Source organism: Geitlerinema sp. PCC 7407 (assembly GCF_000317045.1).
GTDB lineage: Bacteria > Cyanobacteriota > Cyanobacteriia > PCC-7407 > PCC-7407 > PCC-7407.
Genome location: NC_019703.1, coordinates 937872 through 1050578, shown reverse-complemented (window position 1 = coordinate 1050578; position 112707 = coordinate 937872). Strand labels below are relative to the sequence as shown.

The window sequence follows — 112707 nt, the reverse complement described above, 5'->3', positions numbered from 1 at the left end:
AAGTGGCAAGTAATCCGCTCGGTGGAACCCCTGCCGGGACAGCACGATAGCTACTGCTTCAACGAGCCGGAGTTTCACAAGGGAGTCTTTGGCGGTACTCTCACCGGACAGTGCAACCTTTCGGAGGTGCACCTAAACCGCATCGATCCGCAGAACCTGAATGAGCAGGCAGAAGCCTTTACGGCGGGGGCGCTCTCTGTGGCGGCGCTGCTCAACCACCAGTTCCAGGAGCCGCGCTATCAGGACTCTCGAGAACTCGATCCCATCGTGGGGGTTTCCTTCACGGGGCTGTTTGATTTCTTTGTGACGGCTTTTGGGTCAGACTGGCTGCGCTGGTGGGAGGCAGGGCGTCCTGACACCCCCGAGGGCGCAGAGTTCCGGCGGAAGGAGGCAGAGTACCTGAGCCGCTGGCGCGAGATCGTCCACGCGGCAGTGTGGGACTACTGCGATCGCCACGGGATCAAGCGGCCCAACCGCTGCACCACGGTCCAGCCCTCCGGCACCAAGTCGCTGCTGACCAGCGCAGCCCCAGGCTGGCACCCCCCCAAGGCCCAGCGCTACATTCGGCGGATCACCTTCCGCAAGAATGACCCGGTCGCCCTGGCCTGCATTGATTTTGGCTACTCAGTGGTGCCCTCGCAATCAGATAAGGATGAGCAGGGCAATTTGCTCAACGATCCTTTCGATCCGCGCTGCACGGAGTGGCTGGTAGAAATCCCGGTAGAAGTGCCCTGGGCCAATCTGCCAGGGGCAGATCAAATTGATATTTCTCAGTTCTCGGCTGACGCACAGTTTGACTTCTACATGCAGGTGCAGCGGCACTACGTGACCCACAACACCAGCGCCACCATCGAGCTGCGGGAAGGCGAGATCGAGAGTCTGGGCGATCGCATCTTCCAGGCGATCGAGGGAGATGAAGGCTACATGTCAGCGGCTCTGCTGGCCCGCTTTGATGACCTGCAAACCTTCCCCCGGCTGCCCTTTGAGCCGATCTCGAAGGAAACCTACGAAGCCATGCTGGACGCGGTCAAGCAGCGCCGCGCAACGGCAGACTTCCACGCCGCCCTCAGCCGGTACGACCTGGGCGAAATGGCCGAGGCTGGACCCGCTGGCTGCGACTCCGACAAGTGCCTACTGCCTGAGCAGCAGCCCAGCAACTAGGGCTAGTCAGGCTAAGTCCGTATCTCGAAGCGATCGCCGCTTGGGGTCATTCTCCACGGCGATCGCCCTCTACCGAATCCCGGCGATCGCGCTAGGATTCCTTGTAGAAACGCCTTTTCCAGAAGGCCCCAACGCTTTCGCCAAGGATGCAGCCATGTTTTTGACCGAACTAACCCCCCTCGTGCGTGAGTTTTCCCAGAACCCCGTTGCCTTCACGGGCGGTCTTTTTTCCGGTATTTTTCGCCTGAGCCTCACCGAAGACCCGGTCCGCAGCTGGCTCGATCAGCAAGCCGGTCGGCCCAGCGCTACCCCCTCCAACAGCAGCCAGAACGGCAAGGGAGACGGTCCGCAGTCCATCACCATCGACTAGCGGCACTCGCCAATATTAAGAAGTCCTGACAATGCGCCTCCAGAATCATCTGCGGGGCGCAATTTTGTAGTGTAGGCGATCTTTTGGGCCAAAAAGGTCGGGCTATGATGGGTCCCAACCGCAGATTGGCTGGGATATAGCGCTTTGCAGCGCGATCGCCCTTGATTTCACTCTGTCCCCGGTTTTGTCCCTTGTTTGCCCAGAGGTTTTCGCTGAGCGCGGGGCAAAACGGCAGCCCAGAAGGCGATCGCCCACAGCGCTGGCAACTGCGGCCCGCTGTTTGGCCTACTGACTGATTTTTATGACTATTTACGTTGGCAACCTGTCCTACCAAGCGACAGAAGAGGATGTTCGGAGCGTCTTTGCGGAGTACGGCACCGTCGAACGAGTGGTCCTGCCCACCGATCGCGAAACAGGCCGGATGCGGGGCTTTGCCTTTGTGGACTTGACCGATGACAGCACAGAGGACTCCGCCATCGAGGAGCTCAATGGCGCTGAGTGGATGGGACGCCAGCTGCGAGTGAATAAAGCAAAACCCCGAGAGGAGTCTCGGGGAGGCAGCTTCCGGCGCTAGAACTTTGGGTTTGGCCAGGGAAGCGCGATCGCCCTCTCTGGCCCATCGCGATCGCCGCGATTATGGATAGAACGACAGCTGGGGCAAGCCGAGGGTCTCTTCTAGGCCCAGCATCAGGTTGAGGCACTGGACCGCTTGGCCTGCCTGACCTTTCACCAAGTTGTCGATCGCAGACATCACGATCACGCGGCCCGTCCGGGGGTCCACCTCGATGCCGATGTAGGCCAGGTTGGTGCCTGCGGCCCACTTGGTCTGGGGATAGGTGCCGCTGGGCAGCAGCTTCACCCAGGGCGAGTTGCGATAAAAGGCAGAGTAGATCGTCAGCAAATCTTCGCGCACCAGGCCCGGATCGCGGAGCGTGGCGTACACCGTGGAGAGAATGCCGCGCACCATGGGCATCAGGTGGGGCGTAAACTGCACCGTGACCTCATGGCCCGCCAAATCGCTACAGATTTGCTCGATTTCGGGGGTGTGGCGGTGGCGGGCGACGCCGTAGGCGCTCACAGAGTTGTCGGCCTCAGCCAGGAGCATGCCGACCTTGGCCTGACGGCCGCCGCCGGAGGTGCCCGACTTGGCGTCGATCACGGTGCTGTCAGGCAAAATGAGGCCTTGCTTGAGCAGGGGCGCTAGGGCCAGCAAACTGGCCGTGGGGTAGCAGCCCGGGCAGCCGACCAAGGACGCTTCGGCAATGCGATCGCGGTAAAGCTCAGGCAAGCCATACACCGCCGTTTCAGCGATCGCGCCATCTAGGCGATCGCCTCCGTACCAGGACTTATAGGTGTCTAGATTGAAAAATCGGTAGTCCGCCGACAAATCCAGCACCTTGCACCCCTTCTCCAGCAGGGTCGGGGCGATCTGGTGGGCCAGACCATTGGGCAGCGACAAGAACACGGCTCGACAGCGCTGGGCGATCGCCTCCAGATCGATCGGCTCGATCGTCAAATGGACCGCATGACCCAAGTGGGGATAGAGGTGAGAAAACGACTTTCCCGCGCTGCTCTCACCGCCCAAATAGGCCACCTCAATTCCTGGATGGTCCATCAGCAGGCGAACCAACTGCACACCGCCATAGCCTGAGGCACCTATAATCCCAACCGGTACCTGCCCAACGTCACCCATAACACCAAATTCCTGTGGAGTTTTTTGACAGACTACCCGTCATCACAACGGAGAATTTTGGGGTTTTCCAGAGAGAGACTGTTTGGCCTCTCTAAGACTGATTTCCCCTCAGTGAATACCCTGATCCAAGAACACAACCGTCCTGATTGAGCCCTCAAACTGCCTCTTTATCGGGAATTTATCCCTTAGTTGCCCGCCGATGGCTCAACTATACTGCAAAAAAATACAGCCCATGAGCCACCTTCAGGCTTTTGGTTGGGTCGGGCTCAGACCCAGCTTTTGACTCTCCCTTAGGGCCGTCAACCTCCGTGGTAAAGGCGATCGCCCCAAAGGTTCTGGGAAGACAAGATACAATCAGAACTACCTATTAAGAAACCTTAACAGTTCTTTCGCTTCACCATTTCTCTAGTGGAACCGCTTCACCAATCCGACTCTTTCACACCCGCCCCGCAGTTTGACAGCATTGCTGCTGCCCTCGCCGACCTCAAGGCTGGGCGCGCCATCGTCGTCGTCGATGACGAAAACCGCGAAAACGAAGGGGATCTCATTTGCGCGGCCCAGTTTGCCACCCCCGACATGATTAATTTCATGGCGGTCGAAGCCAGAGGGCTGATCTGTCTCGCCATGACGGGCGATCGCCTTGACGAGCTGGATCTGCCGTTGATGGTATCGAATAATACCGATCGCAATCAAACGGCCTTCACCGTCAGCATCGACGCCGCCCCCCATCTCGGCGTCAGCACCGGCATCTCCGCCGAAGACCGGGCGCGCACCATCCAGGTCGCCATCAACCCGGCCAGCAAGCCCTTCGACCTGGCGCGGCCAGGACACATCTTCCCGATCCGGGCCCGCGAAGGCGGCGTCCTCAAGCGCGCCGGCCACACCGAAGCCGCCGTCGACCTGGCCCGCATGGCGGGTCTGTATCCATCGGGCGTCATCTGCGAAATCCAGAATCCCGACGGCTCCATGGCGCGGCTTCCCCAGCTGCTGGAGTACGCCCGCCAGTTCAACCTCAAGATCATCAGCATCGCGGACCTGATCAGCTATCGGCTCCAGCACGAGCGCTTTGTGGTGCGCGAGACCGTGGCTGACCTGCCCAGCGAGTTCGGCCACTTCAAGATCTACGGCTACCGCAATATCCTGGATAACTCGGAGCACGTGGCGATCGTCAAAGGCGAGCCGGACCAGTTCTCGGCGGGCACGGTCATGGTGCGGATGCACTCGGAGTGTCTGACGGGGGATTCTCTGGGCTCCCTGCGCTGCGACTGCCGGATGCAGCTCCAGGCAGCGATGAAAATGATCGAAAACGCGGGCCAAGGCGTGGTGGTCTATCTGCGCCAAGAAGGGCGGGGCATTGGCTTGATCAACAAGCTCAAGGCCTACTCGCTGCAAGACATGGGCCTGGACACGGTGGAAGCAAACGAGCGCCTGGGCTTTCCGGCGGACCTGCGCAACTACGGCGTGGGAGCGCAGATTCTCAACGATCTGGGGGTCAAGCAGATCTGTTTGATCACCAACAATCCCCGGAAAATCGCCGGTCTCAAGGGCTACGGGCTGGAGATGGTGGACCGGGTGCCGCTGCTGATCGAGGCAACGCCTTACAACTCCAGCTACCTGGCCGCCAAGGCCGAAAAGCTGGGCCACTTGCTGCTGCAAACCTACCTGACGACGATTTCGATCCGGTGGCGCGATGAGCCGCTGAGCGTGAAGGAGCGCTACGAGCGGCTCGAGCGCATTCGTCATCTGGGGCGATCGCACGATCTGCTGGTGCAGGAGGAGGCGCGGCCGGTGGCAGTGGGCCTCTTTGGCAAAAATTCCCTGACAATCCATCTGGGCCTCGACCAAACCGGACTGGCGACACAGGACTGGTACCGCCAGCCCAACCATCCCTACGGTCAGGCGATCGCCCAAATTCTCGATCGCCTAGCCACCTGGGCCCAAATTGAGCAGCTCGAGTTCTTGCTGGCGGCGGGGGTCGACCCCCTGACCAACCTCCAGGTCCAGCTCGATCGCCAGAGCTTCCCCCTCAGCCAGCCGCCCTCGACCCTGAGCGATCGCTGGGAAACCCAGCAAATCTACAGCTTCTGCCAGACTGCTGACGCCAAAACCGTGAGCTAAGAACCCTTAGCGGCGGGGACAGAGGCGATCGCCTCCGGAAACTGCTGCCGGAGGGCCGCTATCACTGGGCAGGGCCGCTGGTCTTCTAGGTTGCCGGGCTTGTTCCAGGTGAAGGGGGCCTTTTGGGCTGCCGACATCCACAGCAGCCGCTTGGCGCGGGTCATAGCCACGTACAGCAAGCGAAACTCTTCGGCGGTCTTGAGGTCGGCAGCTCGCTGCCAGGCGGCCTCGCTACCGGGCAAGGGGAACTGGCGGTGCAGGCTGGCGCGAATCTGGGCCCGGGCCACCTCCGACAGCATAAAATCTCCCAAAAACTGGGCCTGGGGCAGCACCCGCAGATTTCCCGGCAAAATATTCTCGTGCAGGAAGGGCAAAAAGACGTAGTCCCAGTCCAGGCCCTTGGCCTTGTGCATGGTGATGATCGTGAGCTGCCCAGCTCGGGTGTAGCGCTCCTCGCTGTTTTCGGCCTCCACCGGCTCGAAGCGCTCGGAGCTGACAATTTCGCTCAGGGCGCTCAGGATGGCCCCCAAAGCGTTATCCCCCGCTGTTTGCTGCACCAGGCGCGTCGCCAGCTTGTCGGCGGTGGCCAGCTCGCTCGACTCGTAGTCGAGGGTAAAGGCCAAGAAGGTAATGAGCTGATAGGACGGCAGCTCCTGGCGCGCCCGCAGAAGCCCCGCACAGTAGCGACGGGCCGCCGCGACGGGCTCCGCCTGGGGCGGATCCAGGGGGCTGGGGTAGAGAAACCGCTCGGGCTGGCTGGCGATCGCGTCGAGATCCTGGGACGGGATCTGTCGGCGATCGCTGAGGACCTTCAGGGCGGCCTTCAGGTAGTCCGGCGAGTGGGGCCGCTCAATAAATTGCAGCAGGGCCAGCATTTCACTGGGAATGTGCGACTGGCGATCGCGGGCGCCCGCCTCGTACACCGGGATGCCGTGCTCCTTCTCCAGATAGGCCAGAGCCTGGGCCACAAAGCGCCCCTGCTTGTTTTCACGCACCAGCACCGCCCCATTGGCCGTCGGGTTCTCCGTCAGCAGGTGCCGCACTCGCTGGCCCAGCAACTCCAGGGTGTGATGAATGTCCCGAGGCGTCCACAGCTCCAGACCGCCCCCCGTCGGGGCTGGGTTGGCGTTGGCCTGGGGGTCGTCGGGAGGCACGGGCTCGATGCGCTGGGGCCGAAAGGGCTGCTCGGAGCCCGCCAACTGAGAGCGATTTACCCATTCCAGGACGAAGTTGGCCGCCGCCAAAATAATCGGGCTGCTGCGGCCGGCCTGGGTCATCTGGGCCAGGCGGTTTTGGGTCTGGCACTGGGCGCAGAACTCCCGGAAAAAGATCGGGTCCGCCGGGGTAAAGGTGGAGTTGATGGCCTGATTGGGGTCGCCCACCCGGATCAAGTTGGGCTGATCCGGCTGTTCGGGGTCCGTGGCCAGGATTTCGAGCAGGCGCGTTTGCAGCGGCGTCGAGTCCTGGGCTTCGTCCTCAAAGACCGCGAAGGTGTGGCTCTGCCAGAGGTGGCGGGCGCTCTCGTTTTCGAGGACCCGCAGAGCCGCCAAGATCATTTCGTCGTAGTCGATCAGGCCCCGCGCCCGCAGGAGGGTTTGGTAGTGCTCGTAGAGGCCAGCGGCGATCGCCAGCACCGACAGCTCGTCCGGAGCGTCAGCCTCGAGGGCCCACAGGTCCTGGGGCGTCAGGCCGGAGCTTTTGGCCTCGTGGATCACCGTTTGGGCCAGGTCCGGCAGAATGCTGGTGCGCAGGACTGACTGCCGCCGCAGCCGCTCGGTTTCTTCGCCGTCGAAGGCGCGGCCCTCCAAGAGCCGCTGGTAGCGCAGGGGATTTTCGGCGATCCACTGATCGACGCAGGCCCGGATCAGGCGATGGTTCTGAGAAGGCGAAACCAGGGTGACGCTCTCCAGATTCAGGCCCGACAGCTCGGGGTGGCGATTGGCGATGTGCAGGGCCAGCCCGTGCAGGGTGTGGACCGTAAAGCCCGTGGGCGGCAGAGAGAGGGCCTTGAGCTTTTCGCGAATCTTGGCTTTGAGGTTGGCGGCGGCGGAGCGGGTAAAGGTGACGACCACCAGCTGACGCCGCAGGTTGAGCTGGTGACGGGCGATCGCGATCGCGGCGGCCGTGGCCATCCCCGTGGACTTGCCCGCGCCCGGGACCGCCGACACCGCCAGCGAGCCGCCCTGCCAGTCGGCCAGGGGACGCTGGCCCGCTCGCAGGCTATCCCGCAGGTGGGCAATTGCAAGTTCTTGGGGCGTAACGACGGAGGTCATGGCGGCGGCAAAAGGTGCTTGCCCTAGCTTAACGAGGCGATCGCCCCAGTGACAGCCTTATAGAAGGCGATCGCCCAGCCCCCGCTTCCGGTAAGCTAGCCTTGCAGGAGCACGCGGTCGTTTTTTCGCTCCCTTTCGAGGCTATGGCTAATCTTTTCATCCTGGGCGGGGTCGTCATGTGGCCCCTGCTGGGCTTCTCGGTTTTGGCCGTTGCGCTGATTCTTGAGCGGGCGGCATTTTGGTTTCGGATTTTGCGGCGACAAGACCGCGTCGTGCGGGAGTCCCTCGGGCTCTATCGACGCAGTTCCCAGCAGGCGTTCAAGTTTTTAGAGCAGCACGCCGATCTGCCCATTGCCCGCATTTTTTTGGCGGCGCTGGAGCTCGATCGGCCGAATCCAGAGGAATTTCGGCTGGCCCTCGAGAGCGCGGCTCAGGCCGAGCTGCCCTTGCTAAAGCGCTTTGGCACCATTTTTGAAACCATCGTGAGCGTGGCTCCCCTGTTGGGCCTGCTGGGCACGATCTTGGGCCTGATCAACTCCTTCTCGTCCCTGCGCCTGGGAGACCTGGGGGGCAGCAACAGCGCCGGAGTAACCGCAGGCATCAGCGAGGCCCTGATTTCCACGGCAACGGGGCTGGTGGTGGCGATTTTCACCCTGCTGTTTGCCAATGCGTTTCGCGGCCTCTACCGTCGCCAAACCGCTCTGATCCAGGAGTACGGCGGCCAGCTGGAGCTGCTGTACCGCCGTCGCTACGAACGCGGAGATGTGCCCTATGCGCCTTCCTGAAGAGCCCGAAGATCAAATGCAGATCAACATCGTGCCGATGATCGATGTGATCTTTGCGATTTTGACGTTTTTCATTATGTCAACGCTGTTTTTGACCCGATCGGAGGGGCTGCCGGTGAATCTTCCCCAGGCGGGCAGCGTCCAGAGCCAGCCCCAGGGCCAGATCGTGGTGACCATTACCCAGGAGGGTCAGCTCAGCGTCAATCGCCAGTCTGTGCGCCTGCCCGATCTGACCAACCAGGTCGAGGCCCTGCTGGAGGCGAACCCTGAGTCCATTGTGGTGATCAATGCCGATGAGCAGGTGCCTCACGGTCAGGTGGTGACGGTGATGGACCGGCTGCGATCGCTCCCCGGCGTCCGGCTGGCGATCGCGGCCAAGCGCCCCTCCTAGAACCACGCCCCTTGAACCCAGCATCCACAAAAAGCGCCCCCTTCCTGCGAAGAGGGCGCTTTTTGGAATATTGGGAGCCTGGCGCTAGCCCTTCATCGCGCCAGCAGCGTCGCCCTTAGTGGCCAATGCCGACGTACTGGAAGCCCAGCTCTTCGAGGGCCTGGCGATCGAGGAAGTTGCGGCCATCGATGATCACCGGGCTGTTCATCAGGCGGGCCATCTTGGCGTAGTCCAGGGTCTTGAACTGAGCCCAGTCCGTCACCAGCACCAGCGCGTCGCAGCCGTCTGCCAGGCGATCGGGGTCCGTTTCGACGTGGACGCCCGTCAGGCCGTGGCGCAGCCCCGTCTGGGACACCAGCGGGTCGTAAGCCTTGACCCGAGCCCCCAGGCGGTTCAGGCTCTCGATCAAGATCAGCGCTGGCGCGTCGCGCATGTCGTCGGTGTCCGGCTTGAAGGTCAGACCCAGCAGGCCCACGGTCTTGCCCTTGAGGATTTTCAGCACCTGCTGGAGCTTCTCCACGGCGATCAGGCGCTGGCGCTGGTTGACGCTCACAGCGGCCTTGAGCAGCTGCGCTTCGTAGCCGTAGTCGTCTGCGGTGTGGACCAGGGCAGAGACGTCTTTGGGGAAGCAGGAGCCGCCCCAGCCGATGCCTGCCTGCAAGAACTTGTTGCCGATGCGGGAATCTAGACCGATGCCCTTGGCCACCTGGGTCACGTCCGCGCCGACGCGATCGCAGATGTTGGCCACTTCATTGATGAAGCTGATCTTGGTTGCCAGGAAAGCATTGGCCGCGTACTTGATCATCTCAGCCGAGCTGAGGTCGGTCACCACCACCGGCACCGGCGGCAGGGCCTTCTCTTCGGCGTACTGGCGCTCGACAATGGGCGTATACAGCTCCTGCATCAGGGCGATCGCCCGCGAGCTGTTGCTGCCCAGGACGATCCGGTCCGGGTTGAAGGTGTCATAGACCGCCGAGCCCTCCCGGAGAAACTCGGGGTTGCTCACCACGTCAAACTGCGCCTCGATCGCCGGGGCTTCGCTGCCGCCGCCAGCGCCCACCAGGGACTTTTGGCGCTCGGCCATGCCGTCGAGCACGATCATGCGCACCCAGTCTCCGGAGCCGATGGGCACCGTGGACTTGTTCACGATCACCTTGTAGCCCTTGTGGAGATTGGCACCGATGCCCCGCGCCACTGCCTCCACGTAGCGGGTATCGCTCTCCCCGGTCGGCAGCGGCGGCGTTCCGACGGCGATAAACAGGATCTCGCCGTGATCCACGCCTGCCGCCAGATCCGTCGTGAACTCGATTCGCCCTGCCTGAATACTCGACTGCATCAGCTCCGACAGCCCCGGCTCGAAAATGGGGGACTGCCCTGACTTCATCAGCTTGACTTTTTCCTCGTTGTTGTCAACGCAGATGACGTTGTGACCAATGTGGGCCAAGCACACGCCCGTTACAAGGCCGACGTATCCGGTACCAATGACACAAACACGCATGGGAATCAATCCTCAAAACAAGGCAAATGATTTACAAAAACTGACAGGGCCGAGACGCACAAGTTGCCCTTTTCTGTTTGCGGGCGATCGCCCGGCCTGTCCGGAGCACTCAACAACCGTCCTCAAATTCCTAGGACAGCATCGACGGCTCAGCCGCCTCTGCTCCTTCCGCCAGTAAGCGCCGGCGGAAATCCTCAATCATCAAAGGCAGCCCCTCCTCTAGCGGCACCTTGGGCTCCCAGCCCAGCCACGTGCGCGCCCGGGTAATGTCGGGCTGGCGGCGCCGGGGGTCATCCTGGGGCAGCGGCTCAAACTTGATCGGCACATCAGGGTTGACAAACTTTTGGACCGCCTGGGCCAGCTCCAAAATCGTGTACTCGCCTGGGTTTCCCAGGTTGACCGGCCCCACATGGTCGCCGTTCATCAGGCGGATCAAGCCTTCTACCAGGTCCGAGACATAGCAAAAACTGCGGGTTTGGGAGCCCTCGCCGTACACCGTCAGGGGCTTGTCGCGCAGGGCCTGAGCCACAAAGTTGCTCACCACTCGGCCATCGTTTTCGAGCATCCGAGGACCATAGGTGTTGAAAATCCGCGCCACCCGAACTTCCACGTCGTTTTGGCGATGGTAGTCAAAGGCGAGGGTTTCTGCGACCCGCTTCCCTTCGTCATAGCAGCTGCGAATCCCGATGGGGTTGACGTTGCCCCGATACTCTTCGGGCTGGGGGTGAACTTCGGGATCGCCATACACCTCGGAGGTGGAGGCCAGCAGCAGGCGCGCCTTGACTCGCTTGGCCAAGCCCAGCATGTACATCGTTCCCAAAACGTTGGTTTTGATGGTTTTGACTGGGTTGTACTGGTAGTGCACCGGTGAGGCAGGACAGGCCAAGTGATAGATCTGGTCGACTTCCAGGCGGATGGGCTCTGTGATGTCGTGACGAATCAGATCGAAGGAAGGGTGACCCAGCCACTGCTGAATATTGCGCTTGCTGCCGGTGTAGAAGTTATCCAGGCAGATGACGTCGTGCCCTTCAGCCATCAAGCGATCGATGAGGTGGGATCCAATAAAACCAGCACCACCTGTGACCAAAATTCTCATAGTTGGAAGCTAAGGATAAAAATCACGAACCAAAACACCCAATAGAACGCTTTGTGGGAAACTCTGACATCACTGAGGACGGTTTTTGAGTCTCAGTTTATTAATCTCTCCCATTGTGCGAAGGAATTCAGAACAAATACCCTGACTGATAAGCACAATCAATCCAAAGCATTTTTTTGAAATTACCGCTTGGAAAGTCTATCCCAGGCAAGGTGCCAATTAGTTGCATCCTCCAAAAGTCTTGATATAGAAGCGTTTTAGCCGATTTGCCGAGAATTTGGGCGGTTGCGGCTACCCTAGGGTACCCGACGTGCCCGGCAGAACAACATCTCTGGGATAGGTTCTTGGGAGAGGAAAGAAACCCTCAGAATTTGAAATTTTTGATGGTGATTTCTACCCTTTGGCTCTGATATCTGGGAGCGATCGCCCACAAAAAAGGGCTGCCTACCGGGAGGTAGCGTCAGCCCAATCTGTGTACTTCAGCGATCGCTCTTTTGGCGATCGCCAAAAGAAAGTTGCCCCGTCACTTATTCGAGGCGAAGCACGGCCATGAAGGCTGACTGCGGAACGTCCACGGTTCCGATGGACTTCATGCGCTTTTTACCTTTGGCCTGCTTTTGCAGCAGCTTTTTCTTCCGGGAGATGTCGCCGCCGTAGCACTTGGCCAAGACGTCCTTGCGCAGGGCCGGGATGCTTTCGCTGGCGATGATGCGGCTGCCAATGGCGGCCTGGAGCGGAATCTTGAACTGGTGGCGCGGGATGAGTTCTTTTAGGCGCTCGACCAGGGCGCGGCCCACGGGGTAGGCCTTGTCGCGGTGCACGATGGTGGCCAGGGGATCGACGCGATCGCCGTTGATCATGACGTCGAGGCGCACGAGGTGGTTTTCGCGGTAGCCAATCCACTGATATTCCATGCTGGCGTAGCCGCGCGATCGCGACTTGAGCTGGTCAAAGAAATCCGAGACCACCTCTGCTAGGGGCAGCTCATAGATCAGCGTGGTGCGCTCGGGAGTCAGGTACTTCATATCTTTGAAGTCGCCGCGCCGGCTCTGGCACAGGTCCATCAGCGCCCCGACGTAGCTCTCGGGGGTAATGATTTCGACCTTGACGTAGGGCTCCTCGATTTTTTCCCGCTCTTGGGCATCGGGCAGGGTGCAGGGGTTATCGATGTAGAGCTCTTCGCCCTTGAGAGTCGTGACGCGGTAGACCACCGACGGCGCTGTGGTGATCAGGTCTAGGTCGTACTCTCGCTCTAGGCGCTCCTGGACGATCTCCATGTGCAGCAGGCCCAGGAAGCCGCAGCGGAACCCGAATCCCATGGCGCTGGAGGTCTCGGGCTCGTACTGGAGGGCGGCGTCGCTGAGCCTGAGCTTTTCGAGGGCTTCGCGCAGCTCCTCGAACTGGTCGGAGTCCGTGGGGAACAGCCCGCAAAAAACCATGGGCTTGGCTTCGACATAGCCAGGCAGGGGCTTGGTGGCGGGCGCAGAGGCCAGGGTAATGGTGTCGCCGACCCGCGCATCTTCGACGGCCTTGATCGCCGCCGCGAAGTAGCCCACTTCTCCAGCGTGCAGCTCGTCTACCGGCGTCTGGATGGGCGCGAGGACGCCGAGCTCGTCGATTTCGTACTCTTTGCCGGAGGCCATCAGGCGCACGCGATCGCCCTTGCGCACGGTGCCGTCCATGACGCGGAAATAGACGATCACGCCCCGGTAGCTGTCGTAGTAGCTATCGAAAATCAAGGCCCGCAGGCGATCGCCGGTGGTGTCTTGGGGCGGTGGCACACGATCCACGATCGCCTCTAGGATTTCGGCGATGCCGATGCCTGCTTTGGCCGAGGCCTCGATCGCGCCGCTACAGTCGAGGCCGATCACTTCCTCGATTTCCCGCTTTACGCGGTCTGGATCGGCTCCGGGCAGGTCAATCTTGTTGAGAACGGGGATGATCTCGAGGTCATGCTCGAGGGCCAGATAGACGTTGGCCAGGGTCTGGGCCTCGACCCCCTGGGAGGCGTCCACGACGAGGAGCGCCCCTTCGCAGGCGGCCAGCGATCGCGACACTTCGTAGGAGAAGTCCACGTGGCCGGGGGTGTCGATCAAGTTAAGAACGTACTGCTCGCCATCCTGGGCCACATGGTTCATGCGAGCGGCCTGTAGCTTAATGGTGATGCCCCGCTCGCGCTCTAGGTCCATGTTGTCGAGGAACTGTTCCTTCATCTGGCGATCGCTGACGGTTTGGGTCACCTGCAACAAGCGATCGGCCAGGGTGGACTTACCGTGGTCGATGTGAGCAATGATCGAGAAATTTCGAATTCGAGAGACAGGGACGTCAGTCATAGGTTTTGGAGCTTTTCAGGCCGCACATCGCGGGCAAATTCAGAGGCAACCTTTGTGTGACAAAGCGTTACATTGCCATTTTAAGGGTCTTCCTCGTCTTGGGACAGAGGGCAAGCCCGCAACTTATGGATCTAGGGCAGCTCAGCAGGCAGCCCCAGGGTCAGGGAATCCGGATTCAAGCCGAAGGGCGGTGCTCCGCGGCTCCCAGCGCCCGACATTAAGATTTGGTGAGTAATGGGGATGCTGGGGCGCTGCGGGCGCGATCGCCCGAGGCGGAGGCGTACAATGGGGGCATCTCTCCTCAGATGCTGCGGCTTTGTATCGTTGGCGACTCGTGGCTGTTGAGCGCTTCGTTTGGAGGCGATCGCCCTCCCTGGTCACCACCGGAAGCCCTTCCGATCGCTACCCCTCTTTTGTTCTCCTCTGCCGATTTGCCATGGACCTCAATCAGCCCAGCACCCGTTCTCGCCGTCCCGCCGACAAGGTCGAGGTCTCCATTCGCCTCGATCCAGAGCTGCTGGACCAGATTCAGCATTTGACCCACGACCCCAGCAAGGTGATCGAAGCCGCAGTGCGCCAGTGGCTGCGGGGCGAAGGCCGTCGCGAGGCGGACTTGAGCCGCTCTTTGCCGCGCAATCCGCCGGTGCCGCCTCGCGGGGAATGGAACGACTAGCCTCCAGGGCGACCCCCGTCTGGACGATCGCCCCCAAAGTAGCCTAGGATGGCGCTGAAATAGGTTTTGAGCGCTGGGCTGGGGAGCAAATCCTGGCCCGTGGGGCGATCGCCCCACGATTTCGCAGACCGCGTGGGCGCCGAGTCAGGGTGAACGGTTCGAGACAACGCAACTTGAAAGAACGCGCGATGAGCCCCAATGTCTGCTGGCGAACCGTTTTGGATCCTTGTCAACCCTACTCCAGCCGACGCTGATGACTGCTTCTGCTGACTTCCACGTCTCGTCCGTTTCAGCTATGGATGCACTCGCTTCTGCTTCGAATCAGTCGAGTCCTCCAGACCAGCCAGAACGAGGAAGGCCTGAGTTTGTTTTTACCCACGATCCAGCGGGACACTACGTCTCCTTTCAGTGGCACGAGGCAGCCGCCTATGGGCTCGATCCCATGGAGGTGGTTGGCGCTTCGATGGAGGCGTCCTTTGGGCCGGTGGCGATCGCGCCCTATCTGAGCCGGGTGCGACGAGTCCTGGACTACCTGACCCCCGAAGAATTTCAGGTGCCGTTTCACTACGGCGATCGCTACTTTTTGCTGGAGCTTGTGGTCAGCCCTGTCTTGAGCGCCACCGGCAAATCCAGCCTGGTCTGGGTCACCGGCCACAAAGTGGACGAAAGCACGACTCCGATCGCCGATCCCCTCGACACGCTCCACCCACCCCTCCTCTCCCACTCGGGCCGCTACCAAAAGCTGCTGACCCAGATCGCCTGGAACATCCGGCGAACCCTCGACCTTGAGACCATCTGGCACCAGACCGTCAACGGCCTCGGTCAGGCTCTGGGCGTGAGCCGCTGCATCATCTGTCCCTGCCGCGATCCGCGCCAGCCCATTAGGGTAGTCGCCGAGTATCGTCAGCAGCCCTTTCGATCGCTGCTTGATCACCAGATCAGCATTGCCGAGATGCCTCACCTCCAGGAGGCCCTGGCCAACCTCACGCCCACAGTTCTCTACAAGCAGCAGGCCGGCCAGGAGGAAGATCCCCTGTGCGAGCGGCAGGCAGTCTTGACGATCGCCACCTGCTACCAGGATCAGCCCAACGGGTTCATCATCCTGCAACACTGCATTCCCGCTGACGCGCCCGTCGACACACCGCTCCGCATTTGGAATGAGGCCGAGCTGGGCCTGGTGCAGGAGCTAGCCGATCAGGTGGGAACGGCGATCGCCCACGCTACCCTCTTTAGCGAAAGTCAGGCTCTGGCCCGCGAGCTCCAGCGCGTCAACGAAGACCTCATCCACAAGCACCAAGAGCTCGAAGAAGCCCGACAGCAGGCTGAAGAAGCCCGACAGCAGGCCGAAGAAGCCTCCCGCCTCAAGAGCGAATTTTTGGCCAACACCTCCCACGAGCTGCGCACTCCCCTCAACGGCATGCTGGGCTTCCTCAAGCTGGTGATGGACGGCATGGCCGAAGACCCCGAGGAGCAGCACGAGTTCATCGACGAGGCCTACCGATCGGCGCTGCACCTGCTCAACATCATCAACGACATCCTCGACATCGCCAAAATCGAAGCGGGCAAGATGGAGCTAGAGCTGACCCCGGTCAAGCTTGAAGACCTGCTCAACGCCGTTGAAGACTTCACGCGGCCCCAGGCCCAGCAAAAGGACCTCAGCTTCCGGATTGTCACCCCGGCCACCCACGACGAGATCATTCTCTACGGCAACTACCAGCGGCTGCTCCAGGTGATGCTCAACCTGGTGGGCAACGCCATCAAGTTCACCCACGAGGGCGGCATCACCATCAGCGCTGAGGTGATCAAGCAGCCAGTGGTGATCCAAAAGAACGAGCTGCCGGGGCTGGTGAAGGTGCGGGTCGCAGATACGGGCATCGGCGTCTCCCTCGACAAGCAGTACAAGCTGTTTCAGTCCTTTAGCCAGGTGGACGGCTCCCGCACGCGACAGTACGGCGGCACGGGCCTAGGCCTGACCATCTCTCAGAAGCTCGTCGAGGCCATGGGCGGCGAGGTGAATTTCTTTAGTTTGGGCGAGGGGCTGGGGTCCACCGTGACTTTCACGGTGCCGATTTTCCAGCTGCCGCTGCTGATCGCGTCGGGCGCCTAGGGAGCGATCGCCCTTTTGCTGCTCTTCACCCTCACCCCAGAAGGCCCAAAATTTTCTCTGACGACTTTTGGATCGGTGTGGCACAGTGGGGCTAGTGTACGGAGAGCGCCATGACGGACCAACAAGACGCTCGCGCATTTTTTCGCGCGGCCTACGAAAATCGCTACACCTGGGACACAGACTTCCCGGGCTACACCGCTGATCTAGAGCTCACCCAGGGCGACGAGGTCTACACGGGCAAAGTTCGGATCAACGCTGACTTTAGTGTCGAGGTCAGCGGCATTGAAGACGAAACGGTTCGCGAAAGTGTCTACACCCAGCTGCGGGACATCGTAACCCACCGCAAGCGATCGAGCTTTGAGCAGTCCCACGGCAAAAATAGCTTTAGCTTTGGCGATCGCGATGACACCGACGCCATCGAGATCCTGGTGCAGGGCGACGCCATGGGATCCAACTACAAGGTGCGCGGCCAAGAAATTTGCCAAGTTAGCCGCGTCATGGGCCGCATGGCCTTTACCATCGACCATCACGCCAGCCAGGACACCGGCAAAGGCTACGTCGCTACCCGCTACGACGCGGTCTTTCGCAACCCCCAGACCCAGGACCTGCTGCGGGTGATGAAGTTTGAAGATCGCTTTGAGCCGGTGGGGGACTACTACATCCTCACCCAGCAAGTGATCCAGGCCGAAGACCCCCAAGGTCAGCAAACCACCACGTGCTTTAGCTACTCCAACGTGCAGTTGCTCACACCAGCCGCAGTGTAAACCCCAAAGCGAGAAGGCGCCAGGGCGCGATCGCTCCTTAGAGACTCCGCGCCCTGGCAGCCCGCCAGAGTACACTAAGAAAAGAAACACATCCGTTGTGAAAGTAGCAAGGTGACCTATGGCCGAAGTCATGGAATTGACCCCCGAGAACGTTGAAAAAGTCCTCGACGATCTGCGCCCGTACCTGATGGCGGACGGCGGCAACGTCGAGCTTGCCGATATCGAAGGCCCCATCGTGAAGCTGCGCCTCCAGGGCGCCTGCGGCTCCTGCCCCAGCTCTGCCATGACCCTCAAGATGGGCATCGAGCGTCGGCTCCGGGAAATGATCCCCGAGATTGCTGAGGTCGAGCAGGTCCTCTAGGCCCTCACCTTCGCCGCAAAACGTATTTTTGGGCAACCCGCAAAGCTCAGCGCTAAGCCTAAACTGATGAACAGGGAAGCAGACTACAATCTATCCCTGTTCATCGCGTTTTGCGGACGTTCGCTGGTTAAATTCATGGCTCATCCCCTCCACGTCGCAATCATCTGGCACCAGCATCAGCCTCTCTACAAAAGCCGCATGGGAGGCCAGTATCGCCTGCCTTGGGTCCGGCTCCACGGCACCAAAGACTACCTGGATTTGGTGCTTCTGCTCGAGCGCTATCCCAAGCTGCACCAAACGGTCAACTTGGTGCCGTCGCTGATTTTGCAACTGGAGGATTATGTTGCGGGGACGGCCTTTGATCCGTACCTGAGCGTGGCCCTCAAGGCGGAGGAGCAGCTCGACGACACCGAAAAGCGCTTCATTGCCGAGCATTTCTTCGACGCCAATCGCCACCACCTGATCGACCCCCATCCCCGCTATGCCGAGCTCTATCACCAGCGCCAAGAGCGGGGAATCACCTGGTGCCTAGAGCACTGGAGCGCCCAGGACTACAGCGACCTGATGGCGTGGCACAACCTGGCCTGGATCGACCCCCTGTTTTGGGATGATCCGGCGATCGCCCAGTGGCTCGAGCAGGGGCAAAACTTCACCCTGAGCGATCGCCAGCGCATCTACTCCAAGCAGCGCGAGATTTTGAGCCGGATCATTCCCCAGCACCGCAAGATGCAGGATGCGGGCCAGCTCGAGGTCACCACCACCCCCTACACTCACCCGATCTTGCCGCTGCTGGCAGACACCAACGCCGGCCGCGTCGCCGTGCCCCAGATGGGACTGCCCGAGCACCGCTTCCAGTGGGCCGAAGACATTCCTCGCCACCTCCAAAAAGCCTGGGACCTGTATCTCGATCGCTTTGGGCGATCGCCTCGCGGTCTGTGGCCCTCCGAGCAGTCCGTCAGCCCCACCATCCTTCCCTACGTCGCCAAACAAGGCTTCAACTGGCTCTGCTCTGACGAAGCCGTCCTGGGCTGGACCCTCAAGCACTTCTTCCATCGCGACGGTTTCGGCAATGTCCTAGAGCCCGAGATGCTCTATCGGCCCTACCGCCTCGAAACCCCCTACGGCGATCTGGCCATCGTCTTCCGCGATCACCGACTGTCGGACCTGATCGGCTTCACCTACGGCGCCATGGATCCCAAGCGGGCCGCCACAGACCTGGTCAGCCACCTCGAAGCCATCAGCCGCTCCCTCAAGTCTCGCCAAGAAGGCGGCGGCACCGTCCTCCACGATCCTTGGCTAGTCACCATCGCCCTGGATGGCGAAAACTGCTGGGAGTTTTATCAGCAAGACGGCAAGCCCTTCTTGGAGCACCTCTACCACACCCTCAGCGAGCACCGAGACATCAAGCTGGTCACCGTGGCGGAATACATCGACCAGTTTCCACCCACGGCCAAGCTGCCCGCCGACCAGCTGCATAGCGGCTCCTGGGTCGACGGCAGCTTCACCACCTGGATTGGCGACCCCGCCAAAAACCGGGCCTGGGACCTACTTACCCAAGCGCGCCAGGTCCTGGCCAACCATCCCGAAGCCACCGAAGAAACGAACCCCGAAGCCTGGGAAGCGCTGTATGCAGCCGAGGGCTCAGACTGGTTCTGGTGGTTTGGCGAAGGGCACTCCTCCAACCAGGACGCCATGTTCGACCAGCTGTTTCGGGAGCACCTCTACGCGCTGTATCAGGCCCTCAACGAGCCGGTGCCCGAGGAGCTGCGGCGTCCGGTCGAAATCCACGAGGCGCGGGGCGATCATGGCCCCGAGAGCTTCATTCACCCGATCATCGATGGCCTGGGAGACGAGCAGGACTGGGACAAGGCCGGTCGGGTCGAAGTGGGGGGCGCCCGGGGCACCATGCACCGCAGCAGCACGATTCAGCGGATCTGGTACGGCGTGGACCACTTGAATTTCTACTTGCGCTTTGACTTCCGCGCCGGGGTGAAAGTGGGGGTCGACTGCCCGCCGGAGCTGCACATTCTCTGGTACTATCCCGATCGCATTCTGCACAACAGCCCGATTCCGGTGGCGGAGCTGCCCGACCATGCGCCGCTAAACTACCTCTACCACCACCACCTGGGCATCAACCTCGAAACCCAATCGACCTGGTTCCAGGAAGCGGGGGAGCACTACCGATGGTACTCGCGGGCCAACCGCATCCAGATCGGTCTCAACACCTGCCTAGAGGTTGCCATTCCCTGGGCCGATCTGCCGCCAGCAGAGCCGGACTGGTCGCTGCGGCTGGTGTCGATTTTTGCGGATGAGGGCCGCTTCTGCGAGTACCTGCCGGAGGATCAAATGGTCGCCATTACGGTGCCGTAGGAACAGGTGCGTTGCCGTCCCGTGAGGCGATATGCTGTTTTAAGCAGGTTGTCAGGCCCCTAAACCGCCTATCGCCTCGCCTTTGGGGCAATTTGACCCTCGGGCGATCGGTGACCTGGGGAGGATTTTGATAACCCACCAACAGCGATTTTCGAGGGAGAAGGTCGCTGTTTTTGATAGGCCATCATTTAGGAAGACCCGTGCTCGATCTCAAGCAAATTCGCGAAAACCCTGACCAGGTGCAAGCTGCTCTCAACCGCCGGGGAGCTGGCTACGATCTGCAACCGATTTTGGCGCTGGACCAGCAGCAGCGGGAACTGGAAACCGGGCGATCGCAGCTGCAGGCCCGCAGCAATGAGATTGGGAAGCTGGTCGGCCAAAAGATCAAGGCGGGCAGCGATCCCCAAGGCCCCGAAATCGCGGCGCTGCGCCAGGAAGGCAACCAGGTCAAAGAGCAGCTCGCCGAGCTCGAGCCCCAGGAGCGAGACATCAAGGCGCAGATCGAGGCGCTGGTGCTGGCCCTGCCCAATTTGCCCCATCCTTCGACCCCCGAGGGCAAGAGCGACGCGGACAATGTAGAGGTGCGGCGCTGGGGCGATGAGCACATTCCCCAGGGCGAGGGCTTGCTGCCCCACTGGGAGATCGGGGAAAAGCTGGGCATTTTGAATTTCGAGCGATCGGCCAAGATTGCCCAGAGCCGTTTTGCCACGCTGCTGGGCAAGGGCGCAGCGCTGGAGCGATCGCTGATCAACTTCATGCTCGATCGCCAAACCGCCGCCGGATACGGCGAGGTGATGCCGCCGCTGCTGGTCAACAGCCAGTCTCTGACCGCCACCGGCCAGCTGCCCAAATTCGCAGAAGAAAGCTTCCAGTGTCGGCAGGATGACCTGTGGCTGATTCCCACGGCAGAGGTGCCAGTCACCAACCTCTACCGAGACGAGATCCTGAACGCCGAGGAGCTGCCCATTTATCACTGCGCCTACACGCCGTGCTTCCGGCGCGAAGCGGGCAGCTATGGGCGCGACACCCGCGGCCTGATTCGGCTGCACCAGTTCAACAAGGTAGAGCTGGTGAAGTTCGTTCACCCCGAGACCTCCGAGGAGGAGCACGAAAAGCTGGTGGCCGACGCGGAGGCGATTCTTCAGGCGCTGAAGCTGCCCTACCGAGTGGTGCAGCTGTGCGCAGGAGACCTGGGCTTCTCGGCGATGAAGTGCTACGACCTAGAGGTTTGGCTGCCCTCGTCCAATAGCTATCGGGAGATTTCCAGCTGCTCGAATTTTGGCGACTTCCAGGCGCGGCGCGGCGGGATCCGCTTCAAGACGGCGGGCAAGAAGGGCACGCAGTTCGTGCACACGCTGAACGGCTCGGGCCTCGCCATCGGGCGCACGATGGCGGCAGTGCTGGAGAACTATCAGCAAGCCGACGGCACGGTGAAGGTGCCTGAGGTGCTGCAGCCCTATCTGCGCTGTGAGGTGATCTAGGGCGCGCCCCCCGCTATGGACTTACCCCTGGTCTATCACCCAGACTATGTGATTCCGCTGCCAGCGGGGCACCGCTTCCCCATGGCCAAGTTTCGGCTGCTCTACGAGAGCCTGATCCAGGACGGCGTGGCCCATGCCAGCCAGTTTCATCAGCCGGAGTACCCGACACCGGAGATCCTGGCCCACGTCCACGGCCCCGACTACATTCAGGCCTACTGCGAGGGCACCCTGGACGCCAAGGCCCAGCGCCGCATTGGGCTGCCGTGGTCGAGCGCCCTGGTCCGGCGCACCTGTACCGCCGTGGGGGGCACCCTTTTGACGGCGAGGATGGCCCTAGAGCATGGCCTCGCCTGCAATACCGCTGGCGGCACCCACCACGCCTTCCCCAACCACGGCTCGGGCTTTTGTATTTTTAATGATTTGGCGATCGCGGCGCGGGTGCTCCAGGCCGAAGGCGTGGTCCAAAAAGTCCTGATCGTCGATCTGGACGTCCACCAAGGGGACGGCACAGCCCTGATTTTTCAGGACGACCCCAGCGTGTTCACCTTTTCGATGCACTGCGAGGTCAACTTTCCCGGCACCAAGCAGCGCAGCGATCTCGACGTGCCGCTGCCCGAAGGTCTCGAAGACGATGCCTATTTACAAACGCTGGCCCAGTACCTACCGGATCTGTTGAGCCAGGTGAAGCCCGATCTAGTGCTGTACGACGCCGGGGCCGATCCCCACGTGGGCGATCGCCTGGGCAAGCTGGCGCTGACCGACTCGGGGCTCTATCGGCGCGACATGCAGGTCCTGAGCACCTGCCTAGGGAGCGGCTATCCGGTGGCCAGCGTCATCGGCGGCGGCTACGCCCACAACCTCAACGACCTGGTGTATCGCCACTCCCTGCTGCACCGGGCCGCCAGCGAAGTCTACCGTCACTGCCGCCTCTAGCGGCTCGCCCCGACCTAGTAGCGCTCCTCTAATGTCCGAAAATCTCGCTCCACCTCCGCCCACAGAGAGCGATTGTGGGGGTCGGTGCGCAGGGCTTTTTTGAGATAGACCCGCGCCTTATCGAGCTGATTGAGCTGGATCAGGTGGCGGCCCCAGCGCTGATAGGCGATCGCCTGCCACTGGCGCACCTCCGGATCATGGGCGATCCGCTGAGCCAGTCCCTCCACCAGAGCGATCGCCCGCGGATAGCGATGGTGCTTGAGCAATTCCTGGAGCTGATCGTAGGACTGCTCCTTCAGGCGCTGCTCGATCTCCGACAGGCGCGGATTCATCTCCACCTTGGGCGGGCGGCGCACCACCCGCGTCTTCACCGGTCGAGAGGCCGCGCTCTGAGCTGCTTGGGGCGATCGCTCCGCCGTCTCAGCCCCCTGGTTCTGGGGCTGCACCGCAGTCAGCAGCTGCTGATAGGCCGCCGTCAGCTCGATAAACTTTTCCTTCGCCCGCTGATCGCCCGCATTCACATCGGGATGGTACTGCCGCGCCAGCCGTCGATAGGACGCCTTAATCTCAGCAAACGAGGCTCCAGAACGCAGTCCCAACACACGATAGCAATCTGCAAGGTTCATCGATTAATAACGGCAGAATTATCCGTTATTTTGCCACTACTGGTTTCCAAACAAACAGGGCTGCTGATGGGAGTTTTTCCCGCCAACAGCCCTTATGAAACAGCATACCGATTTAGGTGCGGCCTACCGCCGATCGCACAACCCTATCGGTGATCCTCAATCACGCGATCGATCAAACCATACTCCTTCGCCTCGTAGGCCGACATGAAGAAGTCGCGGTCCATATCTTTCTCGATCTTCTCGATGGGCTGACCGGTGTTCTTGGCGTAGATGCCGTTCAGCTCTTGGCGGATCCGCAAGATTTCCCGCGCCTCGATCTCGATGTCCGTCGCTTGACCGCGCGTACCGCCAGACGGCTGGTGAATCATGATCCGCGAGTGGGGCAGCGCCAAACGCTTGCCCTTGGTGCCAGCAGCCAGCAAGAAAGAGCCCATGGACGCCGCAAGGCCGACACAGATCGTCACCACGTCGGACTTGACGTGCTGCATGGTGTCGTAGATGGCCATACCCGCTGTCACCATCCCGCCCGGGGAGTTGATGTAGAGAATGATGTCTTTGCCGGGGTCCTCAGAATCCAGATAGAGCATCACAGCAATGATCTGGTTGGCGATCTCGTCGTCGACATCCCGACCCAGGAAAATAATGCGCTCCCGGTACAGGCGGTTGTAGATATCAATCCATTGGGTGTAGGTCTCCCCCGGCATCCGGTAGGGAACCTTTGGGACGCCAATCGGCATAGTGTACGCTCCGTAGACAAATATAAATAGGCAGTTGAGAGCTAGTGCGCAGCCGGCAGTTTTGCCTAGCTAACGCCAGCAGGCAGAGGCTTGTTGAGATCTTCCTGGGATTCCAGCACGCGATCGATCAAGCCGTATTCTTTCGCCTCTTGGGGCGTCATGTAGAGCAGGCGGTCCATGTCTTTGATGATTTTCTCCGGCGCCTGACCGGTGTTGCGAGACAAGATGCTGACCATGGTTTCTTTGTTGGCCAGCACTTCTTTGGCTCGGATCTGAATGTCGGTGGCCTGACCGCGAGCGTAGCTCTTGGGCTGATGGAGCACGATGCTGGCGTGGGGAAGGCTCGCGCGACAGCCTTTGGTTCCGGCGGACAGCAGCATGGCGGCCATACCCATCGCAGAGCCGATGCAGATGGTGTGGATGGGGGGCTTGATGTAGCTGATGGTGTCGCAGATAGCGAAGGCTTCGGTCTCAAAACCCACAGGTTCGCCACTGTAGCTGGAGGTGCCGGTGGAGTTGATGTAGATCCGAATGGGCTTTTCGGGATCTTCGTACTGCAAGTACAGCAGCTCAGCAATGATCAGCTCCGTCACCGCTGGCACGAGGGGCATGCCGAGATACACGATGCGCTCCTTCAGAAGAAGGGAGGGCAAGTCTGGCGGGGGGGTCCGATGAAATCCGTCTCCGTAGTAGGGAGACTGAACGGCCTGAATCGGTGATTTCATTGCGTGCAGTTGCTCGAAATAGTGGCGCTGTTTCTTCTCATAGTAGCGTGCCATTTGGTTGAGCAGCGGGGAGGGCGTTGGCTAGGGCTCTGGGGCGGGGCCGGGGTTTTGGGATTGGGATTGCAGCCAGGCTTGGTAGAGGTCGGGGCGGCGATCGCGGGTGCGCTGGATCTGCTGCTCTAGACGCCACTGGGCGATCGCCTGGTGATTGCCCGATCGCAGCACCTCGGGCACCTCCCAGCCCCGAAACACCGCCGGTCGCGTGTACTGGGGATAGTCCAGGAGCCCCGCCTCAAAGCTCTCGAACTTCAGCGAGTCTTCTTTGCCGACGGTGCCGGGCCGTAGCCGGATCACGCCATTGAGGATGGTCAGGGCCGGAATTTCGCCACATGTCAGCACAAAGTCTCCCAGGGACACCTCCCGCGTGACCAGGTTGAGGACGCGATCGTCCACGCCCTCGTAGTGGCCGCAAATGATCACGAGCTGGTCGCAGGTTTCGGCCCAGTGACGCAGCAGGGGCTGGTGGAGCGTTTCGCCCTGGGGCGTCATCAGGACCACTTCTCGGCGCGGCAGGACGGGCAGGGATTCGACCGCTGCGAAGATCGGGTCCGGCTTCATCAGCATCCCGACGCCGCCGCCGTAGGGCTCATCATCGACGCGGTGGTGCTTGTCGGTGGTGAAGTCGCGGGGGTTGGTGAGGTGCACCTCGGCGATGTCTTTGGCGAGGGCTTTGCCTAGGAGCCCGGAGCTGAGGGGAGAAGCAAAAAAGTCGGGAAACAGAGTGACAATGTCGAATCGCACGGTGCGCCTCAAAGGAAATGCAATGTCAGCCTACAGCGATCGCGATCCCGCACCGGGCTGCAAAGCTGAGACAATCAAAAGTACCATGCCATCAAAATGCGCTAATGGCACCTGAGCCAACCGCGGCCTCCCGCAGCGCCTCTGGGTCACGCCGCTTTGGCGTCTGATCCCGTTTTTGAATGTGCCGTTTTTGCTGTTTATCGTTTAACTGCCGTGTCGTCAAATCAGACTCCTCCCTCTGAGCGCTCCAACAGCGCGCTGCGCTGGATTTCGAGCCTGACTTCGAGTAATCCCATCGTGCTGTCCCGCTGGTTTCTGTGTTGGGCGCTGGTGGGGATCGTGTGCGGCCTCTTTGCGGCCCTGTACTGGAACGTTCTAGAGCTGGTGATTCACGGCATGGAGCAAATCACCGGCGCGACGCTGCTGTGGGTGATGCCCCTGGCAGGGCTGGGGGTGGGCCTGGTGATTTATTATCTCGGCGACCCTGGGGAAATCGGCCTGATTGTGGACAACATCCACTTCCAGGGCGGTCGCCTCAATCCGCGCCAAAATCCGTCCATGCTGCTGTCCTCCCTGGTTAGCATTTCGGCGGGAGGCAGCGCGGGGCCTGAGGCGCCGCTGGTGCAGGTGACAGGCTCCTTTGGGACCTGGGCAGCCGATCGCCTAAAGCTTCAGGGCGAGAGTTTGCGCACGATGAGCTTGGCAGCAATGGCCGCAGGGTTTACGGCGCTGTTTGGGTCGCCCCTGGGCGGGGCGATGTTTGCTCTAGAGATTTTGCACCATGAGCACGTGGTGGAATACTACGAGGCGATTTTGCCAGCCCTGGTGTCAAGCTGCGCCAGTTTCTTGGTGTTTGCGGCGATCACGCAGCTGGGGATCGCGCCGACCTGGACGTTCCCGCAGTACACGCCCAATGGCATCGATGAGGTGTGGCTGGCCCTGGCCTATGGGGTGATCGGGGCGGGGGCTGGCTGGCTGTTTATCGCGATTTTTCGGAGCTGCGATCGCCTGCTGAGCGCCATTCCCGGCCCCATCTATGTGCGCACCACGGTGGCGGGTCTGGTGCTCGGCGTTTTGGCCTTCGCGTTTCCCCTCACCCGCTACTACGGTCACCACGAGCTGGCGGAGGCCATCGGCAGCAACCTGACGGCGATCGCCCTGTTGGGGCTAGTTTTCGCCAAAATGATCGCCATCAGCACCACGGTGACCGGAGGCTGGCGCGGCGGCATCATCATTCCGCTGTTCTTCACGGGCGCCTGTCTGGGCAAGGCGATCGCCCTCGCGACCCCCGGTCTCAACAGCAGCCTAGCCATGATTTGCGTCATGGCAGCCCTCAACGCTGCAGTGACCCGCACTCCGGTCAGCACCACGCTGCTGCTTTCCAAACTGGCCAACTTTACCCCGTTTACGCCGATTCTCTTTGCCAGCTTGATGGGCTTTTTCCTGGCGCCCCGTCAGCCTTTCATCCATTCCCAGCTCAAAGTCCGGCAGGAGGCGATCGTCGATTGAGGCTCAGGCGAGGGAATCTCTTGGCAGCCTGGTCTTTCCAGCCCCCGGCTTGGTTTAATGGTGTTTAAACAATTTGCCAAATTCTTTACAGTTTCCGGGGTCTAGACTCACCAATAATGAGAGTTTGACCGATGCCATCGATGACTTTCGCAGCGCGCCATGCTCGGAGCATCCCCGCAATCTCCAGAAGTTGCTGGCAGCTACGGCCACATCTAAGGGCCGTCGTGTCTCGGACGCCAATTTTGTCCCTTTTCGGCCCCTTGCTTTGCCAGGTGGCTGTTGCTGATTGCTGACTTGACCGAGTTTTCGACGCGGCTTCTGGAGCACTTGGTTCACCTTCCATCGACACGACACTATGCTGCAGCTAGAACCCCAGTCCCTCTTGCACCAGGGGAGACCTCAATCGACGAGAACCTCTGTCATGGTCATTGGCGGAGCGGAAGACAAAGTGCACGGGCGCGAAATCTTGCACACCTTTTTTGCCCGTGCGGGCAAAGCCGAAGCCCGCATTGCCATTATTCCCTGCGCTTCGCGGGAGCCGGCGGTCATTGGCGAGCGCTACCGGAGCATTTTTCAAGAGATGGGGGCCTCCGAGATCAAGATTCTCGACATCCGGGAGCGTAGCCAGGGCGAAGACCCCATCTGGCAGCGCGACCTCGACGACTGTACCGGCGTCTTCATGACCGGTGGCGACCAGCTGAGGCTGTGCTCCCTGCTAGCCGACACCCCGCTGATGGAGGCAGTGCGCCTCAAGGCTCAGCTGGGCCAGATCGTCTTGGCGGGCACCAGCGCCGGGGCAGCGGTCATGGGTCACCACATGATCGCCGGTGGCGGCAGCGGCGAATCGCCCAATCGCGCCCTGGTGGACATGGCGATCGGCCTGGGCATCATTCCCGAAGTCATCGTGGATCAGCACTTCCACAACCGAAATCGCATGGCCCGCTTGCTGAGCGCGATCGCCATGCACCCCGATCGCCACGGCATCGGCATCGACGAAGACACCTGCGCCATCTTCGAGGGCGAGGGCCTCATCCGCGTCATGGGCAAAGGCACCGTCACCATCATCGACGCCAAAGAATCCACCTACACCAACAGCGCTGGTGTCGGCGCCACCGATCCCCTCAGCCTCCACCACCTGCGGCTTCACATCCTGAGCCACGGAGACTGCTACGATCTGCACAGAAAAACAGCCACGGCCCCAGAACCAGCGTAGGTCCCGATTTTCGGGCGATCGCCCCTCAGGACTGTTCACCACGAACGGTTTCCCTACTTTTTGAAAGTGGACACTAGATAGCTGTTGCCCGTGCTTGCCCGGCCTCGCCCAACACTCCGGATACCGTTATGAAGATAGAAAAAATCCAGACGTTACGCGGCCCCAACTACTGGAGTATCCGCCATGCCAAACTCGTGGTCATGCGGCTGGATTTAGAAAATCTCATCGACAAGCCCTCTAACGAAATCCCAGGCTTCTACGAAGGCCTCACCCAGGCGCTGCCCAGCCTGATCGAGCACTACTGCTCTCCCGGACGTCGGGGAGGCTTTCTGAGCCGCGTCCAAGACGGCACCATGATGGGTCACATCGTCGAGCACGTTGCCCTCGAGCTCCAGTCCCTGGCCGGCATGATGGTCGGCTTTGGCCGCACCCGCGAGACCGCCACCCCCGGCATCTACCAAGTCGTCTTCGAGTACCTCGACGAGCAAGCAGGGCGCTACGCTGCCCGGGCCGCCGTCCGCCTCTGCCAAAGCATCGTTGACACCGGCACCTACCCCCTCGAAGAAGTCGAGCAGGACCTCCAGGATCTCCGTCAGCTGTGGTCCGATGCCGCCCTCGGCCCCAGCACCGAAACCCTGGTCACCGAAGCCGAGGCTCGCGGCATCCCCTGGAACGCCATGAGCGCTCGCTCCATGATTCAGCTCGGCTACGGCGTCTATCAGAAACGCCTCCAAGCCACCCTCAGCAGCAACACCAGCATTCTCGGCGTCGAGCTGGCCTGCGACAAAGAAGGCACCAAGAAAACCCTGCGAGACGCTGGCATTCCAGTACCGGCGGGTACCGTCATTCGCTACTTTGACGAACTAGAAGCCGCCGTCGAAGAGGTCGGCGGCTTTCCCATTGTGATCAAGCCCCTCGACGGCAACCACGGGCGCGGCATCACCATCAACATCAACTCTTGGGAAGAAGCCGAGGAAGCCTACGACGCTGCCAGCAACGCCTCCAAAACCCAAACCGTGATCGTTGAGCGCTACTATCGCGGCCGCGACCATCGCATTTTGGTGGTCAATGGCCAGGTTGTGGCCGTCGCCGAGCGAGTCCCCGCCTGCGTGACGGGAGATGGCAAGTCCACGATCGCGGAGCTGATCGAAGCAACCAATCGTGACCCAAGGCGCGGTGAAGGCCACGACAATGTCCTGACTCGCATCACCATGGACCGCACCAGTGGTCAGCTCCTAGAGCGCCAGGGCTACACCGTTGATAGCGTTTTGCCCACTGGTGCGGTTTGCTATCTGCGGGCCACTGCCAATCTCAGTACGGGCGGCATTGCCATCGATCGCACCGATGACATCCATCCCGAAAATGTCTGGCTGGCCCAGCGCGTCGCCAAGGTCATCGGCCTCGATATTGCGGGCATTGACGTGGTGACGGACGATATCTCGCGTCCTCTGCGGGAAACGGACGGGGTGATCGTCGAGGTCAACGCTGCGCCTGGCTTCCGGATGCACGTCTGCCCCAGCGAGGGCAAAGCCCGGAATGTGGCGGCTCCGGTGATTGACATGCTGTTTCCGCCGGGCACGCCAGCCCGGGTGCCCATCGTGGCCATTACGGGCACCAACGGCAAGACCACCACGACGCGCCTGATTGCCCACATCTACCGGCAGACCCAGCGGACCGTGGGCTACACCACCACGGACGGCACCTACATCGGGGATTACTTGGTGGAGAAGGGAGACAACACCGGTCCCCAAAGCGCCCAGCTGATCCTGCAAGACCCCACGGTGGAGGTGGCCGTTTTGGAGACGGCCCGGGGGGGTATTTTGCGCTCTGGCCTGGCTTTCGATAGCTGCGATGTCGGGGTGGTGCTGAATGTGGCGGCAGACCATCTCGGCTTGGGGGACATCAACACGATCGAGGAGATGGCCCACCTCAAGAGCGTGGTCGCTGAAGCGGTAGCTCCCAACGGCTACGCAGTGCTCAACGCCGATGACCCGCGGGTCGCCCAGATGGCCAGTCGGGTCAAAGGGCAGGTGGCCTATTTTTCGATGAATGCAGACAGCGAGCTGATCCGCGAGCATACCCTCCAGGGCGGTCTGGCGGCTGTTTATGAGAATGGCTATCTGTCCATCATCAAGGGGGACTGGACGCTGCGCATCGAGCAGGCGGTGAACGTCCCGCTGACGATGGGAGGACGGGCCCCGTTTATGATTGCCAATGCGCTGGCAGGCAGCCTGGCGGCTTTTGCCCAGGGGGTGCGGATTGAGGATATTCGGGCGGCGCTGGCGACCTTTGAGGCCTCGGTGGACCAGACGCCTGGCCGGATGAATCTTTTTGATCTGGGCAAGTACCACGCGCTGGTGGACTATGCCCACAATCCTGCCAGCTACGAGGCGCTGGCGGGGTTTGTGCTGAACTGGCCGGGCGATCGCATTGGGGTGGTCGGCGGGCCGGGCGATCGCCGCGATGAGGACTTCGTCACCCTCGGCCAGCTCTCAGCCGAAATGTTTAACACCATCATCATCAAAGAAGATGACGACACCCGAGGACGTCCTCGGGGAGACGCCGCTGACTGGATCGAGCGGGGCATTCTCGATCGCAATCCTCAGCAGCCCTATCAGCTCATTTTGGACGAGGCGGAGGCCATCCGGACGGCCCTTGACCAGGCGACCGAAGGCAGCCTGGTGGTGATTTTGCCGGAGAGCGTTAGCCGCGCCATCGCCATCATTGAGGAGCGATCGCCCAAGCCCGCGAACCTCAGCGATCGCCCCACTCCCCTCAATCCCCCTCTCGAGTCCGAAACCGAAGAAGTCTCCGTCAGCAGCCGCCTAAATTCCTGAAGCCGCCTGCGCACATCTCAAAAGAACTAAGGGCCCAGTCAAGTTGACTGGGCCCTTTTCGGTGCCTGCTTTGATACTCATGGGGCAAACAGATTCGCAACGCCTCCGAAGGACTGCGTCCCTAGGCGATCGCTGCGACCCACCCAGAAACCCTAGCGCAGCGAATCCTCGTCCGTCTCCCCAAACTCATCCTCTTCCTTGGGACGCTGAACTTCATCCTTGAAGCCCCGCAGGGTTTTTCCCAGAGCGCTGCCCAGTTCAGGAATCTTTTTGGGTCCAAAAATCAGCAGCACAACCAGAAAAATAACGCCAACTTCTAACCACCCAAGACCAAACATGCGCTTCTCCTATGGACGTACTATCCCGATCAAAGCCAGCCTTTTTCAGAGTAGACGCATTTGGCAAAAAATAAGCGCGGTCCTGGAAGCGGCGATCGCTCCAAAACCACGCTCATAAAAGAGATAGGCAACGCAAATTTTAGGAGACAGAAAACGGGCTACCCTTACCAGGAAAGCCCGTCAGCTTGGGAACGCGCAGAGAGACTACTTTTGAACCACCAGCTTGACATTAGCGTTCTGCAGACCAGGACGCTTAACTTCTGCCAAGGTCTTGTTAACGGCGTACTTTTGGTTAATGGAGTTGATCAGCTCGGTCTGATTGTGCTTCTTGGCAACGCCCCACAGATCCGCAATCAGATCGAAGGTGCCATCAGCATTGCGAGACCAGCCGAGATCATACTCACCGTCCAGAACGGCAACAATGTCCGCACGAACCCGCTGGCCGTTGTAGCCCCGGACATCCGCCTCAGTCTTGACGTTGATTCCCAAATCACGCAGGGAAGACTTTAGGATTTCAGACTCGGTGATTTTCGTGCGCAGTGTGCTGAAGTGAGACATTTGGACTTCCTCCTAGTAGAGAGTCGAGAAATACAACAACGTTTTGGTAGGTAGGGAACTGAGATATTCGGCTAACCAGCCAAAGCTCAGAATCGATGTAGCAACGGTCGGATCAGTCTGCTAGCCTTGGGCTAGCCTTTCCGCCTGCTGGGAACAGGCAGGAAAGCTTTAGAACTCCATGCGCTGATATTCAGCGACGGAGGACGCAGCAGGTCGGGCTCTTTGGCGAGCCCAATCACGAAGCGCAGTGACCTGCTCGTTCATCGTCCGCGACAGCGGCAGCGTGGCCTTGAGCGCAGCCAAAATATCGAGCTGCGTAAACTCTCTGTCTTGGGCGAAAGCTTCATACATTGCGGCAATCACGGCTTGCTCAATTTCAGCGCCAGAGAAGCCATCTGAGGCGCTCGCAAGCTGGTCGAGGGCAAAACGCGTGATATCGGAACGCCGCTTGGCTAGATGAATGCGGAAAATTGCTTGTCTTTCTTCGGGCGTGGGCAGGTCGACGAAGAAAATCTCGTCAAAGCGGCCCTTGCGCAGAAACTCTCCCGGCAGGCGCTCTACCCGGTTGGCAGTGGCCATCACGAAGACCGGCGAGGTCTTCTCTTGCATCCAGGTCAGGAAGGATCCAAAGATCCGGCTGGAGGTACCACCGTCAGAGTCCGCAGAGCCCGCCCCTCCAGCAAAGGCTTTGTCCAGCTCATCGATAAACAAGATAGTGGGAGAGATGGATTCGGCTGTCTTGAGAGCGTTGCGCAGGTTGGCTTCGGAGCGGCCAACCATAGAGCCGTCGTACACTCGGCCCATGTCTAGGCGCAAGAGCGGCAGACCCCAGAGGCGGGCCGTCGTTTTGGCAATGAGCGACTTTCCGCAGCCAGGAACGCCCAGAATCAGCATCCCCTTTGGCTGGGGCAAGCCGTATTCTCGAGCTCGCTCGGTAAAGGCGTTGGAGCGCTGATGGAGCCAGTGCTTGAGCTCTTCTAGACCACCGACTGAATGAATGGTTTCGTCTTCTTCGATGTACTCCAGAATGCCATTGCGTCGAATGAGCTGCTGCTTTTCGGAAAGGACGATGTCGACCTGCTCTTCGGTGAGGCAGCCAGCGGTTACTTGAGCTTTCCGGTAGACTTTCTCCGCTTCGTCGCGGGTCAGACCTAGAGCCGCTTTGAGGAGCTTTTCGCGGCCTTCGGTGGTGATGCGTCGATTCCGGCCCTGCTCGAGCTGACGGGAAAGGACTTGGTTGAGCTCGGCCATGTCGGGCAGCGGGAAGTCGAGAACTACGACTTCTTTCTCAAGCTCGATGGGCACTTGCTGGATTGGAGACATCAAGATGATGGTCTTGGGCGTGCCTTTGAAGCTGGCGATCGCATCTCGCAAGGAGCGAGTGACATTGGGGGAGTCAACGAAGGGGTGGAGATCTTTGAAGATGAAGATGCCATTTTCCTGGCGATTGACCCAGCTGACTGCTGCCTCAGGAGAGACCGTGTTTTGCTGCATCACCTTGCCTGGCTGGCCATACTCGACGATGCCATGGGTCACAGTCCACAGGTAAACCCTGCGTTGAGGCTTTTGCTGCGCCGCGATCACCGCGATCGCCTGCTCTGCTCGCTCTTCTTCGGAGGTCACCAGGTAAATCAGGGGATATTGGGCCTGTATTAAGATGCTGAGCTCTTCTTTCATAACCATCGACCTAACTTAGAACACGGCGCAGACAGTACTGAAGTACTTAACGGACCGGCTTGTCGGTAGCAGCACAGAGCCCACAAAACCTGGGTGACTCAGCAATGCTTAGCAGGGAACTAGCTCTTCTTCACCTTCTTGGCCGGGTGCAGCAGGCTGCACAGGGTTCACAGAGATGTCATCGGTGACCACGACTCCCGGCTGCTGGCCTAGCTTGATCAGCTCACTGTCACGCAAGATGACCGATGAGGCACATTCCGGACATTCGTAAACTCTGTGGGTCTTGCCAATGGAGGATTCGACTTCCTCTACGACATCCGCATGATTGAGGTAAAAGATCAGTGCTCGCTCTGCAATAGCTGACATCGGTTCTACATCAACTGCGGAGCGAATCTTCAGTTGACGGTGTAACTCTGGCGGAAGGTATAACGTAACTTTTTGCTTGTCTTGCATAGACTTCAATCGTTTTACCCGGGTATGCTATGCCACGATATCGGCTAGCCAGCAGGCTGTCAAGACGGTATGACGCCATGACGGCATAATTGTTACAGAGCTTAACAAAGCATCGTTTCTCAATCGTGCGGTTCGGGACTGCCAACGGGCGAAGAGTACTGGCAGAGAGTCCCGCTCTGCGCGGCTGATGATTATGGGTGCTGGAGAGTTATTGCGACGGGTGCGATCGCCGGACAGCCGGCGATCGCAGCGAAGGGGATGGGCCCTGGTGACGGCTATCTGGGTGATGGCCTCGCTGCAGGGGTGCGACCAAGCCATCACGTCGGGCGATCGCTCGCAGACCTACTACAACGAGCGCTTTGATTTTGAGCTGGTCTATCCGCGCGGCTGGAAGCCAGGACCTTCGCCCGACAATCGGGATGGCCAAGCCTTTTACGCCCCTGACAACCAGGCGATCGAGGTGCGAGCGTGGGGAAGCTATCCGTTGGTCTTTGCCGGCGATGACACGCCCAAGGCCCCTGAGGGCGAAAACTTTACGACGCGTCAGGGTCTATCGGGCCGCCTCCAAGTCGACATTGGTCCAGAGGTGAGCACCATGACTTTGCGTCTAGAGCGCGATCGCATTCTCTACACGTGGCAGGCCCAGGCCCCGAGCGAGGTTTTTCCGGAGTACTATCCCCTCTTCCAGTCTCTCGCCAAGCAATATTATTTAGCCCCCCAAGATTGACCCTTTTTCGGGCATATAAGGGCATTGCCAGCCAGTAATTTTGCTGGCGTTATTGTCGCGAAATTTAGGCCAGCATCAAAAGATATTTCAAACAAGTTCGCCCAGGCTTTTTCCGGAGCGAACTTGTTGAGATTTGTGAAAGATAGACTGTTTTGAACTGCATTTGAGACCACAATCGGGATGCGCGCGATCCCTGCTGTCCTGAGAACCAGGATCGCGACGGTGCTTCTACTCGATGCGGTCAGCAAGACAGTCCAGTGATGGACAGCCTAAACGTGGTTCAGCATTAGAGCGATCGCAAAACCGTTGAGTTTGCGGGCGATCGCCTTCGCGATTATCAGCAGTTCATTAAGCAATTCATTAAAACGTTTTAGTACGGCGCCCCTTTGAACCAGTTTGTAAAGTGGTGCATTTGCGCCACGTCGAAATGGGAATTCTGAGATGATCCAGTGGTGATTTTGTCATCAATCATCTCGGATTTGCCCTGCCTTCCGTGACTGCCTTCGTCCTTAGTTAGCGACGCCATGAGTGAAGCGACCAGCCGTCTTAAGCAATTGTTTCGGTTTGACTCAGCTGAGTGTCCTCCCCACCTAGAAGCTTGTTATCGATCTCTCGACTGGGAGCTCTACTGGGAGGCGCTGCGGGGCTTTGAACGGGCGCTGCAAGCGTGTCCTGAGGACGCAGCCGCTTGGTATGGCCAGGGCGTCGCGCAGTATCATCTCAAGCGCTACGAAGAGGCGATCGCCAGCTTTGACAACGCCCTCGTGCTCAATCCCCAAGACGATCGCAGCTGGTATGGCCGAGGAGACGCCTTAGCCAACCTAGAGCGCCACGAAGCAGCGCTCCAAAGCTTTGAGAAAGTGCTAGAGCTGCAACCTGACCACAGCCCTGCCTGGACCTTTCGGGGCGTAGTACTCATTCATCTGGGGCAATACAAAGCCGCTCTAGAGAGCTGCCAGAAGGCGCTTGCGCTGGCCCCCGAGGACAAAGAAGCGGAGCTCTTTCGGGGAGTTGCGCTGCACTATTTGGGGCAGTACGAGGCGGCCTATGAATGCTATCAGCGGGTAAACCAGGAAGCGCCGAGCCCACGCCGAAAGTTTTTGCAACAAGTCCAAGCCAATTTCCAACGCTGGTTCAAAAGACCGTGATTTGCTCTAATCACTAGCTTCCCAGTAACTTTCTAGCTATCAGACTAGCTATCAGAAAATAAGAGGATTGCTGATAGGTTCAACGGCAGCCAAACAAAAGTTGCCAAAAGCAAGTTCTCGCTAAAATGGGGGCGTAGCTTTCGGTCGCCAGATACCCTGGTGAGCAGCGCCTATCGACACAATCTACGGCAACCTTCAGGGTCTGAAGTCTAGCCAAATCAAGCAAATTCAGCGGCTGTATCATCAGCGCCTACCGGGCGATCGCTTCACCACATCAGACTTCGCCCAGCGCTTAGCAGCCATCAGCACGGAAATTGGACAGCCTCTGTGTGTCTACATCAATCGGCGCGGCCAAGTTATCCGCGTCGGGGTCGGTACACCCATCCAGACCCAGATTCCTCCCCTTGAGCTGCCCCGCTACGGCGCTGAGCGTCTCTGCGGCATCCGCTGCATCGCGACCCAGCGAGACACCAGCCCTCCCAGCACCGCCGTCCTGACAGCGATGGCCCTTCAGCGCCTTGATGCACTGGTCGTCTTGGGGCTCTCTGGCAGCGGCTTTGAGCGGCGCGGCGGGGGCGCCAGCGGCTACGTGCGCGAGGTGCACCTTGCCCATCTCGTCCCCCATCCAGAAACGACCTGGACCGTTTCGCCTCCCCTCAGCCTAGACCTGCTGAGTCAGCAGGACTTTTTGGACCTAGTGGAGGGTCTCGAAGCGGAGTTTGAGCGGGAGTACGTGGCTCAGCAGGTCGACGCCGACCACGATCGCGTGCTTCTGGTAGGTCTAATGACGAGCAGCGTCACAGCAGCGCGCTTTCAAGATAACTTGGCAGAGCTGGTTCGCTTGGTCGAGTCAGCGGGCGGCGAGGTCTTGCAAATCACCCACCAGCGTCGCAATCAGCCCCATCCGCAGATCGTTGTGGGAGAGGGCAAGGTTCAGGAAATTACGCTCTTGGCCCAAACCGTCGGCGCTAACCTTATCGTGTTCGATCGGGACCTCTCCCCGGCCCAAATCCGCAATCTAGAAACGCGGATCGGGGTCCGAGTGGTCGATCGGACTGAGGTGATTTTGGATATTTTTGCGCAGCATGCTCAGTCACGCGCCGGTAAGCTGCAAGTGGAGCTGGCCCAGCTTGAGTACATGATGCCTAGGCTGACGGGCCGAGGGCGAACCATGTCGCGTCTCGGGGGCGGCATCGGTACGCGGGGCCCTGGTGAAACCAAGCTAGAAACCGAGCGACGAGCCATTCAGCGTCGGATTGCGCGACTCCAGCAGGAGGTCAACCAGCTTCAGGCCCATCGGGCTCGACTGCGCCAGCAGCGCCAGCACCAAGAGGTGCCTTCGGTGGCGATCGTGGGGTATACGAACGCTGGCAAATCTACCCTCTTGAATGCCCTCACCAACGCTGAGGTTTACACGGCAGACCAGCTCTTTGCCACCCTCGATCCGACCAGTCGGCGGCTGATCGTGCCGGATGCAGCGACCCATGAGCCGCGCACCGTGATTTTGACGGATACTGTGGGCTTCATCCACGAGCTGCCGCCCTCTCTGGTGGATGCATTCCGCGCCACGCTAGAGGAAGTGACGGAAGCTGACGCACTGCTGCACGTCGTGGATTTGTCCCATGATGCCTGGCAAAACCAGCTGCGATCGGTCATGAAGATCTTGTCGGAGATGCCGGTGACGCCGGGGCCGTCCTTGGTCGTGTTCAACAAGATCGATCAAGTCGGCAGCGATGCGCTGGCGATCGCCCAAGAGGAGTATCCCCACGGCGTGTTTGTGTCAGCGGGGGCTCGCCTCGGCCTCGAAACGCTGCGCCAGCGCATTGCTCAGCTCGTGCAGTACGCCCTGGCACCGAGCCAGCCCTGAGCGCACAGCCCTGAGAAAGCTTGGGGCCTAGGGGGCGATCGCCCCGTATTCCTCATCGGCCGTTTCTGTCGCCGGATACCGTTCTTCCTCGGTGCTGGTGAAGGTCGACAGCGACTCTTCTAGAAACGTCGATTCACCTGTCTCTGGCTCTGGCGTTGCTGGTGCTGGCGCTTCTGCCTCTGGGGCCTCTAGAGACGGACTGCTGTCTGGGGGTACGGGCCAAGTCTCGCCCTCTTGCGGGGTCTCTAGAGGATCCTGGGCCGCCGGGGAAGCCGGTTGGGGAGAGGCCCCAGAGTCTGGCAGAGACGGGTTCGGCGCCGTGGGCGATCGCCCCTCTAGCAGCAGAGGACCGGCCAGCGGCTGATCAAAATTCTGAGAATTTTGGCCCAGCTTCTCCAGGATTCGCTGGGCCTCTCCTCCCTTAGCCAAGCGCGGCTGGGAATTTTCCACCACGACCGGCACGTACTCGACCTTCATTTGCTTTTGCTTGAGAGACACCTTCAGCATGGCCGTCTCATAATCGGTGCGGGTTTCGCTCCCCTGACCAAAGGCAAACTCTCCCATCGAATACGCGATCGGGCGACCCTTGTAGATTTCGCCGCCCTGCAAGGTCTCGGGATGGTATCCCACAACAACGTCGGCCCCCTGATCAATGGTGAAGCGAGCCAAGTTCACCTGCCAGGCCTCTGGCTTCTCGGACAGGGTGCCGCCCCAGTGATAGTTGACGATCACCCAATCCACCTGGGGCCGAATCGCCCGAATATCCTCAGCAATGCTGCGGCCATACCAGGGATTGACGCCCACTCCATCAGCGGTCGCCTCTCGCAGCCCTCCCTTGGCGTAGTCCAGATAGGCAACGCGCTGCCCTTTGATATCAATGATTTCTGGGCGGCGGGCTTCTGTGCGGTTGCGCCCCGCGCCAATAGGCTTGGCATCAGACTGTTCGAGGGTCTCTAGGGCCGTTTGCAAATCGGAGCGATCGAGCTGCTGGACTTGATAGTTCGCCAGGTTCACAATGTCGACGCCTGCCTCAGCCAAGGGCTGAATCCCAGCGTCGGAGGTCAGCGAGTCATTACCAAAGCCAGCCGTGGGCCAGTTTTCCAGACTCACCGACAGCAAGTCTGCTTCGCGAGTGGTCTTTAGGAGCTTGGCTGTCGCTCTCGAGGACTTCTGCGGCGCTTCACTCCCATCGCCAGCGTGGACATCTCCGGCAAACAGGAGCGTCACCGTTCGGTTTGGCCAGCCCTTCGAGCCAGTGCGCGCTGTGACAGCGACGGTCTCCAGGGGAGTTTGGACAGTATCGGTTTGGTCTGCGATCGAGGTGCCGTCATCACTGTCCATGAGCCAGCCAGTGGTCAGGCTCTGGAGGGTAAGCACACAGGCAAAGGCAAAAATCGACACGGCAGAGCCACACAGCAGCAGCGCCCGGGCGATCTTGAGACGGCGATCGCCCTCCCGACGACGCTGACTGGCTGAGCGATATCTCCGATGCCGCTTGCGGTTGGCGGGCGTGATGATCCGGATGGACTGGCGCCAGAGGATTTCGGACTCTCCAGCGCAGCAGGCCACAATTCGCACTGCGCAGATCGCTTCGGAGTTGAGCTTCCAGATCCGGCTACAGATAAAGCGCACCAGGCGATCGCGCAGCTGGACATAAAAAGCGCGGGGCCGTGCCAGGGGCTGAAACTCGACAAAAATCTGTAGGCACCCTGGGCGGACGGGACCGACATAGGCGTGGATACCGTGGGGAGCGAGGTAACCATTGAGCCAGTAGGCGATCGCCTGAAAGTTTCCGGCTCGCGCCATTTCGAGCACAGACGGTTGATACAAGCCGTAAGGGTTCACCACGCTTTCACCACTCCTTATCACCGACACCGAGGATCTGGCCGCTTGCCAGTTACCCTCCCCCTGAAGTCCTCTCACAGCCCGCAGCAAAATCATCGTCCCTGGACTGAGTCCAGTCTTGGGGACGCGATCGCCACCCACGCGAGGGCAAAGGGATGTAGGTCAGCATTCCCACACAGTTTCTGTTGCCCGCCATCATAAGCCATTCTGAACCATTCGCCAGGGAGAGTCTCAGCCTTTTTCGGGCGATTTCTCAAAATTTTGGTTTCTAACAGCTAGCTTTTTGAGAGCGATCGCTCACCTGCCCCTCATTAGGCCCTAAAACCTGTGATCAAAATCACACAGAGGCGAAACTGCGATCGCGGATTCCGGAAAGCAATACTTGCTTCGTGAAAGCTTCATATAGGCCCACAATCCCCTAATACCAAGCTTCCAGTTTCGATAGGCGCACGCCATTAGAGACAAAAAGTGATTTTGGTCACTAAAAAATAGCGATTGAAGTCACACAGTAGACCGATCTTCATCAACTGCGAACCGGTTTTGATCACCGATATTAAAGTTGTTGCTTTGCAGGATGAGGACCGATTCGAGAATGATTCGAATACTTGTACAATCTGCATTCCGCACTGGTTGTCTAAGCGTCGAGTCAGAAGGTCTGATCCGCCAAGTGTTGGCTATCAAGGGTTATCGAGCTTCTGATATCGAGGCCCTTCATCAACTCTACGATGCTGTCCACTCCGGGCGCATTCACCGCGAGGCAAGCAATCGCACTGCAATGCCTCAGCTAGAGCGTCTCTCATAGACCAACCGCAGACCTACTTTTTGACTTCACGCCTACGCCCTCTAGGTTCCAGCTTCTGTAAAACGCACTAAAGCAGACTTCACCATCTGCCATTGCCTTGATCGTTTTCTCTTTTCCTGAGATCGTCACGCGCTTTTTTAGCTTTTTGACTCGTTTTTAGGCGCACTGTCTAGCTTTTCCCAAGTGGCCCTAGCGCCGACCCAGTAACAAGATTTGCTCTGCCGTGATGGCTTGGTTGGGATGGGCTTTGCTCCAAATTTTTGTGGCTCGGGCGATCGCTTCAATGTCCCCACCACTCAAATGCTTTTGCCGTACCAAGCGCTCCCAGTCAAAGTTTTTTTCTAGGGGCAAGTTAGCCAAAAATTGCTGCCAGAGCTGACGGCGATCGCTCGCAGACGGCAGCGGAAACGTCAGCACCTGATCCACCGCTTGGCGCAGCTGTAGCGGCAGGCTCTGCACAGAAGGCGCGCACAGCAGCGTGATGCCATGGCAGCGGGAGCGCACCTGCCAAAACTGCCAAAAGGTCTCCGGCGGAATTTGAGCGTGACGGCCCACCAGGCGGTGGGCCGCCTTGAGCATCAGGAGCGGCGGACCTTCGGCCATGACCTGGGTGAGCAAACGGGCGATCGCCGCCCCGTCGAGCCGGGAGAGGTCTGCTCCCCACAGCGGCTCGGCTAGATCCGCCGCGATCGCCCTAGCGGCGGCTACTTTTCCCGTGCCGGTCGCCCCGACCCAGAAGGCTCGGGTGCCCAGCTTTGGCGGGAGGGAAGGCCCAGGCGCGTCGGCGATCGCAGGAATCCACTGATAGCGATCGCGCACGTGGCGCAACTGGTCTTTGAGCCTGGGCGGCAGCAGCAGATCCTCCCAAGCCTGGGGGCGATCGCCAATGTCCCAGCGCTCCAGAGTAACCCAGCCGCTCCCGGTCACCAGGCTCTCCAGGTGAGAGGGCTGCGGGGCGATCGCCAACAAAAAGTCCGTCCAGGGCTCCGCCAGCACAACGCCATCGGCCAGCATCGGCTGATCTGGTCGGTGCACTAGCTGGATGATGCCGTAGCGGCGCAGCGTGCCGTCCCTCTGGAGCGAAGCACGAGCGAGCTGCCATTCGCGGTCATTGCGACACAGCAGGCGCAGCAGCAACCCCACCGTCGGCACCCCCGCTCGCTCGTCCCCCTGCAACACCCCAAACAGTCGGCTGTAGCGCTGATTGACCTCGATCGCCAGCGCCATGAGCACCACGGATTTCTCAAAGGCGGACAGCTGGAGGCGATCGCGCAGCAGCGGCAAGGCCAGCACTTCCCCAGACCGAGCCGTCGCCTGGATTCGCGCCTCCAGACGCTCTCGGTAGGAGTCTTTGGACTCAGGGGGACGGGCCTGCCCGTCCATCGCCGGAGAATCCGACGCGATCGTGCCTTCCAAGGCAATCAGTCCCTGCCACCAGTGGCTCGTCGCTCGATCCACCGCCGATCGCGCAACGCGGTTTACGTCTCGGGTTTCTTTTCGCTGACGAGCCGCAGACACCATCAGCAGCCGCTCCAGCCAGTTGAGCTCGACCTTGAGATAGGCCCAGTTACTAGCAAAGGGCTCTACGGTCCCGGTCCCCGCCATCATGACAGCACTCGCAAAAATTCCAGGGGCAGCCCGTCCGCATCCGCAATGAAAGCCACTTCGTACACGCGATCGCCAATCATCTGCTGCATAGGCGGCAGCAGGACCGTGAGGGGTTGCAGGCGATCGGGCTGCTCTGCCGCTGCCCGCAGGAACTGATCTCTGAGCGCCTCCAGCCAGCTCGGCAGACTGTCTGCATGACGCGTCAGGTCAAAAGAGAGATGGTAATAGCCCACATAGTGCTCATCGCCAAAGGCATCCGGCGCGGGTCGAGGCTGGGGAATCTGAATCAGCTCAATGCGTCCCCCCAAACCCTCCATCCAGCACGCCAGCGTCATCCCCGTCGTGAAGCGCTCACAAACCGTAAACCCCAGCTGCTCATAGAAGGCGATCGCTCGATGAATATTCGCAGTACGAATTGACGCATGGTGCATAAACTAGGACCTTCATCAGGCACCCGTCGCGCCCATCCCCGCTCTCAGCGCATCACTCAAACAGCCGAAAGTAGGGATAGCGAACCGGCGCCCCGGGTTCTTTTTCAAGATTGAAGTTGATTACATCCCAGCAAGGCTCCTCCTGGGGATCGGGGCTAAACTCCACAGGCAAACCATACAGTCTGGGCCTAGAAGCGTCGGACTGGCCTCGCCAGGGCGTATTGCGCTCCAGAAATGCGCTGATGAGATCTTTGTAGCGTTGCGCAATGATGACCCGCGTTGCCCGATATCCCTGGGTGTAGAGGCGATCGAGCGCTTCGTGAATCTCAAAGCGAATTCCGTCTGGATGAGTGTGCTGGCGATACCACTCGTTATTCCACTGACGCCAATGACGACCCGACTGCAAATGCACTAACTCTTTGGTCTCCGGATCGGCTTCAAAGGCCCCATGACGAGCACACAAATACGTATCGGTCAGAGTAAGTGCTGGGATAGTTTGGCGACAATGCGGGCACTGGATTTCCGGTCCGAAAATGGGATATTGCAAGCCTGGATTCATCATGAACGGCGTTCCAACACATTCTCCGTGCATCAGTGCCAGCCCTATTATAGCTAGGGGGCATTTGACCCTTCACGCCAATTCTACGAGCATTTTGCTTGAGGGCAGGTGGTTCTCATGGGCGATCGCAACAAAACTCCAGCAAACGCTTCTCCTTGGCCCAGCGTTGATTTCTCCGCTGCTGCCTTTGTGGCCGAAAACGCCACGGTGATGGGCTGGGTGACCCTCAGCGAGGGCAGCAGTGTTTGGTATGGCAGCATTTTGCGCGGTGATATCGAGCGAATTCAGATTGGCGCCCATACAAATGTTCAAGACGGCGCTATTTTGCACTGTGATGTTGGTCAGCCAACGGTCCTCGAAGACTACGTCACCGTGGGTCATCGCGCCGTGATTCACAGCGCCCACATCGAGCGCGGGAGCCTGATCGGCATTGGCGCTGTGGTCCTCAATGGGGTGCGCGTGGGCGCGGGCAGCATTGTGGGGGCTGGGGCGGTGGTGACGAAGGACGTTCCGCCGCGATCGCTGGTGGCTGGCGTTCCGGCCAAGATTTTGCGAGAGGTTTCTCAGGAAGAGGCGGCAGAACTGATTGAGCACGCTCGTCGCTACGAAACCCTGGCGATCGCCCACGCAGGGAGAGGCAGCGATCTCGGATTTACAGGCCCCTCCCCCGCTTGAAAATTTTTTGACGTTAGAGTCTTTAAACTTTTGTTGCAGATCCCTCAGTAAACTGCCTGCTGACTCTAGAAATTTGGGTCAACTTGGCGCAACATAGTAAACAAAGCTGAGAGATTTTCACAAAAGTTTGGGAGAGGAATAGAACATGGATTTGCGTCTGTTGATTGTTCTGCTACCGATTCTCCTGGCAGGTGGCTGGGCGGTTTTCAACATCGGCAAATATGCTCTGGCACAGGTTCAGAACTTCCTGAACAAGCAAGCTTAGGCTCAGCCAGTGCTGCATAGCTATCTCACGTTTCAAAGGAGCAGCCTTTTTATCGGGTTGCTCCTTTGATCGTTTCGGCGGCTGAGCTCGATCATTTCGATCACCCAATCAGATCACCCAATCAACAGAGCGATCGCCTTTTGAAGGTCTCTCAGCTCAGCAGGCAGGAGCGCCCCAGATCTGGCCGTAGAACAGGTCTAGCCGAGGGCGATCGCCCAGAAACCCTAGGTTTCCAGCAGTTTTCAAAAAAAAATCAGAAAATATTTGACAAATCTGGATGACCTAGGCACAATAGAAATCGCTGCGGAGGTGAGCGCGCAAAACGCTCTCAAAGCGGTGTCCCAAGACGGGGGACTGTAGTTCAATTGGTTAGAGCACCGCCCTGTCACGGCGGAAGTTGCGGGTTCGAGCCCCGTCAGTCCCGTTAAACAAAACCTAAATAAATAAGGCAACTAGGAGAGCATCCGGTGACCGTTCGTGTTCGTCTTGCCCCTAGTCCGACTGGGAACCTTCACATTGGTACCGCTCGGACGGCTGTATTCAACTGGCTATTTGCGCGCCATCTGGGCGGTCAGTTTATTCTGCGGGTAGAAGATACCGATCTAGAGCGATCGCGCGACGAGTACACCCAAAATATTTTCGAGGGCCTTACCTGGCTGGGCCTCACCTGGGACGAAGGCCCATTTTTCCAGTCCCAACGTCTTGAGCTATATCGCGAGGCGATCGCCAAGCTTGTGGCCGGGGGCAAGGCTTACCGCTGCTACTGCACGACCGAAGAGCTCGACCAGATGCGAGCCGATCAGAAAGCTCGGGGTCAAGCGCCGCGCTATGACAACCGCCATCGCAACCTGACGCCCGAGCAAGAGCAAGCCTTCCTGGCCGAGGGTCGTCAGCCTGTGATTCGCTTTCGGATCGAGGACGATCGCGAGATTGTCTGGGATGACATGGTCCGGGGCCGCATGACCTGGAAAGGCAGCGACCTCGGGGGAGACATGGTCATCGCGCGGGCGGCCAGCGCCACTGAGGTGGGCCAGCCGCTGTACAACCTAGCGGTCGTTGTGGACGACATCGATATGCGGATCACCCACGTGATCCGCGGCGAAGACCACATTGCCAACACGGCCAAGCAAATCTTGCTGTACGAGGCCCTAGGCGCTGAGGTGCCGCTGTTTGCCCACACGCCTTTGATCTTGAATCAGACCGGCCAAAAGCTGTCTAAGCGTGACGGCGTAACGTCTATCTCGGACTTCAAGAAGATGGGCTACGTCGCCGAGGCGCTGGCGAATTACATGACCTTGCTGGGCTGGTCTCCGCCGGACTCGACCCAAGAGCGCTTTACTCTGGCGAATGCGGCCAAGGAGTTTAGCTTTGAGCGGGTTAACAAGGCGGGAGCAAAATTTGATTGGGACAAGCTGAACTGGCTCAATAGCCAATACCTTCACGAAATGCCCGCTGAGCAGCTCGTGGATCAGCTGATTCCCTACTGGCAGGAGGCGGGCTACAGCTTTGATGCTGAAGGCGATCGCGCCTGGCTCGAAAGCCTAACGGCGCTGGTGGGTCCGAGCCTGGTGCGCTTGGATGACGCAGTCGAAATGGTTCGCTTCTTTTTTGCCAGCGAGCTGGCCTACAGCGAGGAAGGTAAAGCTCAGCTCCAGCAAGCCGAGGTGGCCGGTGTGCTTCAGGCGATCGCCGAGCAGCTCACCCCCGGATCTTTGACTGCGGAATCTGCCGGTGAGCTAGTCAAGCAGGTCACCAAGAGTCAAAACGTCAAAAAAGGCCTGGTCATGCGATCGCTGCGGGCAGCCCTGACTGGGGATGTGCACGGCCCCGACCTAACTCAGTCGTGGATCTTGCTTAATCAGCACGGCCAAGATAAATCTCGCCTCGAATCGGCGATCGCTTTGGCCCAAGCGTAGCTTTACCCTTCTCTAGGAACTTTTTTTGATACCCTTGCGTCCTCGTGATCTAGACTAAACACGACCATCCCCTACGCACCGACCTCACTTTGATGGGCAGGATTTTGTCAAAGCGCCAGACTGGGCTACTGGTATCGATCGCCACAGTCATCTCCGGAATTGCACTAGGTGACGCCGCCTACGCGCAAAAAGTTCAATCGCCGCTGCTCTCGATTTTCGAGAACGTCACCTTGAAGCCCGGCTTCTCACCGGACCCGACCGTCTTGCGAGGCATCAGTGGTGGGGCCATGGACGCCCCCAAGAAGATTAGCCAACAGGAAACCCCCACAGGGCCCTGTCTAGGCTATATCGACGATAAGCCTGATCACACCCTGGTCTTGTCGGCTTATTTCGACTATCTCAGCGTGCAGGTCCAGAGCTCTGAAGACACCACCTTGATCATCCAGGGACCTGGCGGTAACTGGTGTAATGACGACGCCAACGGCAAGAATCCGGGCATCTCCGGTCAGTGGCTGGCGGGCACTTACAACATTTGGGTTGGCTCCTACAAGCGCAACCAGTACAACCCCTACACTATTCGCATCAGCGAGAGCCAGTAGCCAGGGGTTTCTCTTCGGTGAGTTTTCCGATCGCCCTAGAAATCCTCTAGGAGGGGACCTAGGCGCTGCAAGAGCGGATCTGCGGGCGATCGCGCTGATGCAGGCTGAGGAGCGCTGAGGCCATTGGCTGGCTCAAGGGCGATCGCCCGCTGGCCGGCAGCACCAGCCCGAAGAGAAAACAATTGACCCTCGAGAGCAGCAACCTTGAGCTGCAAATCTCGCACCTCCTGCTCTAGAGACGCTGTCGCCACCGCTGCCCCCTTTCCCTCCACCAGGAGCAGGATGGCGCGCAAAGCCTGCTTGCACAGATCGCTAAAGCTTTCATAGCAGCCCGTCGCCACCAGCGTCTCCAGCGCAGCCAAAAAGCGCTGATCGGCAGGGGATGCGCTGAATGTGATCGACTTGGTAACTCGTTTTTCCCGACCTGAGGCGGCGTAGGTATCCGTTTCAGTCATAGAGAGGTCCCCGCCGGCTGACGCGCGGCCGCAGCCGCCACCTGGGCCTCGCCGTAGATGTATTGCCCCAGGGCGTTCGCTTGGCGGGACGGCTTCGCGAGGTGGCCCTTCAGCTTGGCGTCTCGCAGGAGCGGTCGCAAGTCATTCCAGAAGAACTCTCCCCCGCCTCCGGTGACAATCACATCCGTTGCTCGCTCAGGCAGCCACCGCACCAAGCGATCGGAGAGTTCCCGCGCAAAGCTTTTGCTGAGACTTGGCAAAATATCATCTAAGTTGGTCGGGCGAGTTGCGCCCCGAGGCCGATAAAAGCGCTCTCCTTCGAGGCGATGTACCGCTTCAATGAGCGACAGCGACTGGCTATCTGCCCCTTGGATTTGGGTCGCGACTTGGTCGTAGAACTGGCTCATCGCAAAGGGTTCGCTCTTGGAGGCACCTCGGGCAAACCGGAAACGATCGACCATTAAAAAGTCCGTTGTCTGGTGCCCAATATCCACCACAGCAACAGACTGGTGGGTAAAATCGGCTGCCCGCTTGGGCTGAGCCTCGCACCAAATCAGGCTGCCGTAGCCCTCGGGCATCACCCAGACCTGCTGAATATTGACAGAGAGCATTTCCCCGCGATAGCTCAGGACGTGGGGCGATCGCAGCAAACCAATCAACTGCTCCTTTTCGCGATCGAACTGTTCCTGGGAGTGATAGGGCAATCCCAAAACAATCGCGATCTCTCCGGCAATGCCAAAATAGCCGATGCAGGCCAGCACCTTCACCAAAGCATCCTCAACCTTTGACTGCCCCACCCCCAGGTTGGCCCCAAAATCGGCCGCTAGCTGGCCAATGGCATAACCACCCCCCTGATGCTCCAGCCAGATGTCTAGCAGAGGATCTGTCGGCTGAGACTCAAAGCTGCCTCGACGCACTTGCTCCACGGTCATGTGAGCAACATTGGCTGGAATCAAAACCACTGATTCCGGATCACGGCCCATACAGGACTTGGTAGATGTGCGGCCGAGGTCGATACTGAGGATAGTGCCTAGCGGCGCAGCGGACTGGGAGAAGGTCATAGTGTTTCCGCTCCAAAGTGGGATGGCGTTCCTGGACTGCCCCCGGCCCAGCAGCAACACCGCTGCTGAGAACTGGCCCCTAGCAGGCACTTCGCCATGGCCTAGCCATTAGAATAGAACGCTTGTTTTATAATACACTTGCCCTATTTTCAGACAAGTCTTCTAGCAGGCGATCGCCCGGTGCGTCCCCCCGTTCATCCCCCATTCCGGCTTTAGCTCCCCATCGCTGATCCATCTCGCTACTGCTGAAGGGCTGCAAAAGCACCGATTTCCCCTTCTAGGAGCCCAGAAATTGGTAAAGATGGGCCCAAAGTTGATCGAATTCTGGGCATTAGGTTAAATTTAGTTAAGAAGGCTCTCAGAAAAGAGTCTTTGCCCTTACGGGCAACCGTGTCACATTGAGGGCGGCGTTCTAAAAACATTAAGATTTGGCTAGCAATCTAGTTTTGGTTAGAAAAACGCCTGTTTAGCAACCCGTTCGGCGAAGGAAGCTTTTCGCTTCGGCTGCCCCACCCGTTGCACGCTGTATTTTTAGAGGTCATTGACTTATGAAATTTTCTTGGAGAGTCCTGCTGCTATGGACCCTACCTGCCCTAGTCATCGGCTTCTTTCTGTGGCAGGGAGCTTTCTCTACAGCTCCAGCTGACATGGGACGGAACACGGCTAGTACCCGGATGACCTACGGTCGGTTCTTGGAGTACCTAGATGCAGACCGCGTCCAAAGCGTGGATCTATACGATGGTGGCCGGACGGCCATTGTCGAAGCCATTGACCCTGACCTAGAAGGCCGAATTCAGCGGCTACGGGTGGATCTCCCGGCGAATGCACCGGAGCTGGTCACGCGTCTGCGCCAAGAGCACATCGATTTTGACACGCATCCGCCGAGCAACAACGGCGCTATCTGGGGCCTGCTGGGCAACTTGCTGTTCCCCATTTTGCTGATTGCGGGTCTTTTCTTCCTGTTCCGCCGCTCCAACAACGTGCCTGGCGGCCCAGGGCAGGCGATGAGCTTTGGGAAGTCTCGCGCTCGCTTCCAGATGGAGGCCAAGACCGGCGTCATGTTTGATGATGTGGCCGGGATTGAAGAAGCGAAGGAAGAGCTGCAAGAGGTGGTGACCTTCCTCAAGAAGCCTGAGCGCTTTACGGCGGTGGGAGCTCGCATTCCCAAGGGCGTGCTGCTCGTCGGTCCTCCGGGAACGGGTAAGACGCTGCTGGCTAAGGCGATCGCCGGTGAAGCAGGCGTTCCTTTCTTCAGCATCTCCGGTTCTGAGTTTGTGGAAATGTTTGTCGGGGTCGGCGCTTCCCGCGTCCGTGACCTGTTCAAACGGGCCAAAGAAAACGCTCCTTGCATCATCTTCATCGATGAAATCGACGCAGTGGGCCGCCAGCGGGGCGCTGGCATCGGCGGCGGTAACGATGAGCGTGAGCAAACCCTCAACCAGCTGCTGACCGAGATGGACGGCTTTGAGGGCAACACGGGCATCATCATCATCGCGGCCACGAACCGCCCAGACGTCCTCGACTCTGCGCTGCTGCGCCCGGGCCGTTTCGATCGCCAGGTGACGGTGGACGCTCCCGATATTAAGGGCCGTCTGGAAGTCTTGGAAGTCCACGCTCGCAACAAGAAGCTGGCTCCGGAAGTGTCTCTCGATGCGATCGCCCGTCGGACCCCCGGCTTTACCGGGGCTGACCTGGCCAACCTGCTCAACGAAGCCGCCATCCTAACGGCGCGCCGCCGCAAAGAGGCTATCACGATGCTCGAAATCGATGATGCCGTTGACCGGGTGGTCGCTGGGATGGAAGGCACGCCGCTGGTCGACAGCAAGAGCAAGCGCCTGATTGCCTATCACGAGGTGGGCCACGCGATCGTCGGCACGCTGGTGAAAGAGCATGACCCAGTGCAGAAAGTCACCCTGGTGCCTCGCGGCCAAGCTCGGGGTCTGACCTGGTTCACCCCTTCAGAGGATCAAGGCCTGATCTCGCGCTCCCAGATTTTGGCTCGGATCACGGGCGCCCTGGGCGGTCGAGCCGCTGAGAAGGTCATTTTCGGCGATGACGAAGTTACGACTGGCGCTGGCAATGACTTGCAGCAAGTGACCGGCATGGCTCGTCAGATGGTGACTCGGTTTGGCATGTCTGACCTGGGTCTCCTCTCCCTGGAAGGCCAGTCTTCTGAGGTGTTCTTGGGACGCGACCTGATGACGCGATCGGAGTACTCCGAGGAGATCGCGGCTCGAGTGGATGCGCAGGTCCGCACGATTGTTGAGCACTGCTATGAAGATGCGTGCCGCATCATGCGCGATAACCGAGCTGTCATCGACCGTTTGGTAGATTTGCTCATCGAAAAAGAGACGATCGACGGCGAGGAGTTCCGCCAAATCGTTGCTGAGTATACAGATGTGCCCGAGAAGGAACAGTATGTTCCCCAACTGTAGTCTGTAAGTCTTGGTGAAGTGAATGGGCAGGGGGTGACGGGCGTCACCCCCTTTTCTTTTGTCTGAAAAGGGTCAGGGAAAAGGGCGATCGCCCCCTTGAGACTCCTGCCGCCAAAGCTCCCAGCAAAAAGAGGAGGGCCAATGGCCCTCCTCTTGCGCAGCATGAATTTTGAACAGAATTTGGTGGAGGCAGTTTAGCCGAACTTCTCAGCTGGTCAGGGCTTGCTAGCCAAGGGGCTGATAGCAGGTGCAGGACTGACAGGGGCCATGGGGGTTTACAGCACAGCGCAGGTAGGGCGATCGCGCATTGAACTGGCAGCTCAGATCGCCCAAGAAACCTGGCTCCTCGACCACGGTGGACGTCACCAAGGACAACCGGCGCGATCGCCAGTGCTCCAGCGTCCGCTGCAAGCGAGCCTGGGCCTTCGCTTCGGCTCGTCTCAGCAGCCCGAAGGCCACCATGGGCGGCCCCAAACCCAACATCACCACCAAACACACTTTCAAGGTGTCGCTCATACCGGCATCCCTGGAGGGTGCCCAGGCCTTTTTGGCCCGGTTTTATTTCCTCAGCTTACGAGAAAGCCCCCCGGAGCGGCCACCCTAGCTTTGAGCGATCGACTCTTTCTTGGGCTGGTAGGTGGACTTGACCTGCAACTCCTTGAGCTGGCGATCGTCCACGCCCGACGGCGCATCAGTGAGCAAGCAGCGAGCCTGCTGGGTTTTGGGGAAGGCGATCGTATCGCGGATCGACTCCTCGCCCGCCAACAGCATCACCAAGCGATCGAGACCGTAGGCAATGCCGCCGTGGGGAGGCGTCCCGTACTCGAAGGCCTCCAGCAAGAAGCCGAACTTGTTGCGAGCCTCCTCAGGAGACAAGCCGATCGCCTCAAAAACCCGCTCCTGGACGTTGCGCTGATAGATGCGCAAACTGCCACCGCCGATTTCCAAGCCGTTGTACACCAGGTCGTAGGCCTGGGCGCGGGCCGTCTTGAGATCGCCGAGATCTTCTGGGTTGGGGGCAGTAAACGGGTGGTGGAGCGCTTCTAGGCGCTTTTCGTCCGCGTTCCACTCAAACATGGGGAAATCCGTCACCCACAGCAGGTTCACCTTGTCGGGATCAATCAGGTCGAGCTCTCGGCCCAGGCACTGACGCAGGCGATCGAGGGACTTGTTGACGATGTCCGTGGGACCAGCGCCAAACAGCAGCAAATGCCCCGCTTCCGCGCCGGTCCGAGCCAGCAGCGTGGCCTTTTGCTCCTCCGTCAGGTTGTCCTTAATTGCGCCAATGGTGTCGATTTCGCCGTTTTCGCGCACGCGGATGTAGGCCAGTCCCTTGGCTCCGGCGTCGCAGACCTCCTTGAACAGGTCTCCGCCCGGCTTGATCCGGACATTGGAGATGGCGTCGTTGCCGCCGGGAATGGGCAGAACCTTGACGCTACCGCCAGAGGCGATCGCCCCCGAGAAGACCTTGAAGCCCGACTCCGCCATCAGGTCCGACACATCCACGAGTTCTAGGCCAAAGCGCGTGTCCGGGCGATCGGTCCCGTAGCGAGCCATCGACTCTGCGTAAGTCAAACGCGGGAAGGGCCGGGGCAGATCCACCCCTTTGACCACCTTGAACAGATGGCAAACCAGGGACTCATTGAGCTCGAGGATTTCCTCTTGGGACAAGAAGCTCATTTCCATGTCGAGCTGCGTAAACTCCGGCTGGCGATCGGCCCGGAGATCTTCGTCCCGGAAGCAGCGAGCCACCTGATAGTAGCGATCGAAGCCCGCCACCATCAGCAACTGCTTGAACAGCTGGGGCGACTGGGGCAGCGCAAACCACTCCCCAGGGTTGACGCGGCTCGGCACCAGATAGTCGCGCGCCCCCTCCGGCGTCGAGCGGGTCAGCACCGGCGTCTCCACCTCGACAAAATTCAGCTCGTCCTCCAGGAACCGCCGAACCGCCTTGACCACCTGATGACGCAGCAACAGGTTGCGGGTCATGCGATCGCGGCGCAAATCGAGATAGCGATACTTCAGGCGCAGATCCTCGCGCACCGTCTCCGATTCTGCGCTCGAGATCTGGAAAGGCAGCTGGCGCTGCACCGCGTTCAGAACCTCGATTTGATCCGCATAGATCTCGATTTCGCCCGTCGCCAGCTTGGCATTGAGCGATTCGTCTGGCCGGCGAGAGACGCGGCCGGTCACTCTGATCACATATTCATTGCGGAGCTCGCCTGCCGAGCCATAGGACTGGGGCGTCCGCTCAGGGTCACTCACGATTTGAGCAATGCCGGTGCGATCGCGCAGATCCAGGAAGATTACGCCCCCATGATCGCGGCGACGGTCCACCCAGCCGCAAATTGTGACAGTTTCTCCTATATGTTCGGGTCGGAGTTGACCGCAGTAATGGGTTCGCATGGCAGTTCGTGAGTATCTGAAATCGAAGGTTATCCGCGAATCGCGTCAGAGCGTTTCATCTTACGGGAATTTGGGATCGTTTCTACACCCATCCCCCGGAGGCAAACCTCCCCATTATCGAGCATGGAACATCGTTCCATACGCCGTGGGAATATTGGAATCTTCAAAAAATTTGAGCCCCATTTCTCGCATTTGCACTCGGAGCATTATCTGTCTTGCAGCGCGTCTGCACCCCCTACCCCTCCACGGGCGATCGCCTTGCCCCTCAGCCTTAGAGCGATTGGCTATGCTCGGGAAAGTTCGATTCGGCTGGCCCACAGAGCGGCCTGTGCCCTATAGACTAAATGCAGCAATCCACCTAAGACCAGACGAAGGGAGCTTGCCTTGACCGAACACCAGAACACCTCCGCTCCTTCTGTCTCCCGAAAAGAGCTGCGGGACCTCGTTCGCGTACAGCTGCAAATGCTGCTGGATCAAGGAAACTTTCAGGGAGCCAAAGCCCTCCTTATCCCCGTCCAGCCAGCCGATATTGCAGAGGCAATCGAAGGGTTGCCTGAACCCCTCCAGGTGATTGCCTTTCGGTTATTGTCCAAAGACGAAGCGACAGAGGTATACGAATACCTCGACTCTAGCGTGCAGCAGGCCCTCATTGAGGAGTTCAAACGTCAAGATGTTCTAGACATCGTTGACAAGATGTCTCCGGACGATCGGGCGCGCCTGTTTGACGAGCTGCCCGCCAAAGTCGTGCGGCGGCTGCTGGGCCAGCTCAGCCCCGCTGAGCGGGAGGCCACGGCGCTGCTGCTGGGCTACGAGGCCGGGACCGCAGGGCGGATCATGACGCCCAAATACATTTCCCTCAAAGAGGGCATGACGGTCACCCAGGCCATCGAGCGCATTCGCACCATGGCCGACACGACCGAAACGATTTATTACCTCTATGTGACCGATGCAGCCCGCTGTCTGACCGGCATTTTGTCGCTGCGGGATCTGGTGACGGCCCAGGCCGGAGACCGGGTCGGCGATGTGATGACTCGCGAGGTGGTCTCGGTGACGACGGACACGGACCAAGAAGAAGTGGCCCGGATGATTCAGCGCTATGACTTTTTGGCGGTGCCGGTGGTGGATGCTGAGCAGCGGCTGGTGGGTATCGTCACGGTGGACGACGTGATCGATATTTTGGAGCAGGAGACCACAGAGGATATCTATACCCTGGGCGGCGTCCAGGCCGGGGATGATGACTACTTCCAAACCAACCTGTTTACGGTGGCGCGGCGACGGGTGGTGTGGCTGTTTGTGCTGCTGATTACCAATACGGGCACGAGCGCGGTGATTAGCAGTCAGGAGGACATTTTGCAGCGGGTGGTGGCCCTGACGGCGTTCATTCCGCTGCTGATCGGCACTGGGGGCAACGTGGGCGCCCAGTCTTCGACGGTGGTGATTCGGGGCTTGAATGTGGATAAGGTGCGGCCTACGGAGGCCTTCACGGTGGTGCGGCGGGAGGCGATCGCCGGGGCGCTGCTCGGGGCGCTGCTCGGCATTGTGGTGGCGATCTGGGCTTACCTGCTTCAGCACAACCTGGCGGTGTCTATCGCGGTGGGGATCAGCCTGCTTGGCATCTCGATTTTGGCGTCGGTGGCGGGCTCGGCGCTGCCTTTTCTGTTCAAGTCTTTGGGATTTGATCCGGCTCTGATGTCGGCACCGTTTATTACAACGGCGGTGGACGTGCTGGGGGTGTTTATTTACTTCTCGGTCGCGCGTCTGGTTTTGCGATATTTAGGTTGATGTCGGCGCATTCTGCACGCGGGTTTCGTCGTTTCTAATCGGTCTGGCGGACGGTTTTATGCCTCAATCTCGTCTGTGGATGGCGATCGCAGAATTGGTGGCCCTGGCGGCGGCGGTGGGGGGCCTGGGGCTGGTGCTGGCGTCTCGCTCCGTGCTCTATGCGCTGGTGCCGCTGACGGTGGCTCTGGTGCTCAACTGGTTCAACCGGCGCTCCCAGGAGCAGCTCACCCGCCGGGACACCACGGTGATCATGAGCCAGATGCGGCGGCAGATCATGGGCCAGCTGCGATCCCAGGGCCCGGGAAGCGAGCCGAAGGCGCTGCCGCCCGCCTCAGAGAAAGGCGATCGCGCTGAAGTGTCGCCCAAAATCGCCGAAATCGAGCTGCGATCGCTCCATCAGCGCTATCAGGATTTGCAGGAGCGGGCGATCGCCCTGGAGGACTCCCTGACCCAAGTGGTGGACTACCTCAACCGCATGCTGCCTCCCGGCAAAATCGAGCGCTGGGACCAGGCCTTCGCGGCTTTCAAAGGGGAGACCCTCGACGCTGACTCACCGGCCCTCCAGTTTCCCCAGGTCGGCGCTGCCGGAGCAGAGATAGCAGAAGAGGAAGCGCCACTGTGCCCGGCTGCGCCCTGGAGCGCCTGGCTGTCGCTGCCGGGACATGGGGGCTGGGTCAGCACGGTAACGGTGAGCCCAGATGGCCAGCTGCTGGTGAGCGCGAGCTATGACCAGACTCTCAAGGTCTGGCATCTGGAAACGGGGGAGCTGCGCCAGATCCTGACCGGCCATCGGGGCGCCGTGAGCGCGATCGCCTTTAGTCCTGACGGCGGCGTGCTCGCCAGCGCCAGCTTCGATCGCAACATTGGGCTGTGGGACGCGGCCAGCGGGGCCGGACTGGGAAGCTGGGAAGCTCACATGGGCTCCGTGCGGGCGATCGCCTTCAGTCCCGACGGCCAGGTGCTGGTGAGTGGCGGGTTCGACGGCACCGTTAGCTTTTGGGAGTGGCAGACCGGCGCTCAGCTCCATAGCCACCTGGGCCACACCGGGTCGGTGCGATCGCTGGTGTTTAGCCGGGACGGCCAGACCCTGTTTAGCAGCGGCGAAGACGGCCTAATCCAGCAGTGGGACGTCGAAACGGGAGAGTGCATCAGCACCGTCGGCGAAGATGTGGGGGCCGCCCCGGCGATCGCCCTGCACCCCAACCGGCCCATTTTGGCCAGCGGCAGCAGCGATCACACCGTTAAGCTGTGGTCCCTCGATGACCAGCCCAACCTGGCACCCCTCGAAGGCCACACCGCCCCGGTAACGGCGATCGCCTTTAGCAGCGACGGCGAGTTTCTCGTCAGCGCCAGCACCGACGGCACGCTGCGGCTGTGGCACCTAGACTCCCAGGAGTGCTGCGGCGTTCTCGTCCAGGACGGCAGCCCGATCCTATCGGTGGCGATCGCCCCAGACCAGCGCTATCTGATTAGCGGCACCGTCAACGGCGTGATTCACCTCTGGCGAGCCGCTCAGGTGCCTGCCGTCTAGTAGCTGATTTGCAGGGTCACCGAGGCCTGAACTTCCTGTTCACCGCCCATCACCGGCATGCTTTCATTCGCCAGTTTGGCGTCCCGCGCGTAGGCCAAGGGCATGGGAGGCGGCGGCACCGCCTGATCCACCTGGATGTTCACGATTTCCTGCGATCGCAGGCCTAGGGCAGCCAGCACCGTGTCGGCCTGCTCCCGCGCATCCTGAGTGGCCTCTTGGAGCGCCGTCTTGCGAGCGTTATCCATTGCGGGCTCCGCCGCCTCGAAGCTCACCCCGTCAATGCGCGTGGCCCCGGCCTTCACTGCGTCATCCATCAGGGCGCCTGCCTGCTCGGTGGGCACCTTGAAGCTGACAATGTTGGTGCCCGCATAGCCTTCGAGGGTGCGGGTGTCGTTGCTGTAGTTGTAGACCGGCGTCAGGCTGATGCCCGTTGTTTCCAGCTTGTCCACGCGGCGGGACTTGAGCAGGTCCACCACCGCCGATGAGCGGCGGGCCACCTCAGCCTGGACTTCTTGGGCAGACTTGCCCTGTACCTCGACGCCGAGGCGGACTTGGGCAATGCTCGTTTGGACCATTTCGCTGCCGCGACCGGTAACGGTCAGGGTGCGCAGGAGTTTTTCTTGGGCAATCGCAGGACTCATGCAGACCAGGGTCAAGATGCCCAGGGTCAGGGGCAAAAGTTTGACCGATGAGGCCCACCAAGGGGAAGACGGACGCATAGTCATAGCTCCTCACAGAGGGTAGAGAATCAGTTGTCTCTAATCTGGCACGGGAGCCCCTCTAGAGGGACGCGGTTACGGTTTCGGCAACTTGGGTCGCCCCGGAAAACTGGGCCCGCTCAGCGGTCAGGTTGACAGAGAACCTTGGGCACCGGCAGCGGATCGGGCGCGTCGGGGCGCAGGCGATCGGCTAGGCGGGCGATCGCCTCCGAATCGGCCTGCTGCACCGTCTCGAGCAAGTCCAGACTCTGCTCGATCAGGGGCGACACCGCCACGCCAGCGTAGTCTGGCTCATAGGATCGCAGGCGCCCGACCCCTTCTCCCAAAAGGACCATGGCGCCCCGCGCGTTGGCATTGCTGAGGTGATAAATGCCCACCGCAATCTGCAAAATTCCTTGATAGAAATTCCGCTGCGGCCCCACCGCTTCGAGCCAAATCGTTTCGAGGGTGTCGTGACAGGCGTAAAATTCGCCCTGGTTAAACTGCTCTACGCCTTGCCAAAAAGCCGCCGGAACTTCGGACATGGGTCTACACCATGGACTGGCGAACGGCCTGGATTGCCTCAATGCTGATCTCCTGGCGATCGCTGGCAAACTCGTTGTCCGGCGTCAAAAACAGCATGCAGTGGCACTCGTGGCGCTCTCGCATGGGCACACAGGGGCAGTTCCAGAAGGTGGCGCTGGCTTCCGCTGCTTTGTCCTCGTAGTGGCGGCAGGGGCACAGGGGCGAACCCAGTTCTTCTTTGTGGCGAGCGAGTCCTTCGATCACCACCGCCGTCACCGAGGGCTCTGCACAAAAGTAGGTGCCTGTGCGCTTGGCGTAGGTTTCGGCAAAATTCCGCATAGCCTCAAGAGCTTTGTCGTCGGCAGGCGGCTGGGGATTACTCACGTTCATAGGAGATGGTGATGACGGACACGATTGTACGATTTTACCTGGCGAGGGAGGTGGGTGCTCAAGGAGTCGATCAGTAGCGGTTGAGCTGGGTTTGGAGCTGGCTTTGGAGGGGCTGGTCGGCGCTGAGGACTAGGCCCGGATGGTGGGGGTCGAGGGGATAGCGGCGCAGATCATCAGTGGGGGGCCACAGCACCCAGCGACTGCCGGGGGGCAGGGCAGAGAGGGTGCGCGGATCCTGGCTCAGCCAAATCACCGGCGAGTCAGGGGGGCGATCGCTAGTCATGGGCTCGCCCAGGGTGACGGCAGCCAAGGTGGAGAGCACGGTGCGATCGCCCCACACCAGTCCACTGCCTGCGGTCCACAGCTTCGGGCTGAGGGCACACCGCTTGGCATAGAAATACAGCGACGCCGCAGCCGTTACTGCCTCTTCGAAGGTGTCTGGATCCCAGGTGCCGCTACTATCTAGGCACAAAACGATATCTTGGCCGCCGGTAAACACCTCCAGCTCCCGCACCCGCAGCTCGCCGTAGCGGGCGCTGGTCCGCCAGTGGACCAGCCGAATCGGGTCCCCCCAGCGGTAGGGCCGCAGCGATCGCGTCAGGCCCTCCGTTGCCGTCTGGGCGCGCTGATCGCTGTGGAGCTGCAAGCTGCGATCGCGCCCCAGATCGTCCACCAGCGGACAGCGATTGAGAGGCAGCACTCGCGGATAGACAATGGCCGTGGCTTTCACTTCGCGCGATCGCCGGCACCAAAACAGCCCCAGGGGAGCCGCCGTGCGCAGTTGCAGCGTCTGCCAGCGATACACCCCCCGCCGCTCCGTGGGATAGGTGTAGGTCCAGGCATGGGTCTGGTGCGGCGCGATCAGCTCCAGGGAGGCCCGGGCTGGCGATCCCAGCACCTCAGGCACCTCGTCTTGGACCACCAGCAGCGTTTTGGCCTGGGAGGTCGTGTTTTCCAGCAGCACCTCCACACTCAGCAGATCCCCTGCGCTCACGGGCTCGAGGGTGCGCCGACTCACCTTCAGGCCCCGCAGCGATCGCAGGGGCAGCCAAACGGCGATCGCGATTAGCGCCGCGCTAATGCCGCTGATCACATACAGCCACCCCGACAAAGTATTAGTCGCCGCCACAAAGAAAAAGAGCGTCAACCCCAGCAACACCCAGCCCGCATAGGCCGGATTCACCCAGTGGGTTTCGAGCCAGTTCGTGATGCGCCGTTGTACAGACATCCAGCCTCCCGCAGTTGACAGACAGTGACCTCAAAGCCCCCAGCGGATCCCAACTTGACCCAGCTTTGCCCGCTCCAATGGTGCCTTCCATTCTCCCGTGTCCAGACCCCGCTCTGCCAGAAGCCGCGCCACTTTTTCCGTCCGTAATCTTCGCGAAAGCTTCCGTATCTTTACTTCACAACCGCAGATGTTGAGGGAAATATTTCAGTACACTTACGGTTAAACCAAATCAATTTATCCTCTTTATCAGCCATCTTCAGGGAAAGAGGTCATTCAGATCGACCACCTGCCCTGCCCTACCAAAGGAGAGTCTATGACCGGCCCAACTACTAGACGATCTGACGTACCTCGTCCCCCTGTGGAAAGCACAACCCCGCCTCCACCCCCCATTGGCCAGCCGCGCCAGTCTCCCCAGCGAGGCTTGATTGAGCGCATGGTGCGAGACGCCCATGCCCACCAAGCTTCCGACATTCATATCCGGGTGGGTGAAGTGCCGCGCTACCGCATTCGTGGGGAAATGATGGCTGCCCCCAGCGTGGGTCGAGTGACCGCCGAGGTCTTCGAGCAGTACCTCACCGAAATGCTCACCCCGGAGCAAATTCAGCGCTTCAAAGAAGAAAAAGAGCTCGACACCGCGATTTTCTATCCTGGATTTATCCGCTGTCGGGTCAACTGCTTTGATTCCTTGATGGGCGGCGCGATCGTGCTGCGACTGATTTCGCTCAACATCCCCAGCATCGACGAGCTAGGGTTGCCAGAAGTCCTCAAGCACATCGTCAGCCAGCCCCAAGGGTTGATCTTGGTCACGGGGCCTACGGGTTCGGGTAAGTCGACCACCCTGGCCGCCATGATCAACCACCTCAACGAGATGGTCCAAAAGCACATCGTCACGATTGAGGACCCGATTGAATACGTCCACGCGTCCAAAAAGTGTCTGATCAGCCAGCGGGAAGTTGGGCTGCACACCTTTGAATTTCAGAGCGCATTGCGGGCCGTGCTGCGGGAAGACCCCGACGTGATTTTGATCGGGGAAATGCGCGATCGCGTCACGGTCGACACCGCCCTCAAAGCCGCCCAGACCGGCCACCTCGTCCTAGGCACCCTGCACACCCGCAGCGCCATCAGCACCCTCAACCGTCTGCTCAACATCTACAACCCCGAAGAGCAGCAGTCGATGCGCATCCAGATCACCGACTCGCTGATCTCGATTATTTCTCAGCAGCTGCTGCCCACCACAGACGGCCACCGGACCGCAGCCCACGAGATTTTGATCAACACCCCCGCCATGCAGGACTACCTGCTCAAGGGCGAGGAGAGCGAAGCCTTCAACCTGATGGAGACCAACCTCGACGAAGGCATGCAGGTGATGAACCAGGCCCTCTGCGACTTGGTGCTGCTGGGCAAGATCAGCCCCGAGGACGCCGTGAAGGCCTCTCCCGACGCGGGCGACCTGCGCCGCCGGGTGCGCAACCTGGGCGTCGACCCCTCGCGTACCTCCAACCGAGAGTTCTTGGGCGCCAGCCAGGAGTTTCGGCCGTCCTAGGGCTGTCGGCTGCGTAGACAACTGCCCCCTTTACCCCAAAAGCCCGCCGATCAAGATCGGCGGGCTTTTTCGGTTCGAGATTAATTAGCGCCTAAGTTAGCAAACGCCCTAGGCGAGGGTGCTGGCTCGAATCTGGGCAGTCTCGACCGGCGTGCCTGGGGCGTAGACCTTCGCGACGTAGTCTGCCACCATGCGATCGGTGTTGAACAGAGGCGAGTTGGTGCGGATCGACGCCTTCATAAACTGGATCCAGCGGCGTGGCAGGCCATTGGCGTCGCAGTCGTAGTAGGTCGGGGCGATCTCTTCTTCCAGCAAGTGGTAGAGGGACTCTGAATCAATGCGATCTTGCAGCTCTTGGTCGCTGGTGTGGGCATCTTCGCCGATCGCCCAGCCGTTGAGGCCTTTGCCGTCGGGTCCAGCCTGGTAGCCTTCACACCACCAGCCGTCGAGGACGCTGCAGTTGATGCCGCCGTTGAAGCAAACCTTTTGGCCGCTGGTGCCGGACGCTTCGAGGGGACGGCGGGGGTTGTTGAGCCAGACATCGACGCCTTGGACCAGTTTTTGGCCGGTGAAGATGTCGTAGTCTTCGATGAAGGCCACGCGATCGCGAATGGCCGGGTCGTGGCACCACTCCATCAGCTTTTGGATGATGCGCTTGCCTTCTTCGTCGGCGGGGTGCGCCTTCCCGGAGAAGATAATCTGCACGGGGCGATCGGGGTTGCCAAAAATCTTCAGGGCGCGCTGGGCATCCCGCAGCAGGAGGTTGCCCCGCTTGTACTGGCTAAAGCGGCGTGCAAAGCCAATGGTCAAGCAGTTGGGGTTGAGGAGGTGATCGACGGCGTCGATGCTCTCTTGGGATTCGCCGCGAGACCGGCGGGCGACTTTCATGCGATCGCGCACATGGGCGATCAGGCGCTCCTTGAGCGCTTGGTGACGCCACCACAGCTCCTCATCGGGAATCGCGTCCACCTTGGACCACACCGCCGGGTCCGCAATGCGGTTGGACCAGTCCTCGCCCAGGTATTGGGCGTACAGATCGGACATCAGGGGCGCTGTCCAGGTCCGTGCATGGACGCCATTGGTGATGTGGCCAATGGGCACCTTGTCCACCGGGCCGGGATAGAGGGTCGCCCACATCTTGCGGGAGACCTCGCCGTGGAGGGCGCTCACGCCGTTGGCCGTCCGGCACATGCGCAGCGCCAGCACCGTCATGCTGAAGGTTTCCCAGGGATCTCCCAGGCGGCGCGCCCCCAGAGCCAGGAACTGCTCCCGCGAGAGCTTGAGCTCGGGCCAGTAGTGGGCAAAGTAGGAGTCCATCAGGTCCGGGGTGAAAGCGTCGTGACCCGCGGGGACGGGGGTGTGGGTGGTGAAAACCGAGCGATCGCGCACCAGCTTTTCGGCGTCGTAGAAGGACTGACCGCTTTTCTGGATTTCGAGGCGGGTCATCTCCAGGGTGGCAAAGGCGGCGTGGCCTTCGTTGAGGTGGCAGATCGAGGGAGTAATTCCCACGGCTTCTAGGGCCCGGACCCCACCAATTCCCAGCAGCACCTCTTGGGCGATGCGGGTCTCGGAGTTGCCGCCGTAGAGGTGGCCCGTCAGCCATCGATCCACCTGATCGTTGTCCTCGCGATCGGTATCGAGGAGGTACAGGCTGACGCGGCCGATTCGCGCCAGCCAGACCTGGACTTTCACGCGGCGATTGCGGATTTCGAGCTCGACGAGGACCGGCTCTCCTGCCCCATTTCGGATCAGCTCCAGGGGCATGTTTTCGAACTGGCTGTTAACGTAGTAGTCTTCTTGCCAGCCTTGGCGGTTGAGGCGCTGGCGGAAGTAGCCCTGGCGGTAGAGTAAGCCAACGCCCACCAGGGGAATGCCGAGGTCCGACGCCGACTTGAGGTGGTCACCGGCCAAAATGCCCAAGCCACCGGAGTAGATGGGCAGGGACTCGTGAATGCCAAATTCGGCGCAGAAGTAAGCGACGGGATGCTGGGCCGAAATGTGGGGCACCACGCGGCTCGACCAGGTTTCGCCCTCGGCCATGTACTGGTCGAACTGGTCTACGAGGCGCTGGACGCGCCGCAGGTAGACGGCATCGGTGGCTAGCTCCGACAGGCGCACGGGGCAGGCCCCCGTCAGCAGGGCAACGGGGTTATGGCCGCAGGCCTGCCACTGAGTGGGATCAATATTGCGAAAAATCGAGATGCGATCGCCGGTCCAGCTCCACCAGTAGTTGTAGGCCAGGTCAGCAAGACGCTTGAGCGGAAAGGGAAGTTTTGCGGCCAGTTGGGCAGCAGGAGCACATTCCTTGATCATGGGAAAAATGGTGGTGATAGGGTTCGAGCCGTCTCAGAGGACGACAACATCACGGCAGTCAAACCGTCAAAGCACGAGGCGCAAAGCGCGTTTGGCCCCAGAGCGTGCCAGAGATTAGGCCGCTCCAAAACGACAAACTTGAGGCGATCGCCAGAGGCATTGGTTGGGATACACGCTTATCAGCGCAGTCCGACCCGAAACAGCATCCGACCAGACATCAACAACCCGGTGGCTTCACAAACACGCTGGGTAGCACAGGATTTAGGCGTTGCTCTTTGGAAGCCAGTCTGCGGTGCTGCTGAACTGCGTACTAGCTCTTAGAGTGCCAGAAAGATTCGCGAATCCTGGGTCTTTTCATACTCTTTGAAGGTTCGAGAGCAATCCCCGCTGGGAGCGGCCTTGGGGCGATCGGCGCTCCGGTCAGTGCCCAAAAGGGGCGATCGCCAAGAATCTCACACGCTTTCGCCGTGGGAATGTCAAGATGTTCGAAGGCGATCATGCGCCCCTGAGACTGCCAAAGCACCGCGATCGCCCGTTTGTTTTCCTGTCATTTTCTACGCTGAAGTTTGGACCTATGAACCCTGCTCTGACTCAATTTGGCGATCGCATGTCTCACCTGACCGGCGTGCGGGCGATCATGAAAGACATCATTGAAACCCTCAGAGCAGGCAACCAAGACTTCATTAACCTCAGCGCCGGCAACCCGGTGATCCTGCCGGAGGTCGAGCAGCTCTGGCGCGAGTGTACCCAAGACCTCCTGAGCAGCCCCGAGTATGGCGAAGTGGTCTGTCGCTACGGCTCCAGCCAGGGCTATCAGCCCCTCATTGACGCCGTCGTGAAGGACTACAACCAGCGCTACGGCCTGAACCTCACCGATCGCAACGTCCTGATCACCCCCGGCAGCCAGTCTCTCTACTTTTTGGCCGCCAACGCCCTAGGCGGCTACACCACCAGCGGCGATCTCAAGCAAATTGTGCTGCCCCTGAGCCCCGACTACACCGGCTACGGCGGCGTCCCCCTCAACCCCGAATCCCTCAAGGCCTATCGCCCCTCCCTCGACATCGACGCAGCGGCCCACCGCTTCAAATACCGCCCCGACTTTAGCCAGCTGGAGATCAACGAAAACACCGGCTTTGTCTTGTTTTCGCGGCCCTGCAACCCCACAGGCAACGTCCTCAGTGACGAAGAGGTGCGCAAAATCGCAGCCTTGGCAGCCCCTCACAATGTGCCGGTCTTTGTCGACTCGGCCTACGCGCCGCCCTTCCCGGCCCTAAACTTCACCGAGATGACACCCATCTTTGGGGGCAACATCATTCACTGCACTAGCCTGTCGAAGGCTGGGCTGCCGGGCGAGCGCGTTGGCATTGCCTTGGGCGACGAGCGGCTGATCCAGCCGCTGGAGTCCTTTTTGACCAATATGTGCCTGCACTCGTCGCGCTACGGTCAGGCGATCGCGGCGCGGGCGATCGCCTCGGGAGCCCTCGTCGAGATCTCAGAGCGGGTGATCCGCCCCCACTACCAGCAAAAATTTGCGGTGGTCGAGGAAACTCTCGATCGCGCCATGCCCCAAGACCTGCCCTGGTTCCTCCACCGCGGCGAAGGGTCGATCTTCTCCTGGCTGTGGCTAAAGGACTTGCCGATGACGGACTGGGAATTTTATCAGGTGCTCAAGGGCGAAGGCGTGATTGTCGTGCCGGGCAGCCCCTTCTTCCCGGGCCTGACCGAGGAGTGGGACCACCGTCACCAGTGTTTCCGCATCAGCCTGACGGCCAGCGACGCCGACCTCACCACCGCCATGGAGCGCCTCGCCCAGACCGTGGCGCGGGTCTACCAACCGGCGATCGCCCGTTCCTAGGCGCGACGCGACGCTGTCCCAAGGCTGCGCTAAAATCGTGGATCTTTCCAAATCATGGTGATTTTCTGTGGCCCTCCCCTCCCCGAATCTTGATGGCTGGCTTGCCATTGGCCGTATCGTCGCACCCCAGGGATTGCGCGGCGAACTGCGGGTCTATCCCAGTACCGACTTTCCTGAGCGGTTTGAGGAGCCGGGACAGCGGTGGCTGCTGCGCCCCGGCCAGACGGAGCCCCAGGCCGTGCAGCTCGTGGAGGGCTACGAGGTGCCGGGCAAGGGCCTCTACGTGGTCAAGCTGGCGGAGGTGAGCGATCGCAACCAGGCCGAAGCCCTGCGCGACAGCCTGCTGCTGGTGCCTGAGAGCGATCGCCCGCCCCTCGAAGCAGACGAGTTTCACGTTGTCGACCTGCTCGGCCTCAGCGTCATTGAGCAGGCGACCCAGACCCTCCTTGGCACCGTCAAGGACGTGATTCCGGCGGGCAACGATTTGCTGGAGGTGCAGCTCGATCCGGCGTGGCTGGCCAGCCACGCTCCCGCCCCGGAAGCCGCCGAGACTCCCGAGCCAGAGACCGACCCCGAGAACAAAGGCGATCGCAAAGCACGGCCTCGCAAAGCCAAGCCGCCAACGGTGCTGATTCCCTTTGTCAAAGAAATCGTGCCGGTGGTCGACCTGGTGCAAAAGCGCCTGGAAGTCGTGCCGCCCGCCGGCCTGCTAGAGATCAATCGCTAGGTCAGCGGCAGCAAAATTTCGAACTCTGTACCAGGAGAATGGCCGTCTACAGTTCGGGGCGATCGCAAGCGCAATTCGCCCCCGTGCTTGGCCGTCACGATGCGATAGCTCATGGCCAGGCTCGTTTCCTTGGTGGCTCGGCGCTCCACCGAAAAGGACTCCTCGACCTGGCGCTGCTGCTCTGGGCTCATGCCAGGCCCATTGTCCGCAATGATAATGCGCACCCAGCGTTCGCTCAGGGAGCCTTCTTTGCCCACTTCCGCCTGGTCACAGAGCTGGGTCTTCACCTCGATGCAGGGCTTCTGGACGTGGGAGCGGGGTCGGTGGGCGATCGCCGTCGTGGTTTCGGCCTCCACCGCCAGCTTTTGGCGCACCGCCTCATCCAGCAGCGAATCCACCGCATTCACCAGCAAATTCATAAACACCTGCCCCAGCTGCCCCAGATAGCACGACACGGGCGGCAGATGGCCATAGTCGCAGACAATCTGAATTTCGTTGGCCAGACGACTCTTGAGCAGCAGCAAGATGCCGTCTAGACAGGCGTTGAGGTCAGCAGGCTTGGGATAGACCTCGTCAATATGGCAAAAGTTTTGCAGACCAGAAGCGAGCTTTTTGAGGCGTTCAGCCCCGCTGCGAATGCTTTCGATGGCCCGGGGCAGGTCTTCTTGGAGATAGTCCCACTCCACCGCTTCCTTGAGGACAGCGATCGCCGGTGACGGCGTCGACTCCTGGGCCTCGTAGGCCCGCAGCAGCGCGATCAGCTGGTCGCCATAGGTGGTCAAATGGCTCAGATTCCCCCAAATGAAGCCCACCGGATCGAGAATTTCGTGGGCCACCCCGTCCACCAAGGACCCCAGGTTGGCCATTTTCTCGTTGTGGATCATCTGCATCTGAATGCGCTCGTAGCGCACCTGGGTCTCGATGCCCCGAATCTGCCAGTAGGCAATATTGAGATCGTGGACGTTGAGCAGGCGGTAGGCTTGGCCGGGGGACTCCACCAAAATCGGCTCCCCCTGCAATTCGGGCGATCGCCGCAGAGCCCGCTGAGCCGCCGTCACGATCGGCGTATCCTCCAGCAGCCATAAAACATCCGCGCGGGCGTGGCTGTAGAGCACCGACACCGGGCGATCGAGAAACAGGCCCATGCCTTCTGGCCGAATTAGCGATTCGAGCAGGCGCTGTCGGGAGAGCAACCCCAGCAAGCGCCCCTGCTGCTGCAAAATCACTCCCGGCAGCAAAGGATACTGCTCAAAAATGGCCACAATTTCGCGGCTCAGGCAGGTGGCAGCGATCGAGAACTCGTAGAGCGGCAGTTCTCGCAGCACAGACTCTAGCTTTAGATCCTGCTCGCTTCCTTCTAGCCGATAGGGCAAGGGAGGCTCATATCTATGGGCATCTAACACACATCAACGACCAGACAAAGGTTGACATCCTCTTTCCGCAACCCTAACAAAGATGCAGAAAAATTCCGTGGATTACCCCGAAGGTTTCCTGCTTTTCAACCTTTTGATGAGACCCAAGCGTTTGGGGCGCGAGCCTCCGCCAGACTGATTTCACAGGCATCTTTCAGCGTCCACTCACCGCAGGCGAGGCAAAACGTCTGGAACTGGGAATACAACCTCCAGCCCTCAGGCGTTGGGGTGGCGTTACCAGGGCAGCGATTCACTCAAACCATTGGTCTGATTCTCTCATACTCATAGAGAGCGTGAGCGATGGCTAGGTGAGCAGCGCAGCTAGGCCAGAGGCAGCAAAATTTCAAAGGTCGTGCCTGTCTGATCGATCAAGGCTCCGTCTTGGGTCGACCGCGACCAAAAGTTTAGGTGGCCCCGATGCTTTTGCGTCACGATTTGGTGGCTGATGGCCAGACCGAGCCCCGTTCCTTTACCGACTGCCTTGGTGGTGAAAAAGGTATCGAAAATTCGCGTCTGAATCTCTTCAGGAATGCCCGAGCCGTTATCAGCAATGCTCACGGCTACCCACATTTTGGGATGAGGGTCATGGGGGCCGCTTAGTCGGGACTGGAGCCGGGTGGTGATCTGGAGGTGGGGCCGCCAGCCTGTTCTTGCGCCGTTGGTAGGTATCAGGGCGTGCTTTTCACTGAGGGCGTCGATCGCGTTGCTCAGCAAGTTCATAAACACCTGGCTGAGCTGCCCAGAGTAGCAGGGGACGAGCGGCAGATCGTCGTACTGCCGGATGACCTCGATTTCGCCTTCTTTTTTTAGGCGGCTGCTGAGAATGAGCAGGGTGCTTTCGATGCACTCGTGCAAATCGGTGGGCCGCAGCTGCGATTCATCCATGTGGGAGAAGTTGCGCAGGCTGTTCACAATTTTGCGCAGGCGCTCGGCGCCCAAGCTCACGCTGCTCAGCAAGCGCGGCAGGTCCTGGGCCAAAAACTCAAATTCGATGTCTTCTTTGAAGGTGGCGATCGCCTCTGGCTGGCCAGCCTTCGCTTCATACAGCTCCACCAAGTCCATCAGGTCCTGGCTGTAGTTCGCCAAGTGCTTGATGTTGCCGCAGATAAAGTTCACCGGGTTGAGAATTTCGTGGGCGACTCCCGCCACCATCTGGCCCAAGCTCGCCATCTTCTCCGTTTGGATCATCTGCGCCTGGGTCTGCTCTTGCAGCTGCTGCATCGCCAGCACATGGATCTGGGAGTGGGCAACCAGCAAATGATGGGTATCCAGCAGCCGGTAATCTTGGGGGGCGACTTCCACCACGATGGGCTCGTAGAGCAAGCTGGGCGATCGCTGCAGCGCCATCTGAGCCGCACTCACCACCAGCGCCGTCGCCGGCAGCACCAGCACCTCCGTCGAGGCAAACTGGTACAGCACCTCCACCGATCGCGTCAGGAAAATTTCCAGGCCGTAGCGACGACTTGTCAGCTCCCGAAAGCGGCGACGAGAGATCACCCCTACAAACTCCGCTTCCCGCCGAACAACAATCCCGGGCAGCAGAGGATTGTGATCCAAAGCATCCGCCACTGACTGGGCTGGCGCCTGCAAATCCACTTGGCAATCGTGCAGCGCCAACTGATAGAGCGTTGATTCCAAACTCACCGCTGCATCGCCCATCTCGCGAACTGGCGAAGCAACCGAGGCATCAAGACAGGGCAGTATTGACATGGGGAAAAGCTCGTGCAGCCGTCGAAATCGCGGCAGTAAACAGCCGACAAGAGCTGTTTAACATAGAATTCGCCACTGCATCCTAGCTGGGAGTCCCTGCGCTTCACAACGTCAGAAACATAACCGCATATTAAATCCGCTTTAACGCAAATTTTTCTGCTCTCTACTCTCTGCTAGGACCGGTCTTCCTCAGGCGCGGATAGCCTCGAGGGCGATCGCCGCGTCCCGTTTTGCAGGTCGGCCTGTTCCCCAAACTGGATGTGCAGAGCCTCTAGGTCTTCCGGCGCCATCCGCACCAGCAGCGATCGCAGCCGCATCCGGTGAATATAAGGCCAACCGCCCTCCGCCTCAATATCTCGCAGCAGCGCATAGAGCGCCTGGCGGTTTTGGGGCAGCGAGTCCTGAAACCACGTATCACAGATCTCCTTGTGGAGACGCTCCAGCTCCCGAAGCACAAACAGCAGATTGAGGCTATCCCCCTCCTGCTGATGGGCGATCGCCCGCACTTCTTCCAACTCCGCCTGCAAAGTTTCCTGCCACCGAACCTGCTCCAATCGATGATCCTCCATATCGCCCCTTTGGTCCTTCAGGATTAAGCCCTCAACACCTGCCCTAGGCTGAAAACCTTCCGACACTCAATCCAAGATCGCAGCCCAGGCTTCTCAAAAGAAACTCGTTTTTGCGGGAGCCTCGTTCTTTGAGCTTCACATCAGAAGATACGCTTCAGCGCCTATCGCAAGGCTCCGCATACCAGATTCACGCTCCCAAAAACCTGGGGTGCCGATGGACATTACCAAGCTAATTTTTGCACCCTTGGCAATTCGTCGCTAACCCCCGCCCGTGATTTGAGCCCCAGTCAACCGCAGCTTGCCCCTCCGTACCCTTGCAGCAGGGCCGGGGCTACTAGCCAAGTCAACTCAATCTACAAGACTCAGGTGTTTCAAAATGTATCAATCGTTAATCTAACGAGGGAAAAGCAGCAGCCAGAAATTAATTCTTTTAAAAAACCTCTAGCAATTTAACGGCACCTCGAAAGGTTACAAGACCGTGTACAATGCTTTGGTGGGACTTGGGTTGAACCATTTCGGCATCATAGAGGCATTTTTTAAAAATTGGCATCAACTCAAAAACGTCTCCCCAGCGATCGGTAATGTCTTGAAAAAACACATTACAAATTGTTACGTAATGTGTTCATCTTTTCCTAATTTGGTTTAGAACTCATTACTTACCCGCTTGGATCAGCTTTGAAGAAGCACCCCTTTACTTGCACTGGCAGGGACTTTGATATTTGGTATTGAGGTTAACTATGAGATACCGTGCTCTGATCACCGCGCTTGTGGCTGTATGCCTCAGCGTTCTAACCGCTTGTAGCGAAGGACCATCCGCTGGCAGCGATCTGCTGACCTACGACCAGATCGTCGGAACTGGCCTAGCAAACAACTGTCCTCAGCTCCAAGAAACCAGCCGGGGCGCTATTTCCATCGACTCCAGCAAGTCCTATCGGCTGAGAGACCTTTGCCTCCAGCCCACCGAATATCTGGTCAAGGAAGAGAGCAGCAAGCGGCGCGAGTCTGCGTTTGTCCCTGGCAAACCCCTGACTCGCTACACGACGACCATTGACCAGGTGGAAGGCAGCCTCAGCATCGGTAGCGATGGTAGCCTCACCTTCAATGAAGAAGACGGCCTAGACTTCCAGCCCACCACCGTTCTGCTGCCCGGTGGCGAGCAAGTACCTTTCCTATTCACCATCAAAGGTCTTGTTGCTCAGACCCAGCCGGGTATCGACAGCATCAACACCTCCACCGACTTTGAAGGCAGCTTCAAAGTGCCTGGCTACCGCACCGCCAACTTCCTCGATCCCAAAGGCCGGGGCCTTGCTAGCGGCTACGACAACGCAGTCGCCCTGCCCGCTCAAGCTGACAGTGGCGAACTGAGCCGCGAGAACACCAAGAACTTCCGCGTGCGCGAAGGCAACATCTCACTGCAAGTTGCCAAGGTCGATCCGGTCACCGGCGAAGTTGCGGGTACTTTCGTGAGCATTCAGCCCTCTGATACCGACATGGAAGCAAAAGATCCTGTCGATGTCAAAATCCGCGGCCTCTTCTACGCTCGCGTCGAAGCGTCGTAAACCAAACGTTGACTTCAACCCTTTAGCTCATTGTTCAGAGCTTTCACGGTTTGCAATGTTCGGATCACAAATAACTTAAAAGTTTCTGATCTGGGAATTGATCTGGAAGCTTAAAACGGGGGAGAGACAACTAGTCTTCTCCCTCTTTTTGTGCGTTCTTTGGGAAATAGTTATTGCGGCTGTCCTTTGGCTGCTCGACTGCTGGCAGTACCGTACAACCAATACTCTAGGAAGTAATCTTTGAGGCCACGCTAATTAGTAAATTTATGGTGAAATTTTTTGACCTCTGCTAAATTTCTTGAGATCTGAGCTGTTTCTGGCTTTAATTCCAGCGATCGCCTTTGGTAGGCTAGGGTCGGGCTGGCTGTACTTCCGTACAATTAGCGTTGCTTCGTCTTCCGAAAACTCGTAGTTTGAAATGATAATTCAAGCTGACTTGGCTAGCCGTGACCCCAGAGGTCCCAGACTCTCAGCAGTCAAGCAACGGGTGCTAGCCACGCAAGGTGCATCTACAAGCTTCAGCATTCTTTTTGGATTTGACCGGCGCTTGAGCTACGGTGCCGGGTATGATGAGCCCAGGACACTGGCAGATATTGCACTGTCTTATTATTTTCTGGGGCTGACATCGTCTACTAAACCCACGTGCTCTACCCCCTGAATTCGTCATGACTACAACTCTCTCGCATGACCTGAAGCAGAAGACACTTCAGCTTTTGAAGCAGTATCGCGACTCGCCTTCGCCTGCTCTCCGCAATGAACTTGTTCAGCTCAACCTAGGCTTGGTCCGGAAGGAAGCTCATCACTGGATCAACCAGTGCACTGAGAATTATGAGGATTTGCTTCAGGTGGGCTCGATGGGGCTCATTCGGGCGATCGAGCGTTTTGACATAACGAAGGGGCATGCCTTTAGTTCGTTTGCGATTCCCTACATTCGCGGCGAAATTCAGCACTATCTGCGCGATAAGGGGTCACCGGTTCGGATTCCGAGACAGTGGTTGACGATTCAGCGCCAAGCGGTTTGGGTGATTCGCGATCTGCAGGTGAAGCTAAACCGGCTGCCGACCGACTTAGAAACAGCCGAAGCGCTGGAGATCACGCTGGATGAGTGGCAGCAAATCAAGCTAGCTTGCCAAAACCGATCTCCGCTGAGCCTAGATGCACCGGTGTCCGATGATGACGAGGGCACAGCCAGTCTGGGGGAAATGCTGCCGGATAGTCACTATCGCAGCTTCCAGCTAGCCCAGGAAGATCAGCTGCGGCTACAGCAGGCGCTGGTGCAGCTTGAGAAGCGCACTCGCGATGTGCTTGAGTTTGTATTTCTCTATGATTTGACGCAGAAGGAAGCGGCGGAGCGCTTGGGCATTAGTGCTGTGACGGTATCGCGCCGAGTCAAGCGAGGCCTACAGGCTCTCAAGCAGATGATGGCTGCTGGCAATGAGGCGTCCTGAGGGTGCTGGGTAGAGCACAAGCCAAGAGAATAAGCGGCGATCGCTGACTTTCAGAGGCTGGCTCGCAAATGTTGCAGAGTGCGTCGTTTCATCTGTGTCCCCCGAAAGTAGTTGATATTCTAGTAGCAGGCGCGCTAGTAGAAAGGCTGCTAATCCAGCGACACTGGCACATCAGTTTGCGATTCCTAGAACTCCTATGTCTTCAAAGCGTCGATCGCCCGCTACTGCCCGCTATTTGTTGGCCCGGCTGCGGCCCCTGGCTCAGCCAATTTTTTGGGGACCTGCGATCACGCTGGTGATTGCGCTGCTGTTTGCCTGGGACTACTGGCAGCGTCCTGGAGAACTGGCCAACTACGGGGCAGAAAACTCAGATTTGATGAATAGCCGCGCGGCCCAAGAGGCGGTCGGCGACGCTGAGAATAATGCCATCGGCGCTGATATCGATAATTTGGACGTGCTGCTCGGAGAGCTCCGGCCCAATCCATCGGAGGGCGGGAAGGCCAAGACAGAGGTGTCGCCCGCCGGGGAAGTTGATCTTTTGCAGATGGCGGCGTCCCAGGCGATCGCTGAGCCGGAGCGGCCGGATTCTTCAGCTTCTCAAGACAAGCAGCGATCGCAGCTCTCTCGCGCAGCAAACCGACCAACTGAAGCATCTATTTTTGCAGATTTATCCCAGCCCGCTGGGTCGGCTTCTGAGTCGCCCTACGGTCTGACATCTCTATTGGGGTCGGCCAATCGTTCCCGCAGCCGCAGCTTTGGGACCTACAGCAGCAATGCTTTGGGCACGAGCAGCGCCGAGACAGAAACAGCCCCCGTCAACCAGCTCCAGCAGGCTCTCGATCGCGCTGCTGGCTTCCCAGCGGCAGAGGCACCGGTCGCGGAGGAGTCGGGCGATCGCCCGGCGGCTACCGAGTCTCTTGGCCAGATAAGCCGCCCCAAAATTCCCAGCACTAGCGCACTCTACGGCAGCACGTCCTACGGCCAGCCCTACGTTGCACCGGGCGGATCGGGCATCAGCAGCTCTTCGTTACCATTGAGCAGCGGGTCGTACTCCACAGGCAGCAGCCCCAGTGGCTACTCACCCTACGGCACCGCACCGAGCGCTAGTACCAGCGCTCCAACGGTCAACAATGCCTATACTCAGCTGATTCAGCCCGCTGGCAGCCCCATGGGCAGTCCAGGCGGATACAGCAGCGTGCCGTCAACGGGCTCACCCAGCTACAGCTCTACGCCGGTTCAGCCTAGCTACAGCGGCTCCAACGGCAGCTTTGGGACATCCAGCTTTAGTAGCGCTCCCGGTACAACGACCCTGCCACAGACCAACAACAGCGCTTTCACCACCCGATCCTCGGTCCCGGGGCGAACGCTGGGGGGTGGCAGAATCGGTACGTTTTCTGATCCCTAGCAGGTTCATACAGGGTGAGGCGCTGTAGCGAGGCCAGAGCGCCCCACACGGGACGGTTGATCTAGACAACTCCATGTGGGAGGCGATCGCCTCCCACATGGGGCTTTGCAGGCCCCCTAGACGTGAGCTCTAGTCGTCGAAGTGGCGAATAATCGCATCTGCGAACTCTGAGCACTTGAGGGGTTCGACCGGCGGCGTCATCAGACGAGCCAGGTCATAGGTCACCTCTCCATTGGAAATCGCCGCGCCCAGACCCTTCTTGATCAGGTCTGCCGCTTCCTGCCAGCCCATAAACTCCAGCATCATCACGCCGGACAAAATCACAGAGCCGGGGTTCACGCGATCGAGACCTGCGTGCTTGGGAGCCGTGCCGTGGGTCGCCTCGAAGATGGCGCTGGTGTCCCCAATGTTGGCGCCAGGGCCCATGCCCAGACCGCCCACGATCGCCGCAGCGGCATCCGACAGATAGTCGCCGTTGAGGTTCAGCGTTGCCAAGATGGAGTACTCATCCGGACGGGTCTGAATCTGCTGGAAAATGCTGTCGGCAATCCGGTCATTGACCATCACCTTCTCTTTCCACTGGCCGTTGCCATGGGTTTCCCAGATCGCGTCTAGGACCGCTTTCACTTCGGCCGCGATCGCCCCTTGCTTCTCCGCCGTAAGGCTGTCGTACCCAGGCTCCAGCAGCCTTGCATTATCTTCCACCGACAGGTCAGGATTTTTTTCCTTATTGCCCAGGATCCACGACTCTCGCTCGGTCACACACTCGGCGCGAAACTCCGTCGTCGCGAGCTCATAGCCCCAGTCTCGGAAGGCCCCCTCGGTGTACTTCATGATGTTGCCCTTGTGGACCAGGGTCACCATCTGCTTTTCCTTGGGCAGTCGCAGCGCGTGCTTGATGGCTCGGCGGACCAAGCGCTGGGTACCGGTCTTGCTCACGGGCTTGATCCCAATTCCCGAATCCAGGCGAATTTGCTTACCCTTGTGCTCGGGTGTCGCCGGGATTAGCTCGTCGTTGAGCAAGGCGATCAGCTTGTCGCCGATTTCGCTGCCTTGGCGCCACTCCACGCCCAGGTAGATATCCTCGGTGTTCTCGCGATAAATGATGACATCCAGCTTTTCGGGGTTGCGATGGGGCGACGGCGTGCCAGGGTAGTAGCGGCAGGGGCGCACGCAGGCATACAGGTCATGAATTTGCCGGAGCGCAACGTTGAGAGAGCGAATACCGCCCCCCACAGGCGTTGTCAGGGGTCCCTTGATCGCTACCCCGTATTCCTGGATCGCCTGGAGGGTATCTTGGGGCAAGTACTGGTAGGTGCCGTACTTCTCGCAGGCTTCGTCGCCTGCGTAGATTTTGAACCAGGTGATTTTCCGGCGATCGCCATAGGCGGCCTGTACCGCAGCATCAAACACTTTTTGGGAGGCTGGCCACAGGTCAACCCCCGTTCCATCTCCCCGAATAAAGGGAATAATTGGGTTGTCAGGCACAATGGGCTCACCGTTCTCAAACTTGATCGGCAAGCCTGTCTCGGGAGGGGTGATCTTTTCGTAGCTGCCCATCGCGGCTCCTAGCTTTCAGCGCTCATATAGACCGGGTAGATCTTACACTGCGGGATTCCTTCGTGTTTCGCTTTGGAATACCGCTCAGCAGAATCAGTCGCAACAAGTTTTACTCTGAGCTTGGCAGTTGCCTGACCCCTAGAGCCTGAAAGTTTGATTTTGCGGTTGTTTGACGATCAGTTGAATTGCAACAGACTTGCCGCAGAATGGAGTTAGGCCAGGCCAGACTGCCTGCTAACTGCCAAAGAGATAGTCACCGTCTTTGACGTCTGCGCGAGATTTCGAATGAAGCGAATTTTAATTGTCGACGATGATGCAGCTCTCAGGGCGGCTTTAAGTCGTTATTTGGAAAATAGAGGTTTTGCAGTTCAAGTTGCTGCTTCAGGGCTAGATGGATTGCGCGTGTTTGAAGACAATCCGCCCGATGTGGTGGTGTCTGACGTGATGATGCCGGAGATGGATGGCTTTGAGTTTTGTAGCCGTCTGCGGGCCACCCGGGCCGGACAATTGGTGCCGTTTATTTTTCTCTCGAGTAAGGGAGAGCTAGATGACCGGGTGCAGGGTCATCACATTGGCGCCGATGACTATCTGCTCAAGCCCTTTGAGCCGAGAGAGCTGGTGGCCAAGATCGAGGCGCAATTGGAGCGATCGCGCCGCACCCACGCAGAAATTGTCCGGCTCATCCAGCAGTCTGACCGCAGCCCCAATGGCGCCGAGGAGCACCCTCCTCAGCCGCTGCCGCTGACGCCCGCCGAGGAAAAGGTTTTTTGGGAAGTGATTCAGGGCTATACCAACAAGCAAATCGGCGATCGCCTTTTTGTCAGCCCCCGTACGGTCCAAACCCACCTGAGCAACATTTTGAGCAAGCTTCAGCTCGAAAATCGCTCGCAGCTCATTCGCTACGCCTACGAGCGGGGCTATCGCCCTCCCAGCGAGGAGATGGCGGAGGATTAGGGCAGGTTTAGGGTTGAATCTTTGAATCTAGTGATGTCTGGGATGTCTGGTCTGTACACGCTCGAAACGCTGGTTGCCCAAATCCAGGCCGATCCCCAGCGATGGCGTCCTCTGGTGTTTACCAACGGCTGCTTTGACTTGATCCACGCTGGCCATGTGCGCTATCTCCAAGCTGCCCGACGTCGGGGTCGGGCGCTGGTGGTGGGTCTCAACAGCGATCGCTCGGTGCAAGCAATCAAGCCCGCCCGTCCCGGCTTTCCGCAGCGGCCGATCATTCCAGAAATTCAGCGGGCCGAGGTCTTAGCGGCGCTGCGGGCAGTGGACGGCGTCGTTCTCTTTGAGGAGACTACCGCGACGCGCCTGATCGAGGCCCTACGGCCCGAAATCTACATCAAGGGCGGAGACTACGAGATTTCTCAGCTGCCCGAAGCGCCGGCAGTGCAGGCCTACGGCGGCCACATCGAGCTGATTCAGGTCGAAGTTCCCAGTTCAACCAGCGCGATCGTCCAGCAGATCTTGGCCGGGGCGATCGCTCATCCACCTGTGCTCTAGCCGCTCTTCATCAGCGCCCTCGACCCCACCGAGCGATGATCCCAGACCCTTGGGCTCACCAGCGTCCGAGCCGGGGCCGCGGTCTAGAGCAAGGGGCCTGAGGCGATCGCGATCGCCGGATGATCCAAACAACTCCCCCCAAGAAGACGGTCACAGGTGCATAACTCTTGATAGTGTTGAATTTATGGATGAATTTCCACCGACTATGAGTAGCCCCTCCACCCATTGCGGATCAAATTCTGTCACCAACACTATGGATCAGGTCACCGTTCTTCGAGAAAAGCTGCAATCTGAGCCTGAAAAAAATTGGCTACCGGTGATCCAGGACCTAGCAAATTTTGGGGAGGCGGGCCTCATGGTTTTGCTAGACTTTCTGCGATCGCAGCGCGACAACCCCGTCACGCCGGCCGTCGGGAAAGCGCACCAGCTTTTGGTCGCCTCCGGGTCGGCGATCGCCCTCGACAGCCTCGAGAAAGAATTTCCCAACGGCGTCATGCCCCGTGCCTCAGACCAGCAGATTGACTATCTTCCCCTTGAGAACCTGCTGGCTGCCCAAAACTTCCAAGAAGCGGACGTCGTCACCCTCCAGAAGTTTTGTGAACTCGCCGGCCCCATTGCCATGCGGCGCAAGTGGGTCTACTTCAGCGAAGTCAACTCTTTTCCCATCGCCGACCTGCAAACCGTCGATCGCCTGTGGCAAGTCTACTCCGAAGGTAAATTCGGCTTCTCCGTCCAGCGGGAGCTCTGGTTTGGCGTCAGCCGCAGCTGGGATCGCCTGTGGCCCAAAATCGGCTGGAAGGACGGCCGGACCTGGACCCGCTATCCCGGCGGCTTTACCTGGGATTTGAGCGCCCCTCGCGGCCATCTGCCCCTGACCAATCAGCTGCGCGGCGTTCGGATGATGGAAGCGCTCATGAACCACCCCGCCTGGAATTCCTAGTGCTGGCTCAGCCGCGCGCTGGTGTCAAAGTCGACGGCTCGCGGCGCGGAATCTCGTAGGTCAAAAAGTCGTGAGCCATGAGAGTCTGGGGAAAAATCGCCCGCGCCTCCGCCAGCAAGTCCTCGAGCTGAATGGCATTTCCGGGCGCATAGCGGGGGCTGAAGTGGGTCATGATCAGCTGCTGTACCTGGGCGGCTAGGGCCACCTGGGCCGCCATGGTCGAGGTGGAATGCAGCCGCTGAAAAGCCATCTCCGCATCTCGGTGGGAGAAGGTGGCTTCATGGATCAGCACATCGACATCCTGGGCTAGGGCGATCGCCTCCTCGCAAAACACCGTATCCGTGCAGTATGCCAGTTTGCGACCTGGCTGATCTGGCCCGCACAAATCGTGCCCCCGCACCTGGCGTCCATCGGGCAGCGTCACCACCTCACCCCGCTTCAGCTGGCCGTAGATCGGCCCAAACGGAATTCCCAGCGCCGCAGCCCGCTCCGCATCAAAGCGTCCCGGCCGGTCCTTCTCCTCCACCCGATACCCAAAGGCTGGTACTCGGTGCTTCAGCAGCGTGCAGAACACCCGAAATTCATCATCTTCATAGACCAGACCGGGTTCGACCATGTGCACCTGCACCGGGTAGGACAGATGGGTGTGGGAATAGCGCTCGCAGGCCCGCAAATACTCCTCGAGGCGGGGCGGCCCGTAGAGGTCTACCCGCGCTGTGTTGCCCGCCAAGCCGCAGCTTGCCAGCAGCCCCATCAGCCCGAAGACATGATCGCCGTGCATGTGGGTGACAAAAATGCGCGTCAGCTGGCTGACCTTGAGATCGCTGCGCAAAATTTGGTGCTGAGTTCCTTCGCCGCAGTCAAACAGCCACATTTCCGCCCGCTGGGGCAGGCGGAGAGCCACGCTAGAGACGTTGCGGGCGCGGGTAGGGATCCCAGAACTCGTACCAAGAAAGGTGATTTGCACGGCTGAAAACAAGGAAGCAACAGTGAACAAAAGCTCTCCCTATGGTGGCACAGATGCCTTCGCCAAAGGATGGCCATGCCGATTGCAAACAACATCTGCTGGTATAGTATTCCAGTTAAGAAAGTGGTCCCTCGGTCAGATTTTGTGCGGACGCAGGGACCCCAGATAGCGTAGTAAGGGGATGATGGAACGCCCAAAGGTTGGGGATTTCCTGGAACCTTTGACGCCCCCCAAACATCCTTAATAAGCGGCTCCAAGCTCACCCAATTTGGGGCTGCTGTGCGATCGCCCATCCTGATAAAAAATCACTCCCTTCCATTTTTGAGGAGCGTTGAAAGCATGAGATTTGGTTGGTTGTCTTCCCTCCCCCTCAATACAGCCAAGCTCGTTGGCAAGCACGCCTGGCTTTCAGTGCTGCTGTGGCTCGCCACCATGGCCCCGGCTCGGGCCGCTCTCGAACTACGGGTCGCCATCGAAGAAGACACATCCCAGGTTCTAGTAGGCAGCTCGACCGCCGCGACGGTACGCACTGCGAGTGGCGAGACCCTCGGCGAAATCGCCGGGATGAATGGGTTTGAAGCGAGGCTCCAGGGCGGCGGGATTGTCCTGAGCGACGGTTCGGGCGATCGCTGGCAAAACACCGCCCTGTGGATCGAGCCCTCGGGCGAAAACGGCCTCGTTTGGATCGGCGACAAGTGGTATCGGGGTCGAGTGCTGCTAGTTCCCAGCAGCGGAGGCCTCACCGCCGTTAACTACGTGGACCTGGAGCACTATCTCTACAGCGTGCTCGGGAGCGAGATGAGCCCCAGCTGGCCCCTCGAAGCCCTCAAGGCCCAGGCAGTAGCCGCTCGCTCCTACGCGCTCTATCAGCGCAAAACCGCCGGTAATACCGTTTTTGACGTTGGCGACACCCAGTCATGGCAGGTGTATGAGGGCGTCAGCAAAGAGGCGCCTAGCACCGTTGCGGCGGTCAGCGGTACAGCAGGCCAAGTCCTGACTTACAACGGCCAGATTATTGAAGCCGTCTTCCACTCGTCTTCGGGCGGCTACACAGCGAATGTCGAAGATGTCTGGAGCGAGCCCCGCCAGTATCTGCGGGCGGTGCAGGATTTCGACAATATTCCTGAAAATAAAAATGCCCAGTGGGAAGTGGCTTTCTCGGATGCCGAGCTGGGCAATCTGATCTCCGGCGTGGGCACGGTGCTCGATATCGCGCCAGTGCGGCAGACGCCCGAAGGACGGATGGTGTCGGTGCGGGTGCGGGGTACGGGGGGCGAAAGAACCCTCAGCGGCAGCGCGCTGCGCCAAGCCCTAGGGCTCAAGAGCACCCGCTTTTCAGTGGCGGCCGGCAGCGATCGCACGAAGGCCGCCAGTGGGTCGGTGTTCGTCTTCCGAGGCGGCGGCTGGGGCCACGGCATTGGCATGAGTCAGTGGGGCGCCTACAACCTAGCCAAGCAGGGTAAAGACTATCAGACGATTTTGTCCCACTACTACCAAAACACGCTGCTGTCGGCGATTAAAGTTGAATAAGTCTTGTTTTGGGATGCTTTTGGGCATTCAGTCCCAATTGCTTTGAAATTCACAAAAAATAGGCGCGATCCAGTGGCGATCGCGCCTATTTTTGATTTTTTGCTCTGCGCTTTTGCGCTGTCTCTTCGGAGGCTCCAAACCTATCAGCAGAGCTTCAGCGGTTGAGAGAAGCCTGCGGCCAAAGCCTGAGCTAGCATCCTCAAGCCACTAGGAATCTCGAGCCTCAAGGCGGCGCTGCCACTCAGCGTCGATTTGATCCTTACGCTCGATATCTTGCTCAATGAGGTCAGATTCGGTCGTGTAGGCCAGATTCTTGGCATCAACCACCGTTTCTGCGGCAAAGGTGCGGGCATAGTCGAGCTTGTGCTGCAATTCAGGGGTGGCGCGATTGAGGGCGATCGCCCGTGCCTGCCGCTGTTCGTTGCGCGCGTTCACTTTGGCATTGCGCCACTGCACCCAGAAGTAGCGCACCAGGGGAATCGTCAAAAAGGCCGCGCTGTAGCCCAGAGAAACGCGGAACAGCAGGACAAAAAGACTGGAGGAAACGGCCGCTTCAGCAATGAGGCTGCCCAAAACCAGCGAGAGTACCAGCAGGGTACCGCCCAGGGCGATCGCTCCCATGATCTGACCCGACGAGGCCAAGCTAAAGCGCCAAGACATCTCCTTGAGGTAAGCCGCTACTGACTGGGTACGGGTTTGAGCAGCCATGGTTTGCAGCTCTGGGAAGTGGTAGATCAGGCCGCCCTCCTGACTGACCTCCGGGCGACCGTCAAAGCGCAGCAGCACCGGCAGCATATAGTCTTCGGTCGATTGGGCGCTGCGATCTCCCAGTTCATCGAGGTAGGGGGCAATTTGCTCCGCTACGACTGCTCCCTGATGATTGCGAATGGTCGTAGCGATCAGCTTCCAGCGACGCTCTTCTAGAATCGCGTTGGGGTTACCGTCCCCAAAGAGGAAGGAAAAAATCGCCACAAAGAAATTCATGCCGCTCTCAGACTGCTGGCGCTCCGGGCGCGCCTCGTAGCCATAGCCTGGATCAAAGAACCAGAACAAATCTGGGGTAATCCAAACGCGCGGCAGCCCAAAGCCACTACCTGAGTCGCTATCGCTGCTGGAGTCGCCGTCTCCATCGCGATTCAGGCTCATGACAATCGCAATAATTGCCAGCAGCGTCAGCGCTATCAAGGCAACAAGAACAATGCCAAAGGAAATTCGGATGAGATAGAACAGCACCCGCCAGACTTTTTGCCACCACTCTTGGAGCTGCAGCCGAAAGTACTTGTTGCGCAGGATTGTGCGAAAATCCTTCGAAAATTGATACGCGATGTCTCCAGACTCCGCCACCTGCAGGTGGCCGCCCGCATCACTGGCCAAGGCCAATAGCTCTCGCTGAGCTACCTTGATATCCAAGCCAGCCTGGGCTGCGACATCCCCAACCGTAGCGCGGTAATTGAGTTGCTCAACCGCTTTCATAACGGCAGGATTTGGCACCATGTCCGTCTCCCGTCGGAAGTTACGTGATTGACCCCTACGCGCTGCTACAGAGCCGCCGCGTTTAAGTATTTCCTAAAACAGCGACAGCGCGGTGATTTTCGAGCGGCAAGGGCTAACCCCATTGTAGTTCCTGGCACTTTGTGGCTAGGTTCGCTTTTGGGGGAAGAGTTTGTGGGCAACGGATGCGATCGCTCCGTTTTGGCTTTTATTCTGAGGGAGAGTCTTGGACACATTTGCGATCGCCCCTTTTCAGCGCTACGCTTTCCTTCTCAGCGCCGACGCCCCCTTTTGCCATGAATCACCGTCGCCCGACTCCCCCGAAATGGCGTTTTTCTCCTTCCCTGGCCTTTCCGCTCATCTCGGAGCAAAATTTGCTGCGATTTTTATTTTTGAGCGGTCTTTTTCTCCTGGTCCTAGCAGGGGTTCTTTTTTCGATGAGTCTTCAGGCACTGTCCGTCGACAACACGCGGACTTTGTGGCGGCTGTGGGAGGTGCTGCTCCTGTCAGGCATTGGCGGCGCGATCGCCGGCATGTTCTTCTCGTTTCGGCGGATCTCTCGTCGGCTACAGCAGTCGATCGCCGAGCTCCAAGCTGAGCGAAATTTTGTCTCAGCCGTCCTAGAAACCGCTGGTGCCCTGGTTGTTGTTTTGGATCAAGATGGGCGCATTATCCGGTTCAATCGAGCCTGTGAACAAACCACCGGCTATCGCTTTTCGGAGGTGCAAGGCATTCCGTTTTGGGACTTGTTTCTCGTTCCTGAAGAAATCGAGCCTGTCAAAGCCGTTTTCGAGGCCCTAAAATCCGGCAACTTTCCCAGCGAATTTGAGAGCTACTGGCAAACCAAGGACGGTCAGCGGCGGCTGATTGCTTGGTCCAACACCGTTTTGCGGCCCGGCGATCGCGCGCCCCAGTACATCATCGGCAGCGGTATCGACATCACCGAGCGCAAGCAAGCCGAAGCCGCTCTGCGCCTCTCAGAGGAAAAGTTTTCCAAAGCCTTTCGGGCCAGTCCAGATTCAGTCACCATCACCACCCTCAACGAAGGCCGGGTCATCGAAGTCAACGACAGCTTTCTCGAAAACACCGGCTTTACGCGCGAAGAAGTCATCGGGCTCACCACCAACGAGCTGAACCTGTGGGCCAACCCAGAAGACCGGGAGCAGATTGTTCAGCAGCTGCGCGAGCGAGGATCTGTCCGCAACCAAGAGTGCGAGTTTCGCGTGCGCAGAACTCAGGAAAGCATTACCGGGCTCTTTTCAGCTGAGGTCATCGACGTCGAAGGGCAATCCTGTTTGCTGTCGGTGATCAACAACATCACCGAGCGCAAGCGAGCGGAGGAGGCCATCCGGCTATCTAGCGAGCGGGAACGGCTGTTGGGTGAAATCGCCCTCCGAATTCGCCAGTCTCTTGATCTTGAGCAGATTCTCAACCGGACAGTCGATGAAGTTCAGAAGTTTTTGCAGGCAGACCGGGTCTTGATCAGTTATCTGGGGTCCAACATGCGAGGGCAGGTGATCGCCGAGGCTGTTGTGCCTGGCCAGCAATCTTGCCTCGGGCAGGCTGTGGCAGAGGATTCAATTTTGGAGGAAATTCAGGCCCTGTTTCAGGATCAGCCTGTGCATGTGATGGAGGATTTGCAAGAACTGGAGCTAGAGCCCAACAGTTCCGGCAGGCTAGAGTTTTTGAAAACCTATGCAGTGAAGGCAGCGATCGGCGTTTCGATCATGCTGGGGCGACAGCTCTATGGACTTCTCGTCGCTCACCAGTGCACAGGCCCTCGCCAGTGGCAGCCTGCTGAAATTGCGCTGCTGCAGCAGTTGGCCACGCAGGTGGCGATCGCTATTCAGCAAGCCCAGCTCTACGAACAGGTTCAGACGCTCAATGCCAGCCTAGAGCGCCAAGTTGAAGAGCGTACCGCCCAGCTACAGCAAAAGATGCAGGAGCTTCAGGAGGTCAATCGACTCAAGGATGTTTTCCTGCACGCGGTTTCCCACGACCTGCGCACGCCCGTGATGGGAATGCTGCTGGTTCTCAAGAATTTGCTCAAAAGCGAGGAGCCAGATGCCCAGAAGCCCGCGCTTCAGGAAACCGTGCGGGTTTCTCGGAGCATTTTGGAGCGCATGGTCCAAAGCAGCGATCGCCAGCTGACACTCATTAATTCTTTGCTAGAGGTTCACGCCAGCGAAGCAACCGGGATCATTTTGCAACCAGAGCCAGTGCAGCTAGGCGAGCTGATTGTCTCAATTTTGAAGGATTTAGAGCCAGTCATCGCCAAAAATCAGGCTACTTGTGTCAACCTCGTCCCAGCGACCCTGCCGCTCATTGACGCCGACAGCCATCAGCTTTGGCGAGTGTTTGACAACTTGGTGACCAATGCCCTCAAGCACAATCCGCCCGGCATCGAGGTTTCGGTCAGGGCGATCGCCGAAGTAGACCGGCTGCGCTGCAGCGTTGCAGACAACGGCGTCGGCATGAACCTTTCCGCCGAGGAAGCCGCGAATCTTTTTAATCCCTACTATCGGGGCCACGAGAGCCGCCACTTAACCGGCATCGGCCTCGGTCTTTATCTCTGTCGACAAATTATAAAAGCACACGGCGGTGAAATTGGGGTCGAAAGTCAGCGAGGGCAGGGAACCAAATTTTGGTTCACGCTGCCCCTCAGCGAAGCCCTGCTTCAGACTTAAGACACCTATCCCAATCTAGACAGACATCGCGGAGTTATTTTCAGCTAGCTCTGCCAGCTGCTCTTGCTGATCAGCGCTAATGCACGCCTGAATAATCAGATCAACATCCCCTTCTAGGACAGAGGTCAGCGTGTAGTTTTGTCCCAGGCGATGATCGGTGACGCGGTTGTCTTTGTAGTTGTAGGTGCGGATCTTTTCAGAGCGTGCCCCCGTTCCTACCTGCGATCGCCGCATCGAGGTCACTGCCTCTTGCTGCTCCCGCAGCTTCATTTCGTACAGCTTGGCCCGCAAAATCTGCATCGCGCGCTCGCGGTTTTGCAGCTGCGATCGCTCTTCCGTACAGAAAATCCGGATTCCCGTCGGCTTGTGGAACAGGTCAACCGCCGTCTCAACCTTGTTGACGTTCTGACCTCCAGCGCCGCCCGATCGCGCCGTCGTCAGCTCAATATCCTTGGGATCGATCGCCACCTCTACCTCATCCACCTCTGGCATGATCGCCGCCGTCGCCGTCGAGGTGTGGACTCGTCCGCCCGCCTCCGTCACCGGCACCCGCTGCACGCGGTGGACTCCAGCTTCATACTTGAGCTTGCTGTAGACGCGATCGCCCTTAATCTCCAGGATCGCCTCCTTGAATCCGCCCATATCCGCCAGAGACTCGCTGACTAGCTTGACCTGCCAGCCCTGACCCTCCGCATATCGGGAATACATTCGGACCAAGTCCCCAGCCCAAATGCAGGCTTCGTCTCCTCCCGTACCTGCCCGGATCTCCAGCATGATGTTCTTCTCATCATTGGGATCTCGAGGCAGCAACAAAATCTTCAGGCGCTGCTCCAATTCCTCAAAGCGCGCATCCAATTGCCGGACCTCCTCCTGCGCAATCTCGCGCATTTCTGGGTCCGAAGAAGCCTCCTTCAAAACCTGCCGAGCGCCAACGAGCTCCTCTTGCGTCTGCTTCCATTCCTCATAGGCCGTGACCGTCTCCTCCAGCGAAGAACGGGCCTTAGCCACCCGCTGATACTCATCCGGATCTCTCGCAATATCGGGATCGGCCAAACGACGAGTCAGCTCGTGGAAAGTAGTTTCCACAGAATTGAGTTTTTCGATCAGATAGGACTCAGCCATAGCTCGGCGACGCTCAATCGGAACAGCAAATCAAAATTTATACGGCAAGCTCTCAGCCGCCCAAGATGTCTCATATCACTAGACTGAGAACACCACTCGCCACAACTGAGAGCATAAAACCTGTCGCCAGACCTAATTTTCAGACGCTGCCGAACCTGCCTGGCTACCATCCATCATGCCGTACTTCCGCAAGAAGCGTTCAACACGCCCTTCGGTATCAATAATCTTCTGGGTACCCGTATAGAAGGGGTGATTACCAGACCAAACATCCACATGGATTTCAGGCTGGGTTGATCCCACCGTCATCACGAGCTCACCGTTGCAATAAACTTTGGCCTCAGGGTGCCACTCCGGATGAATATTGGGCTTTGCCATTGACTGATCTCAACTCTTGTCAGGTACGTTTCGTGTCGATTTTTGCGACCCATCTAGAGGGGGCACACAATCCCCCTATAGACCAGTCCATTAACGCTTCGAGAACTGAGGAGCCTTACGAGCCTTGCGGAGACCGTACTTCTTACGTTCTTTAGCGCGCGGATCCCGAGTGAGGTAGCCCTCAATTTTCAGAGGCTTGCGGTTTTCAGGATCCAGTTCGCACAGCGCTCGAGCAACGCCCAAGCGAATCGAATCAGCCTGACCCGTCAGACCACCGCCACGAACATTCACCAGAATGTCGTACTCATTTTCCAGACCGAGGGTCTCAAGCGGTGCCTTTGCAACACCCAAATAGGAGGGGTTGAACTGGAGATACTCAGTTCCAGGTCGACCATTGATGACAATCTGGCCACTGCCAGGCACAAGGCGAACTCGCGCCACAGAAGACTTACGGCGTCCCGTCCCCCAATACATTGCCCGTCCGGCTTGTTCAGTCGCTTGCATTAATTATTGCCTCCTGGAACAGTCTGAATCTCTAGAATTTGAGGTTTCTGTGCTTGGTGAGGATGCTCAGCACCCGCATAGACCTTGAGCTTCGTAAAGAGCTGACGACCCAAGGAGTTCTTAGGCAGCATCCCTTTCACAGCATGCTCAATGATGCGCTCAGGCAGACGAGCCTGCAATTTTGCGAAGGTCTCGACTTTCATACCGCCTGGGCGACCGGAGTGGCGGCGGTACAGCTTCTGCGTCCGCTTGCGGCCAGTCACTTGGATCTTGTCCGCATTGATCACGATGACGTGATCACCGGTGTCCATAGAAGGCGTGTAGTCAGGCTTGTGCTTGCCACGCAAAATCTTTGCAACTTCACTGGCCAAGCGTCCCAGGCGTTGGTCAGTCGCATCGATGACATGCCACTGATCCACACGAGACTCAACATTGGGTAGATAGGTTTTGTTCATAGCGCTCCAGATGTCGGATGACGGTGTGAAATGTCAACTCAAGTAATCAACTAATTTAGACTCTGGGCAAACAGAGTAGAGACTCTAGAGACTCAGGTGCCTGGGGTAAGGCTAAATGCGGCTGAGTGTCGTACCAAGTCTCCGGAGGAAAAGGCGATGTCGGATAACCAACCCGCAGCAGACACAGTCCTTGGGGAGGAGCTGCATACTTTACCTCGTCCCGCCGTTGGCCTTGCCAAAGGGCGGTGAAATCTTCAGGAGAGAGAGCGCCCTGCCCCACGTCCACTAGCATGCCAACTAACAGACGCATCATTCCGTACAAAAAGCCGCTAGCCTGCACCTCGATATAGATGAAAGGTCCATCGCGATCGCAGAGCACATCTTGAACATCTACCCAGGAATGAGGGCGACTAGAACCTGCTCGGTGGAAAGCAGCAAGGTGATGACGACCTACTAGAGGCTCAAGGGCTGCCCGCATCCGAGATTCGTCCAGAGGCGCTTGGTAGTAGTGCCAGGCCAAAGAACGAACAAACAAATTAGGGCAGGCATCCGTATACAGCGTATAACGATAGCGACGCCAAGTAGCTGAAAAGCGCGCGTGCCAGTGAGAATCAACCTGAGCTGACGCCCGGATCAACATATCATCCGGCAGGCGAGCATTTAGGACATCGCGCCATCGATGAGCAGGAATGAGCGTTTTCGCATCAAAATGGACGATCTGCGCCGCGGCGTGAACACCCGTATCCGTGCGTCCAGCCGCATGTACTCGTACCGGATAGTCAAGCACTGACTGAATAGCTTCTTCCAGTTCTTGCTGGACTGTTCTCTGACGCGGTTGCCACTGCCAACCGTGAAAGCGAGTTCCTAGATACTGAAGTACCAAAGCAATTCGCTGAGTTGGAGGTTGGCTCACCACTGTCATTACTCCAGAATTAATCCGGTTTTAGACCAACTCAATGATGGCCATTTCAGCATTGTCACCCCGACGAGATACTGTTCGCAAAATGCGGGTGTACCCGCCGTTGCGATTGCCGTAGCGCTCTTTTGCCTGAGCAAAAAGCGCATGGACCAGCTTCTTGTCATAGATGTATCCCAAGGCTTGGCGGCGAGCCGTCAAAGAGCCATCCTTTGCCAAGGAGATCATCTTTTCTGCTTCCGACCGAACGGCCTTGGCGCGAGCTTTCGTGGTCGTGATCCGACCGTTGCGAATGAGCTCAGTCGTCAGCGATCGCAGGAGAGCGCGACGCTGGTCAGCGGGCTTACTCAGTAATGGAACACGACAACCGTGACGCATGATTCTTTACCAACCTGAACACTTTACACAGCTACTCGTGTAGAAAACATTCAGCTGTTTTCTACTCGCCTTTTTTGACAAGTCCTCTAACTACTCTTTGAAGACTTTTCTTGGGGCAGCGTAATTCCCAAGCGATCCTGCAAGGCCTGGATCACTTCCTCAGCAGACTTTGCGCCAAAATTCTTGATCTCCAAGAGGTCTTCCTGGGAGTAATCCAGCAAGTCCGCTACGGAGTTAATCTGGGCACGCTTCAAGCAGTTGTAAGCACGCACTGAGAGCTGTAGTTCCTCGATGGGAATTTGGCTTTCAGGACCCTCAGTTTCTTCAGGACTTTCTTCGTCCGCAGGGAACGTAATGTCCTTGAGAGGATTGAAGAGGTCAACCAAAATGTTAGCGGCCTGGCTGAGGGCTTCTTGAGGCGTCAAACTACCGTTGGTCCAGATGTCCATGATCAAGCGGTCTTTTTCCAAAGAACCACCGACGCGGGCATCTTCAACGGTGTAGTTCACCTTGCGAACCGGCATGAAAACCGCATCGATTTGCAGGAAATCTAGCGACGTAGCTTCATCCCGGCTTCGCTCTACAGAGCGGTAGCCTTTGCCCTTCTCGATGCGAAACTCCATTTCAAGAGTCGCATTGGGGGCTAGGGTCGCGATGTATTGATCTGGGTCTACAAGTTCAACGTCGGCAGGCAGTTCAAACTGCTCTGCCGTTACGGTGGCAGGTCCCTGCACTACTAGGCGACCAATCTGAGGCTGAGATGAATAGCTTTTGAGAACCACCTTTTTCATGTTGAGGAGGATGTCTAGTACGTCCTCTCTCACGCCTTGAATAGTCGCAAATTCGTGGCTCACGCCTGCAATGCGAACTGCAGTGATTGCGACGCCCTCTAAGTTCGAGAGCAATACTCTCCGCAGAGCATTACCTACGGTTGTACCTTGGCCGCGCTCTAGCGGTTCAAGGACAAAACGGCTGTATTGACTTTGATTGTCTTCCGTAATGGAATCTACACACTCAACCTGAAATTGCGCCACAGGGCTACCTCCCTTCTGCTGACGTTGATGAAACGCCTAGATTTAATTTGTTTTTTGGTTTCGGATAAAGGCTAAATGCCAAAGTGGGCTACGAGACAGTGGACTACTCGCAAACCACTCTGGTGAGCGCTTTCCTAGACGCGGCGTCTCTTGGGAGGGCGGCAGCCGTTGTGGGGGATCGGGGTTACATCACGGATGAGCGTGATTTCCAAACCTGCTCCCTGGAGGGCACGGATTGCAGTTTCTCGACCTGCGCCGGGACCGCTGACCATGACTTCGATTTGACGCATCCCTTGGTCAGTTGCTCGGCGAGCAGCGCTCTCGGAGGCTGTTTGGGCAGCAAAGGGAGTTCCCTTTTTCGCACCCTTGAAGCCACTCGATCCAGCTGAGGCCCAGGAGATGACCTCTCCATTCGGAGCGGTGATGGTTACAATCGTGTTGTTGAAGGTGGACTGGATGTGGGCAACGCCGCTAGGAACATTGCGCTTTTGCTTTTTAGCTCCAGTCTTTTTTGTTTGTCGCGCCATATCTCTTTTCTTTGTCGCTTCTATGGAGAACTCACCGACACTTGGTGACAATCTGAAATTAGCTAGCCAGAAGTGATGCTAAGAGCTTTACTTCTTGGTTGCTTTCTTCTTGCCAGCGACCGTTCTGCGGGTACCCCGACGGGTCCGGGCGTTTGTTCTGGTTCTCTGTCCCCGAACTGGTAGACCCATGCGATGGCGACGGCCACGATAGGTACCAATGTCCATGAGACGCTTGATGTTCATGGCTTCCCAGCGTCGCAGATCCCCTTCAACTTGGTAGCCTTCCTCAATGGCAGCGCGCAGGGCGGCCACTTCGGCATCGCTTAGATCTTTGACGCGAGTGTCCGGACTTACTCCGGTGTCTTGCAAGATTTTCTGAGAACGACTCAGACCAATTCCGTAGATGTAAGTCAGACCAATCTCGACCCGCTTGTCTCGAGGAAGGTCGACCCCAGCAATCCGTGCCACGCTTCTCTACTCCCTACTGATGAACGTTTATGCTAGGCGGCTATTCTGGCTGCAAGAAGGATGACTTCGTTAGTATTAGGGTTATCAACTAACGGCTTTGTCTATCCTTCAAAGTTAAGAGCTCTATCCCTGACGCTGCTTGTGCTTGGGGTTCGAGCAGATGACCATGACGCGACCGCGGCGCCGGATGACGCGGCATTTCTCACAAATTTTGCGAACGGATGCTCGTACTTTCATGCCTTACTTTGGCAATACTACAAAACCGATATTATATCAAGTTTTTATATTTTTGCGCAAGAAGCCAAGCATTATTCTCAAAGAGAAGTGGTTTACTTTTTGCGCAAACGGTAGGTGATTCTGCCTTTTGTTAGGTCGTAGGGGGTTAGCTCTACTTTGACGCGATCGCCGGGCAGAATTTTGATATAGTTGCGGCGAATTTTGCCTGAGATATGCGCCAGGACGTTGAAGCCGTTGTCGAGATCCACTCGAAACATGGCGTTAGGCAAGGATTCCGTAACGGTTCCTTCCATTTCAATAAGGTCTTGTTTAGACAAGGGTTTCTCCTTTGACGAAATAAGCCAGCTGATTTAGTCACAAAGCTGGGGCAGCATAGTCGACTCTAATCTAACGCAGCTACCCCTTGACGCTTTATGAATTTAGCTTATCGAATTCTCAGCAACCTTTTTTAGGCAATTTGCTTTGGGGCCTGGATCGCTTGCTTCAAGGAGGACGTCACGGCGTCTAATGGCTGATTCCCATTTACGGGGATAAGGTTGCGATCGCTGTAGAAGTCAATCACGGGAGCTGTTTGCTCACGGTAGACCTCTAGGCGTCGGCGGATGACGTCTTCAGCATCATCTTTACGACCGCGGGCGAGCATTCGCTGGACCAAGACATCATCAGGGGTGTCTAGGTTCACCACGCAGTCGTAGTGCTGATTTAGAGAAGCCAGCATTTGATCGAGGGCGATCGCCTGAGGCACATTCCGCGGAAAGCCATCTAGAATCCACCCGGAAGCAGCATCTGCTTGCGTGAGGCGCTCCTTCATCATGTCCAAAATGAGCTGGTCTGGTACCAATTCCCCTTGGTCCATGTAGGCTTGGGCTTGTTGTCCCAAAGGAGTTCCCTGAGAGACGGCTGCTCGCAGCAAGTCACCGGTCGAAATATGGGGAACTTCAAAGGAGGCAGCCAGGATTTGCGCCTGAGTACCCTTACCAGCGCCCGGAGGCCCCAAGAAAATTAGTCTCGTCACTACTGTTTCACCATTCCTTCATACCGTTGCGAGATCACGTAGGTCTGAATTTGTTTGGCAGTGTCAATTGCCACGCCTACTAGGATCAGCAACGAAGTCGCGCCTAAACCCTGGAAAGTGCGAACCCGAGTTGCACTTTCGACTGCCGTAGGGATGATTGCCACCATTCCCAAAAAGATGGCTCCCAGGAAAGTCAGACGGTTTAGAACTCGCTCAACATATTCGCTTGTGGCCTTACCTGGGCGAATACCAGGGATGCTGGCTCCCATTTTCTTCAGGTTCTGGGCCATATCGACTGGGTTAACAATCAGCGAGGCGTAGAAGTAACTGAAGAAAAGAATCAGGACCAGATAGAAGGAGACGTAGAGCCAAGGCATTGGGCCGCCGGGACTCAGCGAAAGAGCGATTCGATTGAGCGTCTCGTTCCCCCGGAAGAAGTTATTGGCCAGCGACACCGGCAAAATCAGAACGGCAGATGCAAAAATGATGGGCATCACGCCACCCTGATTGAGGCGCAGAGGCAGATAGCTGCGGCTTTCGGGATAAAGGCGGCGTCCTACCTGGCGACGAGCCGAGACAATGGGAATTCGACGCGTCCCTTCTTGGACGAAGACGATGCCCACAATCATGACGAGAAACACCAGCAGAAGGATCACGATCCCCCCAACGGTGCTGCGATCGCCACTTTGCGCCAGCTCGATCGTTTGGCCCAGAGAGCGTGGTAGAGAAGACACAATGTTCAAGAAGATGAGCAATGATGCCCCATTCCCGACGCCTTGCTCCGTAATGAGTTCACCCACCCACATCACAAACATTGAGCCTGCACAGAGCGCAATCACAGACTCCGCAACAAAGATCGGGCCTGGGTTCTCCGCATAGCGGCTCAGCAAAAAGGCTGAAAGGCCAAAACTTTGCAGCACGGCCCAGCCCAACGCGACGTAGCGCGTAATCTGAGAAATTTTTCGTCGCCCTGCCTCCCCTTCATTCTTTTGCAGATCTTCTAGCGCTGGCAAAGCAGCCGTTAGAAGCTGAAGAATAATCGAGGCGTTAATGTAGGGCAGAATACCCAATGCAAAAATGCCAAGAGTCGAGAGACCACCCCCGACAAATACATCCAGAAAACCGATTACACCTCCAAAATTATTGTTTTGGAGGTCTGCAGAAAAGGCTGCTCGATCAATTCCAGGCACCGGCAAGAAAATGCCAAGGCGCACTAGAATCAATAATCCAATAGTCAAAAGCAGACGGCTTCTAAGGCCGGCTGCCTGTGCCATCTGCAAAAATGTTTCCTGAGCACTTGGGGCTTTGTCTCGACCTACGATCATGATTTAGATCCCTTCTCCACTGTTGCTCTCAGCAAAAGCAAGAATTACAGAACAGAACCTTACTTCTGCTGAGGAACGATTGTTTAGCTTGTGCAGACACAGCGGTGAAGCGGCTTTATTTAAGCAACAACTTCACAGCTACCGCCAGCAGCTTCGATTTTAGACTGTGCTGATTTGGTAAAAGCAGCAGCCTGGACTCTGAGAGCAACCCCTAAGTCACCATTGCCAAGAACCTTCAGGGGACCTTTGGTCGCCGTCAAGATACCCGCTTCCAGCAAGGAAGACAGGGTTACTTCTGCATTTGCGGGTAGAGAAGCAAGTTGGCTGACGTTGATCGTAGTGTACTGTTTGGGATTGATGACCGTAAAGTGCTTCAGCTTGGGGATACGGCGGTACAGGGGCATTTGACCCCCTTCAAATCCAGGCCGGGTACCACTACCCGAACGAGACTTTTGACCACGCATACCGAAACCACAGCTAGCACCCTGGCCGGCAGAAATACCTCGACCCACTCGGCGGCGGCGCTTGCGAGAGCCTTCTTGCGGTTGAGCGTCTTGCAATCTCATGATGAAGAACTCTTAGTTAGACAGGACAAGTCAAATAGCGAGGGCTATTTAGATGTAGAGCTTCTCGATGGAGACTCCACGCTCCTCCGCAACTTCGGAGAAGGTACGCAGGGTCGCCAGGGCATCAACGGCTGCACGAGCGTTGTTGAGCGGGTTGCTTGATCCTAGCTGCTTTGCCAGGATGTTGCGGACGCCGGCCAACTCGAGGACGGTTCGAACAGCACCACCGGCAATTACACCGGTACCAGGAGCGGCAGGGCGCATCATGACTTTTGCACCACCTGCAGCCCCTTTCACGGGGTGAGGGATAGAGTTGCTCTTGCTGAGGGGCACATCAACGAGATGCTTCTTGCCATCAGCAACGCCTTTGCGGACAGCGCCAATCACGTCGCTGGCCTTACCAACACCAACGCCAACCTGGCCACGCTCGTTGCCCACAATCACGATGGCGCGGAAGCTGAGCTTCTTACCACCTTTGACAACCTTGGTCACCCGGCGAATTTGAACAACACGCTCTTGCCAATCGGTTTCTTTTTCGCGGCTGCGGTTGCTTTTACGACGATTCGTCATAATGCTTTCCTTACTCGTTCTCAACTGCCAAGGTTTAGAAGTCTAGCCCAGCTTCACGAGCGGCCTCTGCCAGGGCTTTGACGCGTCCGTGGTAGAGGTTACCACCGCGATCGAAGACAACTTGATTGACGCCTTTTTCGATTAGGCGCTCTGCAACCAATTTGCCAACAACGCCAGAGGCTTCGCAGGTGGATCCAGTCTCAAACTGCGATCGCAGGGCCGGTTCGACAGTGGAGGCTGACGCAATGGTTTGCTGCTGCACATCGTCGATCGCTTGAACGTAGATGTGCTGATTGGAGCGGAAAACAGCCAGACGAGGGCGCTCTGCCGTTCCTGAAAGTTTCCGTCGGACGCGCTGATGTCTGCGACGTACCGACTCTTTCCGACTCATCTTCATGACTTACTTCTTCCCTGCTTTACCAGCCTTACGTCGAACCACCTCACCGGCATAGCGAATTCCCTTACCCTTATAGGGCTCAGGCGGACGCACAGCTCGAATACTGGCCGCGATGTTGCCGACCGCTTCTTTGTCAAAACCGCTAACAATCACGTTGGTGTTGTTCTCAACGGCCAACTGCACACCCTCAGGCGGTTCAATATTGACCTGGTGGCTATAGCCGACGTTCAGAATTAAGTTACGGCCTTGGACTTGGGCACGATAACCAACACCTTGGATCTCAAGACGCTTTTGGAACCCCTGGGAGACACCTTCCACCATGTTGGACAGAAGGGTCCGACAGAGTCCGTGGCGCTCCCGGGCAACTCGGGATTCGTCCCGACGCTTCACCAGAATGGTTTCTCCGTCTTGTTCAAAGACAACACCAGCAGGGAAAGTTCTCGAAAGTTCACCTTTCGGCCCTTTCACGGTGATGCTTTGACCGCTGATCGAGACGGTTACTTTAGCCGGGATACTAATTGGACGCTTTCCGATGCGAGACATGACTGAATTACTCCTAACTGTTTGAGGTGCCGATCCGAAACCAGAGGTCAACACCCTGGCCAATTAAAATTTCAGTGCGGCTACCAAACATAACAGAGGACTTCACCACCGAGCCCTTGTCTACGGGCATCCCGGTCAGTCATGATGCCGCTGGAGGTCGAAATAATCGCGATCCCAATGCCCCCCAAAACGCGAGGCAGCTCTTTGCGGTTTGAGTACACCCGCAGACCTGGCTTACTGACTCGCTTCAGGGCCGTAATGATGGGACGACGATTTCTGCCTCTGTATTTCAGCGAAATGACCAGATTTCGCTTTGGTTCGTCGCCTGATTCTTCAAAATCAACAATGAAGCCTTCGTCCTTGAGCACTTGCGCAATGCTGCGCGTGAGCTTGGTAGACGGAACTTCAGTGGTCTGGTGACGCGCGAGGTTCGCGTTGCGAATGCGCGTCAGCATGTCTGCAATCGTATCGTTAGCCGCCATAGTCTTCTCTCTATGAAACTGCCTCAGTTATCCCGGAAGGGCATACCTAATTCTTTTAATAAGGCGCGGCCCTCTTCATCGGTGTTTGCAGTGGTGACAATGGAAATATCGAAACCGCGAATTTGGTCGATATCGTCGTAGCTGATTTCTGGGAAGATCAGTTGTTCCCGCACACCTAGGGTGTAGTTGCCGCGACCATCAAAGCTCTTGGGACTAACGCCTCGAAAGTCTCGAATCCGGGGAAGGGCGAGGTTGATGAGGCGATCGAGAAATGCGTTCATACGCTCACGCCGGAGGGTGACCATGATACCAATGGGCATACCCTGGCGGATTTTGAAACCTGCGATCGCCTGTTTGGCGCGCGTTACCACCGGCTTTTGACCCGTGATCACTGCAATCTCAGTCAGAGATGATTCCAGGGCCTTAGCATTTTGTGCTGCCTCCCCAAGGCCTCGGTTTACCGTCACCTTGATCACCTTAGGAACTTGGTGAATGTTCTGGTAACCGAACTGTGCCTGAAGCTTAGGCACGACCGTCTGTTCGTAGAGCTCTTTGATGCGTTGACCTGTCATAGTTTTTAGATCTGTGGAATCCCTGGTCTTTGTCAGGGGTTGAAGGTGTGTCTAGAACACTCAAGCGATCAGGGCTAGCTGCAAGCTAGTCAATGATTTCGCCGGTTTTCTTCAGCATCCGCACCTTGCGACCGTCCTCGGTAAAGGTGTACGCAATGCGGCTGGCAACCTTTTGCTTGGTGGAGTACAGCATCACTTTAGAGCTGTAGATCGGGGCTTCTTGGGTAACGATTTGACCGGATTCACCCTCCTGGCGAGGCTTGACATGCTTCGTGCGAATGTTGACGCCCTTCACAATGACCTTGCCTTCTTGGGGAATTGCTTTTAAAACTTCCCCAACCGTGCCTTTGTCCTTGCCAGAAATGACTTGGACCGTGTCACCTTTCTTGACATGCATGGAAGCCGGACGATTTTGGCGCTTATCTGCCATTTAGAGAACCTCCGGAGCCAAAGATACAATCTTGGTGAAGTTTTTGTCGCGCAGCTCACGGGCTACAGGACCGAAAACACGCGTCCCTTTCGGGTTACCGTCTGCGTTGATGATCACGGCGGCGTTGTCATCAAAGCGGATGCTCATACCGCTGTCGCGACGCAGACCCTTGCGAGTCCGAACGATCACCGCTCGCACAACGTCAGACTTCTTGATCGCCATGTTGGGGATGGCGTCCTTAACAACGGCAATAATGACATCGCCAACGCCAGCGTAGCGACGGTTGCCGCCCAGCACGCGAATGCACATCAGCTTTCGAGCGCCGCTATTGTCGGCAACATTCAAGTAAGTTTCTTGCTGAATCACAGTTACCTTTCCTCCGCCTTATACGTTGGTGGCAGTGGTAATGATGTCCGTCACGATCCAGCGCTTGGTGCGGCTCAGGGGACGTGTTTCGGAAATGCGGACGCGATCGCCCGTGCGGCAACGATTTTCCTCATCGTGTGCCTTGTAGTGCTTGGTCTTGACGACAATCTTGCCGTATTTGGGGTGGGGAGCTCGGTTTTCGACCGCCACCACAACGGTTTTATCCATCTTGTCGCTGATAACCAGCCCCACTCTCTCTTTGGTTGCCATTGGACTTTACTCCTCGGATGAACTGGGGGTTGTCGCCTTTAGCTGGCGCTCATGCTCAACCGTCATCAGTTGAGACAAGCGGTGGCGTGCATGCTTAAACAGATGAGGCTTGACCTCTTGGCGAGTTGCCACCTGCATTCTGAGTTCAAACAGCTGACGCTTGACAGCAACAATCTCATCAGCGAGCTCTTGATCGCTTAGCTGGGTGAATTCGCTAATTTTGGAAAGAGGCATAGTTTACGACTGCTCCACTTCACGCGCAAGAAACTTGGTTTTGATGGGCAACTTGAAGGAAGCAAGACGCATAGCCTCGCGAGCAGTCGCTTCAGGTACACCCCCAATCTCAAAGAGAATCCGGCCGGGCTTGACAACCGCTACCCAAAATTCTGGGTTACCCTTACCAGAACCCATCCGGGTTTCTGCGGGACGCATCGTGACAGGCTTATCCGGAAACACGCGGATCCAGATTTTGCCGCCCCGACGGATGTAGCGGGTCATCGCACGTCGGCTAGCCTCGATTTGGCGGGAGGTGATCCAGGCAGGCTCAAGGGCTTGCAGTGCGAAATCGCCGAAGTTCAGCTCGTTGCCACGGGTTGCTTGACCCCGCATACGTCCGCGCTGCTGTTTGCGGAATTTAGTTCGTCTTGGACTTAACATGACTAATCACAAGTTGTGGCTATAACGTTTCTTCCTGGAGGCAGCAACTTGAGAGCCGCAAACAGTTAGTTATCGTTGGAACGATCTTCAAACTGTTGGCGACGGCGCTGCGATTGGCGACGACGCGGCTGATTGCTGGGCGGCGCTGCAACTTCTTCTTGGCCAGGAATAATTTCGCCTTTGAAGACCCAGGTTTTGATACCCAAGACACCGTAGGTAGTTTGGGCAGTGCAGTAGGCGTAGTCGATGTCAGCCCGTAGGGTATGCAGGGGCACGCGACCTTCGCGAGTCCACTCGGTCCGAGCGATTTCAGCCCCATTCAGACGGCCGCTCACCTGGACCTTGATGCCTTGTACACCAGCTCGCTGGGCACGCTGCATGGCTTGACGAACGACGCGGCGGAAAGAAACCCGGCGCTCAAGCTGCTGAGCAATGTACTCAGAGATGAGGGCAGCATCTGCATCGACGCGCGCTACTTCAACGACGTTGATGCGAATTTGGCGATCGCCATTATGAAGAAGATCCTGGAGGCCGGTACGCAGATTTTCGATACCGCTGCCGCCACGACCCACAACAACGCCGGGACGAGCCGTTCTAACTTCTAGATCGATTTGGTCAGCTTTCCGCTCGATGCGAACTTCAGAGATTCCCGCATTGCTGAGGTTTTTCTGGACATAAGACCGAATCTTGGAGTCTTCTTGCAGAAGCTCAGGATAGCGGTCAAAGTCGGCAAACCAGCGAGAACGGTGCTCTTTAGTAACGCCGAGACGGAAACCAGTTGGATGAATCTTTTGTCCCACGGATGAGTCCTCTCGTATACAAGCAATGAAAGAGTATGGGTTAGAAAGCTGCTAGCTAAACCTTGCGCGATTCACACCGGACGCTAGGCCTTTTCCCCAGGACTCACCACAACGGTGACGTGGCAGGTCGGACGGCGAATTTGATAAGCCCGTCCTTGCGCTCTGGGGCGGAAGCGCTTCAGCGTCGGTCCCTGATCAGCAAAGGCCTTGCTGACGAACAACGACGCCGGGTCAAGGCCTTCGTTGTGTTCAGCATTGGCAACCGCAGAGCGCAGCACCTTCAAGATGGGTTCACACGCCCGGTAAGGCATGAACTCCAAAATGATCAATGCTTCCCGGTAAGAACGTCCCCGAATTTGGTCCAGGACCCGCCGCACCTTTCTCGGTGACATGCGAATGTACCGAGCGATCGCTTTAACTTCTGTTCTTGTATCAACAGCCATAAACTTCTCCTTCAGCTATCAGCAAATGCGAGCCAACGAAACCTTTGCGGACCCGGCTGATGGCCTGTCGTTTTCTATCGACGAGCTTTCTTGTCACTCTTGGCGTGACCCCGGAACGTACGGGTCGGGGCAAACTCACCAAGCTTGTGTCCTACCATCTGCTCGGTCACGTAAACCGGCACATGCTGACGGCCATTGTGAACCGCGATCGTGTGACCAATCATGTTGGGGATGATGGTCGAGGCACGGGACCAGGTCTTGATAACCTGCTTATCTCCCTTAGCGTTCATGGCCTCAATTTTTCGCATCAAATGATCTGCGACAAAAGGGCCTTTTTTCAAGGAACGAGACATGACTTTGCTAACCCACTGGTTTTTGCAATCGTTACAACAGCTTCGGCGACTGGCCGAATACAGAATGACCGGCAGTCAAGTGCCCTAAGAATCGCGACCACCACGACCGCGCTTGGAAGAGCGGCGACGACGGCGAACGATGAGGCTGTCGCTCTGCTTTTTCTTCTTGCGGGTCTTGTAGCCCAAAGCAGGCTTACCCCAAGGCGTAACAGGGCCGCTACGACCGATAGGAGCGCGACCTTCACCACCACCGTGGGGGTGATCGACAGGGTTCATGACGCTACCGCGAACTTCCGGACGACGTCCTTTCCAGCGCTTGCGTCCAGCCTTACCGAAGCTGGTATTACGAACGTCAGCATTGCCCACTTGGCCAATGGTGGCGTAGCAGTCCCGGCGGATTCGGCGAACTTCTCCAGAAGGGAGCTTCACCAAGACAAAGTCACCCTCTTTCGCGACTACCTGGGCAGAAGCACCAGCAGCGCGAACAATTTGGCCACCCTTACCCGGCACTAGCTCCACGTTGTGGACGCTGGTACCCAGGGGGATATTGGCGAGGGGAAGAGCATTACCAATTTCAATGGGAGAGTCGGGGCCCGACTGAATGACGGTGCCGACTGCCAAGTTGTTGGGATGCAGGATGTAGCGCTTTTCGCCGTCGAGGTAATGGAGCAAGGCGATGCGTGCGTTGCGGTTGGGATCGTATTCGATCGAGGCAACCTTCGCAGGCACAGAGCGCTTGTCGCGACGGAAATCAATGACACGGTACAGACGCTTGTGGCCACCGCCGCGGTGGCGGCAGGTGATAACACCTCGGTTGTTGCGTCCTTTGGGGCGGTGAACGGAACGAGTTAGCGACTTTTCAGGCTCGCTACGTGTGATTTCGCTGAAGTCAGCGTCAGACCGCTCACGGGTGCCAGGGGTATATGGCCGGTAAATACGGATGCCCATAACTCAATCTCGTTGACTGCACTGCTAAACCGTTGTCAGAGAAAGCACTCAATGGGGTGCTTAGACTTCTGGGAACAACGTGATGGAGTCGCCTTCTGCCAGGGTGACAATGGCGCGCTTGCACTGAGCACGATGGCCCACAAAGCGGCCGACTCGACGCTGTTTGCGGGGAGGACGCTGGGTGCTGATCCCGGTCACTTTCACGCTAAACAGGCTTTCAATCGCGGCTTTGATTTCAGGCTTTGTGGCCTTGGGCATCACTTCGAAGGTGTACTGGTTGTTTTCCAGTAGGCGCACGGCTTTTTCAGTGACGATGGGACGGCGCACAATGTCTGCATAGTCACGTGCTTCGAACTTACTCACCGTATACCTCCTGGATTTTTGCTAGGGCCGTGGTCGTGGTGACGATCTTGTCGGCGGCCAGCAAGTCAAAAACATTCAGATTCGTTGCGGAAATGAGCTTGAGGTTCGCAACGTTTCGAGCCGACAGATAAACGGTCTCGTTTCGCTCGGAGACGATCAAGAGAACTTTGGAGTCAGCGCCAACGCCCCAGCGAGCGATCGCCGACATGAGTTCCTTGGTCTTGGGCTGAGCCAGCTTATCTGCAAACTCTTCGACCACGATCAGGTCTTCAGAGCGGCTTTGGAAGGCAGTCCGCAGAGCCAGTCGGCGCTCTTTGCGGTTCATCTTGACGCTGTAATCTCTGGGCTTGGGTCCAAAGATCACGCCGCCGCCCCGCCAGAGGGGAGAACGGTTAGAACCGGCGCGGGCGCGACCAGTCCCTTTTTGACGCCAGGGCTTGCGACCACCACCGCTCACTTCAGCGCGGGTCTTGGTGGAAGCAGTGCCTTGACGGGCATTTGCCATTTGACGCACAAGGGCGCGGTGAACGATGTGGGCTGCTGTTTCTTCTTTTGCAACTTTGAGATCTAGCGAGGCTTGCCCAACTTCTTGTCCTTGCCAGTCTCGAACTACGCAATTAACCATCTTTAATACCCTGTCCTGTAGCCTCTTTTTTGACGCCAATGCTGAGAGAGGCGCTACATACAGCCTGTCTAGGCGCGACCGACCAATTTCGCCGGTGCAATGCTCAGCAGCGCGCCGGTCTTACCGGGCACAGCGCCTTGAATGAGAATCAGGTTGCGCTCAGCGTCAACTCGCACCACGGTGAGCTTTTTGATTGTCACTTGGGAACCGCCGAGACGACCCGCCATGCGCTTACCGGGGTAGACGCGTCCAGGGGTCGTACCTGCACCGGTGGAACCGGGCAGACGGTGGTTCTTAGAACCGTGGGCCATGGGGCCTCGCTTGAAGTTGTGACGCTTTTGGTAGCCGGCAAAGCCTTTACCGATGCTGGTACCGGTCACGTCAACAATTTGTCCAGCGGAGAAGGTGTCTGCCCCAAGAGACTGGCCGAGTTGGAACTGGCTGGAGTCGTCAGCACGATACTCTTTCAAATGACGCAGAGCTGGCGCTTCTGCTTTTTTGAGGTGGCCCAGTTCAGGCTTAGACAGTGCTTTTTCCTTGACTTCGTTGTAGCCAAGCTGGATGGCGTTATAGCCATCCGTTTCTTTGGTTTTGACTTGCGTAACAATGCAAGGACCGGCCTGAATAACGGTCACAGGAATCGCTCTTCCTGCTTCGTCAAAGACTTGGGTCATGCCAAGTTTGGTCCCGAGAATACCGACGGACACGGCAACTGGTCTCCCTTTTCATACACACTACAAAAGCGCTGGGTTTTAGTTGCTGATTGTCAGCGAAACCCAGCCCCACAGTTTTGAGCCAACCAGCATTGGAGTACAGGTTGACAAACTGTCAGCCACAAGGGCTTGATCTGGATGGATTACCAGGCGGCAAGGCCGCTTGGCTCTCGTGTTGAGGTCCCTTCTCCTGAGTCGACTGAACGGTTCAGGTTGGGGGTTTTCAACTCCACAAACAGGCTGGCGAAGACAGGGCCTCAGCAATCTGCGAGTTGAAGCTAAGGTCGAGCGGGCTTTTGCAAGCGATCGCCGCCTAGGAATCAACGAACCTGTTGCGCTAGTGAGGCTGCATCTTCGAGAAGCTGCCTTTCCTGTAAGTTGGGCAGCTGGCCTGTCATTACTGCGTCTTGTCTAAAGGGACTTGAGCAGCAGCCTGCTCAGTATCCTTGGCTTAGACTTTGCCTGGAAGTAGAAGATTAACGTTGGGAAACGGTGATCGTTTCTTTTCGTTAATTGGCCTCAACTCCAGCTAAGTTCCCCTGCCGTCGGCGCTCACTATACTGTTCTGTTTTGCAGTGAGCGATCGCCTGTTAATGCTTGAGAAATCTTGGTTTCAAGAGATCTCTTTCGTTGGGAGGAACTTCGCAACCCGATTTTGGCGACAATGAAACACTATAAACAATTTGCGTAACGTTGTCTAGAGCAGTTTGGCGGCCAGAATTTTATTTGTCCAAACAAACTGAACCTTACGGAAGAAGCACAGAGTCTCAGTGTACGGCATGGAGGCGGGGCAGATAAATGAGATTTTGGAGAAAGCTAGGGGAGGATCTAAGCTTCGGTTTGGCAGGGCTGCGGAGCGGGTTAAGATTGATAACGTCTACGGGTTACGTGACAGTGGGCCTTACAGCAGGATTAGCGTGCCATTTGGGCCTGTTTTGGGGCATGCAGCTTGGCACTGATCCTTGGCTGCAATGAGATCACTGAAAAACTGTGACCCAAGGGATTTACAAGAGCGTTTAGCAGTTGAGGAAGGCGAGCCTATGGCACTGTTGACGACGGGCAGACAGTTCATCAAGAACCTAGAGCAAGCGGGCGCTTTGGGCGTCTACGCTCCACTAGAGGGTGGTGCCGAGGGACGGTATCGTCGGCGGGTGCGGGCTGCGGGATATAGCATGGTTCAGCTGACGTCCCGCGGTCTGGGAGATCCAGCGAGCTTTTTGATGGGAATTCACGGCGTTCGGCCGCCTCACCTGGGGAAAAAGGAGATTCGGACGCAGTATATTCTGCCGCTGCTGGAGTACCACTTGGAGCACCTGCCTGCCAATACGAAGGGGCTGGTGCTGTGGCTCTTGGAGGGAACGGTGTTGTCCCGCCAAGAGCTGGAGTACTTGATCTCGCTGACCCAGCAAAATCCGAAGCTGAAGGTCGTGGTGGAGATGGGGGGCGATCGCACCTTCAAGTGGAAGTCGCTGCAAGATGTGGCAGCAGCCTAGCAAACGGTCTCAGTGAGTACTAGAGCGGAGAAGCCGAGGGGCTCGATCCTAGCGAAGCGATGGCTTCGGGTGGATGGACTCAGAAGGGACGAAAAACCAACTTTTCTCGGCTTCTCTCCTCATTTTTGGCTGTGCAGATTAGCATGTAAGGGTGACACATTTGCACTATCCCTTACGGTCTTTGCGAGAGGGGCGCTGGTTTAAGCTCATTTGCGGTGCAAGTTTCCAGCATCTCCCAGCTGTTCGTAACCTGACTTTGGCCTATGCCCTAGCAGGTGTTGATTGCGTTGATGTTTCGGCGGATCCGGCAGTGGTGTCCGCGGCTCAAGATGGATTGAGGGTTGCCCAGGAGCTGATCGCGGAGGCCCAGTCGCGAGGATTTGGGGCGATCGCGCGTCCTTGGCTGATGGTGAGTCTCAATGATGCGGAAGACCCCCATTTTCGCAAGGCAACGTTTGATCCCCAGCGATGTCCAGCGGACTGTTCGCGGCCTTGCGAGACAATTTGTCCGGCCCAGGCAATTATCTTTGAGCGCGTTCCAGATCGGTTCTCAGGGGTGATTGACCAGCGCTGTTATGGCTGCGGTCGCTGTTTGCCGGTTTGTCCGATCCAGCAGATTACGGCTCGATCTTATGTTTCAACCCCAGCGGCGATCGCGCCCCTGGTGCTCCAAAGTGGCGTCGATGCCCTGGAGATTCACACACAGGTAGGCCACTTCGCCGACTTTCGGCGGCTCTGGGAGGCGGTGGCACCTTGGGTTTCTCAGCTGAAGCTGGTGGCAGTGAGCTGTCCGGACGGAGAGGGCCTCATTGACTATTTGCGATCGCTCTATGAGGTGATGGCGCCGCTGCCCTGCGCGCTGGTGTGGCAGACCGATGGGCGTCCGATGAGCGGTGATATCGGGGATGGAGCTACCCGGGCAGCGGTCAAGCTGGGGCAAAAGGTTTTGGCGGCGGGTCTGCCCGGCTTTGTGCAGCTGGCGGGAGGAACCAATCGCCACACAGTGGTCAAGCTCGATCAGCAAAGCTTGCTCAATCCCCAGCGCGCTGGGGGCGAAGCGGCGGCGATCGGCCAGTACATTTCGGGGGTGGCCTACGGGAGCTATGCGCGATCGCTGCTGGCACCCCTCCTCGAAGAACTCGATGGCAGCCCCGCAGTTTTGCAGATGGAGGCGATCGCCCAAGGCGCTCACCGGTCAGAGATCCCCAAACTCGAGACCGGCGATCGCGGGGGCGATCGCCTGGAAAACACCCCTGACCTGCTCTGGCAGGCCGTAGCCGCCGCTCACGCCCTTGTCGCCCCCCTCAAGTTTGGCACCCAAGCCGCCCCCCAAAAGGCGCCAAGGCCTCCAGCACCTACCTAGAGTTGCGACCGGCTTCTTCGTTGCACAGTCCCCGTTCCCCAAGCATCATGGTCAGTCCCAACGGCACCAACTTCTTCGAGCAATCCGACCTTTCGACTCCTGCCTCTGTCTCGCCTGAAACAATGACCCAAGCCCCCGGGCAACCCAGCAGTGACTTGCCCAAACTCCTGGCCATTCTTCCCGTTGAGCTCCAGCAACGGCTCGATCAGCATCCCCAACGGGACAAGCTCGTCGAAGTTGTCCTTGACCTCGGGCGCCGTCCCGAGGCTCGCTTCCCGGGAAAAGCTGAATATCTCTCCGATCTGCCCGTCTCGCTAGAGGACATCGACCACTGCCTTGCCCGCATCAGCAGCTTTAGCGGGGACAACCGCGCCGGTATCGAGCGAACCCTGCACCGGATCAGCGCCATCCGCAACCGGAGCGGCGACGTGATCGGCCTGACTTGCCGCGTAGGCCGCGCCATCTTCGGCACCATCGGCATGATCCGCGACCTAGTCGAGACAGGCCAATCAATCTTGCTGCTGGGCCGACCGGGCGTCGGCAAAACCACCGCGCTGCGGGAAATTGCCCGTGTGCTGGCAGACGACCTGGAAAAGCGGGTCGTGATTATCGACACATCCAACGAAATTGCGGGGGACGGCGACATTCCCCATCCCGCGATCGGCCGGGCGCGGCGAATGCAGGTGGCGCGGCCCGAGCTCCAGCACCAGGTCATGATCGAGGCCGTGGAAAACCACATGCCCGAGGTGATCGTGATCGACGAGATCGGCACCGAGCTAGAGGCCCTGGCCGCGCGGACCATCGCAGAACGCGGGGTCCAGCTGGTCGGCACAGCCCACGGTAACCAGATCGCTAACTTGATCAAAAACCCCACCCTGTCGGATCTCGTGGGCGGCATCCAGTCGGTCACGCTAGGAGATGACGAGGCGCGCCGGCGGGGCAGCCAAAAAACGGTTTTGGAGCGCAAAGCGCCGCCCACCTTTGAGATTGCGGTGGAGATGCTGGAGCGCGAGCGCTGGGTGGTTCACGAAAACGTGGCCGACACCGTGGACCAGCTCCTGCGGGGACGCCAGCCCAATCCCCAAATTCGGACGGTCAGCGAAGGCGGCAAGGTGACGATCACGCGGGAGCTTTCGCGTCCCGAGCCGGAGAGCCCTCCGTCTCGAGGGGGCCGCGCAGGCTGGCGATCGTCTGGGCAGATGGTGCCCCCACCGCCCCAGGCGCGGCGGGAAGCGACGCGGGAGGAGAGCTACTTTGAGCAGCTGCTCAATGAGTCGCTGCCGCCGCGATCGCGCCTTGACCAGAGCCTGCTAGAAGAGGGCGATCGCCCAGAGCGCATTCCTGGCCCCAATGGGGAAGAGCTGCCGCTGTACATCTACCCCTATGCGGTCAGCCGCCAGCACCTAGAGCAGGTGATTCAAACCCTGAATTTGCCGGTGGTGCCGACCAAGGATCTAGATGGCGCTGACGCGATCTTGGCCCTGCGATCGCACATCAAAAACCACGCCAAGCTGCGCCATCTGGCCCGCAGCCGGCACATCCCCATCCACATCATCAAGTCCAATACGGTGCCTCAGATCGCCCGGGGACTGCGGCGAATGCTGAACATGGACGACCCCAGCAACCCGGAAGCGGTCGATCTGCGCCTGTTTACGCAAAAGGGCAGCGATGACGAGCTAGACGCCCTCGAGGAGGCCAGACTCGCTGTGGAGCAGATTGTGCTGCCGAAGGGACAGCCCGTCGAGCTGCTGCCTCGCTCCGCCGCCGTGCGCAAGATGCAGCACGAACTGGTGGAGCACTATCACCTCAAGTCCACGAGCTTTGGCGAGGAGCCCAATCGGCGTCTGAGGATTTATCCGGCCTAGGCCGACCCAGCGCAACTGGACTATCTATTCAAGGGTGAGCTGCAAAGGGGCGAGAAAATCTCGCCCCTTTGCGCATTGGGGCTTAATCGCCGAAACACCAGGTAAACAGGGCCAGCAGCAGCGTCAAGCCCAGCCAGGTCGGTAAATGCAGCCAGTCCAGCACGATGATGGGAGCGTAGGCGAAAAATTTCACCAGGCTCAGGGCTAGGGTGAGGGTGGCGAGCATGACAAGCAAAGACATGGGTTGGCAGAGCTCCTAGAAGAAGGTCTCGGGCGGCTACTGGGGCGATCGCCGGTAGAAGGGGCGCTTGACCACGGTGCCGGGGCAGGCTTTGCCGCGAATTTCGACGGCGATCGCCTGACCGACCTTGGCCAGGTGCGGCGGAACATAGGCCAGAGCGATCGCCCGCCCCAGACTCGGAGCCCACGTCCCGCTAGTCACAATGCCCACGGGCGTTCCTTCTGCCAGCACCGGATAGCCGTGACGAGCAATGTTGCGCCCCTCCATCTGGATTCCCACCAAACGTCGGGGAATGCCTGCTTCCTGCTGCGCCTCCAGAGCCGCCCGCCCGATGAAGTCCCCTGCGCGATCGAGGTGCACCAGCCACCCCAGTCCAGCCTCCCAGGGCGTGGTTTGGGCATCGATGTCTTGGCCATAGAGGGCCATGGCCGCCTCCAGGCGCAGGGTATCGCGGGCGCCCAAACCGCAGGGGGTCATCCCCGCCGCCACCAGCTGCTGCCACAGCAGCAGACCCGTGGCTGGCGGCACCATCACCTCGAAGCCATCCTCTCCGGTGTAGCCCGTGCGCGCCACGAAGGCAGGCTGCCCCAGCACCCGGCCCTCGCGATGGCCGTAGCGCTGGATCGCGGCCAAGTCGAGATCGGTATGGGGCTGTAGCAAGGCCAAGGCTTCGGGGCCTTGGACCGCCAGCAACACCGTCTGCGAAGATTCGTCCCGCAGCTCGAGGGCAGGATTCTCCAAATGGCTAGCAATCCAGTCGTAGTCCTGCTGACGGGTCGCAGCATTGACGATCAGCAGGGCTCGCTCCGCTCGATCCGGCGCTTGGCCCTGGTAGTAGACGATGAGGTCATCCAGGATACCCCCCTGCTCATTGAGGAGGACGGTGTACTGAGCGGCCCCCGGCTGCAATGATGCCAGATCCGACGGCACCAGACGCTGGAGGGCAGTCATCGCTCCGGGACCGCGCAGGATAAACCGGCCCATGTGGGAGATGTCAAAGATGCCGCTAGCTTGCCGGACAGCTTGGTGCTCTTGGGCGATGCTGGCGAACTGGATCGGCATTTCCCAGCCTGCAAAATCGGTCAGGCGGGGCTGGAGAGCGGCGATCGCCCCGTAGAGGGGCGTGCGAGACAAGGAAGCGTGGCTAGCCAAGGGGCGACCTCAAAAAGTCTGAGCGTTTGTTGATTAAGACTCTACCGGATAGCCCGCAGCGGCGATCGCCGCCTTGACGGCCTCGGGGGACTGCTGGGTTTCCACCTGGACGAGTTTGGTTTTGGGATCAGCAGCGATCGCCGCGTTGGGATCGAGCTGCGTCACCGCAGCGGCAATGGTTTTGGCGCAGGCATCACAGGCCATGCTGGGCACCTTGAGTTCCAAAGTCATAAAATCAATCTCCAATCAAAAACCGATAGGATTCACAGTTTCTATTGTGAAGTCTCGACCGGACTAGAGAGTCAAGGGTTTCTTCTGCGGCGATCGCCCGCGCTTTTCAAAGGCAGACCCTTCACGGACAATAGCGAAAACGAACTTCCTCGGCACTCGCACAGAATGGACGGACAACAACTTGCTCAGCTGCTCATCAACGGCATTGCCGTGGGCAGCATTATTGCCCTGGCAGCCGTCGGTTTGACCCTCACCTACGGTATCTTGCGGCTGGCCAACTTCGCCCACGGGGACTTTATGACCCTGGGGGCCTATCTGACGCTGCTATTTAATGGCTTTGGCATCAATGTCTGGGTAGCCATGGGCCTAGGAGCGGCGGGCACCGTGGGCGCGATGGTGCTGAGCGAAAAGCTGCTCTGGGCACCGATGCGGGACCGGCGAGCCACCTCAACGACCCTGATTATTATTTCCATTGGCCTGGCGCTGTTCTTGCGCAACGGAATTATTTTCCTGTGGGGCAGCAGCAACCAGGCCTACGATCTGCCAGTTGCCGCAGCGCTGAACGTGTTTGGGCTCCGGATCGCCTACTACCGCATCGTGGTGGTGGTGATGGCGATCGCGGCGATTTTGGGCCTGCACTACCTCCTGCGCAACACCAAGATCGGCAAGGCCATGCGGGCAGTGGCAGACAACCTGGATCTAGCGCGGGTGTCTGGCATCAATGTGGATCAGGTCGTCCTGTGGACCTGGGTGATTGCCGGGACGCTGACGGCCCTAGGAGGCGGCATGTACGGCCTGATCACGGCGGTGCGGCCCAATATGGGCTGGTTCTTGATTTTGCCGATGTTTGCCTCTGTCATTTTGGGCGGGATTGGCAACCCCTACGGCGCGATCGCCGGGGCCTTTGTCATCGGCATTGTCCAAGAGCTGAGCACCTATTTCTTGCCCACCGAGTACAAGCTCGCCGTGGCCCTGCTGGTCATGATTGCCGTGCTGCTGTTTCGGCCTCAGGGCTTGTTTAAGGGCACGATGTAGCCTAGGCGTTTTCTCCGGCGTGGTAGGAGCTGCGCACCAAAGGCCCCGATCGCACGTGGCTAAAGCCCATGCTGCGGGCGATCGCCCCCCAGCGCTCGAACTCCGACGGCGTCCAGTAGCGCTCCACCGGCAGGTGGGCCAGGGATGGCCGCAGGTACTGCCCCAAGGTCAGGCGATCGCAGCCGACCTTCCGCAAGTCCTGGAGCGTCTCCAAAATTTCTGCTTCGCTTTCCCCCAGGCCCAGCATCAGGCCTGACTTGGTCGGCAGCTCCGGGTTGAGGTCTTTGACCATTTCCAGCACCCGCAGCGATCGCTCGTACTTCGCGCCGCGCCGCACCGGCCCCTGGAGCCGCCGCACCGTCTCCAGATTGTGGTTGTAGCACACCGGCCCCGCCGCCACGACCGTGGCAATGCGCTCGTACTGGGCCTGCACCGCCGCTGCTTCCTGGGGATGGCCGCCCCAAAAGTCGGGCGTCAGCACCTCAATGGCGATCGCCGGATTCTCCTGGCGCACCCGCTCCATCACCGCCGCAAAGTGCCCCGCTCCCTGGTCCGGCAGATCGTCGCGGGTCACCGATGTCAGCACCGCATAGCGCAGCCCCAGCAGGCGCACCGACTCGGCGATTTTTTCCGGTTCCTGGGCATCGAGGGGCATAGGCGAGTGCCCTTTATCCACCTGGCAAAAACCGCAGGAGCGCGTGCAGGTCGGCCCCATCAGCAAAAAAGTCGCGGTTTTTTGGGCATAGCACTCCCCCCGATTGGGACAGCGGCCCTCCTCGCAGATGGTGTAAATCTGGCGCTGCTTGATGATGCGCTGCACCGTCGAAATCTCGCTAGCCTTGCCGATCGGGCGTCGCAGCCACGGCGGCAGCTGCGTCCACTCCGGCCGCTCAGGGGCGATCGCCCCTGACGCTTCAGGCATCGAATCCGACTGTCTCTTCGGAGAGGTCATCGCAGTCCCTTTCACGCCGCCCACCACAACAACTTCGGGCGATCGCGCTCTTCCCAAGATAGCGGTTTCTTCAGCCCATCTTGTAGTTCTGCCGTCCCTTCCCCCAGCAGAAATTTCTGATGGGAAACGGGTACCTTAATTCCAGGCGCCCAGGCAAATGAAATAATGGGTCAAAAGCCCGCTTTCTGTCCCTTGTGCCCTGGCTCAGGCGATCGCCCCCGCAGACCTCTTCACCTTCTCCGCCCCCGTCTCCCCCCAAGATTTCCTGCCAAAATCCATCGGTGAAAGCAGCAAAAAGCTATAACCTTTATCAGTAGCTCAGATCTCCGTAGCTCAGACCTTCAATCAACCTCAGAGGAGTCAGTCGTGGCAAGTCACAAGATCCTGGTCATTGATGACAGCAAAGTCATCCGGATGCGCGTTCGGGACATGCTGCCCAAGGGAAACTTTGAAGTCCTCGAAGCCAAGGATGGAGTGGAAGGACTGAATCTGATTCGCCAAGAGCACCCCAACTTGATCATGCTCGACTTCCTGCTGCCCAAAATGAGCGGCTGGGAAGTTTTCCAGCACATCCAAAGCGATGCCACGCTTCAGAGCATTCCCCTCGTGCTCATGTCAGGGCGCAAAGAAGAAGTCACCGAAAAACTACAAGAACCCTTTGAGTTCTTTGAATTCATCGAAAAGCCCTTTGAGAACAAAGAGCTCATCGATGCCATCAAATCCGCCATGGCCAAGGCGCGGCTCCCCCGCACCGGCAAGATCGCCGCTCCTGCCGCCGCAGCCACCGCTCCTGCCGCCGCAGCCGCCGCTGGCGGTGGAGCCGATGCCGCCGAGGTCAAAGCCCTCAAAGAGCAAGTCGCCAGAATGCAGGCCGAGATCAACGCCCTCAAGAAACAAACGGCGCAAATCCTGGCTTTCATCAAGCAAAAGCTCAAATAGCCCCGTCAGTCGAGCTCGCGGCGACCTTCTAGGGCGCGGGCCAGGGTCACTTCGTCGGCATACTCCAAGTCGCCGCCCATCGGCAGCCCAAAGGCAATCCGAGTGACCCGGGTGAAGGGCTTGAGCAGCTGACCGACGTAGAGCGTCGTCGTCTCCCCTTCGACGCTGGGACTAATGGCCAGGATCACCTCCTGGATTCCGTTTTGGCTGACCCGACGCACCAAAGGCTGAATATTGAGCTGGTCTGGCCCGATGCCGTCCATGGGCGAAATCAGCCCCCCCAGCACGTGGTACTTCCCTTTGTACTCGCGCGTCCGCTCCAGCGCGATGACATCTCGGGAGTCGGCGACCACACAGACCGTGGTGCTGTCGCGGCTGGGAGCCCGGCAGATTTCGCACACCGGCTCGGCAGACAAGTGAAAGCAGACAGAGCAAACGCCCACTTGCTGCTTGGCCTCCACGAGGGCCTGAGCAAGGGCATAGACTTCTTCTTCGGGGCGCTTGAGGATATGAAGAGCAAGCCGCTGAGCCGTTTTAGGCCCAACGCCCGGAAGACGCTGAAACTGTTCGATTAGGCGGGCAAGGGGACGCGTGTAAACGGGAAACCTCCTTTGGGTCGGGGGATACCTCACCTATTTTGCCATTCCGCTGGGGAAGGCTGGGGCGATTTCGCGAGGCGATCGCCCCTTTTGTGCGATTGGATACGTTTCGCTGGGCAGGTCTCCTCTATTAATTCGAGTACTGAATGCAAATCTTTGAATTCAGCATTCGCTCGATTTCCCGTACGACCCTCAGCTTGGAGTACCCACCCCCTAGATGTCTGACCATCCCAATCAGCGGTTTCCAGCAGCGCTATTCAACCCGGAGTTTGCCCAAACCGCTTGGAAGGTGGCGCTGGTGGTGGGGACCGTGCTCTTCACGATCAACCATGGCCCTGCCCTCCTCCAGGGGAAAATGACCCGGGAGCGCTGGATTTCGGCGGCGATGACCTACATGGTGCCCTACATGGTCAACGTCCACGGCCAGTCTGTGCGGCGATCGCGCTCTACCCCCGCGCCCCCCAAAGAGCTCGAGAAAGTGGGCCGCCCCTAAGCCCGATGCTTCAACGCTCAAGCCAGGCGCGCATTTTGCCCGGATTGAGCAGGCCGTAGGGATCTACTTGCTCCTTGAACTGGAGCTGCTCGCGGTTAATGGTTTTCATGCCGCCGTCTTCGAGGATGTACGTGTGGGGATTGAAAATGAACGCTCCCCGCTCCTCGTGGTAGCGAATGATCTCATTGAGGCGCTCTTCGGTGGTGTAGCGCACCAGCTGTAGGGCCGCAGGCCGCACCTTGCCGTGGAATCGCAGAAACTCCAGGTGCAGAAGCACCTCATCCCCGAAGTGGTGGTAGAGATGATCTAGGAACGCAAACTCTGGATCCGGAGGCAGCAGAGTCTGGAGATAGGTAAAGTCTGGATCGACGCTGCGGGCATGGAGCGTGGTGTGATTCCAGGTAAATTCGCCGATCGCCGTGCCCCGGTGGGTATCCTGGGCCGGCTTGTCGTAGCAGATCGTGCCGCCGTACTCCCGCACGAGGTCCTGGAGCGGCTCTAGGGAGGGCTCAGCCACCATCAGCAGGGCGCAGTGCTGCCCTTCCGGAATGCGATCGCGAAACGGCACAAAGTAGCTAGGAATCGGCCAAGCGTGAATGCTGATCAGCTTTTTGATAATGCCGTCCGACTCTCCGAGGGCCTGACCAAAGCGGGCCGCCGCCAGAAAATCTTCGAAGGCGACGATCAGCTCGGTCCAGGGGTAGGCCGGGGCCAGGGGCATCTCCAGTTCCACAATGATGCCGTTGACGCCGTAGGCGTGGTTGACCTTCTGGACGTCGTCTCCCCGCAGCTCGATGATGCGGGGCTCGTCCTCCATGGTGACGACCTTGAGGG

114 protein-coding genes and 1 tRNA gene (2 of these 115 running past the window's edge) are annotated in these 112707 nt (G+C 58.6%); 45 read left to right on the top strand and 70 right to left on the bottom strand.

What is annotated here, in order from left to right:
- From nrdJ to GEI7407_RS04500, 3 genes are all read left to right on the top strand, one after another.
- Positions 1-1161, top strand: partial view of a ribonucleoside-triphosphate reductase, adenosylcobalamin-dependent gene (gene nrdJ, locus GEI7407_RS04510; protein ID WP_015170946.1) — the final stretch only. 3093 nt of this gene lie to the left of the window's left edge; 1161 of the gene's 4254 nt are visible here — the last part of the coding sequence; the start codon falls outside the window, past its left edge; its stop codon occupies positions 1159-1161.
- Positions 1162-1201: 40 nt separating this feature from the next.
- Positions 1202-1531, top strand: a complete 330-nt coding sequence (locus GEI7407_RS04505) for a hypothetical protein (protein ID WP_315863838.1) — start codon at positions 1202-1204, stop codon at positions 1529-1531.
- 301 nt (positions 1532-1832) lie between these two features.
- Positions 1833-2105, top strand: a complete 273-nt coding sequence (locus tag GEI7407_RS04500) for an RNA-binding protein (protein ID WP_015170944.1) — start codon at positions 1833-1835, stop codon at positions 2103-2105.
- A gap of 60 nt (positions 2106-2165) precedes the next feature.
- Here GEI7407_RS04500 and argC read toward each other — a convergent pair whose 3' ends face one another.
- Entirely contained in the window at positions 2166-3224 is a 1059-nt protein-coding gene (gene argC, locus GEI7407_RS04495; protein ID WP_015170943.1) for an N-acetyl-gamma-glutamyl-phosphate reductase, read from the bottom strand.
- A gap of 408 nt (positions 3225-3632) precedes the next feature.
- Here argC and ribBA point away from each other — a divergent pair, with 408 nt between their 5' ends.
- The gene (gene ribBA / locus GEI7407_RS04490; protein WP_015170942.1) at positions 3633-5342 is read left to right on the top strand and encodes a bifunctional 3,4-dihydroxy-2-butanone-4-phosphate synthase/GTP cyclohydrolase II; all 1710 of its coding nucleotides are present in this window, start codon (positions 3633-3635) and stop codon (positions 5340-5342) included.
- On the opposite strand, the gene GEI7407_RS04485 is transcribed toward ribBA, so the two are convergent.
- Positions 5339-7615, bottom strand: coding sequence for an ATP-dependent helicase (locus GEI7407_RS04485; protein ID WP_015170941.1), 2277 nt, complete (start codon positions 7613-7615; stop codon positions 5339-5341). The two genes, ribBA and GEI7407_RS04485, sit on opposite strands and share 4 nt — an antisense overlap.
- Before the next feature lie 143 nt (positions 7616-7758).
- On the opposite strand from GEI7407_RS04485, the gene GEI7407_RS04480 reads away from it, so the two are divergent.
- Both GEI7407_RS04480 and GEI7407_RS04475 read left to right on the top strand, forming a co-directional pair.
- Positions 7759-8400, top strand: coding sequence for a MotA/TolQ/ExbB proton channel family protein (locus GEI7407_RS04480; RefSeq protein ID WP_015170940.1), 642 nt, complete (start codon positions 7759-7761; stop codon positions 8398-8400).
- The gene (locus GEI7407_RS04475; RefSeq protein WP_015170939.1) at positions 8387-8791 is read left to right on the top strand and encodes a biopolymer transporter ExbD; all 405 of its coding nucleotides are present in this window, start codon (positions 8387-8389) and stop codon (positions 8789-8791) included. The genes GEI7407_RS04480 and GEI7407_RS04475 overlap by 14 nt, the downstream gene beginning before the upstream one ends.
- Before the next feature lie 115 nt (positions 8792-8906).
- Here GEI7407_RS04475 and GEI7407_RS04470 read toward each other — a convergent pair whose 3' ends face one another.
- The 3 genes from GEI7407_RS04470 to lepA form a co-directional block, all read right to left on the bottom strand.
- Entirely contained in the window at positions 8907-10289 is a 1383-nt protein-coding gene (locus GEI7407_RS04470) for a UDP-glucose/GDP-mannose dehydrogenase family protein (RefSeq protein ID WP_015170938.1), read from the bottom strand.
- 130 nt (positions 10290-10419) lie between these two features.
- Complete coding sequence (locus GEI7407_RS04465) at positions 10420-11385, bottom strand: UDP-glucuronic acid decarboxylase family protein (RefSeq protein ID WP_015170937.1); 966 nt, start codon at positions 11383-11385, stop codon at positions 10420-10422.
- A 527-nt stretch (positions 11386-11912) separates the two neighbouring features.
- On the bottom strand, positions 11913-13718 hold the full coding sequence (gene lepA, locus GEI7407_RS04460) for a translation elongation factor 4 (protein WP_015170936.1): 1806 nt from the start codon (positions 13716-13718) through the stop codon (positions 11913-11915).
- A gap of 436 nt (positions 13719-14154) precedes the next feature.
- Here lepA and GEI7407_RS04455 point away from each other — a divergent pair, with 436 nt between their 5' ends.
- Entirely contained in the window at positions 14155-14391 is a 237-nt protein-coding gene (locus GEI7407_RS04455; protein ID WP_015170935.1) for a hypothetical protein, read from the top strand.
- Here GEI7407_RS04455 and GEI7407_RS21305 read toward each other — a convergent pair.
- Positions 14388-14558 carry a hypothetical protein gene (locus tag GEI7407_RS21305; RefSeq protein ID WP_190274174.1) on the bottom strand — a complete coding sequence of 57 codons (171 nt, stop codon included), beginning with the start codon at positions 14556-14558 and terminating at the stop codon, positions 14388-14390. The genes GEI7407_RS04455 and GEI7407_RS21305 overlap by 4 nt on opposite strands.
- 128 nt (positions 14559-14686) lie before the next feature.
- On the opposite strand from GEI7407_RS21305, the gene GEI7407_RS04450 reads away from it, so the two are divergent.
- The 6 genes from GEI7407_RS04450 (at position 14687) to GEI7407_RS04425 (ending at position 22407) form a co-directional block, all read left to right on the top strand.
- The gene (locus tag GEI7407_RS04450; protein WP_015170934.1) at positions 14687-16498 is read left to right on the top strand and encodes an ATP-binding protein; all 1812 of its coding nucleotides are present in this window, start codon (positions 14687-14689) and stop codon (positions 16496-16498) included.
- Positions 16499-16608: 110 nt separating this feature from the next.
- Positions 16609-17262 (top strand): DUF3386 domain-containing protein, encoded by a 654-nt coding sequence (locus GEI7407_RS04445; RefSeq protein ID WP_015170933.1) that lies wholly within the window; start codon positions 16609-16611, stop codon positions 17260-17262.
- 118 nt (positions 17263-17380) lie between these two features.
- A complete protein-coding gene (locus GEI7407_RS04440) occupies positions 17381-17623 on the top strand; it encodes a NifU family protein (RefSeq protein ID WP_015170932.1) in 243 nt (80 codons plus the stop codon).
- 135 nt (positions 17624-17758) lie between these two features.
- Positions 17759-19993, top strand: a complete 2235-nt coding sequence (locus tag GEI7407_RS04435; protein WP_041268684.1) for a glycoside hydrolase — start codon at positions 17759-17761, stop codon at positions 19991-19993.
- A gap of 200 nt (positions 19994-20193) precedes the next feature.
- On the top strand, positions 20194-21474 hold the full coding sequence (gene serS / locus GEI7407_RS04430) for a serine--tRNA ligase (RefSeq protein ID WP_015170930.1): 1281 nt from the start codon (positions 20194-20196) through the stop codon (positions 21472-21474).
- A 15-nt stretch (positions 21475-21489) separates the two neighbouring features.
- Positions 21490-22407, top strand: a complete 918-nt coding sequence (locus tag GEI7407_RS04425) for a histone deacetylase (protein ID WP_015170929.1) — start codon at positions 21490-21492, stop codon at positions 22405-22407.
- 14 nt (positions 22408-22421) lie between these two features.
- On the opposite strand, the gene GEI7407_RS04420 is transcribed toward GEI7407_RS04425, so the two are convergent.
- The 4 genes from GEI7407_RS04420 to trmD form a co-directional block, all read right to left on the bottom strand.
- Positions 22422-23033, bottom strand: a complete 612-nt coding sequence (locus GEI7407_RS04420; protein ID WP_015170928.1) for a J domain-containing protein — start codon at positions 23031-23033, stop codon at positions 22422-22424.
- Positions 23034-23176: 143 nt separating this feature from the next.
- Positions 23177-23770, bottom strand: coding sequence for an ATP-dependent Clp protease proteolytic subunit (locus tag GEI7407_RS04415; RefSeq protein WP_015170927.1), 594 nt, complete (start codon positions 23768-23770; stop codon positions 23177-23179).
- Between the two features lie 65 nt (positions 23771-23835).
- Positions 23836-24495 carry an ATP-dependent Clp protease proteolytic subunit gene (locus tag GEI7407_RS04410; RefSeq protein ID WP_041268269.1) on the bottom strand — a complete coding sequence of 220 codons (660 nt, stop codon included), beginning with the start codon at positions 24493-24495 and terminating at the stop codon, positions 23836-23838.
- Between the two features lie 81 nt (positions 24496-24576).
- Positions 24577-25296: a tRNA (guanosine(37)-N1)-methyltransferase TrmD gene (gene trmD, locus GEI7407_RS04405; RefSeq protein ID WP_015170925.1), complete on the bottom strand. Its 720-nt coding sequence runs from the start codon at positions 25294-25296 to the stop codon at positions 24577-24579.
- Positions 25297-25509: 213 nt separating this feature from the next.
- Here trmD and GEI7407_RS04400 point away from each other — a divergent pair, with 213 nt between their 5' ends.
- The 3 genes from GEI7407_RS04400 (at position 25510) to cphA (ending at position 30855) form a co-directional block, all read left to right on the top strand.
- Positions 25510-26805, top strand: a complete 1296-nt coding sequence (locus GEI7407_RS04400) for a chloride channel protein (RefSeq protein WP_015170924.1) — start codon at positions 25510-25512, stop codon at positions 26803-26805.
- A gap of 355 nt (positions 26806-27160) precedes the next feature.
- A complete protein-coding gene (locus GEI7407_RS04395; protein WP_015170923.1) occupies positions 27161-28018 on the top strand; it encodes a cyanophycinase in 858 nt (285 codons plus the stop codon).
- A 128-nt stretch (positions 28019-28146) separates the two neighbouring features.
- Positions 28147-30855, top strand: a complete 2709-nt coding sequence (cphA, locus tag GEI7407_RS04390) for a cyanophycin synthetase (RefSeq protein ID WP_015170922.1) — start codon at positions 28147-28149, stop codon at positions 30853-30855.
- Between the two features lie 152 nt (positions 30856-31007).
- Here cphA and tatA read toward each other — a convergent pair whose 3' ends face one another.
- From tatA to GEI7407_RS04370, 4 genes are all read right to left on the bottom strand, one after another.
- Positions 31008-31193, bottom strand: coding sequence for a twin-arginine translocase TatA/TatE family subunit (tatA, locus tag GEI7407_RS04385; protein ID WP_015170921.1), 186 nt, complete (start codon positions 31191-31193; stop codon positions 31008-31010).
- Between the two features lie 204 nt (positions 31194-31397).
- Positions 31398-31751, bottom strand: coding sequence for a DUF1257 domain-containing protein (locus GEI7407_RS04380; RefSeq protein WP_015170920.1), 354 nt, complete (start codon positions 31749-31751; stop codon positions 31398-31400).
- Positions 31752-31919: 168 nt separating this feature from the next.
- The gene (locus GEI7407_RS04375; RefSeq protein ID WP_015170919.1) at positions 31920-33428 is read right to left on the bottom strand and encodes an AAA family ATPase; all 1509 of its coding nucleotides are present in this window, start codon (positions 33426-33428) and stop codon (positions 31920-31922) included.
- A gap of 108 nt (positions 33429-33536) precedes the next feature.
- A complete protein-coding gene (locus GEI7407_RS04370; RefSeq protein WP_015170918.1) occupies positions 33537-33881 on the bottom strand; it encodes a hypothetical protein in 345 nt (114 codons plus the stop codon).
- Between the two features lie 187 nt (positions 33882-34068).
- Here GEI7407_RS04370 and GEI7407_RS04365 point away from each other — a divergent pair, with 187 nt between their 5' ends.
- The 3 genes from GEI7407_RS04365 (at position 34069) to hflX (ending at position 37623) form a co-directional block, all read left to right on the top strand.
- Complete coding sequence (locus GEI7407_RS04365) at positions 34069-34608, top strand: hypothetical protein (protein WP_015170917.1); 540 nt, start codon at positions 34069-34071, stop codon at positions 34606-34608.
- 524 nt (positions 34609-35132) lie between these two features.
- Positions 35133-35756 carry a tetratricopeptide repeat protein gene (locus GEI7407_RS04360; protein WP_015170916.1) on the top strand — a complete coding sequence of 208 codons (624 nt, stop codon included), beginning with the start codon at positions 35133-35135 and terminating at the stop codon, positions 35754-35756.
- Between the two features lie 172 nt (positions 35757-35928).
- Positions 35929-37623, top strand: a complete 1695-nt coding sequence (gene hflX, locus GEI7407_RS04355) for a GTPase HflX (protein WP_015170915.1) — start codon at positions 35929-35931, stop codon at positions 37621-37623.
- A gap of 27 nt (positions 37624-37650) precedes the next feature.
- Here the strand turns inward: hflX and GEI7407_RS04350 are convergent, their stop codons facing one another.
- Positions 37651-39471, bottom strand: a complete 1821-nt coding sequence (locus tag GEI7407_RS04350) for a CapA family protein (protein ID WP_190274173.1) — start codon at positions 39469-39471, stop codon at positions 37651-37653.
- A gap of 589 nt (positions 39472-40060) precedes the next feature.
- On the opposite strand from GEI7407_RS04350, the gene GEI7407_RS21960 reads away from it, so the two are divergent.
- Positions 40061-40270, top strand: a complete 210-nt coding sequence (locus GEI7407_RS21960) for a hypothetical protein (protein ID WP_015170913.1) — start codon at positions 40061-40063, stop codon at positions 40268-40270.
- Between the two features lie 189 nt (positions 40271-40459).
- Here the strand turns inward: GEI7407_RS21960 and GEI7407_RS19315 are convergent, their stop codons facing one another.
- Genes GEI7407_RS19315 through GEI7407_RS04335 form a run of 3 tightly spaced genes read right to left on the bottom strand, consistent with a single transcriptional unit; the run spans position 40460 to position 42871 of the window.
- Positions 40460-41878, bottom strand: a complete 1419-nt coding sequence (locus GEI7407_RS19315) for a hypothetical protein (protein ID WP_015170912.1) — start codon at positions 41876-41878, stop codon at positions 40460-40462.
- Entirely contained in the window at positions 41875-42309 is a 435-nt protein-coding gene (locus GEI7407_RS04340) for a VOC family protein (RefSeq protein WP_015170911.1), read from the bottom strand. Before GEI7407_RS04340 ends, GEI7407_RS19315 begins: the two co-directional genes overlap by 4 nt.
- Positions 42310-42361: 52 nt before the next feature.
- Positions 42362-42871, bottom strand: coding sequence for a TIGR02652 family protein (locus tag GEI7407_RS04335; protein WP_041268268.1), 510 nt, complete (start codon positions 42869-42871; stop codon positions 42362-42364).
- A 114-nt stretch (positions 42872-42985) separates the two neighbouring features.
- On the opposite strand from GEI7407_RS04335, the gene GEI7407_RS04330 reads away from it, so the two are divergent.
- The 5 genes from GEI7407_RS04330 (at position 42986) to GEI7407_RS04310 (ending at position 46323) form a co-directional block, all read left to right on the top strand.
- Complete coding sequence (locus tag GEI7407_RS04330) at positions 42986-43543, top strand: gamma carbonic anhydrase family protein (RefSeq protein WP_015170909.1); 558 nt, start codon at positions 42986-42988, stop codon at positions 43541-43543.
- Positions 43544-43688: 145 nt separating this feature from the next.
- On the top strand, positions 43689-43808 hold the full coding sequence (locus GEI7407_RS04325; RefSeq protein WP_015170908.1) for a photosystem II protein Y: 120 nt from the start codon (positions 43689-43691) through the stop codon (positions 43806-43808).
- A 350-nt stretch (positions 43809-44158) separates the two neighbouring features.
- Positions 44159-44232, top strand: a tRNA-Asp gene (locus GEI7407_RS04320).
- A 43-nt stretch (positions 44233-44275) separates the two neighbouring features.
- Entirely contained in the window at positions 44276-45724 is a 1449-nt protein-coding gene (gltX, locus tag GEI7407_RS04315) for a glutamate--tRNA ligase (RefSeq protein ID WP_015170907.1), read from the top strand.
- Between the two features lie 230 nt (positions 45725-45954).
- Positions 45955-46323 carry a hypothetical protein gene (locus GEI7407_RS04310; RefSeq protein ID WP_190274172.1) on the top strand — a complete coding sequence of 123 codons (369 nt, stop codon included), beginning with the start codon at positions 45955-45957 and terminating at the stop codon, positions 46321-46323.
- Positions 46324-46358: 35 nt separating this feature from the next.
- On the opposite strand, the gene GEI7407_RS19310 is transcribed toward GEI7407_RS04310, so the two are convergent.
- Together GEI7407_RS19310 and GEI7407_RS04300 are read right to left on the bottom strand one after the other, a co-directional pair.
- Positions 46359-46778: a hypothetical protein gene (locus tag GEI7407_RS19310; protein ID WP_015170905.1), complete on the bottom strand. Its 420-nt coding sequence runs from the start codon at positions 46776-46778 to the stop codon at positions 46359-46361.
- The gene (locus GEI7407_RS04300) at positions 46775-47839 is read right to left on the bottom strand and encodes a ParM/StbA family protein (protein ID WP_015170904.1); all 1065 of its coding nucleotides are present in this window, start codon (positions 47837-47839) and stop codon (positions 46775-46777) included. The genes GEI7407_RS19310 and GEI7407_RS04300 overlap by 4 nt, the downstream gene beginning before the upstream one ends.
- A gap of 548 nt (positions 47840-48387) precedes the next feature.
- On the opposite strand from GEI7407_RS04300, the gene ftsH2 reads away from it, so the two are divergent.
- A complete protein-coding gene (gene ftsH2, locus GEI7407_RS04295) occupies positions 48388-50274 on the top strand; it encodes an ATP-dependent zinc metalloprotease FtsH2 (RefSeq protein ID WP_015170903.1) in 1887 nt (628 codons plus the stop codon).
- Between the two features lie 225 nt (positions 50275-50499).
- Here ftsH2 and GEI7407_RS04290 read toward each other — a convergent pair whose 3' ends face one another.
- Both GEI7407_RS04290 and aspS read right to left on the bottom strand, forming a co-directional pair.
- Positions 50500-50790 (bottom strand): DUF6464 family protein, encoded by a 291-nt coding sequence (locus GEI7407_RS04290; RefSeq protein ID WP_015170902.1) that lies wholly within the window; start codon positions 50788-50790, stop codon positions 50500-50502.
- Positions 50791-50874: 84 nt separating this feature from the next.
- Entirely contained in the window at positions 50875-52680 is a 1806-nt protein-coding gene (aspS, locus tag GEI7407_RS04285) for an aspartate--tRNA ligase (protein ID WP_015170901.1), read from the bottom strand.
- 384 nt (positions 52681-53064) lie between these two features.
- On the opposite strand from aspS, the gene mgtE reads away from it, so the two are divergent.
- Positions 53065-54462, top strand: coding sequence for a magnesium transporter (mgtE, locus tag GEI7407_RS04280; RefSeq protein WP_015170900.1), 1398 nt, complete (start codon positions 53065-53067; stop codon positions 54460-54462).
- A 58-nt stretch (positions 54463-54520) separates the two neighbouring features.
- A complete protein-coding gene (locus GEI7407_RS19305; RefSeq protein ID WP_015170899.1) occupies positions 54521-55993 on the top strand; it encodes a WD40 repeat domain-containing protein in 1473 nt (490 codons plus the stop codon).
- On the opposite strand, the gene GEI7407_RS04270 is transcribed toward GEI7407_RS19305, so the two are convergent.
- The 4 genes from GEI7407_RS04270 to GEI7407_RS04255 all read right to left on the bottom strand — a co-directional run bounded on the left by GEI7407_RS04270 (position 55990) and on the right by GEI7407_RS04255 (position 58834).
- Positions 55990-56712 (bottom strand): SIMPL domain-containing protein, encoded by a 723-nt coding sequence (locus GEI7407_RS04270; protein ID WP_015170898.1) that lies wholly within the window; start codon positions 56710-56712, stop codon positions 55990-55992. The genes GEI7407_RS19305 and GEI7407_RS04270 overlap by 4 nt on opposite strands.
- Before the next feature lie 119 nt (positions 56713-56831).
- Positions 56832-57236 carry a DUF309 domain-containing protein gene (locus tag GEI7407_RS04265; protein WP_015170897.1) on the bottom strand — a complete coding sequence of 135 codons (405 nt, stop codon included), beginning with the start codon at positions 57234-57236 and terminating at the stop codon, positions 56832-56834.
- A 4-nt stretch (positions 57237-57240) separates the two neighbouring features.
- Positions 57241-57606 (bottom strand): ferredoxin-thioredoxin reductase catalytic domain-containing protein, encoded by a 366-nt coding sequence (locus GEI7407_RS04260; RefSeq protein ID WP_015170896.1) that lies wholly within the window; start codon positions 57604-57606, stop codon positions 57241-57243.
- 70 nt (positions 57607-57676) lie between these two features.
- On the bottom strand, positions 57677-58834 hold the full coding sequence (locus GEI7407_RS04255) for a DUF58 domain-containing protein (protein WP_015170895.1): 1158 nt from the start codon (positions 58832-58834) through the stop codon (positions 57677-57679).
- Positions 58835-59147: 313 nt separating this feature from the next.
- Between GEI7407_RS04255 and GEI7407_RS04250 the strand changes: the two genes are divergently transcribed.
- Positions 59148-60377 carry a type IV pilus twitching motility protein PilT gene (locus GEI7407_RS04250; RefSeq protein ID WP_015170894.1) on the top strand — a complete coding sequence of 410 codons (1230 nt, stop codon included), beginning with the start codon at positions 59148-59150 and terminating at the stop codon, positions 60375-60377.
- A gap of 108 nt (positions 60378-60485) precedes the next feature.
- On the opposite strand, the gene glgP is transcribed toward GEI7407_RS04250, so the two are convergent.
- Positions 60486-62690 (bottom strand): alpha-glucan family phosphorylase, encoded by a 2205-nt coding sequence (glgP, locus tag GEI7407_RS04245; RefSeq protein ID WP_015170893.1) that lies wholly within the window; start codon positions 62688-62690, stop codon positions 60486-60488.
- Between the two features lie 574 nt (positions 62691-63264).
- Between glgP and GEI7407_RS04240 the strand changes: the two genes are divergently transcribed.
- Together GEI7407_RS04240 and rimM are read left to right on the top strand one after the other, a co-directional pair.
- A complete protein-coding gene (locus GEI7407_RS04240) occupies positions 63265-64545 on the top strand; it encodes a valine--pyruvate transaminase (protein WP_015170892.1) in 1281 nt (426 codons plus the stop codon).
- Positions 64546-64612: 67 nt separating this feature from the next.
- Positions 64613-65272 (top strand): ribosome maturation factor RimM, encoded by a 660-nt coding sequence (rimM, locus tag GEI7407_RS04235; RefSeq protein WP_015170891.1) that lies wholly within the window; start codon positions 64613-64615, stop codon positions 65270-65272.
- On the opposite strand, the gene GEI7407_RS04230 is transcribed toward rimM, so the two are convergent.
- The 3 genes from GEI7407_RS04230 to GEI7407_RS04220 all read right to left on the bottom strand — a co-directional run bounded on the left by GEI7407_RS04230 (position 65269) and on the right by GEI7407_RS04220 (position 68963).
- Complete coding sequence (locus tag GEI7407_RS04230) at positions 65269-66645, bottom strand: sensor histidine kinase (RefSeq protein WP_223294481.1); 1377 nt, start codon at positions 66643-66645, stop codon at positions 65269-65271. The two genes, rimM and GEI7407_RS04230, sit on opposite strands and share 4 nt — an antisense overlap.
- A 360-nt stretch (positions 66646-67005) precedes the next feature.
- Positions 67006-68394, bottom strand: coding sequence for an ATP-binding protein (locus GEI7407_RS04225; protein ID WP_015170889.1), 1389 nt, complete (start codon positions 68392-68394; stop codon positions 67006-67008).
- A 173-nt stretch (positions 68395-68567) separates the two neighbouring features.
- A complete protein-coding gene (locus GEI7407_RS04220) occupies positions 68568-68963 on the bottom strand; it encodes a hypothetical protein (RefSeq protein ID WP_015170888.1) in 396 nt (131 codons plus the stop codon).
- Positions 68964-69700: 737 nt separating this feature from the next.
- Here GEI7407_RS04220 and GEI7407_RS04215 point away from each other — a divergent pair.
- The 3 genes from GEI7407_RS04215 (at position 69701) to GEI7407_RS04205 (ending at position 73375) form a co-directional block, all read left to right on the top strand.
- A complete protein-coding gene (locus GEI7407_RS04215; RefSeq protein WP_015170887.1) occupies positions 69701-70522 on the top strand; it encodes a photosystem II manganese-stabilizing polypeptide in 822 nt (273 codons plus the stop codon).
- 665 nt (positions 70523-71187) lie between these two features.
- A complete protein-coding gene (locus GEI7407_RS04210) occupies positions 71188-71970 on the top strand; it encodes an RNA polymerase sigma factor SigF (protein ID WP_015170886.1) in 783 nt (260 codons plus the stop codon).
- A 196-nt stretch (positions 71971-72166) separates the two neighbouring features.
- On the top strand, positions 72167-73375 hold the full coding sequence (locus GEI7407_RS04205) for a hypothetical protein (protein WP_015170885.1): 1209 nt from the start codon (positions 72167-72169) through the stop codon (positions 73373-73375).
- Between the two features lie 129 nt (positions 73376-73504).
- Here GEI7407_RS04205 and GEI7407_RS04200 read toward each other — a convergent pair whose 3' ends face one another.
- On the bottom strand, positions 73505-74935 hold the full coding sequence (locus GEI7407_RS04200) for an NADP-dependent isocitrate dehydrogenase (RefSeq protein ID WP_015170884.1): 1431 nt from the start codon (positions 74933-74935) through the stop codon (positions 73505-73507).
- A 285-nt stretch (positions 74936-75220) separates the two neighbouring features.
- On the opposite strand from GEI7407_RS04200, the gene GEI7407_RS04195 reads away from it, so the two are divergent.
- The 3 genes from GEI7407_RS04195 to GEI7407_RS04185 all read left to right on the top strand — a co-directional run bounded on the left by GEI7407_RS04195 (position 75221) and on the right by GEI7407_RS04185 (position 77381).
- Positions 75221-75889 (top strand): response regulator transcription factor, encoded by a 669-nt coding sequence (locus GEI7407_RS04195; protein ID WP_015170883.1) that lies wholly within the window; start codon positions 75221-75223, stop codon positions 75887-75889.
- Between the two features lie 42 nt (positions 75890-75931).
- Positions 75932-76441, top strand: a complete 510-nt coding sequence (locus GEI7407_RS04190; RefSeq protein ID WP_015170882.1) for an adenylyltransferase/cytidyltransferase family protein — start codon at positions 75932-75934, stop codon at positions 76439-76441.
- A gap of 253 nt (positions 76442-76694) precedes the next feature.
- Positions 76695-77381 carry a GUN4 domain-containing protein gene (locus tag GEI7407_RS04185; protein WP_041268266.1) on the top strand — a complete coding sequence of 229 codons (687 nt, stop codon included), beginning with the start codon at positions 76695-76697 and terminating at the stop codon, positions 77379-77381.
- A 7-nt stretch (positions 77382-77388) separates the two neighbouring features.
- On the opposite strand, the gene GEI7407_RS04180 is transcribed toward GEI7407_RS04185, so the two are convergent.
- A complete protein-coding gene (locus GEI7407_RS04180) occupies positions 77389-78348 on the bottom strand; it encodes a ribonuclease Z (RefSeq protein ID WP_015170880.1) in 960 nt (319 codons plus the stop codon).
- Positions 78349-78687: 339 nt separating this feature from the next.
- Between GEI7407_RS04180 and GEI7407_RS04175 the strand changes: the two genes are divergently transcribed.
- The gene (locus GEI7407_RS04175) at positions 78688-79878 is read left to right on the top strand and encodes a SpoIID/LytB domain-containing protein (RefSeq protein ID WP_015170879.1); all 1191 of its coding nucleotides are present in this window, start codon (positions 78688-78690) and stop codon (positions 79876-79878) included.
- 207 nt (positions 79879-80085) lie between these two features.
- Here the strand turns inward: GEI7407_RS04175 and GEI7407_RS04170 are convergent, their stop codons facing one another.
- The gene (locus GEI7407_RS04170; RefSeq protein WP_015170878.1) at positions 80086-81372 is read right to left on the bottom strand and encodes a hypothetical protein; all 1287 of its coding nucleotides are present in this window, start codon (positions 81370-81372) and stop codon (positions 80086-80088) included.
- A gap of 434 nt (positions 81373-81806) precedes the next feature.
- On the opposite strand from GEI7407_RS04170, the gene GEI7407_RS04165 reads away from it, so the two are divergent.
- Complete coding sequence (locus tag GEI7407_RS04165) at positions 81807-84056, top strand: PAS domain S-box protein (protein WP_190274171.1); 2250 nt, start codon at positions 81807-81809, stop codon at positions 84054-84056.
- Positions 84057-84071: 15 nt separating this feature from the next.
- Here the strand turns inward: GEI7407_RS04165 and prfA are convergent, their stop codons facing one another.
- The 31 genes from prfA to rplC all read right to left on the bottom strand — a co-directional run bounded on the left by prfA (position 84072) and on the right by rplC (position 101504).
- Entirely contained in the window at positions 84072-85178 is a 1107-nt protein-coding gene (prfA, locus tag GEI7407_RS04160; RefSeq protein ID WP_015170876.1) for a peptide chain release factor 1, read from the bottom strand.
- A gap of 132 nt (positions 85179-85310) precedes the next feature.
- Positions 85311-85553, bottom strand: coding sequence for a 50S ribosomal protein L31 (gene rpmE, locus GEI7407_RS04155; protein WP_015170875.1), 243 nt, complete (start codon positions 85551-85553; stop codon positions 85311-85313).
- Between the two features lie 90 nt (positions 85554-85643).
- Complete coding sequence (gene rpsI / locus GEI7407_RS04150; protein ID WP_015170874.1) at positions 85644-86057, bottom strand: 30S ribosomal protein S9; 414 nt, start codon at positions 86055-86057, stop codon at positions 85644-85646.
- Positions 86057-86512: a 50S ribosomal protein L13 gene (gene rplM / locus GEI7407_RS04145; RefSeq protein WP_015170873.1), complete on the bottom strand. Its 456-nt coding sequence runs from the start codon at positions 86510-86512 to the stop codon at positions 86057-86059. Before rplM ends, rpsI begins: the two co-directional genes overlap by 1 nt.
- A 55-nt stretch (positions 86513-86567) precedes the next feature.
- Positions 86568-87434 (bottom strand): tRNA pseudouridine(38-40) synthase TruA, encoded by an 867-nt coding sequence (gene truA / locus GEI7407_RS19870; RefSeq protein ID WP_015170872.1) that lies wholly within the window; start codon positions 87432-87434, stop codon positions 86568-86570.
- A 21-nt stretch (positions 87435-87455) separates the two neighbouring features.
- Positions 87456-87806: a 50S ribosomal protein L17 gene (gene rplQ, locus GEI7407_RS04140; RefSeq protein ID WP_015170871.1), complete on the bottom strand. Its 351-nt coding sequence runs from the start codon at positions 87804-87806 to the stop codon at positions 87456-87458.
- Between the two features lie 86 nt (positions 87807-87892).
- Complete coding sequence (locus tag GEI7407_RS04135; protein ID WP_015170870.1) at positions 87893-88840, bottom strand: DNA-directed RNA polymerase subunit alpha; 948 nt, start codon at positions 88838-88840, stop codon at positions 87893-87895.
- A gap of 134 nt (positions 88841-88974) precedes the next feature.
- A complete protein-coding gene (gene rpsK, locus GEI7407_RS04130) occupies positions 88975-89367 on the bottom strand; it encodes a 30S ribosomal protein S11 (protein ID WP_015170869.1) in 393 nt (130 codons plus the stop codon).
- Between the two features lie 87 nt (positions 89368-89454).
- A complete protein-coding gene (gene rpsM / locus GEI7407_RS04125) occupies positions 89455-89835 on the bottom strand; it encodes a 30S ribosomal protein S13 (protein ID WP_015170868.1) in 381 nt (126 codons plus the stop codon).
- A gap of 123 nt (positions 89836-89958) precedes the next feature.
- Entirely contained in the window at positions 89959-90072 is a 114-nt protein-coding gene (rpmJ, locus tag GEI7407_RS19865) for a 50S ribosomal protein L36 (RefSeq protein WP_071782548.1), read from the bottom strand.
- Positions 90073-90164: 92 nt separating this feature from the next.
- On the bottom strand, positions 90165-90389 hold the full coding sequence (gene infA, locus GEI7407_RS04120) for a translation initiation factor IF-1 (RefSeq protein WP_006276978.1): 225 nt from the start codon (positions 90387-90389) through the stop codon (positions 90165-90167).
- A 131-nt stretch (positions 90390-90520) separates the two neighbouring features.
- Positions 90521-91087 (bottom strand): adenylate kinase, encoded by a 567-nt coding sequence (locus GEI7407_RS04115; protein WP_015170867.1) that lies wholly within the window; start codon positions 91085-91087, stop codon positions 90521-90523.
- Complete coding sequence (secY, locus tag GEI7407_RS04110) at positions 91087-92412, bottom strand: preprotein translocase subunit SecY (protein ID WP_015170866.1); 1326 nt, start codon at positions 92410-92412, stop codon at positions 91087-91089. Before secY ends, GEI7407_RS04115 begins: the two co-directional genes overlap by 1 nt.
- Positions 92413-92531: 119 nt before the next feature.
- Entirely contained in the window at positions 92532-92978 is a 447-nt protein-coding gene (rplO, locus tag GEI7407_RS04105) for a 50S ribosomal protein L15 (RefSeq protein WP_015170865.1), read from the bottom strand.
- Positions 92979-93026: 48 nt separating this feature from the next.
- Positions 93027-93551, bottom strand: a complete 525-nt coding sequence (gene rpsE, locus GEI7407_RS04100) for a 30S ribosomal protein S5 (protein WP_041268676.1) — start codon at positions 93549-93551, stop codon at positions 93027-93029.
- A 31-nt stretch (positions 93552-93582) separates the two neighbouring features.
- Entirely contained in the window at positions 93583-93945 is a 363-nt protein-coding gene (gene rplR, locus GEI7407_RS04095) for a 50S ribosomal protein L18 (RefSeq protein ID WP_015170863.1), read from the bottom strand.
- A gap of 3 nt (positions 93946-93948) precedes the next feature.
- On the bottom strand, positions 93949-94488 hold the full coding sequence (gene rplF, locus GEI7407_RS04090; RefSeq protein ID WP_015170862.1) for a 50S ribosomal protein L6: 540 nt from the start codon (positions 94486-94488) through the stop codon (positions 93949-93951).
- Positions 94489-94568: 80 nt separating this feature from the next.
- Positions 94569-94970 (bottom strand): 30S ribosomal protein S8, encoded by a 402-nt coding sequence (gene rpsH, locus GEI7407_RS04085; protein ID WP_015170861.1) that lies wholly within the window; start codon positions 94968-94970, stop codon positions 94569-94571.
- A 23-nt stretch (positions 94971-94993) separates the two neighbouring features.
- Positions 94994-95542, bottom strand: a complete 549-nt coding sequence (rplE, locus tag GEI7407_RS04080) for a 50S ribosomal protein L5 (RefSeq protein ID WP_015170860.1) — start codon at positions 95540-95542, stop codon at positions 94994-94996.
- A gap of 85 nt (positions 95543-95627) precedes the next feature.
- Positions 95628-95972, bottom strand: a complete 345-nt coding sequence (rplX, locus tag GEI7407_RS04075; RefSeq protein ID WP_015170859.1) for a 50S ribosomal protein L24 — start codon at positions 95970-95972, stop codon at positions 95628-95630.
- Positions 95973-96338, bottom strand: coding sequence for a 50S ribosomal protein L14 (gene rplN, locus GEI7407_RS04070; protein ID WP_015170858.1), 366 nt, complete (start codon positions 96336-96338; stop codon positions 95973-95975). It lies immediately after the preceding gene.
- A gap of 18 nt (positions 96339-96356) precedes the next feature.
- Positions 96357-96608 carry a 30S ribosomal protein S17 gene (gene rpsQ / locus GEI7407_RS04065; RefSeq protein WP_015170857.1) on the bottom strand — a complete coding sequence of 84 codons (252 nt, stop codon included), beginning with the start codon at positions 96606-96608 and terminating at the stop codon, positions 96357-96359.
- 6 nt (positions 96609-96614) lie between these two features.
- Positions 96615-96842, bottom strand: a complete 228-nt coding sequence (gene rpmC / locus GEI7407_RS04060) for a 50S ribosomal protein L29 (RefSeq protein ID WP_015170856.1) — start codon at positions 96840-96842, stop codon at positions 96615-96617.
- 3 nt (positions 96843-96845) lie between these two features.
- Positions 96846-97265, bottom strand: a complete 420-nt coding sequence (gene rplP, locus GEI7407_RS04055; RefSeq protein WP_015170855.1) for a 50S ribosomal protein L16 — start codon at positions 97263-97265, stop codon at positions 96846-96848.
- Between the two features lie 65 nt (positions 97266-97330).
- A complete protein-coding gene (rpsC, locus tag GEI7407_RS04050; protein ID WP_015170854.1) occupies positions 97331-98065 on the bottom strand; it encodes a 30S ribosomal protein S3 in 735 nt (244 codons plus the stop codon).
- An 83-nt stretch (positions 98066-98148) separates the two neighbouring features.
- A complete protein-coding gene (gene rplV / locus GEI7407_RS04045; protein WP_015170853.1) occupies positions 98149-98508 on the bottom strand; it encodes a 50S ribosomal protein L22 in 360 nt (119 codons plus the stop codon).
- Positions 98509-98582: 74 nt separating this feature from the next.
- Positions 98583-98861, bottom strand: a complete 279-nt coding sequence (gene rpsS / locus GEI7407_RS04040; protein ID WP_015170852.1) for a 30S ribosomal protein S19 — start codon at positions 98859-98861, stop codon at positions 98583-98585.
- A gap of 84 nt (positions 98862-98945) precedes the next feature.
- Positions 98946-99809 carry a 50S ribosomal protein L2 gene (gene rplB / locus GEI7407_RS19860; RefSeq protein WP_015170851.1) on the bottom strand — a complete coding sequence of 288 codons (864 nt, stop codon included), beginning with the start codon at positions 99807-99809 and terminating at the stop codon, positions 98946-98948.
- A gap of 60 nt (positions 99810-99869) precedes the next feature.
- Entirely contained in the window at positions 99870-100172 is a 303-nt protein-coding gene (locus tag GEI7407_RS04025) for a 50S ribosomal protein L23 (RefSeq protein WP_015170850.1), read from the bottom strand.
- The gene (rplD, locus tag GEI7407_RS04020; RefSeq protein WP_015170849.1) at positions 100165-100797 is read right to left on the bottom strand and encodes a 50S ribosomal protein L4; all 633 of its coding nucleotides are present in this window, start codon (positions 100795-100797) and stop codon (positions 100165-100167) included. The genes GEI7407_RS04025 and rplD overlap by 8 nt, the downstream gene beginning before the upstream one ends.
- Before the next feature lie 68 nt (positions 100798-100865).
- Positions 100866-101504, bottom strand: coding sequence for a 50S ribosomal protein L3 (rplC, locus tag GEI7407_RS04015; protein ID WP_015170848.1), 639 nt, complete (start codon positions 101502-101504; stop codon positions 100866-100868).
- Between the two features lie 1046 nt (positions 101505-102550).
- Between rplC and GEI7407_RS04005 the strand changes: the two genes are divergently transcribed.
- From GEI7407_RS04005 to GEI7407_RS03995, 3 genes are all read left to right on the top strand, one after another.
- Positions 102551-103003 (top strand): NAD(P)H-quinone oxidoreductase subunit N, encoded by a 453-nt coding sequence (locus tag GEI7407_RS04005; RefSeq protein ID WP_015170847.1) that lies wholly within the window; start codon positions 102551-102553, stop codon positions 103001-103003.
- Positions 103004-103154: 151 nt separating this feature from the next.
- Positions 103155-104366 carry a circadian clock protein LdpA gene (gene ldpA, locus GEI7407_RS04000; protein ID WP_015170846.1) on the top strand — a complete coding sequence of 404 codons (1212 nt, stop codon included), beginning with the start codon at positions 103155-103157 and terminating at the stop codon, positions 104364-104366.
- 47 nt (positions 104367-104413) lie between these two features.
- Positions 104414-106231, top strand: a complete 1818-nt coding sequence (locus tag GEI7407_RS03995) for a R3H domain-containing nucleic acid-binding protein (RefSeq protein WP_015170845.1) — start codon at positions 104414-104416, stop codon at positions 106229-106231.
- 82 nt (positions 106232-106313) lie between these two features.
- Here the strand turns inward: GEI7407_RS03995 and GEI7407_RS21300 are convergent, their stop codons facing one another.
- Genes GEI7407_RS21300 through GEI7407_RS03985 form a run of 3 tightly spaced genes read right to left on the bottom strand, consistent with a single transcriptional unit; the run spans position 106314 to position 107855 of the window.
- Complete coding sequence (locus GEI7407_RS21300; RefSeq protein ID WP_015170844.1) at positions 106314-106472, bottom strand: hypothetical protein; 159 nt, start codon at positions 106470-106472, stop codon at positions 106314-106316.
- A 36-nt stretch (positions 106473-106508) separates the two neighbouring features.
- Positions 106509-107624, bottom strand: a complete 1116-nt coding sequence (gcvT, locus tag GEI7407_RS03990; protein ID WP_015170843.1) for a glycine cleavage system aminomethyltransferase GcvT — start codon at positions 107622-107624, stop codon at positions 106509-106511.
- Between the two features lie 33 nt (positions 107625-107657).
- Positions 107658-107855, bottom strand: a complete 198-nt coding sequence (locus GEI7407_RS03985; protein WP_015170842.1) for a heavy-metal-associated domain-containing protein — start codon at positions 107853-107855, stop codon at positions 107658-107660.
- 165 nt (positions 107856-108020) lie between these two features.
- On the opposite strand from GEI7407_RS03985, the gene GEI7407_RS03980 reads away from it, so the two are divergent.
- Positions 108021-108890 carry a branched-chain amino acid ABC transporter permease gene (locus GEI7407_RS03980; RefSeq protein WP_015170841.1) on the top strand — a complete coding sequence of 290 codons (870 nt, stop codon included), beginning with the start codon at positions 108021-108023 and terminating at the stop codon, positions 108888-108890.
- A gap of 1 nt (position 108891) precedes the next feature.
- Here the strand turns inward: GEI7407_RS03980 and lipA are convergent, their stop codons facing one another.
- Complete coding sequence (lipA, locus tag GEI7407_RS03975; protein WP_051030672.1) at positions 108892-109812, bottom strand: lipoyl synthase; 921 nt, start codon at positions 109810-109812, stop codon at positions 108892-108894.
- Positions 109813-110208: 396 nt separating this feature from the next.
- On the opposite strand from lipA, the gene GEI7407_RS03970 reads away from it, so the two are divergent.
- Positions 110209-110781, top strand: coding sequence for a PleD family two-component system response regulator (locus tag GEI7407_RS03970; RefSeq protein ID WP_015170839.1), 573 nt, complete (start codon positions 110209-110211; stop codon positions 110779-110781).
- A gap of 5 nt (positions 110782-110786) precedes the next feature.
- Here the strand turns inward: GEI7407_RS03970 and recR are convergent, their stop codons facing one another.
- Entirely contained in the window at positions 110787-111413 is a 627-nt protein-coding gene (recR, locus tag GEI7407_RS03965) for a recombination mediator RecR (protein ID WP_015170838.1), read from the bottom strand.
- Positions 111414-111597: 184 nt separating this feature from the next.
- Between recR and nrtS the strand changes: the two genes are divergently transcribed.
- Positions 111598-111873 (top strand): nitrate/nitrite transporter NrtS, encoded by a 276-nt coding sequence (gene nrtS, locus GEI7407_RS03960; protein ID WP_015170837.1) that lies wholly within the window; start codon positions 111598-111600, stop codon positions 111871-111873.
- A 10-nt stretch (positions 111874-111883) separates the two neighbouring features.
- On the opposite strand, the gene GEI7407_RS03955 is transcribed toward nrtS, so the two are convergent.
- Positions 111884-112707, bottom strand: the 3' portion of a protein-coding gene (locus GEI7407_RS03955; RefSeq protein ID WP_015170836.1) for an FAD-binding oxidoreductase. Its footprint extends 532 nt past the window's final position; the window shows 824 of its 1356 coding nt (coding positions 533-1356); the start codon falls outside the window, past its right edge — the gene reads right to left on this strand; the stop codon is at positions 111884-111886.

What these genes read in the sequence shown, in the direction of transcription:
- tatA (WP_015170921.1), bottom strand. Translation starts at nt 31,193, where the DNA reads ATGTTTGGTCTTGGGTGGTTAGAAGTTGGCGTTATTTTTCTGGTTGTG.
- GEI7407_RS19315 (WP_015170912.1), bottom strand. Translation starts at nt 41,878, where the DNA reads ATGATGGCGGGGACCGGGACCGTAGAGCCCTTTGCTAGTAACTGGGCC.
- GEI7407_RS04465 (WP_015170937.1), bottom strand. Translation starts at nt 11,385, where the DNA reads ATGAGAATTTTGGTCACAGGTGGTGCTGGTTTTATTGGATCCCACCTC.
- ftsH2 (WP_015170903.1), top strand. Translation starts at nt 48,388, where the DNA reads ATGAAATTTTCTTGGAGAGTCCTGCTGCTATGGACCCTACCTGCCCTA.
- rpsS (WP_015170852.1), bottom strand. Translation starts at nt 98,861, where the DNA reads ATGTCTCGTTCCTTGAAAAAAGGCCCTTTTGTCGCAGATCATTTGATG.
- rplE (WP_015170860.1), bottom strand. Translation starts at nt 95,542, where the DNA reads ATGACAGGTCAACGCATCAAAGAGCTCTACGAACAGACGGTCGTGCCT.
- rplP (WP_015170855.1), bottom strand. Translation starts at nt 97,265, where the DNA reads ATGTTAAGTCCAAGACGAACTAAATTCCGCAAACAGCAGCGCGGACGT.
- GEI7407_RS04190 (WP_015170882.1), top strand. Translation starts at nt 75,932, where the DNA reads ATGTCTGGTCTGTACACGCTCGAAACGCTGGTTGCCCAAATCCAGGCC.
- rpmE (WP_015170875.1), bottom strand. Translation starts at nt 85,553, where the DNA reads ATGGCAAAGCCCAATATTCATCCGGAGTGGCACCCTGAGGCCAAAGTT.
- GEI7407_RS04290 (WP_015170902.1), bottom strand. Translation starts at nt 50,790, where the DNA reads ATGAGCGACACCTTGAAAGTGTGTTTGGTGGTGATGTTGGGTTTGGGG.
- GEI7407_RS04340 (WP_015170911.1), bottom strand. Translation starts at nt 42,309, where the DNA reads ATGCACCATGCGTCAATTCGTACTGCGAATATTCATCGAGCGATCGCC.
- GEI7407_RS04325 (WP_015170908.1), top strand. Translation starts at nt 43,689, where the DNA reads ATGGATTTGCGTCTGTTGATTGTTCTGCTACCGATTCTCCTGGCAGGT.
- GEI7407_RS04225 (WP_015170889.1), bottom strand. Translation starts at nt 68,394, where the DNA reads ATGTCAATACTGCCCTGTCTTGATGCCTCGGTTGCTTCGCCAGTTCGC.
- GEI7407_RS04395 (WP_015170923.1), top strand. Translation starts at nt 27,161, where the DNA reads ATGCTGCAGCTAGAACCCCAGTCCCTCTTGCACCAGGGGAGACCTCAA.
- GEI7407_RS04360 (WP_015170916.1), top strand. Translation starts at nt 35,133, where the DNA reads ATGAGTGAAGCGACCAGCCGTCTTAAGCAATTGTTTCGGTTTGACTCA.
- prfA (WP_015170876.1), bottom strand. Translation starts at nt 85,178, where the DNA reads ATGGCTGAGTCCTATCTGATCGAAAAACTCAATTCTGTGGAAACTACT.
- GEI7407_RS19310 (WP_015170905.1), bottom strand. Translation starts at nt 46,778, where the DNA reads ATGACTGAAACGGATACCTACGCCGCCTCAGGTCGGGAAAAACGAGTT.
- GEI7407_RS04270 (WP_015170898.1), bottom strand. Translation starts at nt 56,712, where the DNA reads ATGCGTCCGTCTTCCCCTTGGTGGGCCTCATCGGTCAAACTTTTGCCC.
- GEI7407_RS04170 (WP_015170878.1), bottom strand. Translation starts at nt 81,372, where the DNA reads ATGGTGCCAAATCCTGCCGTTATGAAAGCGGTTGAGCAACTCAATTAC.
- GEI7407_RS03985 (WP_015170842.1), bottom strand. Translation starts at nt 107,855, where the DNA reads ATGACTTTGGAACTCAAGGTGCCCAGCATGGCCTGTGATGCCTGCGCC.
- rplD (WP_015170849.1), bottom strand. Translation starts at nt 100,797, where the DNA reads ATGGTTAATTGCGTAGTTCGAGACTGGCAAGGACAAGAAGTTGGGCAA.
- GEI7407_RS04250 (WP_015170894.1), top strand. Translation starts at nt 59,148, where the DNA reads ATGACCGGCCCAACTACTAGACGATCTGACGTACCTCGTCCCCCTGTG.
- GEI7407_RS04420 (WP_015170928.1), bottom strand. Translation starts at nt 23,033, where the DNA reads ATGAACCTTGCAGATTGCTATCGTGTGTTGGGACTGCGTTCTGGAGCC.
- rplV (WP_015170853.1), bottom strand. Translation starts at nt 98,508, where the DNA reads ATGGCTGTTGATACAAGAACAGAAGTTAAAGCGATCGCTCGGTACATT.
- GEI7407_RS04240 (WP_015170892.1), top strand. Translation starts at nt 63,265, where the DNA reads ATGAACCCTGCTCTGACTCAATTTGGCGATCGCATGTCTCACCTGACC.
- rplX (WP_015170859.1), bottom strand. Translation starts at nt 95,972, where the DNA reads ATGGCAGATAAGCGCCAAAATCGTCCGGCTTCCATGCATGTCAAGAAA.
- GEI7407_RS04205 (WP_015170885.1), top strand. Translation starts at nt 72,167, where the DNA reads ATGTCTTCAAAGCGTCGATCGCCCGCTACTGCCCGCTATTTGTTGGCC.
- GEI7407_RS04300 (WP_015170904.1), bottom strand. Translation starts at nt 47,839, where the DNA reads ATGACCTTCTCCCAGTCCGCTGCGCCGCTAGGCACTATCCTCAGTATC.
- aspS (WP_015170901.1), bottom strand. Translation starts at nt 52,680, where the DNA reads ATGCGAACCCATTACTGCGGTCAACTCCGACCCGAACATATAGGAGAA.
- GEI7407_RS04265 (WP_015170897.1), bottom strand. Translation starts at nt 57,236, where the DNA reads ATGTCCGAAGTTCCGGCGGCTTTTTGGCAAGGCGTAGAGCAGTTTAAC.
- GEI7407_RS04480 (WP_015170940.1), top strand. Translation starts at nt 7,759, where the DNA reads ATGGCTAATCTTTTCATCCTGGGCGGGGTCGTCATGTGGCCCCTGCTG.
- GEI7407_RS21300 (WP_015170844.1), bottom strand. Translation starts at nt 106,472, where the DNA reads ATGTCTTTGCTTGTCATGCTCGCCACCCTCACCCTAGCCCTGAGCCTG.
- glgP (WP_015170893.1), bottom strand. Translation starts at nt 62,690, where the DNA reads ATGATCAAGGAATGTGCTCCTGCTGCCCAACTGGCCGCAAAACTTCCC.
- GEI7407_RS04450 (WP_015170934.1), top strand. Translation starts at nt 14,687, where the DNA reads ATGGATGCACTCGCTTCTGCTTCGAATCAGTCGAGTCCTCCAGACCAG.
- GEI7407_RS04380 (WP_015170920.1), bottom strand. Translation starts at nt 31,751, where the DNA reads ATGTCTCACTTCAGCACACTGCGCACGAAAATCACCGAGTCTGAAATC.
- nrtS (WP_015170837.1), top strand. Translation starts at nt 111,598, where the DNA reads ATGTCTGACCATCCCAATCAGCGGTTTCCAGCAGCGCTATTCAACCCG.
- GEI7407_RS04470 (WP_015170938.1), bottom strand. Translation starts at nt 10,289, where the DNA reads ATGCGTGTTTGTGTCATTGGTACCGGATACGTCGGCCTTGTAACGGGC.
- GEI7407_RS19305 (WP_015170899.1), top strand. Translation starts at nt 54,521, where the DNA reads ATGCCTCAATCTCGTCTGTGGATGGCGATCGCAGAATTGGTGGCCCTG.
- rplM (WP_015170873.1), bottom strand. Translation starts at nt 86,512, where the DNA reads ATGAACAAAACCTATCTACCCAATGTTGAGTCTCGTGTGGATCAGTGG.
- GEI7407_RS04005 (WP_015170847.1), top strand. Translation starts at nt 102,551, where the DNA reads ATGGCACTGTTGACGACGGGCAGACAGTTCATCAAGAACCTAGAGCAA.
- rpsH (WP_015170861.1), bottom strand. Translation starts at nt 94,970, where the DNA reads ATGGCGGCTAACGATACGATTGCAGACATGCTGACGCGCATTCGCAAC.
- GEI7407_RS04165 (WP_190274171.1), top strand. Translation starts at nt 81,807, where the DNA reads ATGAGTCTTCAGGCACTGTCCGTCGACAACACGCGGACTTTGTGGCGG.
- argC (WP_015170943.1), bottom strand. Translation starts at nt 3,224, where the DNA reads ATGGGTGACGTTGGGCAGGTACCGGTTGGGATTATAGGTGCCTCAGGC.
- GEI7407_RS04425 (WP_015170929.1), top strand. Translation starts at nt 21,490, where the DNA reads ATGGACTTACCCCTGGTCTATCACCCAGACTATGTGATTCCGCTGCCA.
- GEI7407_RS04455 (WP_015170935.1), top strand. Translation starts at nt 14,155, where the DNA reads ATGGACCTCAATCAGCCCAGCACCCGTTCTCGCCGTCCCGCCGACAAG.
- GEI7407_RS04410 (WP_041268269.1), bottom strand. Translation starts at nt 24,495, where the DNA reads ATGAAATCACCGATTCAGGCCGTTCAGTCTCCCTACTACGGAGACGGA.
- rpsK (WP_015170869.1), bottom strand. Translation starts at nt 89,367, where the DNA reads ATGGCGCGACAAACAAAAAAGACTGGAGCTAAAAAGCAAAAGCGCAAT.
- rplR (WP_015170863.1), bottom strand. Translation starts at nt 93,945, where the DNA reads ATGAAGATGAGTCGGAAAGAGTCGGTACGTCGCAGACATCAGCGCGTC.
- GEI7407_RS04175 (WP_015170879.1), top strand. Translation starts at nt 78,688, where the DNA reads ATGAGATTTGGTTGGTTGTCTTCCCTCCCCCTCAATACAGCCAAGCTC.
- GEI7407_RS21960 (WP_015170913.1), top strand. Translation starts at nt 40,061, where the DNA reads ATGATTCGAATACTTGTACAATCTGCATTCCGCACTGGTTGTCTAAGC.
- GEI7407_RS04260 (WP_015170896.1), bottom strand. Translation starts at nt 57,606, where the DNA reads ATGAACGTGAGTAATCCCCAGCCGCCTGCCGACGACAAAGCTCTTGAG.
- rpmC (WP_015170856.1), bottom strand. Translation starts at nt 96,842, where the DNA reads ATGCCTCTTTCCAAAATTAGCGAATTCACCCAGCTAAGCGATCAAGAG.
- GEI7407_RS04220 (WP_015170888.1), bottom strand. Translation starts at nt 68,963, where the DNA reads ATGGAGGATCATCGATTGGAGCAGGTTCGGTGGCAGGAAACTTTGCAG.
- GEI7407_RS04255 (WP_015170895.1), bottom strand. Translation starts at nt 58,834, where the DNA reads ATGTCTGTACAACGGCGCATCACGAACTGGCTCGAAACCCACTGGGTG.
- rplB (WP_015170851.1), bottom strand. Translation starts at nt 99,809, where the DNA reads ATGGGCATCCGTATTTACCGGCCATATACCCCTGGCACCCGTGAGCGG.
- secY (WP_015170866.1), bottom strand. Translation starts at nt 92,412, where the DNA reads ATGATCGTAGGTCGAGACAAAGCCCCAAGTGCTCAGGAAACATTTTTG.
- GEI7407_RS04215 (WP_015170887.1), top strand. Translation starts at nt 69,701, where the DNA reads ATGAGATACCGTGCTCTGATCACCGCGCTTGTGGCTGTATGCCTCAGC.
- rpsI (WP_015170874.1), bottom strand. Translation starts at nt 86,057, where the DNA reads ATGCAAGCGACTGAACAAGCCGGACGGGCAATGTATTGGGGGACGGGA.
- rplO (WP_015170865.1), bottom strand. Translation starts at nt 92,978, where the DNA reads ATGAGATTGCAAGACGCTCAACCGCAAGAAGGCTCTCGCAAGCGCCGC.
- GEI7407_RS04440 (WP_015170932.1), top strand. Translation starts at nt 17,381, where the DNA reads ATGGCCGAAGTCATGGAATTGACCCCCGAGAACGTTGAAAAAGTCCTC.
- GEI7407_RS04445 (WP_015170933.1), top strand. Translation starts at nt 16,609, where the DNA reads ATGACGGACCAACAAGACGCTCGCGCATTTTTTCGCGCGGCCTACGAA.
- GEI7407_RS04485 (WP_015170941.1), bottom strand. Translation starts at nt 7,615, where the DNA reads ATGACCTCCGTCGTTACGCCCCAAGAACTTGCAATTGCCCACCTGCGG.
- lepA (WP_015170936.1), bottom strand. Translation starts at nt 13,718, where the DNA reads ATGACTGACGTCCCTGTCTCTCGAATTCGAAATTTCTCGATCATTGCT.
- rplQ (WP_015170871.1), bottom strand. Translation starts at nt 87,806, where the DNA reads ATGCGTCACGGTTGTCGTGTTCCATTACTGAGTAAGCCCGCTGACCAG.
- GEI7407_RS04415 (WP_015170927.1), bottom strand. Translation starts at nt 23,770, where the DNA reads ATGCCGATTGGCGTCCCAAAGGTTCCCTACCGGATGCCGGGGGAGACC.
- GEI7407_RS04200 (WP_015170884.1), bottom strand. Translation starts at nt 74,935, where the DNA reads ATGGGCAGCTACGAAAAGATCACCCCTCCCGAGACAGGCTTGCCGATC.
- GEI7407_RS04500 (WP_015170944.1), top strand. Translation starts at nt 1,833, where the DNA reads ATGACTATTTACGTTGGCAACCTGTCCTACCAAGCGACAGAAGAGGAT.
- lipA (WP_051030672.1), bottom strand. Translation starts at nt 109,812, where the DNA reads ATGCCTGAAGCGTCAGGGGCGATCGCCCCTGAGCGGCCGGAGTGGACG.
- GEI7407_RS04210 (WP_015170886.1), top strand. Translation starts at nt 71,188, where the DNA reads ATGACTACAACTCTCTCGCATGACCTGAAGCAGAAGACACTTCAGCTT.
- GEI7407_RS04370 (WP_015170918.1), bottom strand. Translation starts at nt 33,881, where the DNA reads ATGCAAGACAAGCAAAAAGTTACGTTATACCTTCCGCCAGAGTTACAC.
- GEI7407_RS03980 (WP_015170841.1), top strand. Translation starts at nt 108,021, where the DNA reads ATGGACGGACAACAACTTGCTCAGCTGCTCATCAACGGCATTGCCGTG.
- GEI7407_RS04365 (WP_015170917.1), top strand. Translation starts at nt 34,069, where the DNA reads ATGATTATGGGTGCTGGAGAGTTATTGCGACGGGTGCGATCGCCGGAC.
- GEI7407_RS04475 (WP_015170939.1), top strand. Translation starts at nt 8,387, where the DNA reads ATGCGCCTTCCTGAAGAGCCCGAAGATCAAATGCAGATCAACATCGTG.
- truA (WP_015170872.1), bottom strand. Translation starts at nt 87,434, where the DNA reads ATGACAGTGGTGAGCCAACCTCCAACTCAGCGAATTGCTTTGGTACTT.
- GEI7407_RS03995 (WP_015170845.1), top strand. Translation starts at nt 104,414, where the DNA reads ATGGTCAGTCCCAACGGCACCAACTTCTTCGAGCAATCCGACCTTTCG.
- rpmJ (WP_071782548.1), bottom strand. Translation starts at nt 90,072, where the DNA reads ATGAAAGTACGAGCATCCGTTCGCAAAATTTGTGAGAAATGCCGCGTC.
- GEI7407_RS04185 (WP_041268266.1), top strand. Translation starts at nt 76,695, where the DNA reads ATGGATCAGGTCACCGTTCTTCGAGAAAAGCTGCAATCTGAGCCTGAA.
- GEI7407_RS04335 (WP_041268268.1), bottom strand. Translation starts at nt 42,871, where the DNA reads ATGATGAATCCAGGCTTGCAATATCCCATTTTCGGACCGGAAATCCAG.
- GEI7407_RS04195 (WP_015170883.1), top strand. Translation starts at nt 75,221, where the DNA reads ATGAAGCGAATTTTAATTGTCGACGATGATGCAGCTCTCAGGGCGGCT.
- GEI7407_RS04375 (WP_015170919.1), bottom strand. Translation starts at nt 33,428, where the DNA reads ATGAAAGAAGAGCTCAGCATCTTAATACAGGCCCAATATCCCCTGATT.
- rpsQ (WP_015170857.1), bottom strand. Translation starts at nt 96,608, where the DNA reads ATGGCAACCAAAGAGAGAGTGGGGCTGGTTATCAGCGACAAGATGGAT.
- GEI7407_RS04330 (WP_015170909.1), top strand. Translation starts at nt 42,986, where the DNA reads ATGGGCGATCGCAACAAAACTCCAGCAAACGCTTCTCCTTGGCCCAGC.
- GEI7407_RS04435 (WP_041268684.1), top strand. Translation starts at nt 17,759, where the DNA reads ATGGCTCATCCCCTCCACGTCGCAATCATCTGGCACCAGCATCAGCCT.
- cphA (WP_015170922.1), top strand. Translation starts at nt 28,147, where the DNA reads ATGAAGATAGAAAAAATCCAGACGTTACGCGGCCCCAACTACTGGAGT.
- rplF (WP_015170862.1), bottom strand. Translation starts at nt 94,488, where the DNA reads ATGTCTCGCATCGGAAAGCGTCCAATTAGTATCCCGGCTAAAGTAACC.